This is a genomic window from Campylobacter taeniopygiae, from assembly GCF_005406225.1.
Lineage (GTDB): Bacteria > Campylobacterota > Campylobacteria > Campylobacterales > Campylobacteraceae > Campylobacter_D > Campylobacter_D taeniopygiae.
In genome coordinates, this window is sequence record NZ_NXLY01000003.1 from 1 (window position 1) to 115,343 (window position 115,343).

Here is a 115,343-nt window from a genome sequence, read left to right on the forward strand (position 1 = left end):
TAGATAAAGCTTTGGAAAATTTTAACAAATAAAAAAATTTAAAAATTATTTTAAGGAAAAACAAATGAAAACTTTAGAAGAAATGCAAGCTATGGATGAAGAAACGGTAACGGAGATAGGTTGGGAATTTTTTAGACTTGTTAAAAATAATAAACTTAAAGAGGTGAAAGAGTTTTTAAAAGATTATCCCGTGCCTGAAGTATTTTTAGAGAAATGTTGTAAGATATATTGGTATGATCATCCTATACCTTTTTTTAGCCCTAGTTCTACTTTAGCTTGGGCAGGGATCGCTTATGATAAGAGTCAAAGTTTTGAAATGATGGAGTATTTTGAGAGTTTAGGACTTAAAGCTGATGATGAGTGTTTAGGAGATAATGCCCTTACTAGTTATATTGGAGTGGGTGGAAAAAATAAAAAAATGATTGATTATTTTTTTAAAAAAGGATGTAAATTTGAAGTTTATGATCATAGAGGTGCCACCCCTTTGCATTCTTGGATATTGCTTGGTGATCCTGAGTCTGTAAATTCTTTAGAAGTGGCTTTACAATTTGGTGCTGATGTAAATATGAGAAGGATTAAAACAGAACATGAACATAGTTATATCGATGCTGGGGAAACTCTTTTACATATAGCTGCAACATCTGATAAAAAACCTATTGGAACTTGTTTGGAAATTTTGATCAAATATGGAGCTGATGTCAATGCTGCTAATTGCACTATCAATAAAACTAAAGATGATAAAATTAATTATTTTGAACCTGATACTCCATTAGATCAAGCTATTTCTTTTGGGATAAATAAAAATAAAACAATCTTAAAAAAAGCAGGTGCTAAGACTTGGGAACAATTGGTTAAAGAATACAATATTGATACAAGTTTAGAGAGACCAGAACAAATTAAAATGTATGAAGAAAGAAGAAAGATAAAAAAATAATAAAAAGGAGATATTATGGAATTTGATGTTGAAATTTTAGACAATCTTGAGAATTTTAAAGAATTCTTAAAAACAAAACCTAGCAAAGAAGTTTTACAGGCTATTAATTCTCATTTAGAGGGTTTTTTAAGTGATGCGTATGATCATATCGATCCAGAAGAATACGAAGTAGCTTTTGAAGAAGAAACAGGAATATCTTATCATGATGCTACTGAGGAAGAATTTGATGAGTGGTTTATTGCAAATGTACTTTGCTTTGAAGATTTAAGTGAGATTTGCAAAATTCTTCGATCGCTTTTAGAGGCTAAAGATTTAGATAAAGCTTTGGAAAATTTTAACAAATAAAAAAATTTAAAAATTATTTTAAGGAAAAACAAATGAAAACTTTAGAAGAAATGCAAGCTATGGATGAGACAATAAAAAAGCAAAAAACCTATCAAAAACCTAATATTTTTTAAAATCAAAATATAATTTGATCGATAAGAATATCCGTGAATACGATAAAATTTCATATAAGACAAGTAGTGAAGGTGCTAATCTATACGAGTATGATTATTGATTTAACATCAGCAACTGAACAAAATCTTAATCTATCAATAAAAGATTTTTCTAAAATTGAAAGAATTTACATTGATAATTCAGTATTGTTAAACAAACAATATTTTGGTTTAGAAAAAGCTTGTAAAGGATGGAAATTTAACGAGGAGTCTTTAAAAGAGTTTTTTAAAATCAGTCAAAAATATGAAGACTGGCAAACTTCTTACCGCATTTTTGATCAAATTCCTTGTGTTATTAGAGGAAGATTTTCTTTAGATAATATTGATTATTTTTTTGAAATTAATGCAGGCGGAAGCTTTGAAATTTGGAATAATAATTATAAATTTTATTTTGGTTGCGACAATAAGCAAAATAAAAAATGTGATATTTTTTTATTAGATTAGCATTTTACTATATTTTTATGCAAGGCTATACAATGACAAATATTATTTTAATATGGTTATTTTGTATTTTTATACCAATATTACTATTAAAACACAAATTTAGAGCCATTTTTATATCAGGTGCTTTTCTGATATTTTTTACTATCAATGATATATATTACATGATAATCAATGACAATATGCTAGGGTTATTACAAACTGTGCTTAATATAAACAAAACAATATTTATTATTTATGAAAGTTGTTTGATTTTATTTTTTGTGGCTTTATTGTTTGTAGCATACAAAAAGCCGAAATTTCATACAATAATTTTTATTTATTTAACTTTATGTAATGCCTTATATCCTTTTAATATTTTAGAGAATTTGTTATTTGGTAAGAGTATGGGACTTGTAAATTTTTGAAAAAAATATAAAGGATAAGATCTTATAATGAAGATTACTAGGAAGCTAATATGATTAAAAAATACATTATAATTTTTATAATTTTACTAGGATTTGGATGTATCAGTGCAAGTCCTATATCAAAACAAACAACAAATCAATCAAACATATACAATGATTGGTTTAAACGACATGGAAAATGGAATTTTAAAAAAGCTTATAAAGCTAACGAAGCTCAAGGCAATAAAGGATATTCTTTTCAAACTAATTGGGCTATTCTTGATATGATTGCCAAAGATGATGTTGTGGGATTAAAATATATGTATGAAAAATTAAAACCCGATCCAGAACACGATATGACATTTTTTAATGGTATAGCCGTTCCTTCTGTAAGTTATGAACAACAAGCCATTGATAAAAGGAGTATAAAAGCATTAAAATTTTTACTTAAGAATAAAGTGATTGATATAAAAGCAACCATAGAAGATGAAAAAACACAAAAAGAACTTTCTTTATTTCAATATACAACTCAAAAAATTGAAGAAGCTAAAAATAAAAAGGATTTTAAAGCGGTATCAAGCTATGAAAAGATATTAGAAATTTTACAAAATTATAAAGAAAAATAAAGGTTTTGCTACTATAATTTAAACTTATGTTTTTTTAAATAAAAGATAAAAATGCTAAAATGAAGCAAAAAACCAAATTTCACAAATTCTTGATGAAAGTCATTGCTTTTATTACCACAACCAAATAAGGAAGCAGAACAATGAAATATATTTTTTTATTCTTAATGTTTTTAAACATCACTTATGCTAAAGAATTTCCTACTTTTGTAAAGGATTGGCAAGGTATTTATGTAGCCGATAAACAAGCCTTCCAAATAAGTGATAATTGTTATAATGATGAGATGATGAGTGGAATTTATTGTGAAATTGGATATTCTAAAAATGGTAGCACCTTTGATGATTGGAATACAAATTTTTACACAGAAAAGCCAAATGATATGAATTATTCAGTTATTAGAATAATCAATTTAAAATCTCCTACAAAAGCTATTATAAAAATATTTTCTATGGAGTATAATAACGATTTTTGCGATATTGAAGTTGAAAAACAAAATAATAGCATAATCCTTAAGTCAGGTAAATGCAAAATTGGAGATTTTATCTTGCATAAAGAAATTTTTACAAGATATAAAAAATAATAGACATTGATAAACTTAAAAAAATATCAAGAAATGAAAAATTTGCAAATAAAAATTTTAAAATTTACTTTATAAAAATGGATTAAAAAATCAATAACTTAAATTTATTAACTTTATCTTTTAAGAATTTATGTAAATATTGATTATAAAATATTTACATAAAATCAAGCTATTTTAAATTTTATTATTGCTCTTCTTTAATTTTTCTCTTTGCTAATCCCATTTGCTCATAAGCATCGATCTCTTTTTTATACGAGGCAGAAATTTTCTTAAGCTCTTTATTTAAAAAGCTTACAGTTTGAGGGCTTGCATTCATATTTGAAGCCAAAGATGCAACAAATTCTAATTTTTTCTTAGTAGCATCATCTAATTCTTTAGAAGTTTTAGATCCTAATTTATGCGTAGCAACATATAACTTAGCTAATTCTTGTAAATCAGAATCGCTTAAATTTGGATCAGCCGCCGCTGCAATCATATTATCTAAATTAGTATCAAACACTCTTTTAGCCTTTTTTTTAACAGCGGGTGTATCTTTATCTTTTTTAGGTATTTTTTTACCACTACTCGTAATCAAATAAGCAATTAAACTTAAAAATAAAAAGAGTGCTAAAGCAACGCAAAAAATTACCATAAAAATATAATTCATTAAAGCCTACCTACAAAATGACGTTTTCTTCTTGAAAAATATGCTAAAACAAGCATTGCAATAAAAATCCAATAAACATAATCAGGAATTTGAACTGCTTCTCCAGCTGCATAAGAATGCATACCGGTTAAAAAATGATTCACACCAAAATAAGTCATAGCAACTACCCAATAAGCAAACATGCTCCACAAAGCAAATACAAATTGGTTGCAATATTTAGGAATCATTCTAAGATGCAAAATTGCAGCATAGACTAAAATAGTTATCAATGCCCAAGTTTCTTTAGAATCCCAGCTCCAATATCTCCCCCAGCTTTCATTTGCCCAAATTGCCCCTAAGAAATTTCCAGCTGTAAGCAAACAAAGTCCCAAAATCATAGCCATTTCATTGATCCTAGTAGCCTCTGTGATATTTCTTAAGATATTAGAATTATATTTTCCATCTTTTTTAAGAAAACACATCAATAATAAAACAAAAATACCCAACAAGGCACACAAACCTAAAAATCCATAACTAGCAGTTATAACGGACACATGTATACTTAACCAATAAGAATTAAGAACAGGTCTAAGATTTGTAATTTGAGGATTTATTTCATTTAAATAAGCCACCATTAACACTATACCCGATAAAATAGAAGTAAGAGATAAAGCTATAGGGCTTTTTTTAGAGAAAAATATCCCAGATAATGATAAAGCCCATGCAATATAAATCATACTTTCATAAGCATCACTCCAAGGTGCATGCTCGGATAAATATGCACGGAGAATCAATCCTATAGTATGGATAACAAAAGCTAATATATTTAGAGTATATACAATTTTAAATATCTTTGTTATTTTTAAATTTGGAGTAATCATTTTAGCAAAAACAATTACCAAAAGTAAAATTCCTGCAATCAAATAAACGGGGATTAATTTTGAAAAAATTTTAATCTTATTTGAAAAAATTTCAGTCTTGATTTTATTTTCACTTGGCATAACTCTATATCCGACTTTACTTTGATACTCTTTAATTAATCCCAAAGCTTTATCTGCCTTAGTCCAATTATTATCACTAAAAGCTTGATCAACTGCCCCAAAATAATTTCGCACCAAAGCTAAAACAATCTCTCCTTCTTCTCCTTTTAAAGTTGTAATAGCAGAATAAGGCGCCAACCAAAGATTATTTTGATCATTTTGTACTGGAATAAATTTAAAAAGCTCTCCACTAAAAACTAAATTAACAATATTAGCTCTTTCATCTAGCTTTATAATCTCTTTATCGAAAGTATTTCTTGTATTTGGATTTTTCCTATTTGCATTTTCTACATATTTTTGAAGTTTATAATGATTGTTTTCATCAAAAAAATCTCTATAGGAAATATATTTTTTATCAGAAACTTTTAAAATTTTAGCAATATCTTTACGAACAGCACTATCATCAGGCATTAAAATAAAAGGTTCATTTTGCCATTTATCCACACCTATAAGCATAGAAAGCATTACTGCGTTAGCATCTTGCCCTTTGTAAGTATCACTGTGATGAATTTTTTCTAAAATTTCTCTTGATAAAGTATCAAAAGGCATCATTCTACCATCTAAAGATTTTTGTAAAACTAAAGAAGCGAGAGCTTTAGCGTGTTCTGGATTTACTATAGGCAAATCATTATCCTTAGCAAAAGCTTTATTTGCTCCACAAAAAATAAAAAATACCAATAAAAAAGCTCCGATATTCTTTAAAGAGTCTTGATTGATTAGTCTCACTAAAGTTCTAAATCTTGAATTTGGATTAAAGAAATTTAAAAACATTCCTAAGATTAGTAAAAAATAACCTATATAAGTTGGAGTTTTTCCTGGATCTTTATTGACTGAAAGAACTGTCCCTTTTTCATCTTGATCGTAAGAATTTTGATAAAATCTATAACCATTATAATCTAAAACATTATTCATAAATATCCTATAATCAAAATTTTTACTTCCATCCTTAACTGTAATCTCACTTGCATAAGAAGCCGCAGACATAGAACCTGGATAGCGATCTAAAACGAATTTATTTAAATAAATTTCAAAAGGTAATTTATTGTAAGAAAGTCCCCAAGAAATAAAAAATTTCTGCCCTTCTAATTCAACCACTTCAGGCTTACCATACTCAAAAATATAAAAATCTTTACTTTTATTTTTATAAGTTAATTCAAGTTTTAAAGCATTTTCACCTTTTAGATTTAAGGCTTGATATTCTTTACTCATTGCAAAATCTTTAAATCTTAAAAGCCATGAAGTTTTCCAATTTTGCGGCTCTCCAAAACTTGAAACTAGCATCGTTCTAGCTAATTCCATCCAAGAAGATTTAAACCACAACCAAAAACTTTCATCTTGTGGTCTATTAGCACCTTGAATTTCACGATCTCCATGTAAAGAAGCAAATTTTATAACAAAATTTAGATCTTTAATATTGTAAAGTCTAAGATCTTTAGCATTTTGATTCTCTGTAGTTTTTAAGATAAAATTTTTACCCTCTTTCATATTAAACACGTTTAGATCTTCACTTGAAGTCAAATTTAAATTTTGATCAATTTTTACATAAGGTTTTGCAACATCATCATTCATAAAGGAAAAATTGATTCCATCAATATTTTTAACTTCTCCTTTTTTAAACTCCATTGTTATTCCTTGCATATTTTTTTGAGAAAATGTTATAGCAAGTAAAGGATCTGAAGTATTATTTTCCTTATAAACATAATCAGCATCTAAAATCAAATCTTTATATTTTAAAACAGCCTTATCATTGCCCATATTTAAAGCAAGTTTAAAATGGTTAGCAAAAGGTAAATTTCCGATATAACGATCATTTACAACACTATATTGCTCCCCATCTTTGATGGCAGAAAAGCGAACTGAAGTTTTTAAACTCTCTATCAATGAATTTTGCGTATGTTCTCTGATGGATAAAGTTCCCTCAAATCCGTAATATCTCGTAATTCCAGCTCCTACAAGAATAAAAAGAAAAGATAAGTGAAAAATCATCAAAGGCAGTTTTTTTAAATTAAACATTTTATAGCGAAACATACCACATAACAAATTTATACCTAGTAACAATTGAATATATTCAAACCAAAAAGCATCATAAATCATAGCCCAAGCTGTAGGAGTTCCATAAGAACTTTCTATAAAAGTTGCCAAGGCACAAAATAACGCAAAAATTAAAAATAAAATTATAGAAATTCTTAAATCCCCTACACTCTTAATTATTCTTTTCATTTTTTTTAATGTCCTTTTTTACAATCCTAAATATTTTTTTCTAATATCATCATTTCCGATTAAATTTTTAGCTTTATCTTGCATCGCAATTTTGCCATTTTCTAAAACATAGGCATAATCACTTATTTTTAAAGCAGAATAAGCATTTTGTTCAACTAAAAGTATAGTTATACCTTCATTTTTTAAACGAACTATAATATCAAAAACTTCACCAACAATTTTAGGCGCCAAACCCAAAGAAGGTTCATCAAGCATTAAAAGCTTTGGCTCACTCATCAAAGCTCTTGAAATAGCCAACATTTGAGCTTCTCCACCACTTAAACTTCCCGCCATACAATTTTTCTTACTTGCAAGTCGTGGAAATAATTTATACATTTGTTCTCTTAAGTGCTCATAGTTTTCACTATTATTATAAGCTCCGATCTTTAAATTTTCCTCCACGCTAAGATTAATAAAAACACGTCTTCCTTCTGGAACTAAAGCTATACCTTTTTGTACTAAAGTATGAGTTAAATGCCTTTTAGTATCATAGCCTAAAAAATTAACCTCTCCGGTGCGTTTAACTGAATTTAAAAGAGCGTTTAAAGTAGAAGTTTTACCTGCCCCATTAGAACCTATAAGTGAAACTATATTACCTGTATCAACCTTAAAATCTATACCCTTAACAGCTTCAATCAAGCCATAATATACATGCAAATCTTTAACTACTAGCATCAAAATCCCCTAAATAAGCAGCGATCACTTCTTTATGTTCAACCGCATCACTTAATTTTCCTTCAAAGATAGTCTTACCATAATCAAGCACTAAAACCTTATCGCAAAGCTGATTAACAAATTTCATATCATGCTCTATCAATAAAATACTGATTTTATATTTTTCTCTTAATTTTAAAATGAGTTCAGCCAACTCATCGCTTTCGCTTGAATTCATACCAGCAGCTGGTTCATCTAGCAATAAAAGTTTTGGGTTTGTTGCCATTGCACGAGCGATTTCAACCTTTCTTTGTTGCCCATAACTTAAACTTGTAGCTTTTTCATTTGCCAAATCAGCTATTCCCAATTCCTCTAAAATGTTATAAGCCTTGAGGTTAAATTCTTTTTCAACCTTGCCAAAACGCCCCAAATGAAAAAATGCTTCTAAAATACTATATCTCATTTGCTTATTAAAACCTATCATTACATTTTCAAGAACATTCATACTTGAAAAAAGTCTTATATTTTGAAAAGTTCTTGCTATACCTAAATGCACAATTTCATAAGGTTTAAGATGGCTTATTTTTTGATCTTGAAAAAATACTTCCCCGCTAGTTGGTTTATAATTTCCTGTGATAATATTAAATAAAGTTGTCTTTCCAGCTCCATTAGGGCCAATTAAACCAAAAATTTCTCCTTTTTGGATACAAAAAGAAGTCTCATTGATCGCTTGCACTTCTCCAAAAGATTTAGTGATATTTTTTAATTCTAGTATCATTTAAATCCTTTCTTTTTGGAGTTTTTGCTTAAAAAGAAATTCAGCTCTTTATCTCCAAAAATTCCTCTTCTTGCAAAAAGCATAACTAAGATTAATACCAAAGAGAAAGCAACCATACGAAGACCCGGCATAGACTCGATATTGATATTTAAAATATCAATTTTAATCTGCAATTCATCTAAAAATCTCAACCATTCCATACCACCTATAACCAATATAGATCCAACTATGGCTCCAGTTGTCGAACCAAGCCCACCTAAAACAATGATAATTAAAAGCACAAAAGTAAATTCAAAACCAAATTGTTCAGGAGAAACTGATCCAAGAAGGCATACCAAAAGCCCCCCGCCTACTCCTTCTAAAAAAGCAGAAGTTGAAAATGCAAGAGTTTTAATCCAAAAAGTATTGATACCCATAGCACTCGCGGCATCTTCATCATCACGTATAGCTTTCATAGCTCTACCAAATTTAGAATACACTAAATTCAAAATCAAAACAACCGCAATAATTGCAATACCACCCGTCCAATATAAATTAGAAAATAAAGGAACGCCATTTAATCCCATGGAACCATTTGTCAAACTTGGAAAATTGATAGCTAATTTTTGTATGATAATACCAAAACCTAAAGTTACAATTGCTAGATAATCACCCCTAACACGAAAAACCGCAAAAGAAAGGATTAAAGATAAAACACAAGCACTAAATCCAGCAATTATAAGAGCTAAAATAAATGAATTTGTGTGAAAAGCTAAGATAATAGGGCTAGGATCTTCTAAGCTAAATAAATCATTTTTTTGATCAACGCTTAAAAGTACTAAAGCGGCCGCATAAGCACCAATAGCAATAAAACCATTAGGCTCTAATGAAAATTGCCCAGTCACGCCATTGATAAGATTATAACTCACAGCTAAAGTGATATAAATAGCAATTTGATTTAAAATCCCCATTCCATAGCTATCAAAAAAATGCGGTGCTATCACAATAAAAGCAATAGCTAAAATAATATAAATTAAAGCAGAAATTTTCATCTTTATCATCTAAAACCTACTTTTTTCAAAATTAATACCCAAGATTCCCGTTGGTCTAAAAAGCAAAATAAATACTAAAAAGATAAAAGCAAAAGCGTCTTTAAAGCCTGAAAGATCTGGAAAGAAAGCAACAACCATCACTTCAGTAAGTCCTATAATTAACCCACCTAAAACAGCTCCAACCACAGAACCAATTCCACCTAAAACAGCCGCTGCAAACGCTTTAAGCCCTACTAAAGTTCCCATAGTAGGATAAACTGAATAATAATTACTCGACCAAAAAATTCCAGCTAAAGCTGCCAAAGCAGAACCTAAAGCAAAAACAATAGCTATAATACGGTTTGCATTAATTCCCATTAAATTTACCGTTTGTATATCAAAAGCTAAAGCACGAATAGCAATACCATATTTGCTTTTATAAAGCAAGATAAGAACAATAAACATTACAAGTAAAGTTACCAAAGGAACCAATAAAGAACCTAAAGTCATACTGACTTTACCCAAGGTAACCATTTTTTCAAAAATTGGAGGAACTGGAAATTGCTGCTCTGTTGAAGTGAAAATCATATTAAATAAATTTTGCAAAAAGAAGCTAATCCCAATAGCTGTAATTAAAAGTGAAATTCTAGGAGCTTTTCTTAAAGGCTTGTAAGCAATTTTATCAATAATCACTCCCACAAGAGAAGAAAAAATCATAGAAGCTATTAAAGCGACTATAAAAATTGCTAAGACATAATGATTATCTAATAAAGTAGTATTGATAAATGGAGAAAGACAATTAATAAGCAAAAGCGCTATATAAGCTCCAACCATCATTATATCACCATGGGCAAAATTAATAAGCCTTAAAACACCATAAACCATAGTATAACCTACGGCAATAAGAGCATACATACTCCCTAAACTTAAACCATTAACAATTTGCTGAAAAAATAAAATCGAGTCCATTTTAGTCCTAAGGATTTATTATATCTTTATATATTGGTTTTTGATTTTTAATTTCTTTTACAATAATAGAACGAATAGCATTACCATTTTTATCTATACTAATAATCCCAGAAACGCCTTCGTAGTTTTTAGTTTGATGAATTTTATCATTGATACATTCGCTTGTTAGGTTATTTTTACAAGCATTCATAGCATTAAGCATTACAAAGTATGCATCAGCACCCATTGCTGAAAAAGCAGGAACTTCTTTATCTTTTTTCTCTTTTTCATAAGCTAAGATGAAATCTTTACCCAATTTTGTCACAGGATTATAAGAATCAAAACTATCCGTAAAAATATAATTATCAGATGCTTCTTTAGCTAATTTTATAAAAGTTGCATCCGCAACGCCATCAGCCGATCCCATAGGAGCATTTAAGCCTATGATTTTTGATTGTCTCGCAAACAAAGCTGCTTCGCTATAATAAAGTGGCAAATAAATAAAATCTGGATTTAAAATTTTAATTTGAGTGATTATAGCTCTAAAATCTTTATCTCCTGAATTTACCCTTAACACCTTTAAGATTTTTCCACCCCTTGCCTTAAATTCTTTTTCAAAAGCTTTTGCTAAGCCTAAAGAATAATCCGTACTTTGATCCACTACTACAACTGCTTTTTTAAAGCCAAATTTTTCATTAACATATTTTGCCAAGGAAGATCCTTGAAAACTATCCATAAAGCATACCCTGCTAGAATATTTTTTGTTTTCTAAAAGTTTATCTCCAGTTGCTGCAGGTGCAATGAGTGGAATTTTATTATCTTCAGCTACTCTCATAACTTGTAAGGTATTTGCAGTGATCATTTCACCAATAATACCCAATACTTTATCTTGAGTAACTAGACGAGTTGCCGCACTTGAAGATTCTATTTTATCGCCTTTAGTATCTAAAACTATTAAATTGATCTTATCGCCATTTTGTAAAGATCCTTGCATTTTATTTGCAATCTCAATACCATCTAAGGCACTTTGCCCATAAGCTGCCGTAGCTCCGCTTAGAGGTAAAACAACTCCTAGATTAATATCCTTAGCTTCTAAATTTAAAATTAAAAATGCAATTAAAATTATTTTTTTACTCATGGATGCTCCTAAGGTTTTATCAAGGCTTTATAAACCTGCTTACCATTTTGAATTTCTTTTATAACAACAGGGCGAACGGCATTTCCATTGGCGTCAATGCTTATAAAACCCCCAACGCCTTCATAATTTTTAGTTTGATGAATTTTATCATTGATACACTCACTTGTTAGATTATCTTTACAAGCATTCATAGCATTAAGCATTACATAATAAGCATCGGCACCCATTGCCGAAAAAGCAGGAAGATCTTTATCTCCTTTTTCTTTTTCATATTCAGCAATAAATTTTTTACCGCGATTTGTTGAAGGATTACTAGAATCAAAACTATCAGTAAAAATCACACCATTAACAGCACTTGAACCTAATTCTATAAAGGTTTTATTATTTACCCCATCTCCTGCGGTTAATAATTTATCAAAACCTAATTGCTTAGCTTGTCTAGCTATCAAAGCTGCTTCTGGATGATAAATTGGCATATAAACAAAATCGGGATTTAAACTCTTTAGTTGCGATACTATCGCTCTAAAATCTTTATCTCCGGAGCTAATTATCAATTTTTTTAAAACTTTTCCACCATTAGCTTTTAAAGATTTTTCAAAAGCTTTTGCTAAACCTAAAGAATAAACATTGCTTTGATCAATAATAATAACAGCATTTTTTAAATTTAAATCTTTAGTGATATAAGTAGCAAATTTATCACCTTGAAAACCATCGCTAAAACAAACGCGAGAAGCATATTTTTTACCGTCCAAAAGCTTATCTCCTGAAGCTACTGGAGCTATAAGAGGGATTTTTTTATCTTCAATAATAGAAATTGCTTGAATCGTGTTTGGTGTAGTGGTTTCTCCAATGATACCTAAAACTTTATCTTGTGTGATTAAACGATTGATGCCGCTTGTTGTTTCTAGCTTATCACCCTTAGTATCAATTATAATTAATTTGACTATATCGCCATTATCAAGCTTTGGATTTAATTTATTAGCAAGCTCAACCCCACTAAAAACATCTTGTCCATAAGCAGCTACCGATCCTGTTAGTGGCAAGACAACACCTATATTAATTGTTTTTGCATATAAACTGCAATTCATAAAAATAAAAATATTTAACAAAAAAACTATTTTTTTCATTGTTAATCCTTTTTAAATTATTTTAAAAAAATATTATGTTCTGTTTTTTTAGGAGGCTCCTCCTCTATCAAATCTTTAACTTGTAAATCAAGAGCAAAATTATCTCCTTTAACATAAGCGATAATATTATCCATATCATCATGGCTTAAATTTTTAGCATATAAGGCCATTTGAGAAGTCATAGTAGAAGTATTATCCAAAGTATAACCTATTAAAGCCGTTTTAATATCTTCTGCGGACATATCCTTTAATGCCTTAAAGCGAGAGGTACTTTTTTCTCCATTATCCCCATGACAAACGTTGCATTTATTTTTAAAATAAATCTTTTTAGCTTCGGCTAAATTGTATTGTTTATTAGCATCAAAAGTATATCCAAAAATAGATTTTAGACTAACGCCAAAAAGAGCTACGATAAAAATAGAACTTATAAAAAACAAACGAAAAATCATCATATTTCCTTAATTTATTTTACTTATATTGATATCATTTCTGTTAAAATTATAGCCATGGATATTTTTACTCTTTGAATTTCCACACGTATAACGTATAGTTCCAGATACCTCAATATCTTTAAAAATTTCATCCAAAGGTGTCGCATTGCAAACATTTAAACAAAGCATCATTGAAATAAAAAATAATATTATTTTCATATACACTTTCTATTAAAAATTAAAGAGTTGATTATATCAAAAAAAGATAATCAATCTTAATGATTTCCTTTATGTAAAAAATAAAGACCCAAGCAAAGTGCCAAGATAGAACCTGCTAAAAAAGTCATATCCACAGGTGTTGAAAATTTCATTTGCAAAACTCTTTGAAAAAAATTTACAATCAAAACCATAATAATAACTTTTGCTAGCTTATCTTTAAGCTGATCTAAACTATGCACTTCTAAAACTTTACTTTGTTTCATTTGTTTAAATTCTTCAATTTCACTGATAAAAAGCTCATAAACACCAAAAGAAAAAATAAACAAAACCAAAGCCATCAAATAAAGATCCACAGCTCCTATGATCAAAGCAACAACATCTTCATGCAAATCAATACTTGCATTTAAACCAAAAAAATAATTATAAGTGTATAAAATCACTTTAAAAACATCATAACTTGCAATCACAAAAAGCACAAAAGCACCTATAAGCCCAAATATCACAGGCAAAATTGTAACTATGCGACTTTTAACCAATAAAGATTCAAAAATTTTTTCTAACATTATTTTTCCTGATTATTTTTCAATTCCAACCATTTTTGAGCAATTCTAACGGCATTAGTCGCCGCTCCTACACGAATTTGATCCGCAACGCACCACAAATGAAGTATTTTTTTATCGTATTGATCTGAACGAATTCTTCCTACATAGGTTTCATTAGTATCGCTTGTGGTTAAAGGCATAGGATATTTTTTATTTTTTGGATCATCTAAAACAACAACATTTGGAGCCTTTTTTAAAATTTGACGCGCTTTAGCAGCATCAACCTCTTGATTAAAATGCATAGTAATAGACTCACTATGACTTCTTAAGACCGGAACCCTAACGCAAGTCGCTGAAATTTGAAGCTTTTTATGTAAAATCTTTTGCGTTTCATTGATCATTTTTAACTCTTCTTTAGTGTATCCGCTATCTGTAAATTCATCAATGTGCGGAATTAAATTTAAAGCCAAAGTGTGTGGAAAAGTTTGAGCTTTAAATTCGTCTAATTTAAAAGCAAAAAAGCTTTGCATTCCTTCAACTAATTCTTGCATACCTTCTTTACCCGCACCACTAGAAGCTTGATAAGTGCTTACATCCACTCGCTTAAGATCGAAAACATCATCAAGTGGTTTTAAAACATGTGCCATTTGTATCGTTGAGCAATTTGGATTTGCAATAATTCCTGTTTTTTTCCAATCCTTAATATCTTCAAAATTACATTCTGGAACAACCAAAGGAACATCTTTATCCATTCTAAAATGACTAGTATTATCAATAACTACAGCACCGCACTCAACGGCAAATTTAGCGTATTGTTTGCTTATGTTTCCGCCTGCACTAAAAAAAGCGATATCGACTGGATTTTCCTTAAAAGTGTCTTCTTTTAATTCTTTTACTTTATAAACTTTTCCTTTAAATTCTATCTCATCGCCTGCACTTTTAGCACTTGCTAAAGGCAAGATGCTTTCAACTGGAAATTCAAGCTCTTCTAAAACGTTTAAAAGCTCCTCCCCAACAGCACCAGTTGCGCCAACTATAGCTATTTTTTGTTTTTTTACCATTTTATTCCTTTATTTGATATTGCTTGATTTTTTTCTCTAAAATTTCAAGGCTCATTCCAAGTTCATTTGCCGCTTTTTGTTTATCAAAACCAAGTTCTTTTAAAATTTGCTCTAATAATTCTTTTTCCAAATTTTTCACATCTTTTTTAAAAGTCCTAGCTTCCAAAAATAAATCTTGAGGTAAAATTTCATTTCCTTCGCTTAAAATACAAGCACGTTGCACTATAGAAATAAGTTCTCTAATATTACCTGGATAATTGTATTCTAGTAAAGTTTTTTCAGCTTCTTTACTTAAACATTTGTTTTCAAAATTATACTCTTGACAAGTTTGCTCAAGAACTTTATTAGCAATTTCTAAGATTTCTTCCTTACGCTCTCTTAAAGGCGGAATATTTATAGGAATGGTATTTAAACGATAATAAAGATCTGATCTAAACTCTCCATTTTTTATTTTTTCATCTAAATTAGCGTTAGTCGCACTTATAATTCTTACATCGATTTTAATATTTTTAGTGCTTCCGAGCCTTACAATCTCTTTTTCCTGTAAAGCCCTTAAAAGTTTTGCTTGTATCTCATAAGGCATTTCGCCAATTTCATCTAAAAATAAAGTTCCTCCATTGGCCATTTCAAAAAGACCTATTTTAGTAGCATTAGCATCTGTAAAGGCTCCTTTTTCAAATCCAAATAATTCGCTTTCTATTAGATTTGCAGGAATTGCAGCCATATTAATAGCTATAAAGGGCTTATCAAAACGTTGTGAATTTTCATGAATAAAACGAGAAAAAACCTCTTTACCCACTCCACTTTCACCAAAAAACATAACCGAAGCATCTGTTTTTGCTGCCTTTTTGCTTAAATTTAAAGTTTGTTCTAGTTTTTCGGATGTAGAGAAAAAACCTGTATTTTTATGGGTATTTTGTCCTTTAGGTTTTTTATCAGAAGTTTTTTGACGTATAATCTTTGCACGTTTAATAGCTTCAACTAAAGTTTCTATATCAAAAGGTTTGGTCAAAAAATCTTTAACTCCAAGTCGCATAGCTTCAATGGCACGATTTAAAGTTGCATTTCCTGTCATAATAATAAAGTCATATTTGTTTTCACAAGCTTTAACAAATTCAAGACCATCCATACCAGGCATATTTATATCTGTAATAATCAAATCTGTGCTAGAATCGATTTTTTTAAGTGCTTCCGTGGCTGATTTATAGGATTTGATTTTAAATTCCTCGTATTCACCCAAAGCTATTTCGAGAGATTTTCTCATATTGATATCATCTTCTACGATCACTAAATTCATTACCAACCTTTAGAATTTTTACAATAATAACAAAATAAGGCTTAAAGTCACTTTTTTTTAAGATAATATATCATGGCACTTTTTAAACCAAAATCCACGCTAAAACGTAAAGGTAAAATTCTAATATAAATTTCATTTTGAGCCTTCATAAGATCTGTTTTTGTGATATCTTTTATAGAAACTTTTGCACCAGTAAAACAATCGATTAATTCTTCTTTGTGAGAATTTAAAAAATTAAGCTTGATATTTTTTGCCATATGATCATCAATCATGCCCAATTCAGTTTTAGGAAATTTTTTTAAATCATCATTATCATAAGGGATTTCGCAGGCAAATTCGCTGATAGCATTTTCACTTTGAGTCATAGCCAAAGAGATATTTTGACTCTGATGAAAAAGAATTAAATTTTTACTTGAAAGTTCTGCCCAAAATATAAATTCATCTTGAGCAAAAACTTTCAAGCTTAAAAAAATCAATAAGCAAACAATTCTTTCCACTTGTCCGCATCAATCTTAAGTTCTACATTTACTCTATAAAGACCTTGATTAAAATTTTCATCAATAATACTTGCATTTTTGATCAATCCATTTACTTGAGCAGTAATAGTTGAGCTTCTAAGCATAGCATCTTTAACAGTATCTTTACCATTTACTTTCACACCATAAAGTTTGCTTGCAAGTTGTCTGTAAGCATCTGTAATAGCTGCTCTTTTTGCGAGTGCAAGTGCTTGAGCTGTAGAAACAGTATTCATCGGAGCAATACCTTCTCCAACAGCAGTAAAACTAAGCTCGCTATCTGTTGTATCAGGAGCTAACATTTTTTCTTGCTTGATGATATCGCGTACATCATCTTTATCAACTTTTTGCACAATAATTTCTGGAGCTTGAGAATTTGCAGGAGCGCTACTTACATTCTTACCCGCTACCCCATTAGCACTTGGCACACAGCCAACAAAAATTCCTGCTACAACTAGCATCATAAAAATTTTTTTCATATTTACACCTTCAAAATTTTTTGTCATTAATATCTATAAGCAAAAAGCGTTCCAACTTTTTACAAAACTATTCTAAATTTAAATCTGGATTTTCATCGCTAATTTCCTCATCAACTTCTTCTTTAGGACATTTAGCAATGCTAACAACTTCATCATTTTCTACATTTACAACGATAACTCCACTTGTATTGCGTCCGGCTTTTCGAATACTATGCATATCAACTCGGATCATCTTTCCACTACTTGTAAGAGCCATCAAATCCATGTCTTCATCTACAATCACCACACTAATAAGTTCTTTAGTCTTATCAGTGAGTTTCATACAAATAACACCCTTGCCTCCTCTACTTTGAAGTCTATACTCTCCAGCATTTGTGCGTTTTCCTATACCTTTAGCACTAACACTTAGAATTTCTTGCTCATCATTTTCTATGACAACAGCGCCCACTAATTCATCATTTTTTTCTTTAAATTTAATAGCCGTTACCCCGCGACTTACGCGGCCAATTTCACGCACTTTTGCAAGAGGAAATTTGATACACATACCTTTTTTTGTAACTGCAAAAAGCATTTTTCCTTTTGTTTCCTCTTCTAGCAACTCTTCATTTTCCACTTCATTTTCTGTATCAATATTATCCACCATTGGAGCTAAAGAAATTTCTCCTTCATCTCTTTGGACAATGATTGCTGTAACTAGTTCATCGTTTTCATCTAGATTAATCGCTTTTACACCAACGCTACGTATATTTTGATATTCACTTAAATTAGTACGCTTAACAATACCATTTTTTGTAAAGAAGCATAAAGATTTACTTTGATCAAAATCAGTTGTTGGAATAATTGCCATAATTTTTTCTTCAGCTTGCAAATTGATCAAATTAACAACAGCTTTTCCTTTAGCAGTTCTTGATCCTTCTGGAATTTTATAAACTTTCAACCAATAAAGCTGACCTCGATCGGTTACAAACATCAAGGTATCGTGAGTATTTGCTGTAAAGAAGCTTTCTATAAAATCATCATCGTAAGTCGTAACAGCAAGCTTACCCTTGCCACCACGTTTTTGTTTTTCATATTGTTTACTTGGAACACGCTTGATATAACCACGATGAGTGATAGTCACCACCATATTTTCGTTTGGAATCAAATCTTCCACATCTATATCATCATAATCATCTTCTATTTGAGTGATACGTGGTACATCAAATTTAGCTTTAATTTCTTTCAATTCATCGCGGATTAAATCTTCAAGTAATTTTTCACTTTTTAAAATCTCATCCAATCTTGCGATTTCTTTCATAAGCTCTGCAAGTTCATTTTCTATTTTTTCTCTTTCAAGTCCTGTTAAGCGACCTAGTTTCATATCTAAAATAGCATTAGCTTGAATTTCACTAAGGCCAAATTTTGCCATTAAAGAATCTCTTGCGCTAGCATTATCAGGGCTATTTTTAATCAAAGCTATCACATCATCAATATTATCAAGTGCAATAGTAAGACCTTCTAAAATATGCGCTCTTGCTCTTGCTTTTTGAAGTTCAAAAATAGTTCTTCTAATAATAACTGTTTTTCTATGAGTTAAAAAGAGATTTAAAAGCTCACTTAAAGAAAAAATCTTTGGTTCTTTATTATGAATGGCAAGCATAATCACACCAAAGGTGCTTTCCATTGTTGTAGATTTGAAAAGATTGTTCAAAACAATTTCACTCATTGCTTCGCGTTTAAGCTCTATAACAACACGAATTCCTTCTCTATCACTTTCATCTCTGACTTCAGAAATTCCTTCGATCTGTTTTTCTTTTACAAGATCAGCGATTTGCTCTATGAGTCTTGCTTTATTAGTTTGATAAGGAAGTTCATCTATAACAATAATATCTTTATTTGACTTTTTCTCTATATGAGTTTTTGCTCTAATCTTTACGCGACCGCGTCCAGTGCGATAAGCTTCAATAATACCTTTTTTGCCATATATAATACCGCCGGTTGGAAAATCAGGGCCTTTGATAAACTGCATCAATTCTTCTAAAGTGGCATTTTTATTATCAAGTAAATATAAAAGACCATCAACTAATTCATTTAAACTATGTGGAGGAATATTGGTTGCCATACCCACCGCAATACCGCTAGATCCATTAAGCAATAAATTTGGCACCCTAGCAGGTAAAACATCAGGCTCATTCATGGAATCATCATAATTTGGAATAAAATCCACCGTATCTTTGTCAATATCACGTAAAAGTTCTTCAGCTAAAATCGTCATTCTAGCTTCAGTATAACGCATTGCAGCAGCACCGTCTCCATCTATAGATCCAAAGTTTCCTTGCCCATCTATAGTTGGATAACGCATAGAAAAATCTTGCGCCATTCTTACTAAGGCATCATAAACAGCGATATCGCCATGTGGATGGTATTTACCGATCACATCCCCGACAATACGCGCGGATTTCTTATAAGCACTGCGACTCCCAACACCAAGATCATTCATAGCATAAAGAATTCTTCTATGCACAGGCTTTAAACCATCCCTTGCGTCCGGAAGAGCACGCCCGATAATAACACTCATAGAATAATCTAAATAACTACTTTTAATGGAATTTTCTATATCGACAATCTCAATATCAGAATCTTTGTTAAAAATATTTTCCATAAAAATCCTTCCACAATATTGAAATTTTTATTTTACCATATTAAACTTTTGCATCAGCTAAAACAAGGGCAAAAAGAACAGAAATTTTGTTTTTTTCTAAAAATTTTTTAGCTTCCAATAAACTAGAACCCGAAGTTACAATATCATCAACTAAAATCACAGGATGAGAAATTCTTTTTAAAAGTTTAAAATTTCTTTTATTTTTTTGCCTATATGTCAAACTCTTTCCGGAATATTTTAAAGAATTTTGAAAATGTAAAGCTCCAAATACAGGCTTAATGAACTTAGTTTTTAAGTATTTAGCTAAAATGGCTGAATGAGAATAGAGTAAATTTTCCACCCTATCATCTAAGGCTATAACATTGATTTTTTCATCAGGAGAAAAGAAATTTTTAAATTTAGCAAAACTAAGCTTTGCTAAAAAATGAAAAACAAAATAACCATAAAAATGATGTTTGGAGTGTAATAAATGTTTTATCTCGTGATATTTATAAAAAGAATACACTTTAAAATTATCCTCAAGAACTCTTATCCCTAAAGAAAATTCAGATAATTCTTGAGAACAAACATCGCAAAAACAAAGCAGAGTAAAACCTCCGCAATTTAAACATTTCAAAGCTCTGAAATAATGCTTGCTGCTTTATTAGCCATTTGTTTTATAAGTAAATGTGTATAAAATGGAACGTCTTTTAAATTTTCAAAACCTTGTACATCTTGTTTTGTGCGTAAGGTAAATTTTCTATTTTTATTAACATCGCTTAAATTTAAAACTCCAACAAGTTTTGAATGCAACCCTGTTCCATCTTGTCTTGCACTGTATTTTGAAAAAGCAAGATCAATTTTAGTCACATAAGGAGAATCCGCGCTATTATCGTCAAGCACTACAATGCCTCTAGCTTGAAGTTCTTGTTTTAAATAAACATAAAAAATAGCATTAAAATCTAAATCTACATACAATTTTTGATTTTTCGCAAAAAATACCTTTTGCTCCTCTTTTAAATCATAAAAACGATGCAAATATACTTTTTTCAAAGCCACCGCAGTATCTAGAGTGCGTTTGTTAGCACAACATTGAATTCCAATATCACTGATATATAAAAGACCTTTTATTTTAGCTTCATAACCACTCGGGCTTTCACAAGGACTGCACGCTGAATCTTTAGAAATTTGATTAACTTGATCAAAAGTATTCTTGCTAGCACAAGAATTCAAAAACAGAGCAGCAAGCACAAAAAGCAAACACTTTTTAATCATTTTTTCTCCTTAAATTTATTATAAAAAATTATTTTTCAAGCATTGTATTAAAATTATCAACAAATTTCAAGTGCAATTTAAAAATAAGTTCAATTTAAAAAATTAATCAATTTTTAAAACACTTAAAAAGGCTTCTTGAGGTAAATGAACTTTACCGATAGCCTTCATTCTTTTTTTACCCTCTTTTTGCTTTTCCAAAAGCTTTCTTTTTCTAGTAATATCCCCGCCATAACATTTTGCGGTTACGTTTTTTCCCATAGATTTAACCGTTTCTCTTGCAATGATTTTATTTCCTATACTTGCTTGAATAGCAACTTCAAAAAGCTGTCTAGGAACGATTTCTTTCATCGCACTTACAAGCTCTCTTCCTTTACTAAGCGCTTTTTCATTTGGCACGATAATGCTTAAAGCATCGACATTTTCTCCCGCTACTTTAATATCAAGCTTAACCAAATCTCCAACACGAAATTCAATCGGCTCATAATCAAAACTTGCATATCCTTTAGTTAAAGATTTCAATTTATCATAAAAGTCCATCACAATTTCATTTAAAGGCACATCGTATTCCAATAAAACACGTTCAGGTGTGATATAGTCCATCTTCACCTGCATCCCTCTTTTGCGATTTAAAAGAGTGATTAAATTTCCTAAAAACTCACTCGGAGTGATAATTGTAGCTTTAACATAAGGCTCTTTAATATGATCGATTTTATTAACTGGTGGGAGTTCGCTAGGGTTTTGAATTTTCAAAAGCTCTCCATTGGTTTGATAAATTTCATAAGTTACCGTTGGAGCTGTAGCAATGAGATCAAGATTGAATTCTCTTTCTAATCTTTCTTTAATAACCTCCATGTGCAAAAGACCTAAAAAACCAACCCTAAAGCCAAAACCTAAAGCCAAAGAAGTTTCTGGCTCGTAGGTAATGGAACTATCATTAAGTTTTAATTTATCTAAAGCATCTCTTAAATCCTCAAATTTATCCGTTTCTATAGGGTAAAGTCCTGCAAATACAAAAGCCTTTGCTTTTTCAAAACCCCCTATAGCTTCTTTAGCTTTATTTTTAGTTAAAGTGATGGTATCTCCAACTTGCACATCGCCAACAGTTTTAAGTCCCAAAACGACAACTCCAACCTCGCCTGATTTTAAACTTTGCGTTTTGATTGGATTTAAAGGATGGGGATAAAAAAGATCTTGGACAATATGCTTTTTATTTGTACTCATTACCAAAACTTCATCATTTTTAGAAATTTGTCCTTCATAAATTCTCACTAAAGCCAAAGCACCCAAATAATTATCAAACCAAGAATCATAAATTAAAGCTTTAGTAGGAGCTTCATTGTCTATTTTTGGTGCTGGAATTTTAGTGATAATCGTTTCTATAAGCTCTTTTATTCCCGAACCTGTTTTAGCACTCACACAAATTGCATCTTTGCAATCTATACCTATAATATGCTCAATTTCATGTTTAACTTTTTCTACATCCGCATTTGGAAGATCGATTTTATTGATAACTGGGATAATCTCAAGATTATTTTCAAGAGCGATATAAACGTTGGCTATGGTTTGTGCTTCAACGCCTTGAGAAGCATCGACTACAAGCAAAGCTCCTTCGCAACTTGCCAAAGATCTGCTTACTTCATATGAAAAATCGACATGACCTGGAGTGTCGATCAAATTTAAAATATATTTTTGATTATTAAAGGTGTATTCTAAACGAACAGATTGGGCTTTTATTGTAATGCCTCGTTCTTTTTCTATATCCATAGTATCCATAACTTGAGCACTCATTTGCCTATCGCTAATAGCTCCACATTCTGAAATGATTCTATCTGCTAGAGTGCTTTTTCCATGATCAATATGCGCTATGATTGAAAAATTTCTAATATTTTCCATTGTCTTCCTAAAAAATATACTTTTTAAAATTTTAGCAAAAATATTTTTCAGAAATGATTAAATTTAATCTTAACATAGATGTGTATTTTTATTTTTTACCAAATTTTAAGTATAATCATCTTTAAAATATTAAAAGGTTATCAATGCTTGTCAATAAAACTTATGAAATTTCTTCTTGTGATGATGTAGAGCTTAATATTAAAAGAACTTCAAAACTAGAATATCGTATGACTTATGATGATGAAAAAGAAATGAAAGCTATAGTTTTTATTGCGTATGGATATGGAGCTAATGCTAATATTTCTTTTTTAGACTTTGATAGAGAATATATCGCTAAAAAATTTGATGTCGTTGTGGTGAATGTTTTTTATCATTGTTTTTGTCAAAGAAGATCGAATGAAGAAAAGTATAGTGCTACAACAATGTTTGTAGAAGATGATTTGCAAAATTTAAAAAAGGCTTTAGAAAATATTGGCATAAATACATATGATTTAAATATTTACAATGCAGATAATTATTATCAAATCCTAAATCAAACAATATCAAATTTAAAATCAAATAACCAAATTCCACAAGATTACAAAGCTTGCTTTACTTCAACTTTTATCCCTCCTAATGATGAATATCAAAACTATGGCATTATGGCTGCTATTGATCATATCAATGCCTTAAAAGATATTGTTAAAAATTATCCACAATTTGCAAATTTACCAAAGATCTACGGGGGGGGGTCATACGGAGCAAACTTATCTTTGCTTATAGCCAAAATTGCTCCTTGGTATGTAGATGGTGTGATTGATAATTCAGGAGGAGCTTTGCCTGGACTTGAATATTTATTTGGAAAAGAATTATTAAAATTTGAGTATACTTTTAATGATCCAAATACAATTGTAGGATGTAGCACTAGAACCCATTGGACAAGAAAAGATCCTAATTCTCCTTATTATTTTAAAGATGAAAATTATATGATAAGAGCGATTTTAAATTCTTCTCATCTTATTCTTGGGGCTAATGCTAATCCAAATATAATTTATGTTTCTTATCACAGCACTAAAGATATTAATACTCCTGCCAAAGATAAAATAGAACTTTATAAATGTTTAAAACAACTTAATCTTGATGCAACTTTACATTTAATCCAAGATGAAAAGGATATCGATGGTAAATATATTAAAAGTTTGAAACATGGTATGAGGTTAAATAATAGAACTTTATTTGAAAAAGAACTCCCTTTAATGCTTGAAAAATTAAAAGATAAAAAATTCCCTATGAAAGAAAATTCTATTTCTTATCCTTGCAAAAATAAGGTTTTTAAATTTAAAGATGAAGGGGATAAATTTAAGCTAGAAATTATTTAAAAGATAAAAAATTTTTATCCCAAATTTAACTTTATATTAGATTTTTTAACTTGTTTAAAATAAATTCAAACAAGTTAATCTTTCATGGCAAGTTCTAACATTTGCTTAATGCTCTCAAAGCTTTCAAAATACATAGGTCGCATAAAATCAGAATCTAAAGTTTTATTATAATGTTTTTCAATTTCATTGATTAAATTCATTACATCTAAACTATCGATGATATTATCACTAACCAAATTTTGCATATTCTCATCAACATCAGCTCTACCTATATTGATAAAAAACTGCTTAATCTCTTCCATTTTCCCTCCTTAAAGTTCTTTATAATAACCCCTATCAATCTTACCATTTTGATTGAGTTTAAAACCATCGATTCTTTTAAAATGTTTGGGTATCATATAAAGAGGTAATTTATCTTTTAAAAACATTCTAAAATCAATTTCTTCTTTACTCTCATAAAAACAAATGATCTCTTCTTTAAAAATACAAGCAGAGTTTCTTACTTTATCATGAGAATTAATAATACTTTCTATTTCTCCTAGTTCTATTCTATGACCCATGTATTTGATCTGATTGTCAGCTCTTCCATAACACAATAATTCTTCAAATTCATTATAAGCAACAATGTCTCCTGTTTTATAGACTAAGTCTAAATAATTATCATGTAAAGGATTTTGTAGAAAAGCTTTTTTAGTTTTTTCTTTATCATTGTAATATCCTAAAGATAAAGAAGTTCCTCTTATATATAATTCTCCTTTTTTGCCTATTTCTTTAGGACTTATATAATTCATATTCTCATCAAAGACTAAAAGTTCTGTATTTTTACAAGCTTTACCTATAGGTAAGAGTTCATCATCTTTGAAAGGGCGGTTGATGATGTAGTAGGTGCATGTTCCAGCAATCTCGGTTGGGCCGTAAAGATTGATAAATTTAGCCTCCTTAAGATGATTTTTCCAAATATTTAAAGTTTTGGTAGGCATAATCTCACCCACCCAAGCTACAGTTTTTAAAGAATCAAGTCTATATTTATCTAAAGCATTTCCTTTACAAAGATGGGTTAAAACTGAAGGTATCCAAGAAATAGTAGTGATTTTTTCTTTTTCCATATAAGAAAAAATTTCATTTGGAAAAGCAAAGACATGATTAGGGATGATGTGTAAAGTTGCACCCACTTTTACACTTGAAAAAATATCTCTCACAGAAGCACTAAAATAAAACGGAGTTTGATTAAGTAAAGAATTTTTAGAATCAATCTCCAAAATTTCATAAATTTTTAACGTATAATCAATCACACTCTTGTGAGCTATACTTACTCCTTTAGGAATTCCAGTGCTCCCACTGGTAAAAAGTACATAAAGTAAATTAGTATCGATATGGTTTTCTTTAGCCTTAGTGATTAGATTTTCATCGATATTAAAATTTTTAAAATTTTCTGTATAAAGAGTAGGTAAATTTAAATCTAATTTTAATTCTTTAGAAGTGATTAGAAGTTTTGGTTTTAAAACTTCTATAACTTTTTCTATTCTTTCTTTAGGACTTTTTTCATCTAAGAGTGTATAAAAGTTTCCACTTAAGGCTACACCAAAAAAAGAAATCAAACAATCAATGCCTTTAGGTAAGATAATAAGAATGGCTTTTTGCAAAGGTAAGGTATTATTATCTAAAGTTCTTAAAATTTCACTAGCAACTTTTTTAGAATAAAGATCAAATTCTTTATAAGTGATTTCTTTTTTACCTTCTTTGGCAAAAGGTTCAACAAAGGCTATTTTTTCACTAAAGTTTTCAACGCTTTTTTCTAGGAAGTTATAGATGTGGGTGAGCATGGAAGAAAGCCTTTATGATGAAATTAAAATTTGATTATACTTAATATAAGCTTAATAAAAATTTTAATATCTTTTTATCATAAAAAATAAATAAATACTTCCTAGTAAAGTCGCTACAATACCCAAAGGAATTTCATAAGGAAATAAAATGATTTTAGATATAAAATAAGCTAAAAACATTAAGCAAATTCCAAGCAAAGCTGCCACAAAAAGTTGATTATAAAGCTTTTTAATACCCAATAATTTCATAATATGAGGAGCCAATAAACCCACAAAGCCAAAAGGACCTATACATAAAGCACTTAAAGCACAAGCAAGGGCACTTAAAACAAGAAAGATAATTCTAATTTTTACCACATTAAGCCCTACGCTTAAAGCACAATTTTCCCCTAAAGAAAAAATTTTTAAACTAGGATATAGCATATATAAAGCCAACAAAAAAATACCCGTATAAATTAATAAAAATAAACTTAAATTTTCATCTATATTAATAAGTCCTGCTTGAGTATAAGCTAAAAAAGTATAAGCTTTAAAATCTCCACTAGCTAGGAAAATTTTGCCCAAAGCATCTGCAAAAAACATTATAGCTATGCCTACAAGGATGATTTTTTGCATATTGATATTAAATTTAAAGCTTAAAAAAAATAAAAAGCATAAAACCGATAAAGCCCCTATAATAGCAAAAATTTGAACATACTCTAAAGAAAAACACAAAGCAAACAAGACGCCCAAACTTGCTCCAGAATTAATCCCTAGCATCTCAGGTGATGCCATAGGATTAAAACTCAATCTTTGCAAGATAAACCCAACCAAAGCTAACAAAACACCGCATAAAAGCAAAATAACAAGTTTATTTAATCTTAATGCTAAAATTTCATTCAATATATTTTTAAAACTCAAAGTTGAAAAATCAAAATATAAATTAAGAAAAAATAGCATCAAAACAAGTAAGATTAAACCTAAAATGATATATTTTTCCTTAAAATAAGAAAAAATATAAATATCATCATCGCTAAAATTTTCTTTTAGCATTTTAAAAACAGCAAAAATAAGTAGCGGAGATCCAAGCAATGCCAAAACTCCCCCTGTAGGCAAATCAACCCCTTTTGTAATTTGTAAAATTTGTAAAAATAAATCCACCCCAAACAATAAAAAAAAGCCTAAAAAACCACAAAGCAAAAACTCTTTTCTTGTGTTTTTTATCTTAAAAAATTCCACAAAAATACTCGCAAACAAACCTAAAAAGCTAATCACTCCTACAAAAGAAACCACCAAAGTGATAAAATAAGCACTCAAACACAAGGCAAAAAATTTAACATAAAAGATATTTTGCCCAACACTGCTTGCAAGCTCATCTCCTAAATTTAAAATTTTTAAATAAGGGATAAAAAAATACAAGCTAATTAACGCTATGCTAGAATAACAAAAAAGCTCTATAACATCTTTAAAACCATTTTGAGTAAAATAACCACTATTAAAAAGTAAAAAAGACTTGCTTTCCTCTGGATAAAAAAGAATCATCAAAGAACTTAAAGCGCCAAAAACCATCCCACTTATGAGACCTAAAAGGATGATACTTGTAGAATTTAAATGCTTTTTAAGCATAAAAATAAAAATTAAAAATAAAATTAAAAAAGCCCCTAAAAAGCCCATCAACACTTTTGAAATATTTAAAAAATCAGGAAAAAATAAAGTAGCGATTAAGATAGCAAAACTAGCACTTGGAGCCACACCTAAAGTTGTATCACTGGCTAAAGGATTTTGCATCACGATACGCAAAATCAAAGAAGAAAAAGCAAGTAAAAAACCGCACAATAAACACATAAAAAAACGGCTTAAATTATAATTTATAAAAACAAAAGAAAGTAAATTTTCTTGATCATATTTTTTTAAAAAATCAAATTCAAAAAAAAGAAAAATACAAAATAAAGCAATCAATACAAATATACATGAAAAAATAATTTTTTTCACTCAATCACCTTCAAAAGATCTTTAGCAAAACGTCTCATACTCATCAATGATCCCGCACTCCAAATAGGCTCTAATTCATTATAATCCTTAAAAATATTCATTTTTTGATAAAAAGGATTTTGCTTTAATTCTTCATCAAGCACAAAAGGAGTTGGCTTAATCACTATAAATTTTGTCTTTTTTGGAAGTTTTAAAAGATCTAAAAAACTTATGATATCAACGCCCCAAGCATTGTTTGTATTTTTATCATAAGCATTTTTTAAACCAAGTTGATCCAAGACCGCACCAAAAAGACTGTGTTTATTATAAATTCTTAAATGTTTTTTATCTATAAATTGAACTATAGCAATGGGTTTGGTATAACGTAATTTCTTTTTAGAAGTTTCAAAAAAGATTCTTGTATCGTCGATAAGATTTAAGGCTTCTTGCTTTTTATTTAAGAGAATTCCTATCTGTAAAACACCTTCGTTGATGCTAGAATACACATCTTTTTTATTTTGATAAAAATCAATAATTTTTATTTTATTTTTTAAAAGATAATTATCAATGCTAAATAAAGATGAAGTTATGATCAAATCAGGCTTTAAATTGATGATATATTCTATATTAGGCTGAACTCTAAGACCAACATCCTTTACATCTTTAGGCAAAGCAGGTTCTTTAACCCAAGTATTGTATATCCTTTTATCTCCAACCGCTAAAGGTTGATAATTTAACATCATCATTGTTTCAGCCATAGTCCAATCTAAAGCGATAATTTTTAATTCTTTAGCTTGTATAAATTCAAATAAAATTAAAAATAAAACAGCAATTTTTTTCATATCAAAAAAGCGCAATAGGAGATTTTCTCTTAGGATGCTCTATAATGTTAGCATCAATATTAAATATATCTTTTAATTTTTCTTCTTGCATAAACTCTTGCTTACTTGCATTAAAAATAACCCTTCCTTTTTTTAAAGCAATGATTTCATCACAATACAATGCCGCTAAGTTAATATCATGCAAAATCAGCACTATACCTACTTTAAATTCTTTATTTAATCTAGATATTAATTCCATCAATTCAAATTGATACACGATATCCAAAGCAGCCAAAGGTTCATCTAAAAATAAAAATTCGCTTTTTTGAGCCAAAAGCATGGCTAAAAAAGCCCTTGTCTTTTCTCCACCAGAAAGGGTATAAATTTCTCTATTTGACAAACTTAAAGTATTTGTCAATCTCATCACTTCTTCGATCAATCCTTCATCTTGATTTTTAAAAAACAATTTTTCATAAGAATAACGCCCCATTTTCACAAGTTCTTTTACGCTTAAATATCCTAAATTAGGCAAATGTTGCGGCAAATAAGCTATTTTTTGAGCTAATTTTTTTGAAGGAAGTTTCGCTATATCTTCATCATCAAAGCAAACTTTTCCAGAAGATGGTTTTAATTGTCTGGCTAAAATTTTCAATAAAGTAGATTTTCCTGAACCATTATGCCCCATAAGAGCATAAATTTTATCGTTTTCAAAACATAAATTTGTAGGATAAATAATATATTGATTTTGATTTTTAAAATTTACATTGCAACTTTTTATGAGTGCCATTACCCATCATATCCTCTTTGAAAAACTTAAGCTCGGATTATAACATAAAGAAAAATAAAAAATAAATAAAAAATAATTTTTCTTTAAATTTTAAAATTATATAATTCACATTTTGAAAGTCAATTTCATTATTATAATTAAAATTCAATTTGTTTTTACAAAAAAAGGAGATCTTGTTTTTATGAATAAAATATTCAATTCTTTTTTACTTATTTCAATAAGTGCAAGTTTAGCTTTAGCTAAAGAATCCTCTTATGAACTCGGCGCTGTTAGCGTTGTGGGATCTGTTGAAAAAGGAAGCCAAAGCGTGGATTATCTTAGTCCAAAAAGTGTTTCTGTGATCAGCTCTAAACAAATTCAAGAAGAAGGTGCAGAACAACTTGATGAAATCACTCGCTATGAAAGTGGTTTTGTTTCTCAAATTTATGGTGCGGATTTAGATACGACAGATTGGCTTAAATTAAGAGGGTTTGATGCAAGTTTGGTTTTAGACGGAACAGCAATTTACAAGGGTGGATATTTTGGATGGTCTCCTGATTTGTATGGTTTAGAAAAAATAGAAGTTGTTAAAGGGGCTGATTCTCTAAGCTATGGCTCTTCTCAAAGCGGCGGCGTGATCAATCTAGTCAGTAAAAGACCTCAAAAAACTCCTATAGCAGAAATTGGAGCTAAGATAGGAAATTTATCTCAAAATGGCTTATTTTTTGATGTTGGAGATAAGGCTTTTAATACAAACAGTAATTTTAGAATCGTAGGAAATTATTTTAGACAAAATGGACAGCTTGATGGAACTTGGCAAGAACATTACTATTTTGCACCAAGTTTAGCCATAGATATAAATGATGATACTTTTTTAACACTTCTTACAAGTTTTCAATACGATCAAGGAGTCCCTACAACCGGCTTTTTTCCTGTTTATGGAACCATCATTGATACACCGCAAGGAACAATTAAACCAAGTACAAATTTAGGATCGCCTTTGAGTGATTATCTAAAAAGAAAGCAATATTCCTTAGGATATGAATTCGTACATTATTTCAATGATGAATTAACTTTTATGCAAAATTATCGCTATAATATGGAAGATAAAAGTCAATTTGCTGTAAGTTTTTCAGCTTTAGATCCTGACAATCCTACTACAGCCACAAGAAGTTCTATCATCTTAGATGGTATAGCAAGAAGCCATACCTTAGATAATAGACTGATTTTAAAAAATAGCTACAAAGAACTTGAAAATACTCTTACAAGCGGAATAGATTATCAATATATCTACGTCAATGGAAAATATGGTTATGGAAGTGCAGACAAAGTCAATATCTTTGATCCTGATCATACTCCACAAATTAAAAGCAAAGTGCCTACGTATTTAGTAAAACAATCACAATTAGGCTTATATGTCCAAGATAGAGCTAAACTTTATGATAAATGGATTTTGGATCTTGGTATGCGTTTTGATAAAGCTAAAAGCAATGCAAAAAGCTTTGGAAGCAAAAGCGATTATAATGTCAATCACACAACCTTTCAAACAGGCTTAATGTATGTATTTGAAGATGTAGGATTGATGCCTTTTGTAAGTTATTCAGGAGCCTTTAGACCTATAGCTGGAAGCGATGGGGATGGTAAGGATTATAAGCCTTATGAAAGCAGACAATACGAAGCTGGTTTTAAATATCTTCCTTATTTTATCGATGGAGAACTTAATCTTTCTTATTTTGACATCCAAGAAAAAAATGCTCTAGTCAATGCCGATCCAAGTGCACCTATACCTGTATCCATACAAGCTGGAAAGCAAAATGCTAAAGGTTTAGAACTAAGCTCAAATGTGGCTTTAAGTGAAAGTATAGATTATACTTTAGCTTATACACATTATTTTCAAACTCACACCTCTTTAGATGCATTAAAAACCATAAGAACGCCAATGATGCCAAAAAATATTTTTGCCACTAAAATTTCTCATACCTTTAAAATCAATCATAAGCAAAATTTTAAAAGCAGTTTTGGAGTGCGCTATATAGGAAGTAGCACCGATGAAGCTGGAAATCCTAACATTAAAGTGTCTTCATACACACTTTATGATCTTGCCTTTAGATATAATTATGACAAATGGAATGTTCAATTAAATATCGATAATATCTTTAATAAAAAATATGTTAGTGGATGTTATTATTCTTGCTATTATGGCGAAGGCATCAAAGGAATTTTATCCGTTTCTTATAAATACTAATCACACTAAATTCTCTTAAGCTTAAGTATGTTATACTCTAGCTTATGAGATTTTTAAATATTATTTTATTTCTACCTTTAGTATTGTTTGGCTCTAATTTAAAAGAACTTATTAATTTAAGTCAAAAAAACGAGCAATATTTTATTAAACAAATTCAAAGCGAACAAGCTAAACTTGCAAGCAGTGAAGCTTTTAGAAATTATTTGCCAAGTCTTAGTTTAAATTCAGCCTACGTGGCTAACAACAAAGATCGTTTTATCATTGATCCTCAAGAAAGTTTATTTGCCAAATTTTCTCTTAATTTTCTACTTTTTGATGGCGGAGCTAGAGAAGCTAACTTAAGGGCTTTAAAAGAACAAGAAAAAATCAGTCTGCTTAATAAAGAGCAAACTAGAAATTATTTAGCCCTAAATGCAACTACTCTTTATTTTAACTCTTTAAGTTTAAGAAAAATCATAGCCGCAGATGAACAAAAAGTGGAGTTTTTAAAATCAACCTTGCAAAGATTAAAAAAATTTTATTCAACAGGACTTAGTTCTAAAGATGAATTAGAAAGCATAGAGGCTAAATTTCATTTAAGTGTTTTAATGTTACATCAAAATGAATTAAAACTTGAAAATATCCAAAAAGAAATTAGAATTTTAACAGGAGAAAATCTCATCCCTGAAGGCCAAGCGACATTAGAAAAACCTTTTTATGATAAAGTGTTAAATAATTATGACGTGCTTATTGCAAGAGAAAATGTTAATTTAGCTAAAGAAAATGTTAATTTAGCTAAATCTCAATACTATCCTAAATTTTTTATTCAGGATAATTTCGGATTTTACAAAAACAATTACAATCCAAAAGTCCCCTATCCTTTTATTGATATAACCAATGAAATTTTGAAAAAATATTCACAAAATAATCAAATTATTTTAGGTTTAGAATGGAAAATTTTTGATTTTAATTCTAGAGCTAAAAAGGTTGAAAAAGAACGCTTAAATGTGCAAATTGCAAATGCAAATGCGAGATTAAACGAAAGAAAAAACCGCGAAGAATTACTATATTTACTTAAAAATATAAAAGTTTTAAAAGAACAAATTATGGCTTTAAAATCAGCATTTAAAGCTGCTAATATAGCTTTTGAAAGTATAGATAAAAAATACAGCGCAGGACTTGTTTCTTACGTGGAATACTTACAAGCTTTAGAGGCTAAATTCAAAGCTCAAAGCGACTTAGAATTAGCACAAAATGAATTTGAAATCACAAAAGCAAATTATTATTTTAATGCTGGAATACAAATCATTTCAAAGGTGAAACAATGAAAATATTTTTATTTTTAATATTTTCTTTCAATATGATTTTTGCGGAAGAAATTTATGCTAGTTTCAATGTAGAAGCCTCAAAACAAAGCAAATTAGCCATAGAAAGCATAGGAATAGTTTCTCAAATTCCAATCACAATCGGACAAAGGGTTAAAAAGGGGGATCTTTTGCTTGCTCTTGATCAAACTAGCGAAAAAATAGCCCTTGAAAATGCTAAAAATTCATATAACCTAGCCTTAGCTCAATACGAAAATACAAAAAGCAAGATGAAAAAAATCAATTCCGTTCAAGATGTTATCGATAAACAAAGCTATGAAGATATGAAAACACAATTTAATATTGCTAGCTTAAATTTAACCAAAGCTAAAATCAATATAGATTACTATAAAAACATACTCGAAAAAAAAGAACTAAGAGCCCCTTATGATGCAATCATTGCAAACAAATTTATACAAATTGGAGAAGGGGTTGGTGGAGTAGCTCAACCTTTGGTAGAAATTTTTTCTTACCCGCAAAGCAAACTTGTTTTAAGCTTTGATGAAAAATATAAAGACAAAGTAAAGGTTGGAGATGAATTTATCTATAAAATAGATCAAAGCGATAATCAAATCAAAGGAAAAATCAGCTTAATTTATCCAAGTATAGAAGTTAGAACAAGAAAAATTTATGCCGAAGTTGAAGCTTCCGGATTAACCCCAGGTCTTTTTGGGGAAGGCAAAATCATTACAAAAGATTAAAATATGTTTAAATTAGCGATAAATAGACCTATTACTGTATTGATGTTTTTTTTAGCACTCATTATTTTTGGGCTTATTTCTGCATTTAACATGAGTGTCAATTTATTTCCTAATGTCTCCATACCTCTTATTAAAATCACAAGCAAAGCAAATGGGGATTTAAATTTTATAGAATCAAAAATCACCAAAGAAATTGAAAATGCCTTGAGTGAAATTGATGGGGTTAAAACCATCACTTCGGTTGCGTATGACAATTTTAGCGTTTCTGTTGTTGAGTTTAAACTTGGAAAAAATCTTGAAGTAGCTGCCAACGATGTAAGAGATAAAATAGGCACCCTAAGCCTTCCAACCAAACCTGAAGTTGAAAAAATAAGCTCTGATTCTGGCTCGGCTATATCACTTTTTCTTTACTCACCCGATAAACTTTCACTGATGCAAAACATCAATGACAAAATTAAACCTTTTTTGCAAAGGGTTGATGGTGTAGGAAAAATTGATGCTAAGGGTTTTTTAAAGCCTCAAATTCGTATCAATTTAAAGCCTGAACAATTACAAAAATATAATCTTAATGCTTATGATGTAGCCAATATCATCAAAAGTCAAAATTTTAAACAAGCTTTAGGAGAATTAAACAATCAAGATGATAATTATATTATCAAAGGTTATTTTGAGGCTAATGATTTAAATGAGTTAAAAAATTTACGCATCAAAACAGGTGTATTTTTAAGCGATATTGCAGACATAAAAAGCCTTTATGAGGATGAAAAACAAAGTGCGATTTATCAAGGTAAAGAAGGTGTGCTTTTAGAGCTTGGTAAAGTAAGCAACTATAACACACTCCAAATGATAAAAAATGTCAAAAAATCTCTAAGCACTTTAGAAAAGCAAATTCCTAGCGATATAAAACTTGACATTGTTTATGATAAAAGTTTAAATATCTACAAACACCTTTCACAGGTTATTTTCGATATGGTTTTGGGTATTTTTTTAACGCTGATTATTGTATTTTTATTTTTGAGAAATTTAAGCGCTACCCTTATTGCTTGTGTTGCCATACCAACTTCGATTATTTCAACTTTTTTTATCATTGATATTTTAGGTTATGATTTAAATCGCCTCACTTTTATCGCTCTAACCCTAAGTATAGGAATTTTTATAGATGATGCCATTGTTGTTATTGAAAATATCGCTAAAAAATTAAAAGAACATTCGCCCTTACAAGCTGCCTTTTTAGGAGTTAATGAAATAGGTTTTAGTGTATTAAGCATCAGTGTTGTTTTACTTTGTGTTTTTATCCCTATTTCTTATATGAAATCCATTCCGGGGCTATTTTTTAATGCCCTAGGAATTAGCGTTGCAAGTGGTATTGTGATCAGCTTTTTAGTTTCTATATTTTTAATTCCAAGTTTAAGTGCTAGATTTTTAAATCCGAAAGAAAGCCGATTTTATCAAAGAAGTGAAGCTTTTTTTCAAAAAATAGAAGAAAAATATGAAAATATACTTTATAAAATTTTAAAAAATAAAACTAAATTTATCTTAGCAAGTCTCGTTTTTGTAATCTTATCCTTTGGTTTAGCTAGTCGCATTGGGCTTGATTTTTTACCTATGGAAGATGATAGCGAAATTCAAGTTTTACTTGAAAGTAAGCAGGATTTAAGTTTTGAAGCTATGAGAAAAAAAAGTCTTAATCTACTAGAAAAAATTCAAACAGATGAAAACGTAAAATACGCCTTTTTGATTTTAGGTTATGATGATGCCAAAGACGCTACAAAAGCTAAAATTTATATCAAACTCAAAAATTTAGGCGAGAGAAAGTTAAGGCAAAGTGCGATAGTTAATTTATATCGTCAAAAATTCCAAGAAGATGGCATCAAAATTAAAGTTTTAGAACTTCCAAAAATAGAAGGTGCAGGAATTGATGATCCAGTTCAATTTTTAGTTTTAGGCGATGATTTAGACTCCATAAAACAAGCCGCTAATCGTGCTAAAGAAATTTTAGGAAGCAATTCCCATATTGTAGATATAAGTGATAATGCTAATGCCACAAAAGATGCTGTTGCTTTACACATCAACAAAGAAAAAGCAAAACTTTTAGATGTTAATCCAGAATATATTGCTGCAGTACTAAGTTATTCTTTTTCGCAACTTAGCGTCGGAAGTATGGATAGAGGAAATTCAAAAGATGATCTTATTTTAAGCTTTTCACCTGATTTTAAGAAAAATATAGAGGCATTAAAGCGTATTAATATAAGAAATAATCAAGGTATTAATTTAAATCTTTCAAGCGTGGTTGATTTTTCTTATACTAAAGATTTAAAAACCATCAATCGCTACAATAAAAGCCGATCTATTAAGGTTACGGCCGGAGTTAATGATATTTCACTAGGAGCCGTTCAAAAACTCTTACTTAATAATATGGATTATATTTTAGGTAAAAATTCAAATCTAAGCTATGCCTTTTCTGGCTTTATAAATCTTTTAGGAGAAACTGTTCAAGGCTTTGCTATGGCTATAGCATTAGCTTTTGTACTAATCTATCTTGTCTTGGCTGCACTTTATGAAAGTCTTATTTTGCCACTCATTATAATGATTACCATGCCTTTAGCTTTTGGAGGGGCTTCTATAGGACTTTTTATCACGGGGCACAATTTCTCACTTTTTGTTTTAATCGCCATCATCTTACTTTTTGGCATGGTAGGAAAAAATGCGATTTTACTTGTGGATGTGGCCAATAAAAAGTGCCATGAGGGAGTAGAACCTGATGAGGCTTTATTGATCGCTGGAAAATCTCGTTTAAGAGCTATTTTAATGACAACTTTTGCAATGATTTTTGCCATGCTTCCACTTGCCACCTCAAGAGGAGCAGGATATGAGTCCAATTCCCCTATGGCTATAGCGATTATTTTCGGTCTTGTTAGCTCAACTCTTTTAACCTTGCTAGTTGTACCAGCACTTTTTAAATTTTGTTACACTCTTGATAGTAAATTAAGAAAGATATATGAAAGAAAAAAAATAGATTAAAAGACTTGATTTAAGTCTTTTAAGCATTGTTTTTATATAGGGCTTTAAGATTATTGTAAGCAATTTGTATCTTTTCAAATTGCTCTCTTGCATAAGCTTTCTCTTGGGCATTTTTTCCTTGATAAAAATCAGGATGATAAAGCTTTACCATCATTAAATATTTTTGTCTGATTTCACTAAGATCATTTTGTGGTGTGCATTCTAAGGTTGTAAAATAATTATTAAAAAGCTTTGCTAGGGCATTAAATTTCCATTTTGCATTTTCTTTTTTAAAGATATTTTGACGAAAATCTTTATATTCTTGACGATCGACTTCAAAATTAACGCGATATTTTAAATGCTCACTCTCATCAGCAAAAGTCTCAAAAAGTTCCAAGGTATTTTCATCTTTATATTTAAGCATTAAAACATTTGTAATTTCATCATATTCTATTTGATGATCTTTAAAATAATTTTTCATATAAGTTACAAACAATTTTTCATTAGAGCTTAATTGCATTAGAATTTGATTTCCTGCAAAACTTGTTTTTATAAAAAGCATAGGTTTTAGCATATTACTTTGCTCAAAATTAAGCCTAAAAGTTTTAAAATGTGCATCTTTTAAATTCTCTATGCTTTCATTAGAACTCTTGCGATACTTTTGATCTAAAACTTTTAAAAAATATCGACGCTGTGGAATTTCATTTTCTTCAAAAAAAGAAAAAATCTTATTTTTTCGCCCTATAACTTTTGTGAAATTTTTGGTAATTAAGTCTTTAAAATACTGAAAAACGCTAATATCATCAGTATTAACATTGATCGTTTCTAAAGTTTGCACGATTTGCATCTTCTCTCTCCCATAAAACCTCATTTTCAAAAAGAGAACTTGTCCCTTTTAAAATTTCATTAGGTGTATAATCGGCTTTATACGATAAAGATTGACACTTTTTTACAAAATATCCCAAATAAATATATTTTAAATTTTTACTTTTAGCAAATTTAATCTCATTTAAAAGAGAAAATTTACCCAAGGAAAGATGTGAAAAATCAGGATCGTAAAAACAATAAATACTTGAAATTCCATCTTCAACCTCATCAATAAGATCCACACAAACTAGCTTATTATCAACATAAAAAGCAAGCTCATAACCAAAATCCATAAATCCATCTATATAAAGATTATAATATTGTCTGAAATTTAAATCATACCTTTTCCAGTTCTTCTTATCTTCCATAAAACGATGATATTTATCGTATAAAAATAAATGCTCATTGCTTAAAGCTGGTCTTCTAAGTATCATTTTGGTATTGATATTTTTTTTAAAAACTCTTCTTTCACTACGCGAAAATTTATACTCATCCGCTAAAATTCTAAGGCTAAGACATTCTTCACAATCTTTACAAATTGGACGAGAAAAATATCTTCCAAAGCGTCTCCAGCCTCGTTGGATTAATTTTGTATTGATTTCCTTAGGGCAATTTTGTATATATTTATATTCTATTCTTGAACGTTTTGTTTCTAAATATGGACATTGATCTTCAAGAGTACAAAATCCAATTTCAAACATTAAATTTTCTTAATATCTGAATTTTTAATAAATTCAGAAAATTCATCTTGCAATTTTTCTTCCTTTAGAAAAATTTCTTGCATCTCTTTGTCTAAAATTTTTTCCTGTTTATTTTGCTTTTTTTCTTTTTTTATATCTTTGGTATGAGTTTGCATTTCTTTTTTTATATTTTTTAAACTATCTAAAAAATCCATTTATTTTCCTTTTTTGATTTTTTCAAGTGCTGCTGCGATCACAGCCACCACCTCTTCTTTATTTTCTTGATGGCAATCTTGCGTTTTTTCTAATAATTCTTGTAAATGAGTTTCTATAAAAGAAGTATCAAAATAACCTCTTCTGAATTCTCTTGTTTTTGTAATCGCAATTAAAAAAGGTATGGTTGTTCTAATATCTAGGGTAAATTCTTTTAAAGCTCTTTCAAGTTTATTAACCGCTAAATCATAACTTGTTGCCCTAACAATTAATTTAGCAAGCATAGAATCATAATAAGGTGGCACGGTATAATCTTTGTAAATATGGCTATCCACTCTTACAGAAGGACCAAGCGCTGGATAATATTCATTGATTCTACCCACACTTGGAGTAAAATTTTTCCACACATTTTCAGCTGTAATTCTAGCTTCTATAGCAAATCCTCTAGGTTTAACATCGCTTTGCTCTATATCTAAAATTTCCCCTGCAGCAATACGAATTTGACGCACGATAAGATCAACCCCTGTAATTTCTTCTGTGATAGGATGTTCAACTTGAATTCTTGTATTCATTTCCATAAAATAAAAACGGTTATAATCATCAAGCAAAAACTCTATCGTTCCTGCATTGGTATAACCCACCGCTTTAGCGGCCGCAACAGCAGTTACACCCATAGTTTTTCTAAGATTATCAGAGATACTAGGACAAGGAGCAATTTCGATCACTTTTTGATGTCTTCTTTGTATAGAGCAATCTCTCTCGCAAAGATGTATTATATTGCCATAATTATCTCCTAAAATTTGAAATTCTATATGACGAGGATTTATGACAAATTTTTCCATAAATACTTCATCGTTTTTAAAATAAGTCAGCGCTTCTCTTTTGCAAGAATCAAAAGCATTCTCAAGATCTTCTTCTTTATAAATAACGCGAATTCCGCGTCCCCCTCCGCCACCTGAAGCTTTTAAAATCACAGGATAACCGATTTTTTCCGCTATAGTTTTAATCTCATTTATACTATAAGAATTTAATTTTTCAGTACCTGGAACAATAGGAATCCCATTTTGTGCCATCAATTTACGTGCGATATTTTTATTGCCCATTTTATAAATCACTTCAGATTTTGGACCTATAAAAATAATATTTGATTCTTCACAAGCCTTAGCAAATTCATAATTTTCACTTAAAAAACCATAACCTGGGTGGATAGCATCAGCGCCACAAGCCTTAGCAACTTCTATAATCCTAGCAATATCCAAATAACCCTTTATTGCATCGCTACCTATTTGATAAGCTTCATCGGCAATTTTTGTATGCAAACACTCGCGATCAGGTTCGGTATAAATTGCAACACTTTTGATATGCAAATCCCTACAAGCACGGATAACTCTAACGGCTATTTCAGCACGATTTGCTATAAGAATTTTATGAATTTGCATCATAGTTTGCCTTTGAAATAATAATACTAAAAGCAATTCTATCAAAATATCCTTATAAAAACTTAGCAAAAAAATTAATTATTTTGGTTATAATAAAACTTTATAAATTTTATTTCCAAAACAAAGAAAAGTAAAAATCAAAATGGTTACTGATAAGAAATTATTTTATTTAAGTTGTATACTCATCACTATAGGAATAGTTTTTTCATATTCACTGACAGTTTTTACTGTACTTTTTTTTAATTATAATGAATTTCACTTTTTTACTCGCCAACTTTTTTTTGGAGTGAGTGGAATTTTAATCATGTTTTTTATTTCAAGACTTGATCCGGATAAAAAAAATTCTGAAAGAATTATACTTGCTATTCTTATTGTTTCCTTTATCTTTATCACAATTTTACCTTTTTTACCTTCAGCTTTAGCAACGGCTAGTGGGGGCGCTAAAAGATGGATTCGCTTAGGACCACTTTCTATATCTCCAGTTGAATTTTTTAAAATAGGACTCATTTATTTTTTAGCTTGGAGTTATACAAGACGTATTGATGATAGTAAGAAAGCAATTAAGCATGAGGTTTTAATTCTCTTACCCTATTGTATCGTTGCAACTATAGTTATAGGATATATTTATATCACGCAAAATGATTTAGGGCAAAGCGTTATCTCTTTCTTTTTAATTTTAGCTTTAGCTTTTTTTGCAGGAGCTAGTAAAAGGCTTTTTGCCTTTGGAACTTTAATCATTATGATGGTGGGCATAATGGTTATTTTTAGCAACCAAAGGCGTATCCAAAGAATCGCATCTTGGTGGGGAAATATACAAGATGCCTTTTTGCCAATGCTTCCTGATTGGATGGCCAATGCTTTAAGGGTGAGTACTAATGCAGAGCCATATCAAATTTCACACTCTTTAAATGCTATAGCCCATGGAGGGATATTTGGGGAAGGCTTAGGGCTTGGAACTTTTAAATTAGGTTTTTTAAGTGAAGTTCATACAGACTTTATCCTCTCTGGTATCACAGAAGAAATCGGACTTTTTGGACTCGGAATTATTTGCTTTATTTATCTTTGGATGATTTTAAGAATTTTTAGAATAGCAGGACGTTGCGATAAAAAAGAGCATTTTATCTTTTGCTCTGGTATTGCTTTACTTTTGCTTTTTTCATTTTTTATGAATGCCTTTGGTATTATCTCCCTTACTCCGCTTAAGGGTGTTGCAGTTCCGCTTTTAAGTTATGGTGGAAGTTCCATGTGGGCAATTTGTATAGGCATAGGGTATGTATTGATGATTTCTAAAAAGGTTAAATTATGATCGTTTTAACTGGAGGTGGCACAGGTGGACATCTAGCCATAGTAAAATGTTTATTAGAAAGTGCGCAAAGAAAAAATATAGCTTGTATTTATATAGGCAGTCAAAATGGACAAGATAAAGCGTGGTTTGAAAAAGAAACACGTTTTAAGGATAAATTTTTTCTAAGCTCTCAAGGCGTTGTTAATCAAAGCAAATTCAATAAAATCAATTCCTTTTTACACATTTTAAAACTTTCTAAAGAATGCAGACAAATTTTTAAAGACTATAAAGTAAAAGCTGTTATTAGTGTAGGAGGATACAGCGCAGCACCTGCATCTTTTGGTGCTTTATTTTCTGGAATTCCTTTATTTATACATGAACAAAATTCAAAAAGTGGCTCTTTAAATAAGCTTTTAAAACCTTTTTCTAAAAAGTTTTTTAGCGCTTTTGAAGAAGATTTTACGCCTTATCCTGTGGCAGATAAATTTTTTGATCACGCAAGAATTCGCAAAGAATTAAAAAATATTATTTTTCTAGGAGGCTCTCAAGGGGCTAGTTTTATCAATGAATTAGCCATACAATTAGCACCTAGTTTAAATGAAAAAAATATTAATATTATCCACCAATGTGGAAAAAATGATTTGGAAAAATACAAACAAATTTATCAAAACTTAAATATTAAAGCTGATGTATTTGACTTTAGTCCAAATTTAGAAGAAAAAATGCATATAGCCGATCTGGCTATATCAAGAGCGGGCGCAAGCACACTTTTTGAACTTTGCGCTAATGCTTTGCCTGCTATTTTCATCCCTTATCCTTATGCGGCAAAAAATCATCAATACTTTAACGCTAAATTTTTACAAGATCAAAATTTATGTAAAATTTTTACACAAAATAATGCTAACGTAGATGAAATTTTAAAAACTATTTTAGATACAAATTTAGAAAGTATCTCTAAAAATTTGCAAGATATTATCCAAAAAAATGGATCGGATATTTTACTTGAAAAAATACTTAAGCTTATTTGATAACTTCGCTTTTATAGGATAGATATCCAACAATATTTACTATAATTCCAATTGCAAAAAGCATCACAATGGCGCCTGAAAAATTTCCAAATTGATCATGTAAAAACCCTATAATCCACTGCCCTTGCGCAGCGATTAAATACCCAAAGCCTTGAGCGAAGGCTGAAAGTCTCGCTGCAATTTGTGCATTGTGACTTTTTTGAGCGATAAAAAGCAAAACTATGCCAAAAACACCACCCCAAGGAAAACCCATAATAAAAGCGCCCAAAATAATCATAAATTCATTATTACAAATGAGTAAAATTCCAAAAGATATAGCATACATAGCACATAAAATCGCAATATAGCTTGTGTGATATTCTTTTTTAATCTTGCCTAAAAGTAAGGGTCCAAAAAGAGAAACTGGCATAGCAACTAATTGACCAAATAAAAGCATATTGGTTGCAAAATCTTTAGCAAAGCCTTTTTCAGTAACTATTTGAACATACCAAAAAAATAAAGAATAAGCTAAAAAGCTTTGAAATCCCATAAAAAGAGTGATTTTCCATGTTGTAGGGTGTTTAAAAATATTCACCTGTTTAGAAGAAGGTTTTTTAGCTCTAAAAAGCCTTCCATTTTTTGCTTGAGGAAAATAAATCACCAAGGCTATAAAAGCAAAAATAGCCCAAAATACCATAGCTAAAGATAAATTAAAAGCATGAAGTAAAGGCGTAGCTAAAGCAATGCCTACTATAGAAGAGACACTTAAAATAAAGCTATATAAACCCATAACACTTGACATTTGTTTAGGAAATTTTTCTTTGATAAAACTTGGCAAAACTACATTAGCAATCGCTATCCCACAGCCTATAGCAAGCATACCTATAAACAAACCATAAAGCCCTAGATAAGAACGTAAAAGCTCACCAATAAAGATTAAAAAAATTCCTACAATAACCGCACGAATAGCGGAAAAATAACCCACGATAAAGGAAATACTTCCAAAAGCTATCAAAGGCAAACTGGTTAAAATTCCTAAAAAAGTGGAATTTAGATTAAATTCTTCTTTGATAACATCAACCATAGGCCCTATCGTTGTAATAGGGGCTCTAAGATTAAAGGCTATAATGATAACGATAAAAATATTAAGCCAAAAAATTTTTTTAAAAGAAGTCATAATTTCCTTTACTCAAGTTCAACCTTAAGTATTTTACCTTCTGCCATCTTAGGAATCCATAAATTATTTTTATCTAAAAATATATCCGCTGGTCCTTTTATCAAAGGAAGATCAAGTTTTTTAACACTTTTATTTTTTAAATTTAAAGCATAAATTACACCTTTTAGATCTTTTCCCCAAGAACTTACATATAAAATATTATTTTTTAAAACTATACCATCATAAGGTTCTTTTTCGCTTTTGATCACTTGAATTTTCTTATTTTTAAGATCATAGCTTAAAACCATTCCTCCGCTAACTCCGCTAGGATCATATCCGGCGATATAAAGAAGGTTTTGGTGTAAAAACAAACCATTTGGGCCGCCAAATTCTTTAAGATCTAATTTTAACAATTCATCATATTTTTTTGTTTTCAAATCAATCTTATGGACAATACCCGTTCCTGTATCGCTGATTAAAAGCGTTGTATCATTAAGCTTTTCTATATCGTTAAGAAAAATCGCTCCTTTTATAGGCAAAGTAAAAACCTCTTTTTTGGTGGATAGATCAAAACCTTTTAGCGTATCAATATCCACAACATATAAAATATTGTCAATTTCTTTCATACCTTTTGGAGCATTTAAACCACTCAAAAATTTATATTCTAAAACTTTTCCATTTTTATCAAGTTTAGAAATAAAACCATCATTATCCTTTGCTAAAGGCTCAAGCTTTTTTCCTACATTGGAAACATATACGGCATTTTTATCTACAAAAACACTTTCAGGACTTAAAAATCCTTCAATTTCTTGATATTTTAACTCACCAGCTAAAGCACAAGTTGCTAACAAAGCTAGACTTAAAATATATTTTTTCATTTTATCTCCTTGTTAAAAAATTAAAAAAAATTATATATTTTAAAAAAAATAAAATGTATTAGTTTTTTGATTAAAAATATAAGTTTTTTGATTTTTGATATTGCTTAGGAGTCATTTTATAGCTTTTTTTAAATCTTTCTATAAACCAAGATATAGAAGAAAAGGAACATTCTGTCGCTATTTCATTGATATTTTTTTTAGAAAATTCAAGCAAAAATTTAGCCTTTTGCAAACGTTTTTCATCCAACCATCTTTTTGGACTCATCTTAAAGCATTTTTTAAATTCTCTAGAAAAACTCGCTAAATCAAGCTTAGCAAAATCGGCCATTTCTTGAACACTTAAAAATTCTTTCTCGCAATACTCAAAAAGCTGAGATAAATCCAGACGAAATTCTTTTAAAATTTCAGCTAAAAAAGTGATAAAATTTGAATTTTTATTTAAAAGCAAATGCAAAAAAATCTCTTCAAATTTTAAATTAATAATTGGATCTAAAATTTGCGTATTTTCATCAAAATATGGATTAAAACTTTCTAAAATTCCTTGCAAAATTTTATCATTTCGTATCCAAAAAATTTCATCATTTAAGCAAGAAGGATTAAAATTGAGCAAATGCTTGTATTTATAAATTAGTTCTATTAAAAAAGCATTATCAAAGAAAAATAAATGCGCTTCATAAATTCCATCTTTTAAACCTATATTGCTAAGGGTGTAATTTCCTGATTTTAAAAACAAAACCTCATAAGAATTAATTCTATAATCTTTTTTAGATGTGTGTAAAATTTTATAGCCTTTTTTGACAAAGGTTAAAAGGTGTTTTTGTAAATTTATGTAATTAGAATGAAAAGAATCTTTTTGGATATATCTTGCAAAGGTGCAAAATTGAAAATTCTTATAATTAATATTTTTTAATTTTCTAAGATCTTGAGGTAAAACTATATGTCTACTCGCATTTTTGTCTGCATTCATTTAAATAAACTTTTAATTTTTTTTCATTCATCAAAGCTTCTCTCATGCAAACTCCAGCTATATCTAAATTTTTAAGTTTTTCAATATTTTCTAGATTAATTCCACCTATGGCATAAAGTGGAATTTTGCTAAAAGTAAGTAAGGAATTTAAAAACTCAATTCCTCTAGGCTTTAAATCCTTCTTGCAAGAACTTTCAAAAATATGTCCAGCAAAAGCATAATTAACCTTATAATTCATAGCCTCTAAAAGCTCTTCTTTGCTATGGATGGAAGTTCCAAGCAAATGAAAATACCGAGCCAATCTAGGCTCTTGTCTTAATAAACTAAGCGGTGCATGAAAATATCTATGATTTAATTTCAAACATTGTCTGTCAAAAAAATGCAAAATACAAGTAAGCTTTTGCTTAGAGCAAATTTGCAAAACTTCTTTAGCTAAGTCATAATATTCAAACTCGCTTAAATCTTTTTCTCTAAGCATAAAAGCATCTACGCCTGATTTGGCAATTTTTTCAACCTGTTTTAAAAAACCACCCTCAACAATTTTTCGATCGCTTATAGCGATAATCTTTTTATCCCACATAGATACTATCACTCATTACAGCTTGCAAATTTGCATTTTTAAGCATGGTTAAAATTTCTTCTACGCTTCTTTCATCTGAAATTTCAAACTGATCATCGCCTTTTTTTTCACCGCTATGCTCGCCAATCCCTACGCTAACTCCCGCACTCATTTTAGTCGCCCCAAGCTTAATCACCTCATCCCTAAAACCTATTCTTTCACGGCTTGATATCGTAATTCCCGCAAAAGGTAAAAAAAGTCTATACGCGCAAAGCACTTGCAAAAGACGCTTTTCGCTCACATCTTTAGGATGAATTTTAGCATTGTTGATGATAGGTCTTAAACGTGGTACAGAAAGAGAAATTTCAGCATGTGGATATTTTTGCTGTAAAAAATACGCGTGTAAAGCCGTAGCCAAAGCATCTTTTCTAAAATCATCTATGCCCAAAAGTGCAGCAAAAGCAACCCCTCTCATACCCGCTTTTAAAGCTCTTTCTTGAGCGTTAAAACGATAAGGAAAAATGCGTTTTTCGCCACCAAGATGAATTTTAGAATATTTTAAAGGATTATAAGTTTCTTGAAAAATAGTCACATAATCACAGCCATTTTCATGCAAAATTTTATACTCATCTTCATTCATAGGATAAATTTCAACCCCTATAACTTTAAAATACTCTTTTGCGATAGCACAAGCTTTTGCGATGTATTCTACATTTGCAAATTCTCTTCCTTCTCCTGTTAATAATAAAATTTCTTGCAAACTTGTTTTTGCAATCGCTTTCATCTCTTTGTGAATTTCATCTTCATTAAGCTTTGCTCTTGCGATTTTATTGCCCTTTTGAAAACCACAATACACGCACTTAGAATTACAATAATTTGACAAATAAAGCGGAGTAAAAAGCGATATAGAATTTCCAAAATATTTTATTTTTGTCTTTGATGATTTAAAAGCTAATTCTTCGATAAATTCTTCAGCCGCACTTGAAAGCAAAGCTTTTAAATTTTCTATACTTAAATGGGCAGAATTTAAAGCTTCTTCAACATCTTTAGCGCTAAATTTAGCCTCATCATAATCTTTTATTTCAAACAAAACTTTATCTAAAATATCACTTTTTATTTCTTGCATGTGGGGCAAATATTGCATAAAATCTTGCATGATTAATCCCTTAAAAATCCTGTTAAAGGAGAACTTGCCTTAGCCTCACTCACACTTGCTAAACCGGCTAAATAACCCTCTCTTCCCGCTTTTATCGCCAAAGAAAAAGCTTTAGCCATTAAAGCGATATTTTTTGCTTCAGCTATGGCCGTATTTGCCATAACAGCACTCACTCCCATTTGCATTGCCTCACAAGCTTGAGATGGACTGCCGATTCCCGCATCTACGATGATAGGAAGATCGATTTCATTGAGTAAAATTTGTATGAATTCTTTAGCACACAAGCCTTTATTACTTCCTATAGGTGCTGCCAAAGGCATGATAGCCGCCGCTCCAGCATCTCTCATCGCTCTAGCCGCATAAAGATCAGCATACATATAAGGCAAAGGCGTAAAACCATCTTTTTCTAAAAGCTCACAAGCTTTGATCGTTTCGTAATTATCCGGCAATAAATATTTACTATCGCTAATCACCTCGATCTTTATAAGCTCTCCACATCCTAACTCCCTTGAAAGTCTTGCTATACGTAAAGCTTCTTGAGCATTTCTTGCCCCTGAAGTGTTAGGCAAAAGAGTGATATTTTTTGGAATATAATCTAAGATATTTTCAACCTCTCCCGTATAAGCACGGCGTAAAGCTAGAGTGATGATCTGTGCTCCTGCTTCTTCGATGGCTGATTTGATCAACTCAAGTGAAAATTTACCCGATCCTAAAATAAAACGTGAGTTAAATTCATATTTTCCAATTTTTAATTTATCATCCATTTTTACTCCTTGTTAGCTAAAAGTTCTAAAACTAAATTAGCTTGATGTCCTGCACAAATATTAACCCGTGGTGCCATCAGTCCATTTCCAACTTGTGCTGCATTCACCAAATCCCCACAAACATAGAAATTTTTTGCAATTTTTCTCGTTTGTATGCTATTGCTATCGCCATAACCCGCAAGTCCTGAAGCACAGATTAAAGTTATATCAGGATAAAATTTATGAAAATTTTGTGCGATCATAGCTTTTGCTAAAGGCGTATCAAAGGCTTCACAAACGATATTTACACCCTTAAATAAATGGGCTAAATTTTGCTCATCTATCTTTAAAGTTTGAATTTCAATTTGCGTGTAAGGATTGATTTCTTTGATTTGTTCTTTTAAAGCCTCGGTTTTAAATTTACCCAAATCACACACACGATAAGCTTGGCGGTTAAGATTGCTAGGCTCTACCACATCAAAATCGATGAGTTTTAAAGCCCCTATTCCACTTCTTGCTAACATGATGGCTATGTGAGAGCCAAGGCCACCTAAGCCACACACCGCAACACTTGAATTTTTTAATTTATCGTGAAGTTTTGGGGTGTGTCTTGCTCTCATCATCGCATCAAGTGCATCTTTTGGAGGCAAAGTGTTTTTTTGTATGCAAAAAAGCTCATCGTTTTCATTTAAATTTAGATCTTCTTTTGTCGCAAAGCCATTGACTATCCAAACATCATTTTCACTTACACTTACACTTTGAAAAAATTCCAAAGTGCTTTTAAAAGAGGTTTCAAGCTCTTTACCATTGAATTTTATTTTCATCAACCACCTCCTACAAAACTTACAATTTCAGCCTTATCATTTTCTTTTAAAATCAAATTTTCAAAACGATCCTTTGGGATAATTTCTCCGTTTAATTCTAAAGCGATGAGTTCGATTTTATAACCCTTTTCTTTTAAAAAATCCATCAATCTTAATTCTTTTAAATCAAGCTTTTCACCATTGATAATCATTTAATTCCTTAAATTCTCTATTTCCTGCTCTACTTTTATTTTAGCATTATCTAATAATTCTTTAGATTTTTTCCTTAAAGAAAAACTTTCTTCGATATATTTTGAAATTTTTTCTTGAATTTTAAAATCAAGGACGGCAATTAAAATATTTTTTATATCATCCACTCTCCAATGCGATATAATGGAACCACCACAATCTCTTTCAGCTTGTAATTTTACAAAAACAGAATTTAAAAATAATGTTAGGTATTCTGGTAAAATTTTCTTTTTATCCTTTATATGCAAATGTAAAATGGCACCACTGGTAATAATTTCCTTATCTTCTTTTACACAATATGCAATGCCGACGCTTCCATCTTTACTAAACAAAATAGTATCTTTCTTAGGATATAAAGATTTTAAATATTGCAAACAAAAATCTTTTTCATCTAAAAAAATATCACTTTCACTTAATCCATTTTCGCTTAAATTTGAAACTCTAACAAATGGAATTCCTACATCTTTGTAAAATTCACTTCCAGGTTCTATGGATTTTTTTATTGACACAAATTCATTTAAAATACCATAATTTATTGACTTTATTATCTCATTATTTTCTTCATATTTTTCTTGATAATATTCACTATCCAAACGTCCTGTTTTTAAAAAAGATTCTTTCAATGAACGAATAGAAATATTTAAGTTTTTTTGATTTTTTGTTTCAATGCTTTTTAGAGGATCGAGCGGATCAAGGCCTAATTCCAAATACAAAGTTTCTTCAGCCTTTTTATATAAAGCCTTACTTTCCTCCAAAGCCTTGTAAGAATCTTTCACCATCTTTTCAATTTCTTGCTGAAAAGACATAGGGAGGATGGGAATAATTAACTTCTCGTAAAATGCGGTTGGCACTCTTTGCCTTCCGCTAGTACCTATCATATTATCAGCAGCTGTCTTTCTTATAGAATCTCTATCAAGATAACAAAAAACAAATGCGGTTAAAAACCTAGAATCTTGAATTCTAAAAACATTAAATTCTGTACTGCCAAAACCTATACCATTTGTTAATCCTGTAGCAATTGCACATTTTCCATGCTCCATGCAAGGCGTTATTTTAGCAATAAGAATATCATTTTCCATAAAATAAGTATATCCATTTTTAAATTCCACAATTTGCCCCGATTCTCTATAGTTTATAAAGCCGTTGCCTAAATTTTGCATTGATAAAAAAGTAACTATTGTATCTTGCGAAAGATTGCTTATTTCATTTTTTGAAGGATTTATAGTTGCAATATTTGATAATTTTTCATACAATATGTTCTTATTAAAATATAAATTTGACTTTTTAAATGGCTCGGAATCTATTCTAAAGCTTTCATTGTCTTTTTTTACTTCACTAAGTTTTAATACACTAAGCTCTAAATGCGGATATTTTTCCTGTAAATTTTGATTTAAACTCATCCAACATCCTTGTAATTATATCTTAAGTCGATAGATTCTTTAATATCGCCAATCTCAATAGCATCTTCTAAATTGTATTCTAAACGCAAAAGCAAAATTTCTAAATCTTTACGAAATTTTATCTTTGTAGGTTTATTGTGAAAGATCTCATTTCTTGCTTTTCTGATTTGACTAAGTTTAGTTAATAAATGATCCTTTGTGCCATAACTTGGCAAATCTTGTCCTTTATATCTTTTTTCATTTTTAAAAATGGGCGCAAATTCACCCCAATGAAAACTGATAATATCTTCTAAATCCACAAGATAAAAGCAATCAAAAACTTCCCAAGAATTTTGTGCCTCTTTACCGCCTAAGTGTTTTTTTCTCTTGTTGAAAAGTTTTAAAATATTATTGAGTCCATTTGAATTTGAGTTTATGGCTTTAAACCAAGAATCATTGTTGCTTGTATTATATAAATTTGCAATTTTAACACACAATGTGCTACGCAATGCATTTTCAAAACAATGCAAAAGTAAAAAATTAGCTTGATGAGTTTTTCTTTTTTTGGTGTATAATTTCATAATCAAATCAAATAAATTATCTTGTTTGCATTTGGGTAAAATTTTTTCTGCCTCCTTGCAAGCACCCCATAAATAATCAAAATGCAATACACCAATTGCTTTTTTCATGCGAGCTTCAAAATCCTCATTTAATAAATTTGGGAATTTGGAAAACAAAATTTTAATTTTTTCATATTCAAAACTTTGCAAAGAAAAACCCATTTTCACTCCTAATTACAAATTTATTTTTTATCTGCTATAATAACATCAGTTTAGAGGGCTAACCCGTCGACGGCTACGGGGTACTCTTAAATGAGAGGCTACTCTAAATTCTTTTTTATCTCCAAAAACTCAAATTTTCACTCTTTGCAAATTCGATAAAGGCTTCAGCTATCCCGTCTTTTTGTAAATCTTTATATTTTTCTAAATTGTCTTTATATTTTTGCATTCTTTTATCAAATTCTTCTTCGCTTTCATTCTTTTGCTTTATCGGTTCATCGCCTTCTAAATGCGGATGAAATAAATCATGTTTTACAACCAAATGATCATGAGAATCCAAAAGTGGATAATAGATTTTCTCTCCTGAGTTATCTTTGCTAGGTTCATTCATCGTTGCAAAGAAAATATTATAATCTTCAACCTTTGGACATAGTTCCTCATCCCACTTCTGCAAAATTAAAACACTTGTTTTTGTTCCAGTATGAGGCTTGAAAACATTACCATGAAGTCCAATAACGGCTAAAATTCTAGCTTTTTGCGCTATAAATTCTCTTATAAATTTATCGCTTGAATTATTAAAACGTCCTTGTGGAAGCACTATGGCCATTCTACCACCTGGCTTTAACATATCTAAATTTCTTTCGATAAATAAAATATCTCTTCCCATTTTAGTTTGGATTTTGCCATTTTCTTTTTTGCATAACTCATATCTAGCAAGAATCGTACTTTCTTTTATATCGCCAGCAAAAGGAGGATTTGCCATTAAAATATCAAAATCAAAATCCCTATTTTGATTTTTTGTAGCTCTTAAATTTTTCAAACGCTTAAAGCCCTCAAAATACACATCTTGCCAATCCTCATCTTCTTTTACCCATTCATCCCATCTTTCAAAATCGATAGAATTAAGATATAAAACATTGGTATGTCCATCACCTGCGATAAGATTGAGCATTTTAGATACACGGACGCTTTTTTCATCAAAATCTATACCAAATACTTTTTCTTTTACATAATCTTGACATTCTGGTATTTTTTCTTCAGCTGTAAATAAATGGCTAGCCTCTATACCTCTTTCCTTGTAAATTGAACGCCACACATAAAAACAAGTATGTATAGGAAAGCCACAGCTTCCACTTGCTGTATCTATCATACTTTCATCTTTTTTAGGATTTAACATTTTTACGCACATATCAATTACATAACGCGGGGTAAAATACTGCCCTTTTTCTCCTTTGGAGGATTTATTAACGAGATATTCAAAAGCATCATCAATGACTTCTAGATTAGAATTAAATAATTTTACATTTTGCAATAATGATATACATATAACCAAATGCGATGGAGAAAGTTTGATTTTTTCATCAGTGTTAAATATTCCCTGCCACTTTTTTTTCGCTTTGTCAAAAAGAATTTCAATTTTTTGTTTAAGCTCAAAATCTGATTCTCCATAATTTCTAAATTCTAAATTCTTTGTTTTATCTCTAGCCCCTTCAAGCTCATCATAAAGCTTTATAAAGATTAGCTTAAAACATTCTTCAAATACATCCACTCCTGCATTTGCAAAAACTTCTTCTTCCAGCTCTAAAACTAAACTTTTTAAGCTTCTTGTTTGCTGTTTTAAAATATCTTTTTCGATTAAATCTTTAAAAGTAAAATCTACTCTTAAAATTTCAGGTAAAGTTTGATTTGATTTGGGAATATTTGGAATCGATTCAAAATAATTTGGATCTTTTCTGTGATAATAACTAATTTCCTTGCCATTACACCATACAGCCATGGTTGCACCCGTAGCATTACAATAACTTTTAAGCTGTTCTTTACCATCTTTTAGTTTTGGTTTTTTTACTTCTACGATGATATAAGGGGTTGTAATTTGAATTTTATCCATTACCACAATATCAGCTCTTTTAACCTCTCTACCAAAATGCACGCCAAATTCAACCTTAATTCTATCTTTAGGATAATCGTATTCATTTAAAAGTTTGTCAATATAAAGCTGACGTACTATTTCTTCCGGAGTTAGCTTGATATCTTTATTTCTAATAAGACATTGGACATAATAATTTTTTCCATTTTTTGCTTCTTTGGTAAAAATTGATTTTTCTAATTTCTCAATAGCTTCTTTAGAAAATAAATCTAATTTATAACCAGTATCTTTTAAAATTTCTTCAATCATTGCTAGCCTCTAAAAATTTTCTATAAAATCTTTATAAATTTCACAAAGTTTTTCAAAATCTTCCACGCTTACTCTTTCATCAATAGCGTGAATTCTATCGTTGCATACCCCAAATTCACATACACTTATACCAAATTCCGCTAAAAATCTTGCATCGCTTGTGCCGCCTTTAGTATTGAAACTCGGAACGCGTTGCGTGATCTTTTGGATGCTTTCGTTTAATTTTTGCACCACTTTATTATCATGATGAGTTAAAAAAGGCTTTGAACTTTGTTTGATTTCTAATTCATAATTTAAACCATGACAAATTTTATCGATATAATTTTTCACATCATCTAAAGTTGTATCTGGAGAATTTCTAACATTAAACATCAATTTTAGATCATTTGGAGTTACATTGCACACCTCAAGTCCTCCCCTAATATCAGTAATGACTATCTTAGAAGGAGTAAAATCAGCACTACCAGGATCAAGATCAAAACCCGCTAAAAATTTCAAAGCATGAGAAAAATCATGGATAGGATTGATACATTTTTCAGGATACGCAGCATGTCCTTGTTTTCCACGTATGAGAATTTTACCATTGATAGAACCTCTGCGTCCTATTTTGATGCTATCTCCTAGATATTTTTCACAAGTTGGCTCACCCACTATAGCAAAATCAGGCAAGATATTTTCTTCTTGCATGAATTTAAGAAGCTCTAAAGTTCCGTATTTTGCTTCCCCTTCTTCATCACTTGTTAGCATTAAAGAAAGTCTAGAGCCTTTAAAATTCGCATTTTTAACCGCATGGATGAAAGCAGCCACGCCACTTTTCATATCTTGTGCACCTCTTGCATAAATAAAGCCTTCTTTTTCTATAGGTTTAAAGGGATCGCTTTGCCAACCCTCACCCGCAGACACAACATCTACATGGCCGCAAAACGCTAAATGATCGCCTTCATCTTGAAATTTTTTTGTCAATAATAAATTTTTTACACCCTCTTTTTCCACAAAAAAAGCTTCAAAATCGCTAAGTTCTAAGGCGATAAAATTTAAAATTCCATCATCTTTTGGTGTGATGGATTTAAATTTCAAAAGCTCGATTAAAAGTTCTTTGGCATTCATTTTTTATCCTATAAAAGTTTTATACAACAAACTAAGGGCAAAATATTCTATAATCAAAGCTGAAACTATATTTACAATCTTAATAACCTTTGCACCAAAGAAATGTTTATATTTAGCCACAAAGAAAGACAAGGCAAAAACCCAAGCTATGATAGAAATGATAAGCCCAACAGTCATAATATAAGGATGTCCATCTCCGATAATCACCCCAGCTGTACTTAACCAAAATCCTATAACAAAAGGATTTGTTCCATTTAAAAAACATCCTTTGATATAACTTTTTAAAAGACTTTCTTTAAAATCTTGATTTTGCAGATCTAAAGCTTCGCTTTTTTTTCTAACCATCAAAAAGGCCATATAGCTTAAAAAACAAAAGCCAAAAATAGCCAAGATATATTTAAAAATATCATTGTTTAAAAAGCTCAAAAGCCCAAATTGCAATAAAAAAAGATAAAGCATATCGACACTAAAAGCCCCAAAGCCTACTGCTAATGAATTTTTAAAAGATCTTAAAGCATAGGTTAAGATCAAAATATTAACCGGCCCAAAAGGAACACTAACGCCAAATCCTAAAATCAATCCATTCAACAAAGAATCAAACATTAACTCTCCATAAATTCTTCAATATCTAGTGCAATTTTATCAATCGCACTTACAACATCTTCAATATAAATTTTATCAAAATATTTTTCTAAATTATCATCTTTATCATAAATATTTAAAATACTTTTTTCACACATGCTAGCGTATTGCCCTACTGGCAAAACTGCTCCGCTTGTGCCTATGCTGATAAAAAGCGAAGTTTGCTCAAGCAAAGAATAAAGAGTGGCATACATAGGCGCCGCCTCTTCAAACATGACTATATTGTGTCTTAAATTTTCACTTTTGCATTTAGGGCAAAATTTACCGGCCATTTTTTCATAACCGATACTAAAAATTTCACCGCATTTTAGGCAACGAAGTTCAGGTAAAAAGCCGTGCAAATGGATCACATCTTTACACGCTGCACGCTCAAGCAAATCATCGACATTTTGCGTGATAACAAAAAGATTTTTACCCCATTTTTGCTTAAGTTCTGCTATTTTTTTATGGGCGTGATTTGGCTCTACGTTTTTAAGCTGCTCTCTTCTTTCATCGTAAAAATCAAGCACTTTTTTAGGATTTTTCCTAAAAGCTGTTGCAGAGCAAACCTCCATCACATCGTATTCTTCCCAAAGTCCGTTATTATCTCTAAAAGTTTTAAGTCCGCTTGGAGCAGATAACCCTGCTCCGCTTAATATCATTATATTTTTCATCACTAAACCTTGAATTTTTCAAAGTCTAGCACAAAATACTTTAAGAAAATAAATATTTTTGCAAGATTTTTTCTAATTTTTATAATCTCACAACCTTAGCGCCAAAGCCGCCTTGATTGATCGGAGCATCGCTAAAACTTTTTACGCTTTTATGCGTTTTTAAAAACTCTCTTACCGCAAAAGCGAGTTTTCCAGTGCCTATACCATGATAAACGATCACTTCGTCAAAACCCGCTATCAAAGCATCTGAAATGAATTTATCAAGCCTTGAAATCGCTTCATCACTTCTAAGCCCGTGCAAATCCAAACTCACGCCCAAATTGCTAGGCTTTGTGATATTTATACTTGTTTTTGGACTAGGTTTAGGGATAGCACCGCTTTTTTTAAGCAGTTTTAAAGGCACACGAAGTTTTATCCCTTCACTTTCCACTAAAGCATCATTTTTAGAAATTCCTACGATTTTTCCTTTAATCTTTTCATATTTTACAAAATCCCCGACTCTCAATTCTTCATTTTGCTCCATACTCGGCAAAACGATATTTTTCTTAAGCTCATTAGCTTTGTTTAAACTTCTTTGTTTTTCTTTAGTGTCTTTTAAGCGTATAGTTTTTTTAGCTTCTTCTATGGCTTGATAAAATTTAAGCTCTAAGTCCCTTAGTTTTTGACGAAATTCGCTTTCATTTTTTTCTTTTTGATCTTTTAAAGAAAGTAAAATTTCATCAATCTTTTGTTCTTTTTTATCCACTTCATTTAATTTTAGCTTTAAATCGAGCTCAAGATTGATATTTTTACTCACCATTTCTTCTAAATTTTGCTTATCTTCCCCATAAAGCTCTTTGGCTTTTTTAACCAAATTTGGCGGAATTTGATAACGCAAAGCCGTTTCAAAAGCATAAGATTTTCCTATGGTGCCTTTTAAAAACTCGTATTTTGGTCTTGAAAATTCCTCATCATATAAAGCCGCTATCAATTCAACTTGTTCATTTTCAGCTAAAAGCATAGCAAGGCGTTTGTGGTGTGTGGTGATGATGATTTTTAATTTATTAGAAATCAAATGAGAGATTAAAGTACTATATAAGCAAGCCGCTTCTTCAAAATCTGTCCCAAGTTCTATTTCATCTATGCCTAAAAGTAAATTTTTCTTTGTAAAAAGTTTGGAAAAATGGAGCATTCTTCCTGCAAAGGTGGAAATGTCATTTTTCACATTTTGCGGATCTTCGATAATAGCATCAAATTCCTTAAAAGTTCCTATTTTGCTTTCATTTGCATTTATATGCATTGGCAAAAGATGTTTAGCTAAAAAACAAGCGCTTAAAATGCTTTTTAAAAGCATCGATTTTCCACCAGCATTTACCCCAGTAATGATCAAAACTTGCTTTTTAAATTCAAGTGAAACGCTTTTAGGATTTTTTAAAGCCGGATGTGCAAAATCTTTTAAAACAATCTCGTCTGAATTTTTACACAAGAGAAATTCATAATCTTTCTTTTTAGCCATCAAAACTCTAGCGCTATAATGATCAAATAAATCAAAAGCGTTATTGATAAATTTTAAGAATAATAAATTTTTAGCTAAAAAAATGGAAAAATTTTTAGCATATTCATAATAAATTTCTTCTTTTTGATTTTGCAATTTCTCTAAATCATTTTGCAATTTTTCAACGCCTTCAGGAACGATATAAAAGCCTCCTCCGGTGCTTCTTCCTATAATCTTTGCTTTTATAGCGTGATTAAAACCGCCTCTAACGAGTAAAGATTCTAGATTATTAACAAGATGAATTTGAGTATCCATAAGATAAGGGGTTAAGGATTTGCTATAACAGTATTTTTTAAATTCGGCCTGTATGGCTTCATTTTTCATTTTAAAAGCTGTATTTAAATTGATCAATCTTTCATCTAGGTTTTCTTTTAGCTCGCCCTTATCGTCAAATTTTTCACTAAGTTCTAAAATCCCGCTTGGAAATTCGATTTTTTCAAGCCAAGTTTTCAAATGTGTTTCAAATTTTAAACCCTTTAAATACTTAAAATAACGAAAAATCTTAACAAATTCATAAATTTCCGCTAAATGTAAAACACCTTGTTTGCTTAAATGCATTAAAGCAAAATCTAATTTTTTTAAAGAAAGCGGGGGCTTAAAATCTATCTTTGAAAGCTCACAAATTCTTTCAAAATGCAAATGAGAATCCCCTTGCAAAAATATATCTTTTTCTCTTGCAAATAAAGCCTTAAAATCATCCAAATAAGCTTTTAAATCAAGTCTTAAAGCAATATCTTCCATCTATAACTCACATCTTTTTATATCAATAATCAAATTATCTTTTTTTGAAATAAAACTTTGCGTACCGCTTTCATAATTGAAAAATTGATTTGAGACATTTCCTTCTTTACAAACAATATTTTCACCATGGTTGAATTTTTCAATCAAAAGTATTGTTTTAGAATCTTGTTTTAAATTTTTATACTCAAACCATACTGCAAAAGCTATTAAAAATATAAAGAAAAAAAGATAAATTAATTTAAGCTTTAAACTTGATTTTTTATTAAGAGCAAAAACAAAAATAGCAAAAAACAAGAAAATAAAAAAATACAGAAAAAATCTAATCATTAGCTTGCCTTAATTTATTGCTAATATCTCCTGCTCCAAATCCTATAATGAGTCCTTTATCAAAAACTCTTCCTTTATCACTGACTAAAAATTTACCCTCTCTTTTGATATCTTCTACAAATAAAGCCTTAGGAAAGTATTTTTTTAAATCGATTTCAACTTTTTCTTCCCCTGCAGCATAAACGGGTAAAATCACAAGTTCATCAACCCCATCAAAAGCATGGACAAAATCTTGCAAATTTGTTAATAAACGCGTATAACGATGAGGCTCAAAAATAGCTGTGATCTTAGTATAACCGCCAAGTTTAGCATACTCTTTAGCTGCTTTTAAAGTCGCTTTGATCTCTGTAGGATGATGACCATAATCATCGATTAAAGCTAAGCTTTCATCTGCATGTAAAATGTCAAATCTTTTTTTAATTCCTTGATAATTTTTAAGTCTAGCTTTAATAGTCTCTACATCTAAAAAATTTAAAGCCGCTAAAATAGCCAAAGAAGCATCGATAGCTAGATGATAACCCATTCCTAAAATATCAAAATTCCCAAGATCTTTAAGTTCAAAACTCATTTTAGGCTTAAAATTTTCTATTTTCATGGTGCAATTTTTAATATCTTTGCTAGGATAAAGACGCAAAGCCTCTGCCTTAAAATCCTTCAAAAAATCATCTTCTGCATTGATAACGCGAATTTTTGCCATATCAAGAAATTGCGTATAAGCTTGATGCAATTTTGAAACTTGATTTTCATAATGATCTAAATGTTCCGCTTCAGCGTTAGTAACAATGGCTAAATAAGGATTAGAATTTAAAAAAGAGCTATCGCTTTCATCTGCTTCAAAAATAAGATTTTCGCTTTCTTTATAGATCATATTAGAGCCAAATTCTTTTAAAATAGCGCCTATAATCACCGAAGCATCATCAAATAAAGAAGCTAAAATACTCGATGTAGTGCTCTTTCCGTGTGCACCAGCAACGGCAAACACACGCTTATCTTGTAAAATAAGCGGTAAAGCCTCTTTTCTTGAAAGGCATTTCATACCTAAAGATTTAGCATGTTTGAATTCAGGATTTTCTTCCTTTATAGCCGCTGAATATACAACTAAGTCTTTATTTAAAACATTATCTTGATGATGGGGAATAAAGATCTTAACGCTCTCTTTTTCGAGCTCCTTAGTAATCTTACTTTCTTTAAGATCACTCCCGCTAATAACGCAGCCTTTTTCCTTTAAAAATCTTGCTAGTGCAGAAATTCCTATACCGCCTATACCAATAAAATGAATTTTTTGCATATTTTAAGCCTTTATTTTAAAAAGCCTAAATTTTAACACTTTTTTACTAAAAAGAAAATATAAGCCTTACTTTGCCACACCTAAACGTTGAGCCAACTGATAGAAATTTAATTCTTTATAAAATTGAGTAAAATTCTTATGATACGCGTCAAGATCAAAAGCTTTATTGTTATCTTTTAAAGTATTATTATTTTCAAAAAAATATCCTTTATTTCCTATATAAACTCCATCATTATCCGCCCATACAACATCATTAAAAGCAAATTCTAATTTTTTATTTGTAGGCTTTGCAAGCATATTTCTTCCACCAACGCTTAAATAATGAGCATTGCTAAGACTTAAAGCATAAAGAGTAGGAAAAATATCCTTATGAGAACCCAAACGATTTTTATCATAGTAAAGATTATTTTGCAAAATCTTAGGTATATAAAGATAAAAAGGCACACTATAAGCAAAGGCTTTTTGAGAATTTAAATCAATCCCCATTTCACGAACTCTATGATCTCCAGTAGCTGCGATTATAACACTATCTTTAAATGAACTTTGCTTAACCTTATCTAAAAATTTACCAAATTCATTATTTGCATACGTATAAGCTTTAATGATATTTTCTTGCTTATTTTTATCATAAGGAAGCAAGTTAAGCAAAGCTTGTGGGATATTTTCTAGCTTAGGCAAACCTTCTTGTGCGATTTTATAAGGGGGATGATTTGAAATTGTTAAACCGATGATCAAGGTATTATGAGGATTTTTTTGCAATAACTCATAAACTTTTTTATATAAATATTTATCAGCTATCCCATAACCATTTTCACTCGTTTTAGCTTGTTTGTATTCTTTCATCAAAACATTTTCATCAATAATTTCATCAACACCTAAAACACTTAAATAATTTTTAACATTTTGCCATGAACCATTTCCTGCGCTTACAAAAATAACTTTATATCCTGCTTTTTTATAAACAGCAATAGGAGTTAAATCTAAATAAGTTTTTTGAAATTTACTTGTAGAGATATTTTGATACGGACTTATAAAAAACAAATTAGCAAAACTTGGTATCGTGCCATTATAAGCACTTAAAAATCTTTTTAATACAAAATCTTTTTCAAAATGTGGCTTTAAAGCACCTAAAAAATTATGCTCTTCATTTGAAAAATCTGCCAAATTAAGTCCAAAACTTTCCATTAAATTGACAAAAACACTAGGATGAATTTTTTCAGCTTGTATATTTTTAGGACTTGTATATAAATCATCAAAAAGTTTATTTTTAAGATTTTGGGCTTTTGAAGAACTAATTGCTTTAAAACTTTCTTCTTGACGGTATTGTTTAAAAGCCCAAGAAAAAGCCATGATAGGATTTAGCATAGTATCATTTAAAACGCTAAATTCACTAAAAGAATAATTTTGAACATTGATAGCTACATGTTTAAAAGGACCTCTTAAAGCCACAATATAACTTCCAATTAATATTAAATTTAACAATATCAATATAGGAAATTTTAGATTAATGGCTCTTAATTTTAATCTTAGAATCTTTGAATTAATAAAAATACACAAAAATCCAAAAATAAACATAAATACAAAAATTTTTAAAATAGGATAATCATTATAGATAATGTCTAAAATAGTTTTTGTATTATCATCTTTTAAGCTAAACATAAAAATATCAAATTTGCTTTTATAAATTTCATAATAATAATATTTTGCATAAGAAAAACCCAAAGAAAGAAAAGCAATGCAAACTATGTAAAAACTAGAAACTATAAAATAAATTTTAGATATTCTTTCTTTAAAAATACTACTAAATTTTATTTGAGAAAAAAACAAAGATATAAAAGCACATAATAAAAAAGGTAAAAAAGCAGCACTTAGAAATCTTATATCGTGAAAAATGCCTAAAAGATACATTTGGACAAATTCACTTTTATCGCTAACTAAATTACTAGGAATAAAACCAATTTGCATCAAAATTCTATTCACTGTAAAAACAATTATAAACAAAAAAGTAAAAATAATAATTTGTAATAAAATTTTTCTCATATAAAATCTCAAATATAAAAATTATATTATAAGCACATAAAAATAAATATTTTTAAATTATGCACTTATTATCTTTCAAAACCTTTTGCCATTTTTTCAAAACACCAAAGTTTTTTTGCTTCGTCTGATTTTGTAGGCTCGATGATTAGCATTTCTTCTTCGTTACCAAGTCTTTCTTGAATTTCACCAAAAGCATCAATAAACATAGTATCGCCGTAAAAATTCCAATCCTCTTTAAGCTTACCTATGCGATTAACTCTTAAAATACTGGTTGAATTTAAAAAAGCTCTCATTTTTAAAAGTTCTTCCCATCTTTTTTTGCTTTCAAAGGTTGAAGCTGTAGGGATAATAACCAAATCGATCTTTTTTTGCATGATCATTTTCCAAAAGCCATCAAAATGAACTTCAAAACCAAAAAGTAAAGCGCATTTTAATCCCGCGTAAGAAAAAGTAAAGAGTTTATATTTGTCGCATTTATTATTAAAAAAACCTTTTTCGTTCCAATGATTATAAGGCATCAAAATTTGCTGTTCATAACTTTTTACGCCATTAGGAGAAACCTTTAAACAAAGTTTTTTACAACCCTTGCTCTCAACGCTGATAAAAGGCGCTATGATTTCTAATTCATATTTTTTTGAAAGGCGTATTAAGCTTTCTTTTTTAGCCTCGCTTTGCTCTTTTATCATGGATTTTGGCATAGAAAGCAATTCAGTAAAAAAACTATTGATGACATATTCACCCAAAACAACAAGATCGGCTCCACTATCTTTTGAAGCTTTTAAATAATAATCCAATCTTGATTCACTTAAAGCTAAAGTAGGAAATTGCAAGGCTGAAATTTTACTCATCGATACTCTCCACTTCTAATTTTGCTTTTTCTAATTCTTCTCTAGCTTTTTTAATGCTTTCTAGACCCATTTTATATATTTTCACACTTTCATTTAAAGTTAATTCATCATTATTTAATTTATCTAAGGCTTCATTGGCTTTTTTTATCTTTTCCTCAAAACTCATTGATTAACCTTATAATTTGGCGCCTCATGAGTTATAGTTACATCATGAACATGACTTTCTTTAAGACCTGCACTTGTAATTTCCACAAATTCAGCCCTAGTTTGAAAATCTTGTATATCTTTAGCGCCCACATAACCCATAGAAGAACGAAGTCCTCCTAAAAGTTGATGTACCACGCTTTTAATGCTACCCACATAAGGCACACGTCCTTCTATACCTTCAGGAACTAATTTATCTTGAGCTGTTCCTTCTTGAAAATAGCGATCAGAGCTGCCCTTTTGCATCGCTCCAAGCGATCCCATTCCGCGATAAGATTTGTATTGTCTTCCTTGATAAGTAAAAAGCTCTCCTGGGCTTTCATCTGTTCCCGCTAAAAGAGATCCTATCATAACAGAACTCGCACCCGCTGCTAAAGCCTTAGCTATATCACCTGAATATTTAATCCCACCATCAGCAATCACCGGAACTCCGTATTTTTTAGCTTCGATAGCACACTCATCTATGGCTGAAATTTGAGGAACGCCCACACCAGAAACTATACGAGTGGTACAAATACTTCCTGGCCCTATTCCCACTTTTACAGCATCCGCACCCGCTTCACAAAGAGCTTTTGCAGCCGCTGCGGTAGCGATATTTCCCGCGATCAAATCTAAATTTGGATACTTTTGTTTTACAGCTTTTATCGTATCGATAATACCCTTAGAATGTCCATGCGCAGAATCAAGCACAACAACATCAACCCCAGCTTCCACTAAAGCATCGACTCGATCGATTTGTCCTACGCCTATAGCAGCACCAACGCGAAGTCTTCCAAAGCTATCTTTATTTGCATTTGGATATTCTTTACGTTTCTTAAGATCTTTAATTGTGATCAATCCCTCCAAATGACCTTCACTATCTATAATCGGTAATTTTTCTACTTTATTTTTGCTAAAAATTTTTTCAGCATCATCTAAAGTGCATCCTTTTGGAGCAGTGATTAAAGGGGCTTTTGTCATCACATTTTCAACTAAATTAGAATAATCATTTTCAAATCTTAAATCACGATTAGTCAAAATTCCGATCAATTTTCTAGACTCATCAACCACTGGAACGCCTGATATTCTATATTCTGCCATAATTTCTAAGGCTTGAGCTATGCTTGATTTTGGGCCAATAAAAATAGGATCTATGATCACCCCGCTTTCACTTTTTTTCACTCTTTTAACTTCTCTTGCTTGAGAAGCGATATCCATATTTTTATGGATAACCCCAAGCCCACCAAGTCTTGCCATCATAATAGCTGCTCTATGTTCAGTTACTGTATCCATCGCAGCAGAAATCAAAGGCATATTTAAGGAAATGTTTTTTGTAAGTTGAGTATGAATTTGAACTTGTTTTGGGAGTATTTCAGAATAACAAGGGCGTAAAAGCACATCTTCAAAGGTTAAAGCACGTTTGACTATATTCATTATTTTCCTTCCTTTATAATATTTTCAAGACTTAAAGCACCATCAAGCAAGGTTTGCTCTTCAAAGGCTTTACAAACAAGCTGGGCAGAAATATTAAGCCCATCTTTATCTTTACCCACTGGCACGCTAATACCTCCAAGACCGGCTAAATTTAAAGAGATAGTATAAACATCCTCTAAATAAACTTCAATAGGACTTTTTTTAGCGTTAAAATCAAAAGCTGTTGTTGGAGCTACAGGCATAAAAATCAAATCACAATCTTTTAAAATTTCTTCATATTTAGCTTTTATAAAGGCTCTAGCCTTTTGTGCTTTGATATAATACGCATCATAATATCCACTGCTAAGCACAAAAGTTCCGAGTAAAATTCTTCTTTTTACCTCCTCTCCAAAACCTTCACTGCGGGTATTAATATACATATCTTTAAGATTTTCTATATTTTCGGAACGCCTTCCATAACGCACACCATCATAACGACTTAAATTCGCACTCGCCTCAGCCGTTGCGATAATATAATACGCCGCTATATCATATTTACAATCAAGCATATGTTTATAAACAATTTCATGTCCGTGTGATTTTAACATATCTATAGTTTTTAAAAGAGCTTTTTTAACCTCTTCACTTGCACCATTGATATAATTTTCAATCACCGCAATTCTTAGTTTTTTATTTGCGTTTAATTGTGGTGCTGTTTTAACAAACTCAATATTTGCACTTGTGCTATCCATTTTATCGTATCCTGCAATAGCATCATATAAAATCGCAGCGTCTTCAACATTTTGCGTTAAAACACCTATCTGATCAAGACTTGAAGAATAAGATGCCAAACCATAACGACTAACCCTGCCATAACTTGGTTTAAATCCAACGCAACCACAAAAAGCAGCAGGCTGACGCACAGAGCCACCCGTATCACTACCTAAACTTGCCAAAGCTAAGCCGCCAGCTACAGCTGCGGCACTACCTCCGCTTGATCCCCCTGGAACTTTATTTGGATTTAACGGATTTAGAGTTTTTCCATAATAAGAAGTCGCTGTTGAACTACCCATCGCAAATTCGTCCATATTAGTTCGTCCATAAGGAGCAAAACCATTTTTTTTCAAATTCACAATAGCACTCGCATCATAAGGTGCCACGTAACCTTGTAAAATTTTACTTGCACAAGTTAATTCCCAACCCTTAACGCTAATATTATCTTTAATAGCAACAGGAATTCCTTCGCAACTTTGACTTAAATCTTTGCCTAAAAATTGTTCTATATAAGCCCCCAGATGGCTTTCTTTTTTAGCTCTTTCATTTAATTCTTTTTTTAAATTTTGAATTTCTTCTTGAGATAATTTCAAGGCCTCTTTTAAAGTTATCATTTTCCTTCCTTGTATTTTTTTGCATATTTTTTAATCAAAACAATCGATATACCACAGAAAAAAGCAATCACAAAAATAGTTGCAATCACTACACAATTTGAAATAGGATACTCAAACATTTTTCAAAACCTCATTGCAACGCACACAAGGTTCGTTTTCTTTCTGGCTTTCTAGTTTCCAACATCTAGGGCATTTATGTGATATAGCTTTGGCGATCTTAAACTTTTCATCTTCAATTTCAAATTCGCACAAAATTTCACCAAAGCCATCTTTAGCATCACTCACCATAAACCAATCATTTAATTCATCTTTTGGTATAAAATCAAAACGCTTAGAATCTATGATAAGATTAAGTTCTAAAGTTGATTTTATCAATTTATCTTTTTTAAGTGCATCAATTTTTTCAAAAAATTTCTCACGCACATTGAGTAAAAATTTATCATCTATGTCAAAATCATATTCAAATTTTTCTTTCAAACTAAGATCAAAAACATCAGCAATATTGTCTTTAATCAAATCATTAGCATGTTCTAAAGCCTCATCAACACTATAAGTTAAAGTTGGAGCAAGTAAATTTAAAAGTTCTTTAGTGATTAAAGCCATTGCCACTTGAGCTGATTTTCTACGATCGCCATTTTTAGCATCACAGTACAATCTATCCTTGCTAATATCAAGATAAATTCCACTTAAATCCGCACTTAAAAAATTTAAAAGCATATTAAAGCCTTTAGCAAATTCATAAGCTAGGAAATTTTCTTTAACATTTTTAAACACATGGGTTGCACGCGTGAGTATCCATTTATCTATAAAGCTAAATTCATTAATTTGTAAATTTTGCAAATCATTAATGTTCGCAAGTAAAAACCTTATGGTATTTCTTATTTTTCGGTATTGCTCGCTTACTTGCTTTAAGATATTATCAGAAATTTTTAAATCACTTGAATAATCACTTAAGAGTATCCAAAGTCTTAAAATTTCAACCCCGTAAGTTTTGGCTACATATTCAGGTGCTATCACATTACCTTTAGATTTGGACATTTTTTGCCCTTTTTCATCTGTAGTAAATCCATGGGTTAAAATGCTTTCATAAGGAGCGATTTGTTTAATAGCACTTCCAATAAGCAAAGAGCTTTGAAACCAACCTCTATGCTGATCGCTTCCTTCTAAATACATATTAGCTCTTTTTTCTCCAGCGTCATAAATTCCACTATTTAAAACCGCATTCCAAGTGCTTCCACTATCAAACCAAACATCTAAAATATCATAAACTTTTTCTAAATTTTCTGGATTATATTTTGAATTTTTAGGAATTAAATCTTTAATTTCAAATTCCCACCACGCATCGGCTCCATGTTTTTCAAAAATATTAGCCACAAAATCAAAAAGTTCAGTATCAAAAATCACTTCTTTAGTGGTTTTATCCCTAAAAAACGCTATAGGCGTCCCCCAATCTCTTTGACGTGAGATGCACCAATCAGGACGATTTTCAACCATAGATCCGATTCTTTTTATACCGCTTTGTGGATAGAATTTTGTTTTTAGAATTTGTTCTTTTGCGCATTCTCTTAAAGTTTTACCCTCTAAAAGTGCTTCATCCATTAAAATAAACCATTGTTTAGTTGCTCTATAAATGACAGGTTTGTGAGTTCTCCAGCAAAACGGATAAGAGTGTATAAATTTGGAAGAATGCAATAAAGAATCACCCAAAAGTTCTAAAATTCTTTCATTAGCCTTAAAAATATGAAGTCCTATAAATTCATTTAGTAAATTTTCTGGCAAAAGTTTTTTAGTCCTTAAAGTTTCATCATAACACCCTCCATCATCCACAGGCATTAAAACTTCAATACCATATTTTAAACAAGCATAATAATCATCTTCACCATGACCTGGAGCAGTATGCACAAGCCCACTTCCACCATCCATCAATACATGCTCACCCATAATCAAAGTGGATTTTCTAAAATTTAAAGGATTAATCGCTTCTAATCTTTCAAATTCTTTTGCGCTAAGCTCTTTTTGCACCTCTCCTTTTGTTAAACCTTTTTCTACCATACTTTTAAGCAAAGCACTTGCAAAAATAAAGCCCTCTTTAGTGATCACATAATTTTCATTAGGATTTAAAGCAATGGCTTGATTAGCCACTAAAGTCCAAGGTGTAGTTGTCCAAATAACCGCACTAGCTTTTGAAACTCCTATTTTTTTACAAGCATTTTCATCCAAATCAAAAGCTACAAAGATAGAATAATCCTCTTTATCTTCATATTCTACCTCAGCTTCAGCCAAAGCTGATTTTGCAGCCCAGCTCCAAAAAACAGGTTTGGAACGCTCACAAAGCAATCCTTTTTTAGCAATTTCGCATAAAGTCCTATAAATAGCGGCTTCAAATTCAAATTTCATCGTAAGATAAGGCTTATCCCAATCCGCTATAATGCCAAGTTTTTTAAACTCTTCTCTTTGAATATTAACAAATTCATCAGCATGTTTTCTACAAAATTCTCGGATCTCTTTTTTGCTTAGACTTTTCTTCTTTTCACCAAGTTTAATTTCAACCTGCTGTTCTATAGGTAAGCCGTGACAATCCCAACCTGGGGTAAAACGAATTTTTTCTCCATTAAAATAATGCAATTTGATAATCGTTTCTTTTAAAATTTTATTTAAAGCATGACCGATATGAATATGACCATTTGCATAAGGAGGACCATCGTGTAGAGTAAAGGTATCACAAGTATCTTTACGCTTTTGTTTCATTTTCTCATAAGCATAATTTTGATTAAACCATTTTTCAAATCTTTTAGGTTCAAATTCGGCCAAATTAGCACGCATTGAAAAAGTAGTATTTGGCAAAAGTAAGGTATCTTTATAGTCCATCATTTTCCACCTAAATTTTTTATAATCTCAAATTTTACTAAAATTAGTTTAAAATTTAGCTATAATTACACAAAAAAGGGAAATTTTATGAAACATTTACTTTTTCTTATTGGCGATGAATTGGCAATGAATGATGATTATAAGGATTATATTTATCGCTCTTATGAAAAAAAATTTAAAGAAATTTGCGAAATTCGTTTTCAAAATAAAACCGATAAAGAATTACCTTTTTTACTAGAAAAACTTCTAACAGAATATGATTTTATAACCCTTTTTACCACATCTAATCATTATGCAACCATAGCTAAAATTCTTGCAACACTCAATGAAGATGCTTTGGTTTTAAAAGAGGATAATTTAGTTCCTGATAAAGCTTATTTTTCTAAAGATAGTTTTGTATGTGATTTTATCCATTCAAAAATCAATGTTATAAAAACTACGATAGGTAAGAAACTTCCAGAACTTCTTGGAAATATACAACCTAATTTTACTTATTTTTGCCTTTTTGGGATTGATGATGAAAGTGCAGTTGTACTTCTTGATGCCTTAACAAAATCTTATGAAGTTAAAATCAAAACAAGTAAAATACTAGATAATCTCACACTTATTAAAGCCACTTGTCCTAATTTTGGAAAATTAGATGGATTTTTAACCAGCATTAAAAATCTTTTTGGACAAAAAGTATTTTTAGGAAAAAATCCTTTGGATTTTATTATTTCAAAACTTTTAGAAAAAAACTTAAAAATTTCCTTTGCTGAAAGCTGCACAGGCGGGCTTTGCGCTAGTATGCTTACTAAATTTAACGGGGTGAGTCAAATTTTTGAAGGATCGATTGTGAGCTATTCTAATCGTTTAAAACATGAATGGCTAGGCATTGCAGAAGAAAATTTGCAAAATAGAAGAGAATATAGCGAACGTTGTGTGTATTTTATGTTAAAAGGAATTTTTAAAACAGCAAAACCTGATTTTGCCTTAGCTATCAGTGGGGTAACCGGAGAAAACGATGAAGGCGCTATAAAATCAGGTACTGTTTATATAGGGGCAATGTTTAAAGATGGAACATTTGTGCAAGAAATTCTTCATTTAGACGGAGATAGAGAATTGATGCAAAAACAAGCTGCGATGGCAACTTTTTGTTTATTATTAAAACTCAAGCCAGAAATTTTTGAATTTTAATTTTATAAATGATTAAACTTTTATAACTTATAATTAATTTAGCTTAAATTACATTAAGGAATTAACCATGAATTTTAAAGATCTTATTTTAAAACGGCACGCTTGTAAATTATTTAGCGATAAAAAAATCAATAAAAATGACTTAAATTTTATCCTAGAAAGTGGAATTTTAACTCCGAGTTCTTATGGTCTTGAACCTTGGAAATTCATTGTTTTTGAAAAGCAAGAAGATAATTTAAATCTTTCTAAATTATGTTTTAATCAGCAAAATGTCGCTAGTGCGAGCCACAACATCGTTATTTTAGCCAGAAAAGATTTGCAAAGTAAAGATGCTTTTATCCAAAAGCAAGTGCGTCGATTTGCTGATTCTGATGAAGAAAAATTTCAAAAAATTTTACAAATTTACACTCAAAAAACCGACACCATGGACGATAAACAACTCTATCATTATGCCCAACTTCAATGCTATCTTGCAATGATGCAAATGTCTTTAGCTGCCATAAGCTTAGGAATTGATTCTTGTATGATAGGTGGTTTTGACAAAGAAAAAATAGATCGATTTTTAAAATTAGAATATCCTTTTGAAACAGCGGTTGTATTAGCCCTTGGATATAGAGCACAAGAACCAAAACACACAACCAAACGCTTAAATTTTAATGAAGTTGTTGAATTTTATAAGGAAAAATAATGAAAGAATTGGATATTTTTAAACAACGATATTCTTGTAGAAATTTTAAAAATGAAAAATTAAATCCACAAGATCTAAAAAATATATTAGAAGTCGCTAGATTAAGTCCTAGTTCTTTAGGCTTAGAACCTTGGAGGTTTTTGGTTGCACAAGATGAAAAGAAGAAAGAAGAATTATCTCAAATTTGCAATCATCAAAATCATGTTAAAAATTGTTCTGCTTTGATCATCATTTTATCAAGACTTGATTTTTTAGATTATTTTGAAGAAAAACTAAGAAAAAGAGATATGGAAGAAAAAGAAATTCAAAAACGTCTAGATACTTATATGCCTTTTTTAAAATCTCTAAATCATGAGCAAAAAATTGCTTACGCTAGAGAGCAAGCTCATATTGCCTTAGCGAGCATACTTTATAGCGCCAATGCTTTAAACATAGCTAGTTGTCCAATAGGGGGCTTTGATAAAACCAAACTTGATTCCTACCTAGATCTTGACACTCAAAAAGAAATAGCGACACTGGTTGTAGCTCTAGGTTACTCTAATGATAAAAATTTGCCACAAAAAAATCGCTTTGATTTTGATGAAGTGGTTCAATTTTTATAACCAAATAAAAAAATAGAATTAAAATTCTATTTTTACCATTACTTTGCTAAAATTCTATATAATTTTTTAAAATTTATAGAATTTAAGGTCTTGTATGAATTTACCCAACATTTTAGCATTTTTAAGGATTATGCTAGCTCCTTTATTTTTTTTCCTACTCACTCATTCTTTTGAAAAAATAGATCAAAGCTGGATTAATTATTTTGCGGCTTTAACATTTTCTTTAGCCGCAATCAGTGATTTTTTTGATGGTTATATTGCAAGAACTTGGAATCAAACAACAAAACTAGGAGGTATTTTAGATCCTTTAGCTGATAAAATGCTTATCTTGGCAGCTTTTTTAGGATTATTGATGATAGGAAGAGCAAATGAATGGATTATTTATCTCATACTCGTTCGCGAATTTTTTATCACAGGATTTCGCGTAGTTATGGTCAGTGAAAATTTAAATGTCAATGCCTCATTTGCAGGAAAACTAAAAACAACCTTTCAAATGATAGCCATAGGTTTTTTAACAATGCAATGGACAGGGGGACAAATTTTACTTTATATCGCCTTTGTTTTAACTCTTTATTCTGGTTTTGAATACGTTTTAAGCTATATGAAACAAAACAAAGGAAAATTACAATGAAATCTTTATTTTTTTTAATTTTAATACTCATACTTGGATTTAAATTTTATTCTATTGAATTTTTAGCAACAATTTTAGTAATTTCTTTTTTAATCTTTTTTCATGAGTTAGGGCATTTTTTAGCCGCAAAATCTCTAGGTGTTAAAGTAGAAATTTTTAGTATCGGTTTTGGAAAAAGTCTTTTAGAGTTTAATTTTAAAAATACTATTTATCGCTTAAGTGCTTTACCTTTTGGAGGCTATGTCAAACTTAAGGGGCAAGATGATATGCGTCCAGGTTTTGAAAATTTAGATCCTGATAGCTACAGTGTTTTATCTGCGTTTAAGAAAATTTATATTTTATTTGCTGGACCTTTTTTTAATCTCCTTTTGGCTTTTATACTTTATATTCTCATCGGAAATTTAGGGATACAAAAATTATCAACACAAATAGGAGCCATTGCGCCAAATTCTGCTGCACAAATAGCTGGAATTAAACCCGATGATACAATTTTATCCATCAATGGAGTTAAAATTCAAAGTTTTGATGAAATTTCAAAACACCTAAGTCTAAAGCCTTTAAATATTGTAATTGATAGAAATGGAGAAAAAATCAATTTTAATCTCACTCCAAAAATAGGACAAGGGTATAATGATTTTGGTCAATTAGTTCCAAAAGCACAACTTGGGGTAAGTCCAAAAGGCACTGATGTATTAGTTTTTCACACGGGATTACAAAGTCTAAATTATGCTTTAGATGAAAGCATCAAAGCTTCAACACTTATTGTTAAGGGTATAGCAAAACTTATCGTTGGAGATGTGGAAGCTAAAAATTTAGGTGGCATTATCACAATGGCTAATATCACCTCAAAAGCAGCACAAACAAGTTTTACACTCCTGTTGTTTATTGCGGCTTTAATTTCAATCAATCTAGGAATTTTAAATCTTTTACCTATTCCTATGCTTGATGGAGGACATATACTGTTTAATATTTATGAAATTATTTTTAGACGCAAAGTACCACAAAAAGCTTTTGAATATCTAAGTTATGGAGGAATGGCTATACTTTTAAGCTTAATGCTTTTTGCTACTTTTAATGATATTTTAAGAGCTTTACAATGAGTCAAAATTTCACCTATCCTTTGCCCAATTTTTCAGATCCTAAAAAAAGTATTATTTTTTGGCGTTATTCTCGTTTTTGGGCTAGAAAACTCTTGTATTTTTCTCAAGTAAATTTTTTTATTAAAACACTTAATGAAGAAAAAAATAATCATTTGAAATATTTTTTTCAAGAAAGACCTTATGCCTGTTATAATGTCATTAGAAGATTTTGTGATAAAAGCTTTAGTGCCAATGATAGGGTTAAAACTTTACTTTATGATGTTGATAAAGGATTGAAAACATTTACTTTTCTTCCAGAAAAGAAAAGTATTTTTACGCTTAAAGATGAAGAAAATATTTTTGAAATTGATCTTGATCAAAATCATCATGTTTGCGAGGAAGGTTTTTGGGCGATTAAACTTAAATTTAACACTCAAGTCATCTTGCAAGCAAGTTTTTGCTTTACTTTGCAAAATAATATTTTAATCGCTTGCATACAAGGCTATAAGCATGAAAATTTAGATTCTTTGAAAATCAATAAAATTTGTACTAAAAAATTTTTTGGATTAAGACCTATAGATTTAATCATAGAATGCATTAAAATTTTAACTAAAGTTTTAAATTGCGATACCACACTCGGCGTTCATGAAAAAAATCAAATTCGATCCAAAAAAGGACAAAGCAAAGGTTATTATGTAAATTATCAAAAAATTTGGCTTGAAAATGGCGGAGAGCTTATAAAAATCAATAGACGCAATTATTATAAACTCTCTCATTTGAGAAAGAAGATTGAAGAAATTCCAAGTCAAAAACGCTCTATGTATAAAAAGCGTTTTGCAATACTTGATGAAATTGAGAAAAAAATCAATGAAATTTTTTCTAAATAATGCTTTTTAAATACTTAACACTTTTTTTACAACCTTCTTTTTGTAGTTTTAAAAGCTTTTCTAATTGCTCATTAGAAACCTCTTGAGGATAATAATATTGCATAGCTTTTAAGCCTTCAAATAAAGGTTTTTCGATTTTAAAAGCACCCTCGCCCAGCTCACTAACCCCACCGGTTCCTTTCTCTCTTTTAAAAGTTGCACAATAAGGATAACATTGCTCTATGTTAATACGATCTAAACCTTCACTTTTTAAAATTTCCACACAAGCTTTAATATCAATATTTCCTTCACCTAAGGGCACACCACAAACATAATCCACTCCATCTTCGTTAAAAACAATGTGATCCTTACAATGTGTGCTAAAAGTATATTTTGCCATATCCTTACAAGCTTTAATAGGATCTTCATAAGCCATCATTGAATTTCCAAAATCATATAAAAATCCTATTCTAGGATGATTAATTAAAGCCAATAATTCAAGCAAATCACCTGAAGTTTGATATTCATGATTTTCTATGGCAAGTTTTAAATCGTATGTTTCCAAAATGTCAATTAAGGCCTTAATTTCATCCGATGAGCTTAAAAATTCTTCTTTATTAAAAAGCGCTGTGATCTTAGAATCATCAAAGCTACCATCACTCGCATTTTTAACTTTTTTACTTTTATCGGTTAAAGGCACATAAGATCTGATAATTTTTGCATCTAAAAATTGTGCTACTTTAGCAATTTTTTCAAATTTATTTTTATCAAAACCCTTAGCATCAATTTCACAATACATATTATATTCATCAAGTTTTTCTTTAATCTTTTTAAGATGATACTCATCATCGCTTCCCAAACACCCCCATTCCTCATCCAAGCCAAAATCTTTAATAATATTTATAATCACTCCATCACAACCCAACTCTTTTGCAAAATCAATATAAGAAAATATATCCATTCTGCCATTTTGAAACCATAAATGCATACTTTCACTCTCTAAACCAATTTTCATTTTTAATCCTTAATTATTTTTTTCTTAGCTATCATTTTTAATAAAATAGTTGTCACCACAACGCCACAAATTGCAAAAAATCCCATCAAACCAAAAACAATTCTATATCCTAATAAACTTTTATCAAAATGATCAATAATAAAGCCATAAAGTGCAAAGCAAAAAAGCTGAGGGGAGTATCCAAAAATACAAGCAATACTCATAGCTGCCCCACTGATTTCTCTAGGAATTTCAATCTCATCCACAGGGGCAAAAAATGTCGCACGCATAGTAAATACAATCGCTCCAAAACCTAAGGTTAAACACATTCCAAAATAAATATTTAATTTTTCATGAGGCATAAAAATAAAAATCAAAATCGCAAAAGCTGCTAAAATTAGAGCAAATCTTAAATATTTAGTTGATGAGTGAAATTTTTCATCTGCCAAATATCCACCTATAGGACCGCCGACTAATTTTAAAGTGTATTGATTGATAATTCCATAAGCTCCAACTAAAGCTACTGGCATACCATAAATATCTTTTAAAAAAGGTATAAATGAAGTCAAACCGCAGTATATAGAATAAATAGTAAAAATAGTTAAAGAAACCACCCAAATTTCAGGAGTTTTTATAGCCTTTACAACTCCATTCCAAGCAGCTTGATTTTTGCTGATTTCATTACCTTGTTCATCGGTTGTATTGATCTTATCATCTTCAAGTAAAAAATAAGCCAAAACACCTGCGATAATTACACAAACACTATAAAAAAGTATAGCGGCTTTTAATCCACCTGCTCCAGATCCTAAAAGTAAAAAAATTCCTAAAGCGCTAAAAGCAACAATAGTATCTACAACCCCTCTTCCAGCTTCTAAAAAACCAAAAAGTCTTCCTTGTTGAGTAGAGTCTCCAAGTAAGCGAATTGCCTTTAAAAGAACAGGCCAATAAATCACTTCACCAAACAAAGCTAACAATCCCCAAGCGATTAAAATACCATAAAATGATGGGAAAGTAGAAATATAAATTCCCACCAAACCAACACACACTAAGGAAAATGGAATAAGAATTTTCTTAGAAAATCTATCTGCTATATAAATTGAAGCAAAATTTCCAACCGTTTGGACTATGCCATAAACTGAAAGCGCAAGACCAATTTGAGTATTACTAAGACTCATAAATTCTTGCATAGGAACATAAAAAGCATCCTTTAAGGAAGAGAGTTTAAAGACAGTCCCCCCCCCTATGACTAAAACAATGAAAGTAAACCAGCGAATAGGTTTTGTCTGCATAGCATTCTCCTAATCAATAGAATCATTAAAATTATCTTAGCATAAAAAACACCATTTGAATAAAATTAAAATATATTTTAATTAAATTTAAATAAATAATGTTACTTTTGGTAATAATTTCATCCTATCAAGTATAAATTAAGTATATTTTGATATAATTAAAAGTTTGCATAGTCAAAACTTTGCAAAATCCTTGCTCATTTATTGGGCTTAATATCCACAAGGAGAATTTATGAAACATTATGAGGTTTTATTTATTTTAAAACCAACTCTTACAGAGGAAGAGGTTAATACTAAGTTGGAATTCGTCAAAGAAGTCCTTACAAAAAATGGTGCAGAAATCGAAACTGTTGTTCCAATGGGCACTAGAAAACTCGCTTACAAAATTAAAAAATATGAGCGTGGAACTTATTTTGTTATTTATTTTAAAGCTCCTCCTAAATTAATTGCTGAGTTAGAAAGAGTTTTAAGAATCACAGAAGAAATTATTAGATTTTTAATCGTAAAATATGAAAATAAAAAAGAGATTGCGGCTTGGGAAAAACTAAGTCACGGTATCAAGCAATCTAAAAAAGAGATTAAACCTTTAGATACCCCTGAAATTCAATAAGGAATACAATGTTTAATAAAGTTGTTTTGGTTGGTAATCTTACGCGCAATATAGAAATGCGTTATGGGCAAAATGGTAATGCGATTGGTGCTTCAGCTATTGCTGTAACTAGACGTTTTACTGTAAATGGAGAAAAAAGAGAGGAAACTTGCTTTATTGATATCAGCTTTTATGGCAGAACAGCAGAAGTTGCAAATCAATATCTCACAAAAGGATCAAAAATTTTAATCGAAGGGCGTCTAAGATTTGAACAATGGAGCGATCAAAATGGTCAAAATCGTTCAAAACATAGCGTCCAAGTTGAAAATATGGAAATGCTAGGAGCAAACAATACACCTCAAAATAGTGGAAATTTTGGTAATTCATATACAAATTACGAAAATCAAAGCTATGATCCTTATGCAAGTCAAAGCAATTTTGAAAAAGCTCCACAAAAAACACCAAACTCTAACCAAAACCAAGAGAAAATTAAAGAAATTGATGTCGATGCTTATGATAGTGACGACACAGATTTACCATTTTAAAAAGGATTAATTATGGCAGAAAAAAGAAAATATTCTCGCAAATATTGCAAATATACAGAAGCAAAAGTTGAATTTATAGACTATAAGGATACAGCTATGTTAAAACATGCTCTATCAGAAAGATTTAAAATTATGCCTCGTCGTTTAACAGGCACAAGTAAAAAATATCAAGAAATGGTTGAAGTAGCGATAAAACGTGCTAGACACGTTGCACTAATTCCTTATATAGTTGATAGAAAAGAAGTGATTAGTAATCCTTTTGAAGGATTATAATAAAAAGCAAAGGTTTTTTACCTTTGCTTGATTATTTATTTTACCAAAGCATATTTTAAAACTTCATCGAAATTTTTCACGGCAATTATTTTCATATTATCCTTAACTTCGCTAGGAATATCTTTTAAGTCTCTTTCATAATTTTTCTTTGGAATTAAAGCGATTTTTATATCAGCCTTGTAAGCAGCAATGAGTTTTTCTTTTAAACCTCCTATAGGCAATACATTTCCCGCCAAATCAATCTCACCCGTCATTGCAACATCGGCACATACTTTTTTATCACTAAAAACAGAAGCAATTGCAGTACTTATAGTAATACCTGCACTTGGTCCATCTTTAGGGGTTGCACCATCTGGAACATGAATGTGCAAATCATAATGATCATAAACATTGCCTTTAGAATCTAAGATAAATTTTTTAGGAACTTTGATTTTACCTTGATCAATCAAAACTTTAATCACGCTAAAAGCAATTTTAGCTGATTCTTTCATCACGTCGCCTAAGCTACCAGTTAGAGTTAAATTTCCTTTGCCTTTTATCTTAATCGCCTCAACTTTTAATACATCACCACCCACACTTGTCCAAGCCAAACCATTAACCTGTCCTATACGGTTTTCTCCATCATTTTTTTCAATCTCAAAAACCTTTTTATCTAAAAATTCCTCTAGATTTTTAACATTAATATTTACTTTTTTTATCTTTTCTAAAAGTAATTTTTTTGCACTTTTTCGACAAATTTCAGCTACTTTTCTACGTAAATTTCTCACACCTGATTCTCTAGTGTATTCGCTAATAATAAGTTCTATAGTTTCATCATTTATACTTAATTCACTGGCTTTTAATCCATGTTTTTTAAGTTCATCTGGAATAAGATATTTTTTAGCAATATGAAATTTCTCATTAGGTGTATAAGAACTAAGCTCTATAAATTCCATCCTATCTCTTAAGGGTGCTGGGATATTGCTTATATCATTTGCGGTAGCTATAAAAATGATCTTACTTAAATCGATATTGAAATTTAAATAATAATCTCTAAATTTTGAATTTTGCTCTGGATCAAGGATTTCTAAAAGAACAGCACTCGGATCCCCTCTAAAACTTCGGTTTAATTTATCTATCTCATCTAAAACAACCACTGGATTAATTTGCTTTGCTTCTATAAGCCCTTGAGTAATACGTCCTGGCATAGCTCCTATATAAGTGCGACGATGCCCTCTTAATTCATTTACATCCTCAAGCCCTCCTAAAGCAATACGGATAAGTTCTCTTTTTAACGCTTTTGCAACCGAGTTAGCCAAAGAAGTTTTTCCCACACCAGGAGGACCATAAAGACAAAGTATAACTTTGGCTCCATCTTTATCGGAAACCGAACGTTTTTCTAAAAGCTCTTTAACAGCAAAATACTCCTCTATACGCTCTTTTGGCTTATTTAAGGCATAATGATCGTTATTTAAATGCTTAGATACTTCTTTAATATCAAGCTTTTTTTTGGATATTTTTTCAAAAGGAACATCTAAGGCCGTTTCAATGTAAGTTTGTATCATAGACGCTTCAGAATTATCCTGATGAATACGATCAAATTTATCAATTTGTTTTTTAATCTCTTTATAAGCATCTTCATGCATAAATTTTTTCTTATTTTCTAATCTTTTATAGTATTCTCTAACCTCATCTTCTTTTTGAGAATCACTCCCTAACTCTTTTTGAATTTGTCTGAGTTGCTCTTTTAAGAAATATTCTTTATTTACTTTATCAATACGAGAATGGACTTTATTTTTAATTTCTTTTTGAATTTTATTTGCTTCAATTTCTTGAGCTATTAAATCAATTAATTTTAAAAGTTTTTCTTCTAAATTGGTCAAAATAAAAAAACTATAAGCATCTTGTTTTTTAATACGTATAATATTTAAAACTAAATCGCAAATTCTAGAAGCATCCATTCCTTCATCAATCGTTCTAAGCAAGTCAGGAGAAAAATAATGACTGATATTAGCTAATGCCTTGATTTTTTCTTTCAAAACTCCAAGCAAGGCTTCTTTTTTAGTATTATCCAAAGGTTCTTCTTCGATTAAATTTATAGTTGCCTCTAAAGGTTTATTTGAAATTGGTTTTATAATTCTAGCTTTAGCATAACCTTGAAATAGTATCTTAACTCTTCCATCAGGCAAAGGTACTTTTCTCATAATAGTACCCACAACCCCACAATCATAAATTTCATCAAAAGTTCTTCCGTTTTCAAATTTAGAAGGAGCAACAAAAAGCATAGAATCTTTTTTAATTGCAAGATCTAAGGCTTTCATATTTTCAGAATCATTGATAAAAATAGGTGTAATCATAAAAGGATATAAAAATAATTCATCTTCTACCAAAACAGGCAAATCAGCTGGATATTTTTGTATGTCTTCTATTTGCATTATTTTCCTTTAAAATTAAAATTTTTCAAATATGCTTCTATACCAAGGAAGTTCTGGCTTTATAATACTTTGCTTATAAAATTCACTTTCTCTTAGTTTTTGTTCGTAAATTTCTGCACTTTGAGTGTGTCCGGTTCTATAGTATAAATCTTTAATTGTATCATTAAGATAAAAAATCGCTAAATTAAATTTAGTCAGCATAGTTTGCACCAAAGGATTATACTCTGTATCAGGATAATCTTGTAAAAAATCACTGATTTCTTTTTGACTCTCAAGCATTAGTGCTTGATTTCGATTTGGCACCCCAAAAGCATCAAATTTAGCCTTTATTTTTAAATAACGTATATAATCAGCATTGCGAGAACTGCCAAATTTTTTATTATATTCATCCAAATAAAACTCAGCCAATTGATACTCTTCTTCATCAATATGGGCTTGTGCTAAAATTATAAGCGTGGTTTCTAAAAGCGGATTAGAAACGTGTTCGCTGGCCATACCATTATAATGCTCATCAGCCTTTTCTAAATCTTTATCCTGTAAATCTTTAATTATTTGTTTATACCACTCTTTTGCAGTTAAATTATACAAACCCTCATTGGTCTTTACACTACATGAACTTAAAAAAATTCCTATTAAAATAAAAAGAAAAAAATTTTTTTTCATTAATTTACGCCTTTTAAAATATCTTATTAAAATCATTATTTTACGATTATTTTTTGTAAATTATAATAAATTTAGATAAATAAATTTAAAATTTGGAACTAATATTGCTTATTTTATGATAGAATAATGATTATAAATCTTGAGGAGAAAAAATGACCTTAGCTGTTAAATGTCCCATTTTAGGTTTTGAAGAAACTAAAAATATGGAATTTTCAACTATAGATGAAGTATTTGTAAGATTAAAAAGTCTAGATGGCAAAAATTTTTCATTTGTACTTATCAATCCTTATCTTATAAGACCTGATTATGAATTTGATATACCAACTTATTATCAAGAATTGCTTTCTTTAACACCTGATTCTAACATGAAAATTTATAATATAGTAGCCATTGCTAAAAGCATAGAGGAGTCCACTGTAAATTTTTTAGCCCCTGTGGTTATCAATCTTGATAATAATACTATGGTTCAAGTTATACTTGATACAGTTAATTATCCTGATTTTTTTCAAGCTGATCAAATTTCTAACTACATCAAAAAAAATGAAAATGAATAATTAAAATACTTAAAAATATAATTTTTAAATACAAAAATAGCATTTTTTATCCTCAGGGAAATGCTGTTTGTATTTAAAAATTTTTAAATACTAATGAATGAAAAACGCTTTCTCTCTTTTAGAAATAATTATTTCAATTATAATTTTAAGCATAATTTTTATAAGTCTTTCAAAACTATTTTTTTATTTTCACCAAAATGAAAAAAAATTAGATATTTTTCAAAAACTATACACACTCCAAAATGAACTTTATCTAAACCCCAAGCAAAAAGACATTACACTTCATACTCAAGAGTTAAAAGATTTAAAATTTAAAGAACATTATATTGAAAATGATTTGTTTAAATTTAAAAGACTTTACATAAAAGATCAAAATTACACTTTCTATTTTCTACCATGAAAAAAGCTTTTACTCTTTTTGAATTCATCATCGCACTTCTTTTAGCTGGAACAATACTTGCCATACTTTCTAAACCTTTATGGGAATTTTATCAACTCAATAATAAAAATTTAAAATCAAAAGAACTTGTCACCAATACGCATTTAACACTACTTAAAATAGAAAAATTACTCCAATCTTGTATTGATATGAGTCTGATAGATGAGTATTCTATCCATTGTTTTTTAAAAGATGATTTATTGATTCTTGAAGATAAAAAGACACGTTTGCTTAACTCCGCTTTAATTTTAAAAAATAATGCTACTTTATATTCTCCAAAAAGCGATTTACAAACCCAACTTCAAAATAGAAAAGCACTTTATAAGGATGAACAAAACATAGTTTATGGCTTACACAATCATCAAATTAAAAAAATTTTTATTCTATCAGAAAACAATCTTTCAAGTTCTTTTATTGGGGACTTTATACCTATAAGTGCTGAGTTAAATCTCATTTTTAAAGACAATCAAATTCATTATGAAATCAAGCCAAAATTTAACGATGAATTAAAACAAAAAGCCATCTTAGCCGAAAATATAAGTTTTTTCAAAATGCAAAATTCCAAATTAAAAATATGTATGAAAAACCAAAAGCAAGAATATTGTCTTGAAAAAAGATTATTTTTATGAAAAAAGCTTATATTTTAATCACTCTCATAGTTTTAATATCTTTTTTAGGATTTTGGCTGAGTTTAAACACTACACTTTTAAGCTACACGCCAAGATTTATAAGAGATACGTATTATTATTTACAAACACAAATACTCATTGATGAAAAACTCGCCAAATATTTATTATATAAAGCTAAATTAGAAAATAAAGAATGTTTAAATTCCATCACTTTAAACTATCCTAATCCAAATGATAAAATTCAAATCACTTATTATTACCCCATCGCTAAGTGTGAAGATTTTAAACTTATATCCATCAATCAAGACGCAAATTTAAGCAAAGATGGGATTATAATTGCTCATATTAGCATAGCCTTAAATTCTCAAAAAGGAGTTAATGATGAAATTTTAATCAATAAAACCTTCATTTTGCACACAAAAGAAAATTTCTGGCTTAAACCCAAAAAAACTAAATTATACTAGTCTAGACTCTAACTTTTTAGCCAAAGCAACACAAGCTTCAATACTTTGTTTTTCACACACAAAAAGATTTTTAAAATTCAAAAGCTTTTTTGCTGTACTATTTCCAATACTTATAGCGATATCATCTTCATGCAAACTATAATTTTTTAAAAAATTTTCCACACTTAAAGCAGAAGTGAAAATAAATATCGAAGGATGTATTAAAATTTCACCGCTTGATTTAAAAACATTTTCATAAACAATAACTTCATCCAAATCAACACCATTATTTCTTAAATCTAAATTTAAACTCGAAGCTATGATTTTTGCTCTTAAATAAAGACATTTTTTATTTTCCAACTCTTCTTTAAATTCTTGAAAAAAATCACTAGCATAAGATTTTTTAGCAATTTTAATATTTTTAAATCCTAATTTTTGGGCAAAACAAGCCGTATTCTCGCCTATGGTATAAACTTCCATATCCAAATTTAAAGGAATTTTGTTTTTTTGTAGAGCTATTAAAGCATTTTTTGAAGTACAAACTAAAGCATCATATCGATCTAAATTGAGTTTAATATCAAAAAAAACAATCTCATTTAAGATAAGATTTTTCACTCCCTCAAAAGGAGCTTTATTTAGAAGATAAATTGGCACAAAAAGTTTCCTTAAGTTTCTTTGCACTCAAATAAGGATCACTAACTTCCATGATGGCTCTAACAACAGCAATTCCAGTCAAAGCAATACCTTTTAATTCAGATATCACCTCTTCATCAATCCCGCCTATAGCCACTACAGGTATGGGGCTTTTTTTGCAAATTTGCTCTAAAGTTTCTAAACTTATAAGGGAGCTTTCTTTGGTTGGCGTTGCCCTAATTGCACCACAACCCAAATAATCAGCACCTTCTATAAAATCAAGTTGTTCTAAAGTTTTTAAACTTAAACCTATTATTTTTTTCTCTCCCAAAAGCTCCCTTGCGATCTTAACTTGCAAATCTTCTTGTCCTAAATGCACCCCATCGGCATTTAAAGCTAAGGCTATATCGATTCTATCATTAATTAAAAAAGGTATTTTATAAGTTTTACAAAGCTTTTGCACCTTTTTTCCTAGCTCATAAAACTCGCGAGAATTTAGTTCTTTTTCACGCAATTGAATTATACCAACTCCGCCTTTAATAGCATTTTCAAGTATATTTAAAAATACCTCATCGCTTCTTTTTCCTCTGCTTGCAACAAGATATAATTTTAAATCAAGATTATTTTTCACTTAAAAACCTATAAAAATGATTGGTTGGCCCACAACCTTTTCCTAAATTTAAAGAATAATAAATCGCATTTTTAACGTATTCTTTTGCACTACTGACTGCTTCTAACAAATCATAACCCTTAGCCAAATTACTTGCAATAGCTGAAGAAAGAGTACAACCCGTTCCATGTGTATTTTTAGTTTCTATACGCTCACCTTTTAAAATATGGATTTCTTTGCCATCAAAGAGTACATCGTTTGCATTATTTTCACTATGTCCACCTTTAAGTAAAACGGCTTTAGCACCCAAAGTACATAAATATTTTGCCGCCTCTATCATTTCTTCTTCATTTTTTATTTTAAAACCACAAAGAAATTCCGCTTCTGGTATGTTTGGGGTGAGTAAATCCGCAAAAGCAACAATCGTTTTTTTAAAAAAATCACAATTTTCTTCAGGCATTAAAGCGTAACCATTTTTAGCAAACATCACAGGATCAATAACCAAATTTTGCGGTTTGTAAAGCTCTAAATTTTTCGCAACACAGCTCATAAGCTCACAACTTCCTATCATTCCTATCTTAGTTGCCTTTGGCACTATATCTTCAAAAACAGCTAACATTTGCTCATCCACGCTTGAAGTTGGTATATCATGTACTGAAATAACCCTTGCTGTATTTTCAGCCACAACACTTAAAATTACACTCATGCCAAAAAGCTCGTGAGCGCTAAAAGTCTTTAAATCCGCTTGAATTCCAGCTCCACCACTACAATCGCTTCCCGCTATTGTCAAAACAGGAATCAAATCACTCCCTTTTGCTCTCATCATCCCTCCTTTAAAATTTGAATTAATTTTTCACCCTCAAGGCTTAATTTTTTACCCTTAAAAGCGAGTTTTCCAAAAGCAACAATCAAAGCATGAAAAATCTGATAAAGCTCATAAAGCTCATAAAGCTCATAAAGCTCATAAAGCTCATAAGATTTGTTTAAAATTTTACATAAATCTTCTTGTTCGTTTTCTATACCACTTTGAAAAAATTCCCTTAATTCTTCATAATCTTCAAATTCATATCCTAAAAATAAAGCAAGTCTATGAGTGTAACTATCGACAACCAAAATTTCTCTTTTGCAAAGATAGTTTAAAATACTATCCACACTTTCAAAACCTAAACCTTTAATCTTTAAAAGCCATTCTCTAGAAACATTTTCCTTAAAATTATCCAAATCATTATATTTTTTTAAAATCGCTTCAATTAAATCTTTTAAACGCTTTGCTTTGGTATTATAAAATCCACTTGGCTTTATAAGCAATGCAAGTTCATTATTTTCAATTTGACTAATTTGCTCTAAAGAAGTGATTTGAGAATTTCTAAGATTATTTAAAGCTTTTAAGACATTATTCCAATTTGTATTTTGCGTTAAAATAACAGAAATTAATAATTCAACATCACTTAAGCCTTGATTTTCAAGCCAATCAAATTCTTTAAAATCCAAATTTAAACTCAACAATTTTTTAAAGATTTCTGCTCCGTTCATACAATATCCTTTGAGATATTTTGATTTTCATCTATTTTTCTTAAATATGTTAAAATAGCATCGATAACATCATCATCATCTTTGCTTCTTGCTTTGATAAATTCTTTTTCATCATTAAAATTTACAAATTGAATATTTTGTTCAAAATTGCTGATTACTTTAAATTTGCCTAAGGCTAAAATTTTAATCATCATTAAAGATAAAAATTGCTTAGTATAAACATCAAGCTTACCAAAACGATCTTCGATTTCACCTTCGATTTCATAAATTTCATTGATTTCTTCACATTTACTTAAACGACGATAAATTTCAAGCCTAAGACGATCTTCAGAAATCAATTCTGAATTTAAAAAAGCATTGATATTTAATTTTAAATCAATTTTTTTCTCTTCAAAAATTTCTTTTTTTGTTAAAGCATTGAGTTCATCCTCTAGCATTTTCAAATAAAGACTAAGTCCTATTTGTTCCATATGCCCACTTTGATCAATTCCTAATAAATTTCCTCCACCTCTAATCTCAAGATCATGATAAGCCAAAACAGATCCTGCTCCTAAAAAAGAATTGCTTTCTAAAGAGATTAAACGTTTTAAAGCATCTTGAGTGATATTTTCTTTATTTTCAACTAAAAAATAACAATATCCTTGCTTATTACTCCTTCCAACTCTTCCACGCAATTGATGTAAATCAGCCATTCCAAAACGATCACTTTTTTCTACAATCATAGTATTGGCATTGGCCAAATCAATGCCATTTTCAACTATAGAAGTGCTTAAAAGCAAATCATATTCTTTATTTTCAAATTTAAGCATTTCTTCTTCTTGTACTTTTGCATCGATTTTAGAATGTAAGACTAAAATTTTTAAATTTTTAAAAAGTTCAAGCAAATGTTTTTTGCATTGTTCAATACTTGCTATGTGATTGTGAATATAAAAAATTTGCCCTCCACGTCTTAATTCTCTAGAAATAATTTCTTTTAAAAGCGCATCATCGCTTTCTTTAACAAAAGTTCTCACATCCAGTCTGTCTTCTGGCGGGGTTTGCAATACACTATAAGATTTTATAGAGCTTAAAGCCTGATTTAAACTTCTTGGAATAGGAGTAGCTGACATGGATAAAAGATGCGAATTTTGGGTTAATTCTTTTAATTTTTCTTTTTGTTTTACTCCAAATTTATGCTCCTCATCAATAATCACAAGAGCTAGATTTTTACACTGTAAATTTAAAAGCGCATGAGTACCAACAATAACACAAGGTTTTTCTTGATCTAAATATTCTAAAAGTGCTTTTTTCTCTTTAGAATTTGTAAAACGATCAAGCTTAAAAATAGGAATTTCAAAATTTTCAAAACGTTTTTTCAAAGTCTTAAAATGCTGATGTGATAAAAGCGTCGTTGGTGCAAAGAAAAAAACACTAAATCCACTTTTAACCACAGGATAAATGGCATTCATGGCAACTTCAGTTTTACCAAAACCCACATCTCCGCTTAAAAGCCTGTCCATAACTTTACCGCTTTGAAAATCTTGTAAAATTTCCTCACACACCTTAACTTGATCTTCGGTATAGGAAAATCCGGCTTTTGAGGTAAAATATGCCTGTTGGGCATAATCAACTTTGATTGGCTTTGGTTTAATCAAAGATCTTTTAGCCGCCATAGCAACAATCTCAGAAGCAATGGCTAAAAGCTTAACTTTTAATTTTTCTTTTAATTTAATAAAAGTGGTTTTTCCTAGACGATCTAAAAGTGGAATAGAACCACTTGTAGCTAAATATTTGTCTATAAGATATAAATTTTCAACTGGCAAAAGAAGTTTATCGCTATTTTGATATTCAATAGAAACAAATTCTTTTTTAGCTCCCGCTACGCTGATCATCTCAAGACCTAAAAATTTACCCACGCCATAATCTTCATGGACAATAAAATCGCCTTGTTTTAGCTCATCTATGATTAAATTTGCTTTGCGTTTGTATTTTTGTTTTTCTTTTTTATTGAGTGAGATAATCAATTCTTCATGAGTGATTAAATTTAAAATCAACTCACTTTTTGCAAAATGAATATTTGAAAATTCATCTAATTCTAAAGCTTTAAAAAGAGCCTCATTTTTTGCCAATACCGTAATCTTTTTATTTTGATGAAAATAAAAAAAATCTTTATTATAAAAACTTTTCAAATCTTTATATTTTTTTGCTTCAGGTATAATTCTAGCATTGATATTGCTTAAATCTTTTTGCCATTCTTGTTCATCAAATTTTTTAATACTAATAAAATCAAGCTCTAAATAATCATAAAAATCATCTATACACCAAAAGCCCAAAGAATTGATATCATTGATTAAAGTATTACTTTCAAAATGCTCTAAATTATTTTGAAAATTTTCATAATCTGAATTTGAAAAATGGTTTAAAAATGGACAAATTTCAAAACTCTCATATTCTTTGGCTATGGATTTTTGCGTCGCAAGATCAAATTTTCTAATGCTTTCTATCTCTTCATCAAATAATAAAATTCTAATTGGAGTCTCTTCATTGATGCAAAATATATCGATAACCTCACCTCTAATACTCACCTCACCTTTATCTTGCACCATATCAACAAATTCATAGCCTAATTTTACAAGTTCATCACGAAATTCATTGATTTTAAATGTATCTTTTTTAGATACAACATAATTTTTTAAATGATTTTTAGAGGGAAGTTTTTTTAAAACAGTAGATAATGGAGAGATTAAAATTTTATCATTGTTTTCTTTATGATAGGCATTTAAAACTTTACAAATTTCAAAAAGTTCTTTAGAAAATGCCCTTAGATCATCCCCAAATTCAGCTCTAAAATCTGGTAAAACAAAAGTTTTAAAACCTTGATAAAGAGAAACTTGAGTCAATAAAAAAGCTTCTTTATCATTTTCACAAAGCACAAGTTGCGGTGCTTTATTTTCTTGCAAGTATTCAAAAAAATTAGCTTGCATTTATTCTTCTGGTGTATTTTCTATTAATTTAACCGGTTCATCTTGCTTGATCTTACTCACCCCATTAAAGCGTCCGCCATTTTCTATAGCTAATTCTTTAATATTGATATCTCCATTAACCATTCCACCGGTTAAAATTTCTAAACTATTTGCCTCTAATTCGCCCTCAAAATAACCATTTACAACGATTTTATCAGCCTTTAACTCGCCTTTTAAATTACCATTCTTACCGATCACTACAATACTTTCAGAATGTATAACTCCACTAAGCTCTCCATCCACATGGAGCATTGAGGCAAAATAAAATTTACCTTCTATTCTAGCACCTGAAGAAATTACTGTTGTTTCTGAGTTTGAGGTAGATGCTGCGCTGTGACTGCCTTTACTAAAGATTGCCATGGAACTCTCCTTTCTTGATTAAAAAAATTATTCATATTTTTTCTTTGTAAATTTAAAAAATATAATGGTTCTAGAGTTTTATTGATAAATCTCACCTCATAATGCAAATGCGGCCCCGTTGAAAGACCAGTATTTCCACTATATCCTATCAATTGTCCTTTGGTAACAAATTGCCCTGCTTTAACAACATCTCTGCGTGTCATATGTGCAAAAACGGTTTTAAAACCAAAATTATGGAGTAAAATAACATTATAGCCATATCCATTATCGCTATATCCTGCAAATTCCACAACCCCATTTGCTGTAGCATGTACAGGAGTGCCAATTTCTGCTCTTAAATCAATACCTGGATGAAATTCTTTTCTTTTTAAAAGCGGATGTTCTCTCCAACCAAAATTTCCCGTGATACCCTTATTTTCTATAGGCCACCCATTAGGAATTTGCTTTAAAATCTCAACTTGTTGCTCATTGGTTAATTTGAGATTTTCCAATCTATCTGTAATTGTAAGATTATTTTCAGCTTCTAAACCCAAAGCTTCCTCAAAAGAAGCAATTTTATCTTCGATAGCTGCGTATTGCTTTGCTTTTTCTTCAATTTTTTTCTGCATTTGAATATTAGAATGTTCAAGCTCTTTACTTTTTGCCAAAAGTTCTTCTCTTTTTTTACTCACATCTGTAACTTTACTGTCAAGATATTTGATATAAAAACCACTAAAAATTAAAAATAAAAGCACAAAAGCAATAATATAAATAAAAATTTTCTTAATAATCTGATTCAGATAAAAATGTTTAGAACCATTAATATCTGTGATTGTAATTGTAAATTTATTTTTTATCACTCCATTCCTTTAAAAAATTTTCTACTAAAGCAAAAGAACCAAATACTAAAGTTTTTTTCTGTTTTTCTAAAAAATTGAATTCTTCGCATTTGATCCCTAAAATATTAGCTATATTATAAATTTCATTACTTATTAGCTTTCTTTCTATGCTAACATATTTGTATATTTTAATTGTATCAATAATAGGCTTTAATGTTTTTAAAATTTCAAAAACATCTTTATCTTGATAAGAATTATAAACCAAAATTATTTTTTCACCCATAAATTGATCACGCAAAGCAGCAGCTGCCATTACATTATGTCCAACATCTATATATAAATTTGGCTTTAATTGCTCAAGTCGCCCTTTAAGATTTAATCTTCCCAATTTAGCTAAAGCTGCTTTTATTTTTTCCTTAGAAAGCAATATCTCAAAAGCATTTAAAGCTAAGATTAAATTATGTTTTAAATATAAAGGTAAATTATATTTTTGAATATAATTTTGAATTAATGATAAATAATCGCCTTCAAAATTTGAAGCAAAGATAAGATCAATATTTTTTAGTTTAGCAATTTTTTTTGCCATTTGCAAAACAACTTCTTCTTGCTCTGATGAAATTAAAGTTTTTTTTGACATAACTTTAAGTTTAGTTCTTGCAATTTCTTCCAAAGAATCACCTAAAATTTGCATATGATCAAAACCTATTTTTGTAAAAATGCTCATTTTTTTTTCAAAAACTGAAGTTGCATCATATTCTCCACCTAAACCTGCTTCAAATATAACATAATCACATTCTCTAAAAAGCACAGCTGCAAGAAAAGTAGCGTATTCAAAATAACTTAGCTTATTTAATTCTTCTTTGAAAATTTTTTCCAATTGCTCATGGGCTTGTTCTAATTCCTCATCACTAACTATATCTTTATTTTTATAAAAACGTTCCTTAAAGTCAAATATATGAGGACTGGTATAATGTCCAACGCTATATCCTACGTTTTCTAAAAGTTGGGTTAAAAAACGTCCGGTGCTTCCTTTACCATTGGTTCCAATGATTTGAATTACTGGTTTTAATAAAAGTTGATTCTTGTATTTTTCATACATTCTAAACATTAAAAAACGATCAATTCTATCATAGCAAAGACTTTTCTTTGCTAAAAAATCATTCACCTTATTCTGTATCATTTTTTTGATTTAAATCAGCAATTTGGCTTATTAATTCTTCTAAGATATTAATATCTGGATTACTTTGCTTATCTAAATAAGCTGTATCAATCTTTGGCGTAATAACATCTTGCTTATAAATAAAACGAAAATTCTCAATAGTCTTTAAATTATCATTTACAAGCCTAGAAACTTCTTCTTTGCTTTTTCCTGGAGAAATAATCAAATAACTTTTTTCATCAATCATCCAAAGTTCATCAAATTCATTGCAACTATCTTTTAAAATTTTTTTAAAACGAACAAAAATTTCATTTAAACTCCCAACCCCATATTTTTCCATAATAAAACGATAGTTTTGTATAGAGAATAAAGCTAATGCATAATTTACTTTATATTTTTTAAAATTTTCATCCAATTTCTCAAGCTCTTTAACAACGGTCCAAGATTCTCTCTCTTCAAGACTTTGAGTGAATTCAATTTGGGTATTTAAAGAATTAATCTTTTCACTAAGCTGCTCAAGCTTTTTCTTTAAAAACTCAAAACTAATCTTAACCTCACCCTTTTCATCTGGATTTAAAGTGTTAACAAAATCCATATTTTGCTGATTAGTCTTATTTAATAAGCTAAAAAGCTCATAGATCTTTTTTAAATTCTCATTGAAAAAATTTAAATTTTTTTGCACATACATATTATCAACCATCACTCGGTGACTAACAATTTCTAAAAGTTCATTTTTAAAATTATTTTCATTGATTAAAAAAGCTTTTTTAGATAAATTTTGTGAAAACCCTTGAATTTTAAGATCATCCACCAAAGAAGGATTTAAACAAGACGTTAAAAGTTCGCAAAAATATTCTAAATTTCTTTCTCCAAGTTTATTTAAAAGTTTCTTAATTACTGTGTCAAAATCATCAAATTTACCAATACCGTACTTTCTTATCTCATTATCAAAATCATTTTCTTCATAACTTTTTTCCAATTCTTTCCATTTTTTGGAAAGCAAATAAATACTTTCGCTATCCATAGTTTTAGAAATTCTTATCGAAGTAATTTTTGCTAAATCTCTAATTTTTTTATCTTTGCTTACTTGTAAGGCCTTGCATAGAGTGGATAAAAAATCAAAAAATTCACTAAATTGCTTTCCACTTTGTCTATTAAGCACAGAAATTAAAAAAGTTATCAATTCCTCAATAGTACGAACAGGTTTTGAATCAAGCTCTTGTTGATAATTTGATAAAAGCAAAGCTTTATATTTTTCCAATTTTACTTTGTTTAAGGTTGTAAGTTTATCTTTTTGTGCAATTTCTTCAAATACTTCAGTATAATTTTCAGGAGTAGGACGTAACTTTCTTTCCTTTAAAGCAATTAAAGTTTTTTTTGCGATTTCATTAATGTTGGGCAGCACGCTTATGACCTTTAATAGCTATAGCTGAAATAAATTCATCAAAAGCTTCACTTGAAGCAGAACGGATAGCATCATAGCGTGCAGAATCACTTATGATACTATTAGGTGAAATATCAAAATTATAACTACCGCTTGTATTAAAATGCTCACTTGTGCCATCTTTAAAGATAACATAAAATTCCAAATTTAATCTAGCTTTATAGCTTACAACATAGCCATTCTTATCATAAATTAAAGGAATAAAATCAAGATTATCCATCTTAACATTGATAATATCATCAGCCTCATGCTTTAAGGCAAGTTTTCTTCCAAGTTTAGAAATAACCATTTCCTTAAGAGTATCAGCCACAAAAATACTATTTTTAGGATCTTGAAGGTTTAATTCTACATTAACATAAACCTTCTCATCAAAGATATTATCGGCTATTTTTGAAGTTGGAACATAGCCACAAGCTGAAAAAAACAACACTATAAAACTAATAAAAACTTTCTTCATTTAATCACCAAATTAACCAATTTTCCTTCAATATAAATTTCTTTGACTATATTTTTATCTTGAATCCATTTAAAAACGCTTTCTTTAGCTATTTTTAGAATTTCATCTTTACTAGCAGAACTTGAAATTTCTATCTCTGCACGTTTTTTTCCATTAACACTTACGGCTAAATTTAGTATATCTTTTACAAAAACTTCTTCTTTTAATTCTAAAATTTTAAAATTTTCACATCCAAAAAGGTGCTCACTTAATTCAAAGCAAACATGAGGAATAATAGGCTCTAAAATATTTAAGATGATATAAAAAGCTTCTTGTTCTAAAGCTTCATTCTTGCAATTTGAAAGTGCGTTTAAAGCCTCCATGCAAGATGCAATCAAAGTATTAAATGCAAAGGTTTGAGTATATACTTCTTCAGATTTTTTCAAAGCTTCATATACTTTTAATCTCGCATATTTTTCTTCTTTATTTAAATTTTCTTGCTTAAGCTCTAAAAGCTTTCCTTTTTTAACATTTTGCGCCTTATCATAAAGTCTGCAAATAAATCTATAGGCACCCTCAAGCGCATCATCATTCCACTCTAACTCTTTCGCAGGTGGTGCAGCAAATAAAATAAATAATCTTGCCGTATCGGCTCCATATTTTTTAATAATATCATCAGGATCTACAACATTGCCTTTAGACTTTGACATCTTAGCCCCATCCTTTAAAACCATACCTTGAGTTAAAAGTCTATCAAAAGGCTCACTATCATTTAAATATCCTAAATCTCTCAAAGCTTTTTGAAAAAATCTTGCATAAAGCAAATGTAAAATAGCATGTTCAATGCCGCCAATATATTGATCAACATTCATCCAATATTTCATACTTGACTCATCCAAGGCTTTTTCTTGCCAAGTTTTCTCATCACTTGCAAAACGTGCAAAATACCAAGAACTTTCAAAAAAAGTATCTAAAGTATCTGTTTCTTTGCAGGCTTTAAGACCACATTTTGGACAAGTACATTCTTTCCAAGTTGGGTGCTTTTCTAAAGGATTTCCTTCTCCGGTGATCTCTATATCTTCAGGTAAAACAACAGGAAGATTTTCTATTTTTTGTGGAACTATGCCACATTTTTCACATTTAATCATAGGAATAGGAGCACCCCAATACCTTTGACGCGAAACCCCCCAATCTCGAATTTTAAAATTAATGGTTCTTTTCCCTATATTTTCCTTCTCAAATAAAGCAATGATTTTATCTCTTGCTATATTACACTCAATTTCGCTAAATTCACCACTTTCTATGAGTTTTCCTGATTTTTGTGTATATGGAAGTTTGGAATCACACTCGATCACTTTTTTAATTTCAAGCTTATATTTGTTTGCAAATTCAAAATCCCTCTCATCGTGTGCAGGAACAGCCATAACTGCACCACTCCCATAATCAGATAAAACAAAATTAGCAACCCATACAGGAATTTTTTCTTTTGTTAAGGGGTGCAAAGCGTAAATATCTAAAAAATAGCCCTCTTTTTCAGCACTTTGTCTTTCTCTTGGAGTTTGATTTTGAATTTGCTTGATTTTTTCGATTAGCTTAGAATCTAAATGAGAATGATTCATAAGATTTTGGACAATTTTATGATCAACTGATAAAGCAATATAACTTACCCCATATATCGTATCAGCACGTGTAGTGAAAACATTAATATGATCTTCTTGGCTTTTTTCTTGGCTTTTTTCATCTAAAATAAGCTTAAATTCAAGACCTTCACTTTTACCTATCCAGTTTTCTTGCATTGTTAATACTTGATTTGGCCACTTATCCTTCAAATTTTTAAGCTCTTTTAAAAGCTCATCTGTATAAGCTGTGATTTTTACATAATATCCTGGCATCTTTTTTTGGACAACTTCATGCCCACAACGCCAACATTTTCCATCTTCAACTTGCTCATTTGCTAAAACCGTTTGATCTTGCTCACACCAATTAACATTAGCTTCTTTAGTATAAATCAAGCCTTTTTCATACATTTTAATAAAAAATTCTTGTTCAAATTTTGTATAAAGTGGATCAGAAGTAGCTAAAATTCTTTTTTTTGAAAAAGAAAAACCTAAAGAAAAAAGTTCATTTTTCATATAATCTATATTTTCATAAGTCCAAGATTTTGGATGCACCTTATGTTTAATCGCAGCATTTTCAGCGGGCATACCAAAACTATCAAAACCGATAGGATGCAAAACATTGTAACCTATTTTTCGGTAATATCTCGATATAGCATCCCCTATGCTATAATTTCTAACATGTCCCATGTGGATGCGCCCACTTGGATAAGGAAACATTGATAAAATATATTTTTTAGGCAAAGAAAAATCATTTTTTGGTTCAAAATAATCATTTTGATCCCAAATTTCTTGCCATTTTTTTTCTATACTCTTTGCTTCATAAGCCATCAATTATTCTCCTTAAACTATTCCTTTTTCATACATAGAACGATTACGTTCTTTTTCTTGTTTTCTTTTGAGTTTTTCAAGCTCTTTATTTCTAAAATCAAGCACATTAAATTTAAACCAAAGTAAAGTCGGACTTGCTACGAAAATAGAACTTAAGGTTCCTGCTACAATACCCACTATAAGCGCTAAAGAAAATCCTTGTATCATTTCTCCGCCAAAAAAATACAAAATAACTACTGTAGCTAAAGTAAGCCCTGATGTTAAAATAGTCCTTGATAAAGTTGCCGATACACTTTCATTAATAATAGGTGCAAGCTCTGTTCTTTTGCTTGTTTTAATCCCTTCTCTTATCCTATCAAAAATAATGATTGTATCATTTAAAGAATATCCAAGCACAGTTAAAACTGCAGCTAAAGTATCCAAATTAACATCGATCTTAAAAAGAGAAATCGCACCCAAAGTTATGATCACATCGTGAATTTCACTAATAATTGCAGCCATAGCAAAACGCCACTCAAAACGAACTGCTAAATAAATTAAAATAGCGATCAATGAAATAACAACAGCAGTAATCCCTTTATTTCTAAGCTCATCTCCAACTTTTGGGCCTACAACATCAGCTCTACGAACTTCGAATTTTCCAGTATCTTTTAAAATTTCACTGATATAAGCGCTAATATCATTTCCTAGACTATCATTACTTCCTAAAAAACGAATGGTTACTTCATCTTTATTGCCAAATTCTGTCACAGATAGACTTTGAAAACCACCTTTTTTTTCTAAAAGCTCACGAATTTGAGGTATAGGGGCAACTTCATTATCATATTTAAGCTGGATCAAAGTTCCTCCACTAAAATCAATACCGTATTGCAAACCTCTATCCCAAAGTAAATAAATTGATCCAAAAAATAGAAAAAAAGAAAGAGAAATTGCAGCAAATCGCATTCTCATAAAATCATAAATTTTCTTTTCGCTAAAAAACTGCATTATTTTCTCCTATATCCAAACCAAAATTTTGTATCATTGCTTTTTTCAATACGATGCATAAATAAATCAAACATTCCATGAGTTCCTAAAATAGCAGTGATCATAGAAACAACTATACCTATACCCAAAGTTACAGCAAAGCCTTTAACCGATCCTGTTCCATAAATATAAAGCACAACTGAAGTAACCAAAGAAGTAATATTAGAATCCACAATGGCACTCATAGCATTTTTATAGCCTTGCTCTATACTTGTTTTTATTTTTACTCCATCTCGCAAAAGCTCTCGGATACGTTCATTGATAATTACATTAGCATCCACAGCCATCCCTACAGTTAAAACAAGTCCTGCCATACCTGGTAGAGTTAAAGTAGCTCCAAACATTGCCATAATAGCAACAACAACTAAAATATTAACTATCATTGCAATATTAGCAAAAACTCCAGCTACGCGGTAATAAATTATCATAAAAACTATAATAAAAATAGACGCACCCGTTAAGGCCATCATACTCATTTTTATACTATCAGCACCTAAAGATGGTCCTATACTTCTTTGTTCTAAAAGTTTAACCGGTGCCAATAAAGCTCCACTTCTTAAAGCTACAGCTACATCACGGGCTTCTTCTTGGGTAAAAGCTCCACTAATTTGACCACTTCCTCCGCCTATTCTTTCATTAATAGATGGAGCAGAATAAACTTTATTATCCAGCACGATTGCTAAACGTTTGCCAACATGAGATCCTGTATAATCAGCAAATTTTTTTGCACCTTCAGAATTTAAAGTAAAATTAATCACCGGATAATTACTTTTATCACTAAAACCAACCCTAGCATCTGTCAGCATTGATCCATCTAAAATAGGAACACTTTTTAACGGATATTTTAAATTTGGATTTCTAGAATCTGGGACTAAAATAAGCCCATAACTCGCTGCCTCTGCATCGCTCATAGTTGCAGCTTCTCCCATTTTAGAATCATCCACTTCCATAAGTTGCAAATGTGCTGCTTTGGTAATACGTTCCTTTGCTCTTAATTCATCTTCTTTGGTTTTAATACCTGCAAGTTCAACCAAAATTTTATCTTCACCCTGTCTAGCAACTGTAGGTTCAGCAAGTCCAAATTGATCCAAACGATTTCTGATTGTCTCAACAGCTTGCAAAAGTGCAAAATTTTCGATATTTTTAACTTCTTCTTGGGTAAAAGAAATTTGATAATGCATATTTTCATTTTGGATTTTTAAACCCTTGATTTCCTTAAGTAATTCATCTACTTTAGATACATCTGCATTATCAAGTAAGGTAAATTCTAATTTATCTCCATGAGTGCTTAATCCATCATTTAAAATATTCTCTTTATTAAAAGAATAATTTAAAGAAGAGGCAATAGACTTGATTTTAGATTTTACTGCTTCTTCATTATCCACCCCCAAAAGCATATAAAGTCCGCCTTGTAAATCAAGACCTAGATTAATTTTGGCGCCTTTTTGAGATTGCAAAAAAGAAGGAAGTGAAAAAATCACTCCAAAGATAAAAACCGCTATAAAAACAATCAGTCTATAGGTTAGTTTAGAATTACGCATCAATTTTCTTTGCTACAAATTCTCGCGAAATTTTCGCAGTAACATTGTCTTCATTAAGCTTAACTTTGATAAAATCCTCTTCTGGTTTTACAACTTCACAAATAAGTCCACCAGTAGTAATGATTTTATCGCCTTTTTGCAAAGAATTAAGCATATCTTTATGAGTTTTTGCTTGTTTTTGCTGCGGTCTTATTACTAAAAAATAAAAAATAGCAAATAAAACAACAAGAGGTAACAATGAGGTTAAAATTGACTTTTCTTCCATATTTTTCCTTTATTCCAAAAAAATTAAATACTAATTCTACCATTTTTAAAATAATAAAAGTCTTTTTTGTTGCAATTTTACTTTCAAATCCAATTTATTTATCTTTTTTTGAAAACATTTTTACCCAAACTATAAGTCCATTTTTAGCGATTTGGGGCTTAATATTACTTTTAAAACATAAAAAAGCCAAAGAATACTTTTGGATAGGTTTTTTTACAGGAATACTTTGGTTTTGGTGGATAGGGCTTTCCTCAATTTATTTTAATCTTAGTTATTTAGTTCCCATTATCATCTTTTTTATAGGATTGTTTTATGGCTTACTTTTTAGAATTTGTCATTGGTTGAAATTTGATTTTTTAAGACTTTGTGGAATTTTTTGCCTTAGTTTTATCCATCCCTTTGGGTTTGATTGGCTAAATTGGGGAATATTTACCGTTTATGGTTTTTTTGATACAAGTTATAAGGGCATTATTTCTATTTTTCTAATCGCTTATTTTATTTATGAAGGTTATATTTCAAGATATTACAAAATAGCTATAGTTTTAATTTTGTTTTTCATGGGATTACAATACCATGAAAAACAAGCTCAAAAACTAGACATATCTTATAAATTAATCAATACAAATATATCTCAAGATCAAAAATTTTTAGTAGAAAATATAAAATCCAATACAGAATTTCTTTTAAAAGAAATCATTGAAGCAATTAAAGAAAACAAAAAATTGGTGATTTTACCTGAAACCGCTTTTCCTTTTGATTTGAAAAATACTCCTTATGAAAATTTACTCAAAAATTTATCTTATCAAATCACAATTATTACTGGAGCTTTTAATAGCGAAAACGATCATATTTACAACAGCACTTATATTTTTAAAGAAGGCAATGTTTATATACTTAATAAACATTATCTAGTTCCATTTGGAGAAGAAATTCCAATCTTTAAAAATCTCATTCAAAAATATTTTTTACCTAACACTCAAGAATTTTCTAAAGGTCCTATTCAAAGTAAATATAAACTCGATCATAAAATCATCACCAATGCAATTTGCTATGAAGCAACCAAAGAAAAAAATTATCAAAATTCTCAAATTATCATAGCCATAAGCAACAATGCTTGGTTTAATCATTCAAGTGAATATAAACTTCAACAATTATTGATGAAATTTTATGCAAGCAAATATGGAGTAAGCGTTTATCATGCAGTTAATGGCAAAGAAAATGCCCTAATAACCCCTAAAAAAATGTTAAGCAAAAGTTGGATGAAAGTATTTAAGAAATTTCATAAATCTTAATCATCCAACTCTTCACACATTTTTTTAAATTCTTGATAATACTTCCAAGAAGCTACTATGTCAGGACGATGTTGCTTGATATAGGACAAATGATTTAAATTCATAATTTGCATGAATTTTGTTCTTAAAAAATGATTATTTTTTAAGAACAATAAAATATCTTTTTCTGATAATTTTTTATTTTTTTATGAAAATTATAATTTTATTACATTAATTAAATTTAAAAATTTATTTAAAATCATATAGCTTATTTTTTGTAGTCAAATATTTTATCTTTAATACCGTTCTATTCAAATTTTTAGATAGAATATATTTTTATGCTATTAAATAAAACTAAATACTCAATCACCCATTTTTATTATATTAATTATCACCTAATCCAAGCTAAATGATTTTTGATTCTTTCTATGGCTGAATTGGGGTTTTGCATGGTGAGGATCCTTAGATTAGATATAATAAATTTATAAATAAAGATATTATATAAAAATTTGACTTAAAAAATAGGCAAATAAAAGCCCTTTTTTGTAGGACTTTTATTTTTTTAGTTTTTTAAATTGCCCCAATGCATCTAGTTTTTCCCAAGGATAATCCTTTTGACCAACTTGCCCTCTAGCTGCAACATCAGCATATAAAAAAGTTTCTTTACTTGGCTTATCTAAACCAAATTTATCGCGTATCCAATTAGGTGTTAAAGAGAAATTTTCCATTACAAAATCACTTAAAACCTCATCACTCACACTTGTATTAGTCCCCATGCAATCCACGCTTACAGAAGTTGGTCTTGCAACACCTATAGCATAGCTTAATTGAACAATGCACTTTTTAGCAAGTCCAGCCGCTACAATATTTTTAGCAAGCCATCTACCCGCATAAAGTCCGCTGCGATCAACCTTAGTGTAATCTTTACTTGATTGGGCACCTCCACCGATTGGAGAATATCCGCCAAAACTATCCACAATAAGCTTTCTTCCCGTTAAGCCACTATCATGCAATGAAGAGTGATTGACATATTTTCCAGTAGGATTGATTAAAATTCTTGTTTTTTCCGGATTAAAAAGTTCTTTTGGCAAATTCGTATCTAAAATAAGTTTCATCACCAAAGATCTTAAATCTTCAATTTTCATGCTTTCCACACAAGGAGCTGAAACAACTATAGTATGAATGCTTTGTGGCATACAATTTTCAAAATTCTCTTTTGTGTCGTAATCAATAGTCACTTGAGTTTTAATATCGACCCCAAGTTCGTGTGGATGAGCCTTTGCATAAGCATAAACCTTATCACAAAGCATTCTTGCGTAAGAAATGGCTGCAGGCATATATTCATCGGCTTCACAACTTGCAAAACCAAACATTATACCTTGATCTCCGGCTCCAGTTTCCCCATCTTCTTGATCAACGCCTTGATTGATATCAGGGCTTTGTTCATTTAAAAATACCATAACATCAATTTCATCAGGATGTAGGCATTGTTCTTTGCTAAAATGCCCTGCTCCATCATAACCAATATTTTTCAAAACATCTCTAACTAAATTATCGTAATCAGATTTACTGAGTTTGTGATTTGATTTTACCTCTCCTCCAATCACAATCTTATTTCCTGCGACAAAAACCTCACTCGCCACCCTTGAATTTTTGTCATTTTTCAAGAGTATATCCACTATTGTATCAGCGATTATATCAGCGCATTTATCAGGATGACCTGCGCTTACAACTTCAGAAGTGAATAGATACATAAAAAAATCCTTTAATTTTAAAATAAAGCATACTTATTATAACTAAAAATAAATTTACACTGTGTTAATTCAATAAAATTTATAAATATTAAGAAAAATTTCGATAAAATTAAGAATATTTTTTAGCTTAAAAATTTTAAAATTTTTGTTGATTTTTAGCGAGGCGAGCATGAGACATCTTATCACAACAAAAGATTTTAGCAATAGTGAGGTTATAGAGCTTTTTCAAGAAGCTAAAGAGTTTTTAGATGAAAAACCTAGAGACTTTCTTAAAGAAAAAAGCATTACGACTATTTTTTTTGAAAACTCTACTAGAACCCTTTCATCTTTTGAAAGTGCAGCTAGAAGATTAGGAGCAAGGGTTTTGCGCTTAGATGTTTCAAGATCGAGTTCAAGCAAAGGCGAAACACTTTATGATACTGCTGCAAATTTAGATGCAATGCATCCTCATGCTATTATTGTAAGGCATGCAAATTCTGGAGTACCTCGCATTTTATCTTCATGCGTTCATTGTCCTGTTGTTAATGGTGGAGATGGAAAACACGCTCATCCTACTCAAGCTTTGCTTGATTTATTTACCATTTATGAACATTTTCAAGGAGATATTGAAAATAAAAGAATTTTAATAGTTGGAGATATAAAAAATTCTCGCGTTGCCTCTTCAAATATTGAACTTTTAAGTCGCTTTGGTATAAAAATTACCCTAGTAGCTCCGCCACATTTTATGCCAAATACATCCTTGCCAAAATCTTATCTTTTAAACGAAGAATTAATCGAAAACGCAGACATTATCATGAGTTTAAGAACTCAAGTTGAAAGACATGAAAAGATAGTTTATGCATCTCTAAAAGATTATGCTAATGATTTTTGCATCAACCCTAAGCTTATAAAAGATAAAAAACTCATTTTGCTTCACCCAGGTCCTGTAAATAGAAATATTGATATCAGCGATGAAGTTATGAAAGATCAAAGAGCTTTGATTTTAAAGCAAGTAAAAAATGGTGTTGCAATTAGAATGGCTGTTTTAAAAAAACTAATTTTAGAAAACTAAGGAAAAATAATGACTCAATGGGATCTTAGTATACTTTTTCAAAATGAAAAAGAATTAGAAAATTACACATCTTGCTGCATTAATGAAACAGAATTATTTAAAAAAAACTATGAAAACAAGTTAGAATCACTCACAGCGCAACATTTTTTAAACGCTCTTAAAGAATATGAAAATTTAAATTTAAAACTTTCCAAAATAATGACCTATGCTTATTTATGTTTTGCAAAAGACACTTCTAGGGGTTCTTTTTATGCTAAATATGAGCAAGAATGTCAAAAAGCAGAAGAAAATTTATTATTTTTTGAGCTTGAATTTTGCACAATTAGCGAAAATAAAACTCAAGAATTTATAACATTTTGCCAAGATTATCATTTTTATCTTACAAATTTAATCAAAAATAAAAAATATAATTTAAGCCAAAAAGAAGAACGGGTGATGCTTTATATGTCCAATACCGGAGCAAGTGCTTTTGGTCGTCTTTTTGATGAGAGTATGAGTTCTTTAAAAATATCTTTTGAGGAGCAAGAATTAAGCGAAGAAGAAATTTTAAGCAAACTCTATGATCATGATAGAAAAATCAGAAAAAAAGCAGCAAAAAAATTTACAAAAGCTTTAAATAAAAACATAAATTTGCTTACTTTTATTTTCAATATGGTAAAAACCGAACTCAAAAATATTTGCACTTTGCGTGGCTATGAAGATGCAGAAACACCGAGACATTTAAAAAATCAAATTTCCAAACAAAGCGTTGATTCCCTTATAAAAATAACTCAAAAAAATTTCTCACTTGTAGAACGTTTTTATAAAAAGAAAAAACAAATCTTAGGGTATGATACTTTAAAAGATTACGATCGTTATGCTCCAATCGGAAAAGAAACCAATTTTAGCTTTGAAGAAAGTAAAAAAATTATCTTAGAAGCTTTTTATGATTTCTCACCTATTTTTGGAGATATAGCAAAAGAAGCCTTTGAAAAAGGATGGATTGATGTTTTTCCTCAAGATAAAAAGCAAGGAGGAGCTTTTTCTCACTCCGCTACACCAGATTCTCATCCTTTTATTTTGTTAAATTATACCAACAAAAGAAGAGATCTTTTTACACTTGCTCACGAGCTAGGACATACTATTCATCAAAAATTATCCTATAGCATATCTTTTTTAAATCAAGATACCCCACTAACAACAGCCGAAACGGCTTCAGTATTTGCAGAAATGCTAGTTTTTGATTATGTTAAAAATAAATTAAAAAAAGAAGAACTCATCGCTCTTTATGCTGCAAAAATCGAAGATATTTTTGCCACACTTTATAGGCAAATTAATTTTACTTGCTTTGAAAGACGTATTCATAATCACAAGCACGAATTAAGCAGTGAAGAAATTTCTAAAATTTGGATGGAAGAATCCCAAAAAATGTTTAAAGAAAGCGTGGATTTAACTAAAAATTATGCACTTTGGTGGAGTTATATCCCACATTTTATCCATACTCCATTTTATTGTTATGCTTATGCATATGCACAACTTTTAGTACTTGCATTTTATGGACTTTACAAAAGAAAAGAAAAGCAAAATTTTAAAGAGCTTTATATCAAAATGCTTTCTTTAGGAGGAAGTGTTAGCCCAAAAGAACTTGTATCAATGTTTGGTTTTGATATAGAAAATGAAAATTTTTGGGAAATTGGTATGGCTGAAATTAAACAAATGATCGATGAATTTATGGAGTTGTGATGCTAGAAACTATTTTAAAAAATGAAAATTTTATCAATTTAATGCAAGATAATTGTTTTCGAGTTATACAGAATTTAATCCAAAATAACATAGAATTTTCAATAGTTGCCAATACTCAATTTATAGATTTTAATCCTGTTTTACCACCTGAATTAGATGTTAAAAAAAATCCTTATGCGCTTTTTGTTTTAGGTGGTTATACTTTTAGCTCTATAGAATTAGAAAAAGAATACTTGCAATTTCACGCTGGATTTGGTCCTAATGATTTTGACAGCTATGTTAAAGTTGATCTTGGAGCCATCACTCAAATTCAAGTTGAAAATAGCGTTATCTTTGTTAATTTTAGCCTTTATAAGCGTAAAAATAAGCAGAATTTACAAAATTCTAAAAATATTTTTCTACAAAACCCAAATAATTTAGATCTTTTAAAAAAATGAACTTATTTGAAGGTTTAAATTCTAGCCAAATAGAGGCAGCTTCACATATTGATGGAGCTATGCTTATTTTAGCAGGTGCTGGTAGCGGCAAAACAAAAACCATTACAACTCGCCTAGCCTACCTCATAAAAGAAGTAGGAATTCCAGCCTCAAATACCCTCACTCTAACCTTTACCAACAAAGCAGCAAGCGTGATGAGAACAAGGGCTTTGGCTTTAATTAATAATCATGTTAATCCACTCCTATGCACTTTTCACAAATTTGGACTTATGTTTTTAAGAATACATATTGAAAAACTTAACCGAAAAAATGATTTTATTGTTATAGATAGCGATGATGCAAAAAAAATTTTAAAAGAAATGGTTGATAACTCCAAAGAAAATATTTCTACTATTTTACATTTTATCTCCACTTGTAAAAATATCGCTAAAAATCCTGATGAAATTTTAAAAGATTTAAAAACAATAGAAAATTCAGATAAAACTTATATAAAATATTATCAAAAATATCAAGATTATTTAGCAAAATACAATTTTGTTGATTTTGATGATTTATTACTTTTGCCCTATCAAATTTTGGAAAATGATTTAGAATTTGCCAAAGCTCAAAGCAATATTTATCAATACATCACCGTTGATGAATACCAAGATACCAATACTTTACAATATAAAATTCTAAAAAAACTTTGCAGTTCTCATGAAAATATTTGCGTTGTAGGGGATGATGATCAAAGTATTTATGGATGGAGGGGCGCTAAAATAGAAAATATTTTAAATTTTCAAAGCCAATTTGATAATGTCAAATTAGTAAAACTAGAACAAAATTATCGCTCCGTAGGATCAATTTTAAATGCTGCAAATATCTTAATTGAACACAATAAAAAAAGATTAGGCAAAACTTTAGTTTGTACTAAAGATCACGGAGAAGAAATAAAACTTCTTTATAGTGATGATGAAAAAAAGGAAAGCAATAGTATCTGTAAAAAAATCAAAGAATTGCTTAGCAACAATACCCCTGCAAATGAAATCGCTGTTTTGTTTCGAGTTAATGCACTCTCACGCGCTATCGAAGAAGCTTTCATGCGTGAAAAAATTGCTTATAAATTACTTAGCGGTATGCGTTTTTACGAAAGATTAGAAATTAAAGATTTAATCGCTTATTTACGCTTTCTTGCTAATACTAATGATGATTTTTCACTAAAACGCATTATCAATCGTCCAAAAAGAGGTATAGGAGAAAGCAGCGTTAAAAAATTTGAAGAATATGCCAAAAAAGAAAAAATTTCTCTTTTTGAAGCATTATGCAATCCCAATATTATCAGCTCAAAAAAAACAAATCGTGAAATACAAAAATTTATCCACATTGTCTATGAATTATTAGAATGTAATAATTTAAAACAACTCATTGATCAGTTTGAAGAAAAAATTAAATTGAAAGATTTTTATAAAGAGCAAATCGATGCAGAAGATAGAGTTGCTAATATTTGTGAATTTTATGCCAATCTTAATGATAAAATCAAACAAGATGAAGATCTTAAATTAAATGATTTTTTAAATGAAATTTCGCTTTTGAGTGATCAAGATAATTTGGATGGTAATTGTGTTTATATTATGAGTATCCATGCAAGCAAAGGCTTAGAATTTGATCATGTTTTTATCATAGGCCTTGAAGAAGGTTTTTTTCCGGTAGATAATTCAGATATAGAAGAAGAAAGACGTCTTGCTTATGTTGCTATAACAAGAGCAAAAAAACAACTTCATTTAAGCGTTTCAAACTCAAGATTTTATCGTGGATCAAGAACTAAACTTTTTCCTAGTAGGTTTTTAGAAGAAAGCAAACTTAACCAAAACAAATCTCCTTATTCTATTTCTCAAAAAAATACATCAAATTATCAAAAAGGAGATTTGGTAAAACATAAAATTTTTGGCATAGGAAGAATTACAGGTGTTATTAAAAACGGCAGGGAAGAAAGATTAAAAATCAATTTTGGCGGCATAGAACGCACCATTTTATCAAGTTTTGTAGAAGGTGCAGTGTGAATAGAATTTTTGCCGCATTTAAACCCGCAGAAATAAGCTCTAATCATTTTTTAAATCAACTCAAGAAAAAATACAATAATAAAAAAGCGGGATATTCTGGAACTTTAGATCCTTTTGCTAAAGGTGTTTTAATTGTCGCTTTTGGACAATACACCAAACTATTTCAATTTTTAAAAAAAACTCCAAAAATTTATCGAGCAACCTTATGGTTTGGTGTAAAATCTTTAAGTCTTGATAATAAAAACATACAAGAAATAAAGACTTTAAAACCTTTTAATTTATCAGCTCTTGAAAAAATCAGTGAAGAACTTTTAGGCTTGATTGATTACTTCCCGCCTCAATTTAGCGCTAAAAAAATTGAAGGAAAAAGAGCCTATGAATTTGCAAAAAAAGGAGAAAATGTTGCGTTAAAATCTTGCACAATGGAAATTTTTTCTTGCAAAATTTTACATTATAATCATCCCTTTTTAAGCATAGAAATCAGTGTTAGTGAAGGATCTTATATTAGATCTTATTGCGAAATTTTTGCTAAAAAATTAGGCATTAATGCCACTTTAAGTTCATTAGAGCGCATAAAAGAAGGAAAATTTGTCTATAATAACGAAAAAAAAATTAATGTGTTAGAATATCTTGATTTAAAACCTAATTTCATTTGTGATCTAAGCAAACTTGAAAACGGATCTAAGCTAAGTTTGGATGATCTTAAATATCAAGATAGCGGAAATTATTATATAGAAAGTGAAAAATATTTTAGCATTATTAATATTAATGAAAATAAGGTAAAATATCTTTTAAATAAGGTTGAAAAATGTTAATATTATCAAGAAAAGAAAATGAAAGTATTATTATCGGTGAAGGCATAGAGATTAAAGTGGTTCAAACCGGAAAAGGCTATGCAAAAATAGGTATCGATGCTCCAAAATCACTAATGATTTTAAGAAAAGAATTGATGACTCAAATTAAAGATGAAAACTTGCATTCTGTAGTTAAAAACGATATCAGCTTAGACGATCTAAGTAAAAAACTAATCAAATGAAAGCATACGCTAAAGCAAATATTTTCTTAAAACTTATTGGATTAGATACTAGAAGATACCATCTTTTAAGCTCTCGCTTTATATTACTTAAAGATCTTTATGATGAACTTTATTTAAGCGATGAGAAGACTCAAGAAGGTTTTGAAATCATTAGTGATTTTCACTGTGAAGACAATATTATCAAAAAAGCTTATCATTTATTATGCGACTATGGCTATAAAAATCAACTTGAAGAATTATTTAAAAATAAAAGCTTAAAACTTATAAAAAATATACCAACAGGTGCGGGACTTGGTGGCGGAAGTAGCGATTGTGCGAGTTTTTTAATCTTAACGAATGAAACTTTAAATTTAAAACTATCCACTCAAGAATTAATCAATCTAAGCACAAAACTAGGAAGTGATATTGCCTTTTTTCTAAGCGGATTTCACTCTGCAAATGTTAGCGGATGCGGAGAAATTATCAATGCTTTTGAAGATGAAATTCCGAGTCTCAATTGGACTTTTCCACAAATCTTTTGCGATACAAGCAAGGTTTATAAAGAATTTGATAAAAAAAGACATGATTTTAATCTCAATTTACAACAAGCTAAAATATATGAAAATTTAAGCACTAAAGAACTTCTTCAAGACTATAAAAACTTGGAACTTAATGATTTATTTACCCCTTGTGTATCTTTATATCCTAAAATGTTAGATTATTTAGAAAATCAATATTTTTTAAGTGGAAGCGGAAGTAGTGTTTTTAAGGTTGATAAGTGAAAATTATCGCTAGAAATAAAAAAGCTTTATTTAACTATAGCATTATAGAACGTTTTGAGGTTGGCATTGTTCTTAAAGGCAGTGAAGTGGTGGCTTTACGTGCCAGAAGGGCTAATCTAAAAGATTCTTTTGTTCGTATTATCAAAGGAGAACTTTTTCTTTTAAACGCTCATATTGCTTTATTAAATACGACTCATGCTTTTTACAAACATGAAGAAAGAGGCGCTAGAAAGCTATTGATGCACAGAAAACAAATCGATAAGCTTTTTGGTAAAGTTAGCATTGAAGGATATACGCTTGTTGCATTGGATCTTTATTTTAACAATAAAAATAAAGTCAAAGCAACCCTAGCTTTAGTTAAGGGTAAAAATTTACACGATAAGCGTGAAACCTTAAAAAAGAAACAAGCTGATTTAGATGCTAGAATGGCTTTAAAAAATATCAACAAAGGGATGATTAAATGAAAAAAATTTTAACTCTGGTTTGCGCAAGTGTTATTTTTTTTCTCAGTGCTTGCTCTCATGAAGAAGATGTGAAAAATGATTATATGTTTGAAGAATATAAAAAAGGCGATAAGATCGTTTTGAAAAATATCAATGGTGGTGCTACTAAAACCCTTATTCGAACCGATAAAGGATTTGTTGTTAAAGGGGAGGAAAATAAGGTTTTAATGATTGATTTTTTTGGTACTTTCTGCACTCCTTGTAAGGAAGAAGCTTTAAATCTTAGCAATCTTTGGAGAAATAATTCAGATAAACTTATTATCATCGGTTTAACACACTTTGAAGATGTTAGCGATGATGCTGTAAAAAAATTTGCTAATGACTATGGAGCTTATTATTTTTTAAGCAATAGCTCTCAAAATGATCGCATTATTGCCCAAATCTTAAAAGATATTAATTACCAAAGTATGGAGCAACTACCTTTTAAAGTTGTTATGAAAAATGGAAATTATCAAAATCTTAGCGATTATTGGAATAACAATACTCCTGTGAATTTTTATCTTGGAAAAATTCCAACCCAAATAATTCAAGATGATTTAAATAGAATTTATAAAGAAAAATAATGCCAAAAGTTAAAACTCTAGAACAAAGCAAACTCCAAGAACCTAAAATGTTTAAGGTTATATTATTAAATGACGATATAACCACAATGGACTTTGTTATAGAAATTTTAATGAGTATTTTTCATCATAATTTTGAAAATGCAAGCAAAATTATGCTAGAAGTTCATTTAAATGGTAGTGGAGTATGCGGAATTTATACGCAAGAAATAGCGCTTTCAAAACAAAAAAAAGTTTTTGAAGCTGCACAACTGGCAAATTTTCCTTTAAAAGTAAAAGTGGAAGAAGAATGAAATATCAAGAAAATTTACAAAAGTATCTCGAACATGCTAGACATTTAAGCTTTATTAATAAGCACGAATTTACAACTTGTGAGCATTTGATTTTTGCTCTAGTTAAATTAAGCGTGGATTTTAAAACCATTTTCAAAGAATGCACCGATAAAGACTTAGAAATTTTTGAAGAAGAGCTTAAAAACTATATAGCAAAAAATAATGAAATATTAAATCAAGAAGTTACACCTACTAATTCTATTATTTTGGATGAAATTTTAGCGGATAATTTTGCTGAAATGAAAATCATTGATTTTCTAGAAAAAATTTTACAGGATGAAAGAACAATATCAAATTATTTATTAAAAAAATACGATATCAATTTAGAAAAAATACAAGAACTCAAACAACACACTCAAGTAGAAATTTTAAATTCTTATACAAATAATCTAACTCTTTTAGCAAAGCAAGGAAAAATCGATCCTTTAATAGGTAGAAAATTTGAACTCGAAAGAATATTACAAATTTTATCTCGTCGCAAAAAAAACAATCCTATTTTAGTTGGCGAAGCCGGAGTTGGCAAAACAGCTATCATTGAAGGACTTGCTCTTGCTATTGTCGAAAAAAAAGTTCCTAAAAAATTACAAAATGCTCAAATTTTTAGCTTAGATATGGCCGGATTACTTTCTGGGACAAAATATCGCGGAGATTTTGAAAAACGTATTAAAGAAATTCTAAATGAACTCGATAAAATGCCTAACGCCATTTTATTCATTGATGAAATTCACACTATAGTTGGAACTGGAGCAACGGGAGAATCACACGCTGATTTTTCAAATCTTTTAAAACCATCGCTTAGCAATGGTAACTTAAAATGCATAGGGGCTACCACCTATATGGAGTATAAAAATACTTTTGATAAAAACAAGCCTTTGAGTCGTCGTTTTGCTAAAATCAATGTAGATGAACCAAGCCAAGAAGAAGCCTTTCAAATTTTACAAGGATTAAAAACAAAGTATGAAAAATTTCATCAAATCAAACTCGATGATGAAATTCTCAAACAAGCAGTCACTTGGGGTAAAAAATTTTTTAACGACAAGTATTTACCAGATAGTGCCATAGATCTTATTGATGAACTTGGAGCCTCTTTTGCCTTAAATCCAAAAAATAAAAAAAATATCACGCTTAAAGATTTGGAGCTTGTCTTAGCTAAAATGACTCGACATCATAAAATGTTTGAATTTGATCATAATAAAGCTTTGGCTAACTTAAAGACGAATTTAAAAACAAAAATTTTTGGACAAGATGAAGTTATTGATGGGTTGGTATCTACATTAAAACAAAGTTTTGCTGGATTTAAAAATTCTAATTCTCCAAGAGGAATTTTTTTATTTACAGGATCTAGCGGGGTTGGAAAAACAGAACTTTGTAAAACTTTGGCAGAATTTTTAGGACTCAATTTAGAACGTTTTGATATGAGCGAATACGCAGAAAAACACTCTCTTAGTAAGCTTATAGGCTCTCCTGCCGGCTATGTTGGCTATGAAGACGGTGGGCTTTTAAGTAATGCTATACGAAAAAATCCTTTCAGCTTGGTGCTTTTTGATGAAATAGAAAAAGCCCACCCTGATTTAAGCAATACCTTTTTACAAATATTTGATAATGCCGAACTTACAGACAATAGCGGACTTAAAATAGATTTTAAAAATACTATTATCATAATGACATCAAATCTAGGCTTAAAAGAGAGTAATGAATTGGGATTTTTAAGTAAAAATGAATCAAAAAGTGATCGTGCTATAAAAGATTTTTTTGCTCCTGAATTTATCAATAGAATTGATAAAATATTGCATTTTAATGATTTAAATGATGAGATATTATCAAAAATTGTACAAAAAGAATTGGATGAAATTTCTGCAAATTTAAAAAATATCAAAATTACTGCCGATGAAAAAACTAAAATTTATTTAGCTAAAAAAGCCTATAATAAAGAATTTGGAGTCAGATTACTTAAACGCATCATTTGCGAAGAAATTGGAGAAAAAATCAGTGATGAAATTCTTTTTGGCAAACTCAAACAAGGCGGAATAGTTAAAATCAAACTCAAAAAAAATGGACAGCTTGAATTTATATTCTAAATTATTAAAAGCTCCTGAAGATGCACCTGTATTTTTAAGTGCAAAATTAGAAGCAGATTTTATCTTAAAAGCTTATCGTTTTGGACTTTTTCCATGGACTAGCAATCCAGTTACTTGGTGGTGTCCTGATCCTAGATGTATATTAGAGCCTAAAGAAATTCATATACAAAAAAATATGAAAAAATTTTTAAATCTTTACGAAGTAAAGCTTGATTATGATTTTTTAAAACTCATCACTTCTTGTAAGAACGCACGTTCTCAAAGCTGGATCGATAATGATTTCATCCGAGCATACAATACTCTTTTTCAATTAGGATATGTTCATACTTTAGAACTCTATGACCATGATGAATTTGTAGGGGGAATTTATGGATTAATCATAGGAAAAGTTTTTTTTGGAGAAAGCATGGTTAGTCTAAGAAAAAATGTTTCAAAAATCGCAATGATAAAACTTTGCGATCTATTATCGCCTTATAATTTCATAATAGATTGTCAAATTTATAACAAACACTTAGAATTTATGGGTGCAAAAAACATCCCTAGAGAAGAATTTCTAAAGATTATTGAAGAAAAATGCTGTCAAGAAAGCGGCTTTGAAAATTTTAAAGATTTAAAAAAATAAAATTTATAAATGAAAAATATCCTTTAGTCCTATTACAATCATCTTAAACCCCATAGCCGCGATAAACACTTGAGCGATACGAGAGAAAATATGCAAAATAAGTTTTCCAACTATTTTTTCTATAGTTGCTGCAAAATGAAACAAAACAAACATAAAAACAAAAGCTATAACCATACCTCCAAGAGCTATATCAATCCCACAATCTCCAGAAATCACAACCACGCTTGCCAAAGCTCCTGGCCCAACAAGCATAGGAAAAGCCATAGGAATTAAACTTTGACGCAAAATTTCTTTATCATCCATTTCTTGATAAAAACTAAAATCTTTCATAATCATTTTTGTAGAAAAAAGTAAATTTTTAATCGCCATGATGATTAAAACCAATCCCCCAGAAACCCTTAATTCATCCAATGAAATTCGAAAAATATATTGCATAAGCAAAGGACCCAAAAATAAAAATACAAGCATAATAACAAGTGCTGTATAAAGTATATATCTAAACAACCTTTTTCTAAGGTTTAAAGGCAAACCATCACTCATAGATAAAAATTGAGTTAAATTCCCAAATGGATTTAAAATAGCAAGTAAGGTTATACTAGAAAAAAACATTAAATAAAATTCAGAACCTAAATTCGATAACACGATCAACCTTTTACAAATTCTAATGAAATTGAATTTACACAATGTCTAATATTTTTCTCAGTAAAACCCTCACCTTCAAAAACATGCCCAAGATGTGCATTGCAATTTGAACACACTATTTCTGTACGCACCCCATCTTTATCGAGGATTCTTTTTACAGCCCCTGAAATTTCATCATCAAAACTTGGCCAACCACATCCTGATTTAAATTTATCCTCTGATTTATAAAGCTTAGAACCGCATTGCTTACAAAGATAAATCCCTTTTTCATAAAAATCATTATACTTTCCACTAAAAGGGGCTTCAGTGCCCTTTAGTAAAATAATTCTTTTTTCTTCTTCGCTTAATGTTTTCATTATCATTTTCCAATCTAAAAAATTAAAATTATAACAAAATTTATTTTTTTTAAATATAATTAAAATAAAAATTTAGGATAAAAATGCATCAAGAATTCTTTTCTAATTTGGAAAAAATTTTATACGAACAAGATATTGAAGAAAAATTTAAACAATTTTCTGATTTTTATGATAATTTTAAAAGTCAAAAAATTGTCTTCAATCATGATCAAAATAGCATTTTTAAGGAAAATATATATTCTAATTTAAAACTTATTCATCCAACAAGAATCAGACGTCCAAAATTTGTAAATTCTACCCATTCTTTAGCTAAAATAATCCATTCTATAGCACATATTGAATTTAGTGCTATCAATCTAGCTTTAGATGCAAGTTATCGTTTTAAAAATTTGCCAGAACAATTTTATAAAGATTGGCTAGAAGTTGCTGAAGAAGAAATTAAACATTTTAATTTCTTAAATTCAGCATTAAAAGAACTAGGTTTTAAATATGGAGATTTTAGTGTACATGATAATTTAGAAGCTGCGCTAAAAGTAACTCAAAATTCTTTAAATTTTAGAATGGGTGTAGTTCATCGTGGCTTAGAAGCAAAAGGGCTTGATGCAAATCCTTTTGTGGTTGCAAAACTTGAAAGTTCAAATCATCCTATAAAAAATTTATTAAAAGAAATCTTAGCCATCATTTTAAATGACGAAATCAACCATGTAAAAAAAGGGGATTATTGGTGGAAATTCTCAAATAAAGAACAATATAGCTTTTTAGATATTTGTAATTTATTTCATCAATTTTCCCTTGCTGGAAAAAAACTTAATATAGATGCAAGATTAAAAGCTGGATTTAGCAATGAAGAATGTGAAAACATTGCTAAATTTTACACTTAACTTCTTTTAAATTTAGAATAAATAATCGTATAAAAAGCTCGTATAATTCCATAAAGAACATACAAACTCGCTAAAGTGATTAAACTTCTAAGAGGATAAAGATACAAAAATGAAAATATAATGATTAATATAATTAACACTTTTAAAACACTAGATCGATTAAAATCTAATTTTTTAAAACTTGGATAGCGTATATTACTTACCATCAATAAACCTAAAATTGCTTGTAAAATTAAAAAAGCAATACCATAGGTCTTTAAAAAATCATAATGATAATAACTATAAGTCCAAATCGAACTAACAACAGCTGCTGTAGGTATAGGAAGACCTATGAAAACAGAGGGCTCGTAAGTTCCGGTTGTTACATTAAATCTTGCCAGACGTATCGCACCAAAAACCACAAAAAAGGCCGCGATCAAAGAACCATATCTTCCATATTCAGAACCTATTACCATGTAAAAAAGTATAGCAGGAGCAACGCCAAAAGCAACCAAATCGGCCAAAGAATCAAATTCAATTCCAAATTTTGAAGTGGTTTTTGTTAATCTAGCTACCCTTCCATCGAGTCCGTCGCAGATTAAAGAAAAAATGATATAAATTAAAGCCTTGTAATAATTTCCTTGTATGGAGCTAATGATAGAAATAACACCCAAAAAAATAGAAGCAGCGGTAAAAAGGTTTGGTAAAATATAAACAAATTGCGGTTTATTGCTATTCATAACAATCTCCTTAAATCAAATAACCCAACAAAGATCCAGATTTTATTTCATCTCCAAGTCCTGCTTGTATCCGTATGTTTTTCGGAAGTACCAGTTTTATCTTTCCATCAATTAAAAAACCTAATCTATCTCCAACTTTTAAACCATGAGAAATATTATCAAGTCTTAGTTTTCTTCCTAAATTTCCAGCATAAATTTCCAAAATTATTTTAGATGAATTACTTACAGCATTGATAGAAATTTTTTCTTTTAAAAAATTTAAATTTTGAAATCCTTTATCTATAAAAAGTCCGTATTTATATTTAACTTCATCAATATTCATTTCAAAAGGAGCATAAAAAGAACCTGCATTGCAAAAAGAATTGGCGATACTTATTTCTATACATTCTCCAAAATCTTTTCTAAAAGTATTTTCTATTTGAATAATTTGCCCATCTATAGGAGATAAAATTGCTTTTTTATCATGACAAATTAAAATACGATTTGGATTTCTAAAAATAAATAAAAATATCAATAGTGCCAAAAAAAGCACAAAAGAAAAGCCATTTAAAATCCAAAAAAATATGATTAAAAATACAATCAAACCTATACTAAAATAGCCCTCTTTTGCGATATATTTCATTATTTTTCTTCTTTAGTATTTTCTTCAATGTCTTGCAAACGACTTGAAAGATTATTTTCAT

At 29.9% G+C, this 115,343-nt stretch carries 115 protein-coding genes and 1 pseudogene (1 of these 116 running past the window's edge); 39 read left to right on the forward strand and 77 right to left on the reverse strand.

The window, feature by feature from the left end:
• Window positions 1-64 precede the first annotated feature (64 nt).
• The 6 genes from CQA75_RS01780 to CQA75_RS01805 all read left to right on the forward strand — a co-directional run bounded on the left by CQA75_RS01780 (window position 65) and on the right by CQA75_RS01805 (window position 3,462).
• Complete coding sequence (locus CQA75_RS01780) at window positions 65-934, forward strand: ankyrin repeat domain-containing protein (protein ID WP_137623348.1); 870 nt, start codon at window positions 65-67, stop codon at window positions 932-934.
• A gap of 15 nt (window positions 935-949) precedes the next feature.
• Complete coding sequence (locus CQA75_RS01785; protein WP_171000068.1) at window positions 950-1,279, forward strand: hypothetical protein; 330 nt, start codon at window positions 950-952, stop codon at window positions 1,277-1,279.
• 146 nt (window positions 1,280-1,425) lie between these two features.
• On the forward strand, window positions 1,426-1,875 hold the full coding sequence (locus CQA75_RS01790; protein ID WP_137623349.1) for a hypothetical protein: 450 nt from the start codon (window positions 1,426-1,428) through the stop codon (window positions 1,873-1,875).
• A 32-nt stretch (window positions 1,876-1,907) separates the two neighbouring features.
• A complete protein-coding gene (locus CQA75_RS01795; RefSeq protein ID WP_137623350.1) occupies window positions 1,908-2,279 on the forward strand; it encodes a hypothetical protein in 372 nt (123 codons plus the stop codon).
• A gap of 50 nt (window positions 2,280-2,329) precedes the next feature.
• On the forward strand, window positions 2,330-2,884 hold the full coding sequence (locus tag CQA75_RS01800) for a hypothetical protein (protein WP_137623351.1): 555 nt from the start codon (window positions 2,330-2,332) through the stop codon (window positions 2,882-2,884).
• A gap of 140 nt (window positions 2,885-3,024) precedes the next feature.
• A complete protein-coding gene (locus CQA75_RS01805; RefSeq protein WP_137623352.1) occupies window positions 3,025-3,462 on the forward strand; it encodes a hypothetical protein in 438 nt (145 codons plus the stop codon).
• A 184-nt stretch (window positions 3,463-3,646) separates the two neighbouring features.
• Here the strand turns inward: CQA75_RS01805 and CQA75_RS01810 are convergent, their stop codons facing one another.
• The 19 genes from CQA75_RS01810 to lepA all read right to left on the reverse strand — a co-directional run bounded on the left by CQA75_RS01810 (window position 3,647) and on the right by lepA (window position 23,373).
• On the reverse strand, window positions 3,647-4,108 hold the full coding sequence (locus CQA75_RS01810) for a hypothetical protein (RefSeq protein ID WP_137623353.1): 462 nt from the start codon (window positions 4,106-4,108) through the stop codon (window positions 3,647-3,649).
• A complete protein-coding gene (gene ccsA, locus CQA75_RS01815) occupies window positions 4,108-7,347 on the reverse strand; it encodes a cytochrome c biogenesis protein (protein ID WP_137623354.1) in 3,240 nt (1,079 codons plus the stop codon). The genes CQA75_RS01810 and ccsA overlap by 1 nt, the downstream gene beginning before the upstream one ends.
• A gap of 18 nt (window positions 7,348-7,365) precedes the next feature.
• Window positions 7,366-8,061: an ABC transporter ATP-binding protein gene (locus CQA75_RS01820; RefSeq protein WP_137623355.1), complete on the reverse strand. Its 696-nt coding sequence runs from the start codon at window positions 8,059-8,061 to the stop codon at window positions 7,366-7,368.
• On the reverse strand, window positions 8,048-8,818 hold the full coding sequence (locus CQA75_RS01825) for an ABC transporter ATP-binding protein (protein WP_137623356.1): 771 nt from the start codon (window positions 8,816-8,818) through the stop codon (window positions 8,048-8,050). Before CQA75_RS01825 ends, CQA75_RS01820 begins: the two co-directional genes overlap by 14 nt.
• Window positions 8,815-9,858: a branched-chain amino acid ABC transporter permease gene (locus CQA75_RS01830; RefSeq protein WP_137623357.1), complete on the reverse strand. Its 1,044-nt coding sequence runs from the start codon at window positions 9,856-9,858 to the stop codon at window positions 8,815-8,817. Before CQA75_RS01830 ends, CQA75_RS01825 begins: the two co-directional genes overlap by 4 nt.
• Window positions 9,859-10,797, reverse strand: coding sequence for a branched-chain amino acid ABC transporter permease (locus tag CQA75_RS01835; RefSeq protein ID WP_137623358.1), 939 nt, complete (start codon window positions 10,795-10,797; stop codon window positions 9,859-9,861).
• A 7-nt stretch (window positions 10,798-10,804) separates the two neighbouring features.
• A complete protein-coding gene (locus tag CQA75_RS01840; RefSeq protein WP_137623359.1) occupies window positions 10,805-11,914 on the reverse strand; it encodes an ABC transporter substrate-binding protein in 1,110 nt (369 codons plus the stop codon).
• Between the two features lie 8 nt (window positions 11,915-11,922).
• The gene (locus CQA75_RS01845; protein ID WP_407920017.1) at window positions 11,923-13,002 is read right to left on the reverse strand and encodes an ABC transporter substrate-binding protein; all 1,080 of its coding nucleotides are present in this window, start codon (window positions 13,000-13,002) and stop codon (window positions 11,923-11,925) included.
• Window positions 13,003-13,058: 56 nt separating this feature from the next.
• A complete protein-coding gene (locus tag CQA75_RS01850) occupies window positions 13,059-13,490 on the reverse strand; it encodes a c-type cytochrome (protein WP_137623361.1) in 432 nt (143 codons plus the stop codon).
• A gap of 9 nt (window positions 13,491-13,499) precedes the next feature.
• Window positions 13,500-13,691, reverse strand: coding sequence for a pyruvate ferredoxin oxidoreductase (locus CQA75_RS09505; protein ID WP_137623362.1), 192 nt, complete (start codon window positions 13,689-13,691; stop codon window positions 13,500-13,502).
• Window positions 13,692-13,747: 56 nt separating this feature from the next.
• Window positions 13,748-14,254 carry a YqhA family protein gene (locus tag CQA75_RS01860; protein WP_137623363.1) on the reverse strand — a complete coding sequence of 169 codons (507 nt, stop codon included), beginning with the start codon at window positions 14,252-14,254 and terminating at the stop codon, window positions 13,748-13,750.
• Complete coding sequence (locus CQA75_RS01865) at window positions 14,254-15,294, reverse strand: aspartate-semialdehyde dehydrogenase (protein ID WP_137623364.1); 1,041 nt, start codon at window positions 15,292-15,294, stop codon at window positions 14,254-14,256. The genes CQA75_RS01860 and CQA75_RS01865 overlap by 1 nt, the downstream gene beginning before the upstream one ends.
• Before the next feature lies 1 nt (window position 15,295).
• A complete protein-coding gene (locus CQA75_RS01870; protein WP_137623365.1) occupies window positions 15,296-16,591 on the reverse strand; it encodes a sigma-54-dependent transcriptional regulator in 1,296 nt (431 codons plus the stop codon).
• A gap of 47 nt (window positions 16,592-16,638) precedes the next feature.
• Window positions 16,639-17,088, reverse strand: a complete 450-nt coding sequence (locus tag CQA75_RS01875) for a hypothetical protein (RefSeq protein WP_137623366.1) — start codon at window positions 17,086-17,088, stop codon at window positions 16,639-16,641.
• Window positions 17,064-17,585 carry a flagellar assembly lipoprotein FlgP gene (gene flgP, locus CQA75_RS01880; RefSeq protein ID WP_137623367.1) on the reverse strand — a complete coding sequence of 174 codons (522 nt, stop codon included), beginning with the start codon at window positions 17,583-17,585 and terminating at the stop codon, window positions 17,064-17,066. Before flgP ends, CQA75_RS01875 begins: the two co-directional genes overlap by 25 nt.
• A 67-nt stretch (window positions 17,586-17,652) precedes the next feature.
• The gene (gene gyrA / locus CQA75_RS01885; RefSeq protein WP_137623368.1) at window positions 17,653-20,226 is read right to left on the reverse strand and encodes a DNA gyrase subunit A; all 2,574 of its coding nucleotides are present in this window, start codon (window positions 20,224-20,226) and stop codon (window positions 17,653-17,655) included.
• Window positions 20,227-20,266: 40 nt separating this feature from the next.
• Complete coding sequence (locus CQA75_RS01890; RefSeq protein ID WP_137623369.1) at window positions 20,267-20,842, reverse strand: ComF family protein; 576 nt, start codon at window positions 20,840-20,842, stop codon at window positions 20,267-20,269.
• Window positions 20,839-21,480: an outer membrane lipoprotein MapA gene (gene mapA, locus CQA75_RS01895; protein WP_137623370.1), complete on the reverse strand. Its 642-nt coding sequence runs from the start codon at window positions 21,478-21,480 to the stop codon at window positions 20,839-20,841. The genes CQA75_RS01890 and mapA overlap by 4 nt, the downstream gene beginning before the upstream one ends.
• 102 nt (window positions 21,481-21,582) lie before the next feature.
• Window positions 21,583-23,373, reverse strand: a complete 1,791-nt coding sequence (lepA, locus tag CQA75_RS01900; RefSeq protein ID WP_137623371.1) for a translation elongation factor 4 — start codon at window positions 23,371-23,373, stop codon at window positions 21,583-21,585.
• A gap of 143 nt (window positions 23,374-23,516) precedes the next feature.
• Between lepA and CQA75_RS01905 the strand changes: the two genes are divergently transcribed.
• Window positions 23,517-24,731, forward strand: coding sequence for a DUF2920 family protein (locus tag CQA75_RS01905; protein WP_137623372.1), 1,215 nt, complete (start codon window positions 23,517-23,519; stop codon window positions 24,729-24,731).
• 74 nt (window positions 24,732-24,805) lie between these two features.
• On the opposite strand, the gene CQA75_RS01910 is transcribed toward CQA75_RS01905, so the two are convergent.
• The 5 genes from CQA75_RS01910 to CQA75_RS01930 all read right to left on the reverse strand — a co-directional run bounded on the left by CQA75_RS01910 (window position 24,806) and on the right by CQA75_RS01930 (window position 30,112).
• Window positions 24,806-25,033 (reverse strand): phosphopantetheine-binding protein, encoded by a 228-nt coding sequence (locus CQA75_RS01910; protein ID WP_137621509.1) that lies wholly within the window; start codon window positions 25,031-25,033, stop codon window positions 24,806-24,808.
• 9 nt (window positions 25,034-25,042) lie between these two features.
• A complete protein-coding gene (locus tag CQA75_RS01915; protein WP_137623373.1) occupies window positions 25,043-26,554 on the reverse strand; it encodes an AMP-binding protein in 1,512 nt (503 codons plus the stop codon).
• Window positions 26,555-26,617: 63 nt separating this feature from the next.
• Window positions 26,618-28,525, reverse strand: a complete 1,908-nt coding sequence (locus tag CQA75_RS01920) for an iron ABC transporter permease (RefSeq protein ID WP_137623374.1) — start codon at window positions 28,523-28,525, stop codon at window positions 26,618-26,620.
• Window positions 28,522-29,346: an ABC transporter substrate-binding protein gene (locus CQA75_RS01925; RefSeq protein ID WP_137623375.1), complete on the reverse strand. Its 825-nt coding sequence runs from the start codon at window positions 29,344-29,346 to the stop codon at window positions 28,522-28,524. The genes CQA75_RS01920 and CQA75_RS01925 overlap by 4 nt, the downstream gene beginning before the upstream one ends.
• Window position 29,347: 1 nt before the next feature.
• Window positions 29,348-30,112 carry an ABC transporter ATP-binding protein gene (locus tag CQA75_RS01930; protein WP_137623376.1) on the reverse strand — a complete coding sequence of 255 codons (765 nt, stop codon included), beginning with the start codon at window positions 30,110-30,112 and terminating at the stop codon, window positions 29,348-29,350.
• A 181-nt stretch (window positions 30,113-30,293) separates the two neighbouring features.
• On the opposite strand from CQA75_RS01930, the gene CQA75_RS01935 reads away from it, so the two are divergent.
• The 4 genes from CQA75_RS01935 to CQA75_RS01950 are packed head-to-tail and all read left to right on the forward strand — an operon-like array spanning window position 30,294 to window position 37,401.
• Window positions 30,294-32,336 (forward strand): TonB-dependent siderophore receptor, encoded by a 2,043-nt coding sequence (locus tag CQA75_RS01935; protein ID WP_137623377.1) that lies wholly within the window; start codon window positions 30,294-30,296, stop codon window positions 32,334-32,336.
• Between the two features lie 44 nt (window positions 32,337-32,380).
• On the forward strand, window positions 32,381-33,643 hold the full coding sequence (locus tag CQA75_RS01940; protein ID WP_137623378.1) for a TolC family protein: 1,263 nt from the start codon (window positions 32,381-32,383) through the stop codon (window positions 33,641-33,643).
• Window positions 33,640-34,380 (forward strand): efflux RND transporter periplasmic adaptor subunit, encoded by a 741-nt coding sequence (locus tag CQA75_RS01945; RefSeq protein WP_137623379.1) that lies wholly within the window; start codon window positions 33,640-33,642, stop codon window positions 34,378-34,380. Before CQA75_RS01940 ends, CQA75_RS01945 begins: the two co-directional genes overlap by 4 nt.
• A gap of 3 nt (window positions 34,381-34,383) precedes the next feature.
• On the forward strand, window positions 34,384-37,401 hold the full coding sequence (locus CQA75_RS01950) for an efflux RND transporter permease subunit (RefSeq protein WP_137623380.1): 3,018 nt from the start codon (window positions 34,384-34,386) through the stop codon (window positions 37,399-37,401).
• Window positions 37,402-37,420: 19 nt separating this feature from the next.
• On the opposite strand, the gene CQA75_RS01955 is transcribed toward CQA75_RS01950, so the two are convergent.
• From CQA75_RS01955 to CQA75_RS01970, 4 genes are read right to left on the reverse strand one after another with little or no spacing between them, the layout of a single operon-like run.
• Entirely contained in the window at window positions 37,421-38,227 is an 807-nt protein-coding gene (locus tag CQA75_RS01955) for an adenylosuccinate lyase (RefSeq protein ID WP_137623381.1), read from the reverse strand.
• Complete coding sequence (locus tag CQA75_RS01960) at window positions 38,190-38,948, reverse strand: arginyltransferase (RefSeq protein ID WP_137623382.1); 759 nt, start codon at window positions 38,946-38,948, stop codon at window positions 38,190-38,192. The genes CQA75_RS01955 and CQA75_RS01960 overlap by 38 nt, the downstream gene beginning before the upstream one ends.
• Window positions 38,948-39,142, reverse strand: coding sequence for a hypothetical protein (locus CQA75_RS01965; RefSeq protein ID WP_137623383.1), 195 nt, complete (start codon window positions 39,140-39,142; stop codon window positions 38,948-38,950). Before CQA75_RS01965 ends, CQA75_RS01960 begins: the two co-directional genes overlap by 1 nt.
• Window positions 39,143-40,582 carry an acetyl-CoA carboxylase subunit A gene (locus CQA75_RS01970; RefSeq protein WP_137623476.1) on the reverse strand — a complete coding sequence of 480 codons (1,440 nt, stop codon included), beginning with the start codon at window positions 40,580-40,582 and terminating at the stop codon, window positions 39,143-39,145. It abuts the gene before it with no gap.
• Between the two features lie 139 nt (window positions 40,583-40,721).
• Between CQA75_RS01970 and ftsW the strand changes: the two genes are divergently transcribed.
• Both ftsW and murG read left to right on the forward strand, forming a co-directional pair.
• Entirely contained in the window at window positions 40,722-41,885 is a 1,164-nt protein-coding gene (ftsW, locus tag CQA75_RS01975; RefSeq protein ID WP_137623384.1) for a putative lipid II flippase FtsW, read from the forward strand.
• Complete coding sequence (gene murG, locus CQA75_RS01980; RefSeq protein ID WP_137623385.1) at window positions 41,879-42,892, forward strand: undecaprenyldiphospho-muramoylpentapeptide beta-N-acetylglucosaminyltransferase; 1,014 nt, start codon at window positions 41,879-41,881, stop codon at window positions 42,890-42,892. Before ftsW ends, murG begins: the two co-directional genes overlap by 7 nt.
• Here murG and CQA75_RS01985 read toward each other — a convergent pair.
• From CQA75_RS01985 to ileS, 24 genes are all read right to left on the reverse strand, one after another.
• A complete protein-coding gene (locus tag CQA75_RS01985; protein WP_137623386.1) occupies window positions 42,885-44,048 on the reverse strand; it encodes an MFS transporter in 1,164 nt (387 codons plus the stop codon). The two genes, murG and CQA75_RS01985, sit on opposite strands and share 8 nt — an antisense overlap.
• An 8-nt stretch (window positions 44,049-44,056) precedes the next feature.
• A complete protein-coding gene (locus tag CQA75_RS01990; RefSeq protein ID WP_137623387.1) occupies window positions 44,057-44,905 on the reverse strand; it encodes an NHL repeat-containing protein in 849 nt (282 codons plus the stop codon).
• Between the two features lie 70 nt (window positions 44,906-44,975).
• Complete coding sequence (locus tag CQA75_RS01995) at window positions 44,976-45,872, reverse strand: helix-turn-helix domain-containing protein (protein WP_137623388.1); 897 nt, start codon at window positions 45,870-45,872, stop codon at window positions 44,976-44,978.
• Entirely contained in the window at window positions 45,847-46,452 is a 606-nt protein-coding gene (locus CQA75_RS02000) for a thiamine phosphate synthase (RefSeq protein ID WP_137623477.1), read from the reverse strand. Before CQA75_RS02000 ends, CQA75_RS01995 begins: the two co-directional genes overlap by 26 nt.
• Window positions 46,442-47,587: a 2-iminoacetate synthase ThiH gene (gene thiH, locus CQA75_RS02005; RefSeq protein WP_137623389.1), complete on the reverse strand. Its 1,146-nt coding sequence runs from the start codon at window positions 47,585-47,587 to the stop codon at window positions 46,442-46,444. Before thiH ends, CQA75_RS02000 begins: the two co-directional genes overlap by 11 nt.
• 2 nt (window positions 47,588-47,589) lie before the next feature.
• Window positions 47,590-48,351 (reverse strand): thiazole synthase, encoded by a 762-nt coding sequence (locus CQA75_RS02010; protein ID WP_137623390.1) that lies wholly within the window; start codon window positions 48,349-48,351, stop codon window positions 47,590-47,592.
• 2 nt (window positions 48,352-48,353) lie between these two features.
• Window positions 48,354-49,157 (reverse strand): thiamine biosynthesis protein ThiF, encoded by an 804-nt coding sequence (gene thiF / locus CQA75_RS02015; protein ID WP_137623391.1) that lies wholly within the window; start codon window positions 49,155-49,157, stop codon window positions 48,354-48,356.
• Window positions 49,154-49,345, reverse strand: a complete 192-nt coding sequence (thiS, locus tag CQA75_RS02020; RefSeq protein ID WP_137623392.1) for a sulfur carrier protein ThiS — start codon at window positions 49,343-49,345, stop codon at window positions 49,154-49,156. The genes thiF and thiS overlap by 4 nt, the downstream gene beginning before the upstream one ends.
• Window positions 49,346-50,782, reverse strand: coding sequence for a restriction endonuclease subunit S (locus tag CQA75_RS02025; RefSeq protein ID WP_137623393.1), 1,437 nt, complete (start codon window positions 50,780-50,782; stop codon window positions 49,346-49,348).
• On the reverse strand, window positions 50,779-51,543 hold the full coding sequence (locus tag CQA75_RS02030; RefSeq protein WP_137623394.1) for a CAAX protease: 765 nt from the start codon (window positions 51,541-51,543) through the stop codon (window positions 50,779-50,781). The genes CQA75_RS02025 and CQA75_RS02030 overlap by 4 nt, the downstream gene beginning before the upstream one ends.
• A 115-nt stretch (window positions 51,544-51,658) precedes the next feature.
• Window positions 51,659-53,716 (reverse strand): N-6 DNA methylase, encoded by a 2,058-nt coding sequence (locus tag CQA75_RS02035; protein ID WP_137623395.1) that lies wholly within the window; start codon window positions 53,714-53,716, stop codon window positions 51,659-51,661.
• A gap of 9 nt (window positions 53,717-53,725) precedes the next feature.
• Window positions 53,726-54,823, reverse strand: coding sequence for a succinyl-diaminopimelate desuccinylase (gene dapE, locus CQA75_RS02040; protein ID WP_137623396.1), 1,098 nt, complete (start codon window positions 54,821-54,823; stop codon window positions 53,726-53,728).
• A gap of 3 nt (window positions 54,824-54,826) precedes the next feature.
• Window positions 54,827-55,426, reverse strand: a complete 600-nt coding sequence (locus CQA75_RS02045; RefSeq protein WP_137623397.1) for a LysE family transporter — start codon at window positions 55,424-55,426, stop codon at window positions 54,827-54,829.
• Window positions 55,426-56,118: an SIR2 family NAD-dependent protein deacylase gene (locus CQA75_RS02050; protein WP_137623398.1), complete on the reverse strand. Its 693-nt coding sequence runs from the start codon at window positions 56,116-56,118 to the stop codon at window positions 55,426-55,428. The genes CQA75_RS02045 and CQA75_RS02050 overlap by 1 nt, the downstream gene beginning before the upstream one ends.
• Before the next feature lie 79 nt (window positions 56,119-56,197).
• Complete coding sequence (locus tag CQA75_RS02055) at window positions 56,198-58,393, reverse strand: endonuclease MutS2 (RefSeq protein WP_137623399.1); 2,196 nt, start codon at window positions 58,391-58,393, stop codon at window positions 56,198-56,200.
• Window positions 58,394-58,720 carry a hypothetical protein gene (locus CQA75_RS02060; RefSeq protein ID WP_246023730.1) on the reverse strand — a complete coding sequence of 109 codons (327 nt, stop codon included), beginning with the start codon at window positions 58,718-58,720 and terminating at the stop codon, window positions 58,394-58,396.
• Window positions 58,713-60,008 (reverse strand): UDP-N-acetylmuramate--L-alanine ligase, encoded by a 1,296-nt coding sequence (murC, locus tag CQA75_RS02065; RefSeq protein ID WP_137623400.1) that lies wholly within the window; start codon window positions 60,006-60,008, stop codon window positions 58,713-58,715. Before murC ends, CQA75_RS02060 begins: the two co-directional genes overlap by 8 nt.
• Before the next feature lie 66 nt (window positions 60,009-60,074).
• The gene (locus tag CQA75_RS02070) at window positions 60,075-62,048 is read right to left on the reverse strand and encodes an LTA synthase family protein (RefSeq protein WP_137623401.1); all 1,974 of its coding nucleotides are present in this window, start codon (window positions 62,046-62,048) and stop codon (window positions 60,075-60,077) included.
• A gap of 68 nt (window positions 62,049-62,116) precedes the next feature.
• Complete coding sequence (locus tag CQA75_RS02075) at window positions 62,117-62,896, reverse strand: carbon-nitrogen hydrolase family protein (RefSeq protein WP_137623402.1); 780 nt, start codon at window positions 62,894-62,896, stop codon at window positions 62,117-62,119.
• Window positions 62,889-63,062, reverse strand: a complete 174-nt coding sequence (gene xseB, locus CQA75_RS02080; protein ID WP_137623403.1) for an exodeoxyribonuclease VII small subunit — start codon at window positions 63,060-63,062, stop codon at window positions 62,889-62,891. The genes CQA75_RS02075 and xseB overlap by 8 nt, the downstream gene beginning before the upstream one ends.
• A complete protein-coding gene (guaB, locus tag CQA75_RS02085; protein ID WP_137623404.1) occupies window positions 63,059-64,513 on the reverse strand; it encodes an IMP dehydrogenase in 1,455 nt (484 codons plus the stop codon). The genes xseB and guaB overlap by 4 nt, the downstream gene beginning before the upstream one ends.
• A complete protein-coding gene (gene gatA, locus CQA75_RS02090) occupies window positions 64,513-65,880 on the reverse strand; it encodes an Asp-tRNA(Asn)/Glu-tRNA(Gln) amidotransferase subunit GatA (protein WP_137623405.1) in 1,368 nt (455 codons plus the stop codon). The genes guaB and gatA overlap by 1 nt, the downstream gene beginning before the upstream one ends.
• Window positions 65,877-65,999 (reverse strand): hypothetical protein, encoded by a 123-nt coding sequence (locus tag CQA75_RS09475; protein ID WP_281276516.1) that lies wholly within the window; start codon window positions 65,997-65,999, stop codon window positions 65,877-65,879. Before CQA75_RS09475 ends, gatA begins: the two co-directional genes overlap by 4 nt.
• A complete protein-coding gene (gene ileS, locus CQA75_RS02095) occupies window positions 65,992-68,748 on the reverse strand; it encodes an isoleucine--tRNA ligase (protein WP_137623406.1) in 2,757 nt (918 codons plus the stop codon). Before ileS ends, CQA75_RS09475 begins: the two co-directional genes overlap by 8 nt.
• A gap of 87 nt (window positions 68,749-68,835) precedes the next feature.
• On the opposite strand from ileS, the gene CQA75_RS02100 reads away from it, so the two are divergent.
• The 6 genes from CQA75_RS02100 (at window position 68,836) to CQA75_RS02125 (ending at window position 73,811) form a co-directional block, all read left to right on the forward strand.
• Window positions 68,836-69,924, forward strand: a complete 1,089-nt coding sequence (locus tag CQA75_RS02100) for a CinA family protein (RefSeq protein ID WP_137623407.1) — start codon at window positions 68,836-68,838, stop codon at window positions 69,922-69,924.
• 67 nt (window positions 69,925-69,991) lie between these two features.
• Window positions 69,992-70,612, forward strand: coding sequence for an NAD(P)H-dependent oxidoreductase (locus CQA75_RS02105; RefSeq protein WP_137623408.1), 621 nt, complete (start codon window positions 69,992-69,994; stop codon window positions 70,610-70,612).
• Window positions 70,609-71,214, forward strand: a complete 606-nt coding sequence (locus CQA75_RS02110; RefSeq protein WP_137623409.1) for an NAD(P)H-dependent oxidoreductase — start codon at window positions 70,609-70,611, stop codon at window positions 71,212-71,214. Before CQA75_RS02105 ends, CQA75_RS02110 begins: the two co-directional genes overlap by 4 nt.
• Window positions 71,215-71,308: 94 nt before the next feature.
• Window positions 71,309-71,845, forward strand: a complete 537-nt coding sequence (gene pgsA / locus CQA75_RS02115; RefSeq protein WP_137623410.1) for a CDP-diacylglycerol--glycerol-3-phosphate 3-phosphatidyltransferase — start codon at window positions 71,309-71,311, stop codon at window positions 71,843-71,845.
• Entirely contained in the window at window positions 71,842-72,945 is a 1,104-nt protein-coding gene (rseP, locus tag CQA75_RS02120; RefSeq protein WP_137623411.1) for an RIP metalloprotease RseP, read from the forward strand. The genes pgsA and rseP overlap by 4 nt, the downstream gene beginning before the upstream one ends.
• Entirely contained in the window at window positions 72,942-73,811 is an 870-nt protein-coding gene (locus tag CQA75_RS02125; protein ID WP_137623412.1) for a VirK family antimicrobial peptide resistance protein, read from the forward strand. Before rseP ends, CQA75_RS02125 begins: the two co-directional genes overlap by 4 nt.
• On the opposite strand, the gene CQA75_RS02130 is transcribed toward CQA75_RS02125, so the two are convergent.
• Window positions 73,804-74,805, reverse strand: coding sequence for a sugar phosphate isomerase/epimerase family protein (locus tag CQA75_RS02130; RefSeq protein WP_137623413.1), 1,002 nt, complete (start codon window positions 74,803-74,805; stop codon window positions 73,804-73,806). The genes CQA75_RS02125 and CQA75_RS02130 overlap by 8 nt on opposite strands.
• 2 nt (window positions 74,806-74,807) lie before the next feature.
• Complete coding sequence (locus tag CQA75_RS02135; protein ID WP_137623414.1) at window positions 74,808-76,073, reverse strand: MFS transporter; 1,266 nt, start codon at window positions 76,071-76,073, stop codon at window positions 74,808-74,810.
• Between the two features lie 232 nt (window positions 76,074-76,305).
• Here CQA75_RS02135 and rpsF point away from each other — a divergent pair, with 232 nt between their 5' ends.
• The 3 genes from rpsF to rpsR are packed head-to-tail and all read left to right on the forward strand — an operon-like array spanning window position 76,306 to window position 77,480.
• Window positions 76,306-76,683, forward strand: coding sequence for a 30S ribosomal protein S6 (rpsF, locus tag CQA75_RS02140; protein ID WP_137623415.1), 378 nt, complete (start codon window positions 76,306-76,308; stop codon window positions 76,681-76,683).
• Between the two features lie 8 nt (window positions 76,684-76,691).
• The gene (locus tag CQA75_RS02145) at window positions 76,692-77,207 is read left to right on the forward strand and encodes a single-stranded DNA-binding protein (protein ID WP_137623416.1); all 516 of its coding nucleotides are present in this window, start codon (window positions 76,692-76,694) and stop codon (window positions 77,205-77,207) included.
• 12 nt (window positions 77,208-77,219) lie between these two features.
• On the forward strand, window positions 77,220-77,480 hold the full coding sequence (rpsR, locus tag CQA75_RS02150) for a 30S ribosomal protein S18 (RefSeq protein ID WP_059117862.1): 261 nt from the start codon (window positions 77,220-77,222) through the stop codon (window positions 77,478-77,480).
• 35 nt (window positions 77,481-77,515) lie between these two features.
• On the opposite strand, the gene lon is transcribed toward rpsR, so the two are convergent.
• Together lon and CQA75_RS02160 are read right to left on the reverse strand one after the other, a co-directional pair.
• Window positions 77,516-79,894: an endopeptidase La gene (gene lon / locus CQA75_RS02155; protein WP_137623417.1), complete on the reverse strand. Its 2,379-nt coding sequence runs from the start codon at window positions 79,892-79,894 to the stop codon at window positions 77,516-77,518.
• 15 nt (window positions 79,895-79,909) lie between these two features.
• The gene (locus tag CQA75_RS02160; RefSeq protein ID WP_137623418.1) at window positions 79,910-80,557 is read right to left on the reverse strand and encodes an outer membrane protein assembly factor BamD; all 648 of its coding nucleotides are present in this window, start codon (window positions 80,555-80,557) and stop codon (window positions 79,910-79,912) included.
• Window positions 80,558-80,709: 152 nt separating this feature from the next.
• Between CQA75_RS02160 and fliW the strand changes: the two genes are divergently transcribed.
• The 3 genes from fliW (at window position 80,710) to CQA75_RS02180 (ending at window position 82,643) form a co-directional block, all read left to right on the forward strand.
• Window positions 80,710-81,111 (forward strand): flagellar assembly protein FliW, encoded by a 402-nt coding sequence (gene fliW / locus CQA75_RS02165; protein ID WP_137623419.1) that lies wholly within the window; start codon window positions 80,710-80,712, stop codon window positions 81,109-81,111.
• A 396-nt stretch (window positions 81,112-81,507) separates the two neighbouring features.
• Window positions 81,508-82,179 (forward strand): hypothetical protein, encoded by a 672-nt coding sequence (locus CQA75_RS02175; protein WP_137623421.1) that lies wholly within the window; start codon window positions 81,508-81,510, stop codon window positions 82,177-82,179.
• Window positions 82,176-82,643, forward strand: a complete 468-nt coding sequence (locus CQA75_RS02180; protein WP_137623422.1) for a hypothetical protein — start codon at window positions 82,176-82,178, stop codon at window positions 82,641-82,643. Before CQA75_RS02175 ends, CQA75_RS02180 begins: the two co-directional genes overlap by 4 nt.
• Here CQA75_RS02180 and CQA75_RS02185 read toward each other — a convergent pair.
• From CQA75_RS02185 to yajC, 14 genes are read right to left on the reverse strand one after another with little or no spacing between them, the layout of a single operon-like run.
• Window positions 82,635-83,276 carry a uroporphyrinogen-III synthase gene (locus CQA75_RS02185; protein ID WP_137623423.1) on the reverse strand — a complete coding sequence of 214 codons (642 nt, stop codon included), beginning with the start codon at window positions 83,274-83,276 and terminating at the stop codon, window positions 82,635-82,637. The two genes, CQA75_RS02180 and CQA75_RS02185, sit on opposite strands and share 9 nt — an antisense overlap.
• Window positions 83,254-83,886: a thiamine phosphate synthase gene (thiE, locus tag CQA75_RS02190; RefSeq protein WP_137623424.1), complete on the reverse strand. Its 633-nt coding sequence runs from the start codon at window positions 83,884-83,886 to the stop codon at window positions 83,254-83,256. The genes CQA75_RS02185 and thiE overlap by 23 nt, the downstream gene beginning before the upstream one ends.
• Entirely contained in the window at window positions 83,876-84,688 is an 813-nt protein-coding gene (gene thiD, locus CQA75_RS02195) for a bifunctional hydroxymethylpyrimidine kinase/phosphomethylpyrimidine kinase (RefSeq protein ID WP_137623425.1), read from the reverse strand. Before thiD ends, thiE begins: the two co-directional genes overlap by 11 nt.
• A complete protein-coding gene (locus CQA75_RS02200; RefSeq protein WP_137623426.1) occupies window positions 84,688-85,398 on the reverse strand; it encodes an endonuclease III domain-containing protein in 711 nt (236 codons plus the stop codon). The genes thiD and CQA75_RS02200 overlap by 1 nt, the downstream gene beginning before the upstream one ends.
• A complete protein-coding gene (locus CQA75_RS02205; protein ID WP_137623427.1) occupies window positions 85,395-88,361 on the reverse strand; it encodes a DEAD/DEAH box helicase in 2,967 nt (988 codons plus the stop codon). The genes CQA75_RS02200 and CQA75_RS02205 overlap by 4 nt, the downstream gene beginning before the upstream one ends.
• Complete coding sequence (locus CQA75_RS02210; RefSeq protein WP_137623428.1) at window positions 88,362-88,760, reverse strand: bactofilin family protein; 399 nt, start codon at window positions 88,758-88,760, stop codon at window positions 88,362-88,364.
• On the reverse strand, window positions 88,697-89,599 hold the full coding sequence (gene pgp4 / locus CQA75_RS02215; protein ID WP_137623429.1) for a peptidoglycan metallopeptidase Pgp4: 903 nt from the start codon (window positions 89,597-89,599) through the stop codon (window positions 88,697-88,699). Before pgp4 ends, CQA75_RS02210 begins: the two co-directional genes overlap by 64 nt.
• The gene (locus CQA75_RS02220) at window positions 89,586-90,758 is read right to left on the reverse strand and encodes a Mur ligase family protein (RefSeq protein ID WP_407920016.1); all 1,173 of its coding nucleotides are present in this window, start codon (window positions 90,756-90,758) and stop codon (window positions 89,586-89,588) included. Before CQA75_RS02220 ends, pgp4 begins: the two co-directional genes overlap by 14 nt.
• Entirely contained in the window at window positions 90,745-92,142 is a 1,398-nt protein-coding gene (locus CQA75_RS02225) for a hypothetical protein (protein ID WP_137623431.1), read from the reverse strand. Before CQA75_RS02225 ends, CQA75_RS02220 begins: the two co-directional genes overlap by 14 nt.
• A complete protein-coding gene (gene lptE / locus CQA75_RS02230; protein ID WP_137623432.1) occupies window positions 92,126-92,638 on the reverse strand; it encodes an LPS assembly lipoprotein LptE in 513 nt (170 codons plus the stop codon). Before lptE ends, CQA75_RS02225 begins: the two co-directional genes overlap by 17 nt.
• Window positions 92,635-95,064, reverse strand: coding sequence for a leucine--tRNA ligase (gene leuS / locus CQA75_RS02235; RefSeq protein ID WP_137623479.1), 2,430 nt, complete (start codon window positions 95,062-95,064; stop codon window positions 92,635-92,637). The genes lptE and leuS overlap by 4 nt, the downstream gene beginning before the upstream one ends.
• A 12-nt stretch (window positions 95,065-95,076) precedes the next feature.
• Window positions 95,077-96,051: a protein translocase subunit SecF gene (gene secF, locus CQA75_RS02240; protein ID WP_137623433.1), complete on the reverse strand. Its 975-nt coding sequence runs from the start codon at window positions 96,049-96,051 to the stop codon at window positions 95,077-95,079.
• Window positions 96,051-97,631, reverse strand: coding sequence for a protein translocase subunit SecD (gene secD, locus CQA75_RS02245; RefSeq protein ID WP_137623434.1), 1,581 nt, complete (start codon window positions 97,629-97,631; stop codon window positions 96,051-96,053). The genes secF and secD overlap by 1 nt, the downstream gene beginning before the upstream one ends.
• On the reverse strand, window positions 97,624-97,896 hold the full coding sequence (gene yajC, locus CQA75_RS02250; protein WP_137623435.1) for a preprotein translocase subunit YajC: 273 nt from the start codon (window positions 97,894-97,896) through the stop codon (window positions 97,624-97,626). Before yajC ends, secD begins: the two co-directional genes overlap by 8 nt.
• On the opposite strand from yajC, the gene CQA75_RS02255 reads away from it, so the two are divergent.
• Window positions 97,869-99,188 (forward strand): apolipoprotein N-acyltransferase, encoded by a 1,320-nt coding sequence (locus tag CQA75_RS02255; RefSeq protein WP_137623436.1) that lies wholly within the window; start codon window positions 97,869-97,871, stop codon window positions 99,186-99,188. The two genes, yajC and CQA75_RS02255, sit on opposite strands and share 28 nt — an antisense overlap.
• On the opposite strand, the pseudogene CQA75_RS02260 reads toward CQA75_RS02255, so the two are convergent.
• Together CQA75_RS02260 and metK are read right to left on the reverse strand one after the other, a co-directional pair.
• Window positions 99,185-99,361: pseudogene (locus tag CQA75_RS02260) on the reverse strand (DUF2972 domain-containing protein); the annotation flags it as partial. The gene CQA75_RS02255 and the pseudogene CQA75_RS02260 sit on opposite strands and share 4 nt — an antisense overlap.
• A gap of 360 nt (window positions 99,362-99,721) precedes the next feature.
• Window positions 99,722-100,921 (reverse strand): methionine adenosyltransferase, encoded by a 1,200-nt coding sequence (metK, locus tag CQA75_RS02265; protein WP_137623438.1) that lies wholly within the window; start codon window positions 100,919-100,921, stop codon window positions 99,722-99,724.
• 169 nt (window positions 100,922-101,090) lie between these two features.
• Here metK and CQA75_RS02270 point away from each other — a divergent pair, with 169 nt between their 5' ends.
• Genes CQA75_RS02270 through aat form a run of 12 tightly spaced genes read left to right on the forward strand, consistent with a single transcriptional unit; the run spans window position 101,091 to window position 112,062 of the window.
• Window positions 101,091-101,972, forward strand: a complete 882-nt coding sequence (locus CQA75_RS02270) for an aspartate carbamoyltransferase catalytic subunit (RefSeq protein WP_137623439.1) — start codon at window positions 101,091-101,093, stop codon at window positions 101,970-101,972.
• Between the two features lie 9 nt (window positions 101,973-101,981).
• Window positions 101,982-103,694, forward strand: coding sequence for a M3 family oligoendopeptidase (locus CQA75_RS02275; RefSeq protein WP_137623440.1), 1,713 nt, complete (start codon window positions 101,982-101,984; stop codon window positions 103,692-103,694).
• The gene (locus CQA75_RS02280; RefSeq protein ID WP_137623441.1) at window positions 103,694-104,131 is read left to right on the forward strand and encodes a hypothetical protein; all 438 of its coding nucleotides are present in this window, start codon (window positions 103,694-103,696) and stop codon (window positions 104,129-104,131) included. The genes CQA75_RS02275 and CQA75_RS02280 overlap by 1 nt, the downstream gene beginning before the upstream one ends.
• A complete protein-coding gene (locus CQA75_RS02285) occupies window positions 104,128-106,170 on the forward strand; it encodes an ATP-dependent helicase (RefSeq protein WP_137623442.1) in 2,043 nt (680 codons plus the stop codon). Before CQA75_RS02280 ends, CQA75_RS02285 begins: the two co-directional genes overlap by 4 nt.
• On the forward strand, window positions 106,167-106,985 hold the full coding sequence (gene truB, locus CQA75_RS02290; RefSeq protein ID WP_137623443.1) for a tRNA pseudouridine(55) synthase TruB: 819 nt from the start codon (window positions 106,167-106,169) through the stop codon (window positions 106,983-106,985). Before CQA75_RS02285 ends, truB begins: the two co-directional genes overlap by 4 nt.
• Complete coding sequence (gene csrA / locus CQA75_RS02295; protein ID WP_137623444.1) at window positions 106,979-107,206, forward strand: carbon storage regulator CsrA; 228 nt, start codon at window positions 106,979-106,981, stop codon at window positions 107,204-107,206. The genes truB and csrA overlap by 7 nt, the downstream gene beginning before the upstream one ends.
• Window positions 107,203-107,967, forward strand: a complete 765-nt coding sequence (locus CQA75_RS02300) for a 4-(cytidine 5'-diphospho)-2-C-methyl-D-erythritol kinase (protein WP_137623445.1) — start codon at window positions 107,203-107,205, stop codon at window positions 107,965-107,967. The genes csrA and CQA75_RS02300 overlap by 4 nt, the downstream gene beginning before the upstream one ends.
• On the forward strand, window positions 107,964-108,431 hold the full coding sequence (gene smpB, locus CQA75_RS02305) for an SsrA-binding protein SmpB (protein WP_137623446.1): 468 nt from the start codon (window positions 107,964-107,966) through the stop codon (window positions 108,429-108,431). Before CQA75_RS02300 ends, smpB begins: the two co-directional genes overlap by 4 nt.
• Window positions 108,428-109,033, forward strand: coding sequence for a thioredoxin domain-containing protein (locus tag CQA75_RS02310; protein WP_137623447.1), 606 nt, complete (start codon window positions 108,428-108,430; stop codon window positions 109,031-109,033). Before smpB ends, CQA75_RS02310 begins: the two co-directional genes overlap by 4 nt.
• Complete coding sequence (locus CQA75_RS02315; protein WP_137623448.1) at window positions 109,033-109,323, forward strand: ATP-dependent Clp protease adaptor ClpS; 291 nt, start codon at window positions 109,033-109,035, stop codon at window positions 109,321-109,323. Before CQA75_RS02310 ends, CQA75_RS02315 begins: the two co-directional genes overlap by 1 nt.
• Complete coding sequence (locus CQA75_RS02320; RefSeq protein ID WP_137623449.1) at window positions 109,320-111,440, forward strand: AAA family ATPase; 2,121 nt, start codon at window positions 109,320-109,322, stop codon at window positions 111,438-111,440. Before CQA75_RS02315 ends, CQA75_RS02320 begins: the two co-directional genes overlap by 4 nt.
• Complete coding sequence (gene aat, locus CQA75_RS02325) at window positions 111,415-112,062, forward strand: leucyl/phenylalanyl-tRNA--protein transferase (RefSeq protein ID WP_137623450.1); 648 nt, start codon at window positions 111,415-111,417, stop codon at window positions 112,060-112,062. The genes CQA75_RS02320 and aat overlap by 26 nt, the downstream gene beginning before the upstream one ends.
• A 3-nt stretch (window positions 112,063-112,065) precedes the next feature.
• On the opposite strand, the gene CQA75_RS02330 is transcribed toward aat, so the two are convergent.
• On the reverse strand, window positions 112,066-112,671 hold the full coding sequence (locus tag CQA75_RS02330; RefSeq protein WP_137623480.1) for a MarC family protein: 606 nt from the start codon (window positions 112,669-112,671) through the stop codon (window positions 112,066-112,068).
• A 35-nt stretch (window positions 112,672-112,706) separates the two neighbouring features.
• Entirely contained in the window at window positions 112,707-113,060 is a 354-nt protein-coding gene (locus CQA75_RS02335; RefSeq protein WP_137623481.1) for a methionine-R-sulfoxide reductase, read from the reverse strand.
• Between the two features lie 83 nt (window positions 113,061-113,143).
• Here CQA75_RS02335 and CQA75_RS02340 point away from each other — a divergent pair, with 83 nt between their 5' ends.
• Window positions 113,144-113,941, forward strand: coding sequence for a ferritin-like domain-containing protein (locus tag CQA75_RS02340; protein WP_137623451.1), 798 nt, complete (start codon window positions 113,144-113,146; stop codon window positions 113,939-113,941).
• Here CQA75_RS02340 and pssA read toward each other — a convergent pair.
• The 3 genes in view from pssA to ftsH are tightly spaced (at most 10 nt apart) and all read right to left on the reverse strand, a layout consistent with a single transcriptional unit that may run on beyond the window.
• Window positions 113,938-114,660 (reverse strand): CDP-diacylglycerol--serine O-phosphatidyltransferase, encoded by a 723-nt coding sequence (pssA, locus tag CQA75_RS02345; RefSeq protein ID WP_137623452.1) that lies wholly within the window; start codon window positions 114,658-114,660, stop codon window positions 113,938-113,940. The two genes, CQA75_RS02340 and pssA, sit on opposite strands and share 4 nt — an antisense overlap.
• 10 nt (window positions 114,661-114,670) lie before the next feature.
• Window positions 114,671-115,282 carry a phosphatidylserine decarboxylase gene (locus CQA75_RS02350; protein ID WP_246023731.1) on the reverse strand — a complete coding sequence of 204 codons (612 nt, stop codon included), beginning with the start codon at window positions 115,280-115,282 and terminating at the stop codon, window positions 114,671-114,673.
• A protein-coding gene (gene ftsH, locus CQA75_RS02355; protein ID WP_137623454.1) for an ATP-dependent zinc metalloprotease FtsH crosses the window boundary here: on the reverse strand, window positions 115,282-115,343 show its final stretch. 1,864 nt of this gene lie beyond the right edge of the window; 62 of the gene's 1,926 nt are visible here — the last part of the coding sequence; its start codon lies off the right edge, out of view; its stop codon occupies window positions 115,282-115,284. The genes CQA75_RS02350 and ftsH overlap by 1 nt, the downstream gene beginning before the upstream one ends.

Excerpts from the sequence above, each read along its gene's own strand:
- thiH (WP_137623389.1), bottom strand. The coding sequence starts at position 47,587 with ATGCAAGATTTTATGCAATATTTGCCCCACATGCAAGAAATAAAAAGT.
- secF (WP_137623433.1), bottom strand. The coding sequence starts at position 96,051 with ATGCAGTTTTTTAGCGAAAAGAAAATTTATGATTTTATGAGAATGCGA.
- CQA75_RS01795 (WP_137623350.1), top strand. The coding sequence starts at position 1,908 with ATGACAAATATTATTTTAATATGGTTATTTTGTATTTTTATACCAATA.
- CQA75_RS02205 (WP_137623427.1), bottom strand. The coding sequence starts at position 88,361 with ATGCAAGCTAATTTTTTTGAATACTTGCAAGAAAATAAAGCACCGCAA.
- rpsR (WP_059117862.1), top strand. The coding sequence starts at position 77,220 with ATGGCAGAAAAAAGAAAATATTCTCGCAAATATTGCAAATATACAGAA.
- mapA (WP_137623370.1), bottom strand. The coding sequence starts at position 21,480 with ATGATTAAAAAGTGTTTGCTTTTTGTGCTTGCTGCTCTGTTTTTGAAT.
- CQA75_RS02000 (WP_137623477.1), bottom strand. The coding sequence starts at position 46,452 with ATGTGGGATAAAAAGATTATCGCTATAAGCGATCGAAAAATTGTTGAG.
- CQA75_RS02310 (WP_137623447.1), top strand. The coding sequence starts at position 108,428 with ATGAAAAAAATTTTAACTCTGGTTTGCGCAAGTGTTATTTTTTTTCTC.
- CQA75_RS01930 (WP_137623376.1), bottom strand. The coding sequence starts at position 30,112 with ATGGCACTCATAAAAAGTTGCAATGTAAATTTTAAAAATCAAAATCAA.
- CQA75_RS02050 (WP_137623398.1), bottom strand. The coding sequence starts at position 56,118 with ATGAAAAATATAATGATATTAAGCGGAGCAGGGTTATCTGCTCCAAGC.
- ileS (WP_137623406.1), bottom strand. The coding sequence starts at position 68,748 with ATGGACTATAAAGATACCTTACTTTTGCCAAATACTACTTTTTCAATG.
- CQA75_RS02135 (WP_137623414.1), bottom strand. The coding sequence starts at position 76,073 with ATGCAGACAAAACCTATTCGCTGGTTTACTTTCATTGTTTTAGTCATA.
- guaB (WP_137623404.1), bottom strand. The coding sequence starts at position 64,513 with ATGAATATAGTCAAACGTGCTTTAACCTTTGAAGATGTGCTTTTACGC.
- metK (WP_137623438.1), bottom strand. The coding sequence starts at position 100,921 with ATGTATCTATTCACTTCTGAAGTTGTAAGCGCAGGTCATCCTGATAAA.
- gatA (WP_137623405.1), bottom strand. The coding sequence starts at position 65,880 with ATGATAACTTTAAAAGAGGCCTTGAAATTATCTCAAGAAGAAATTCAA.
- aat (WP_137623450.1), top strand. The coding sequence starts at position 111,415 with ATGGACAGCTTGAATTTATATTCTAAATTATTAAAAGCTCCTGAAGAT.
- CQA75_RS02010 (WP_137623390.1), bottom strand. The coding sequence starts at position 48,351 with ATGGATGATAAATTAAAAATTGGAAAATATGAATTTAACTCACGTTTT.
- CQA75_RS01950 (WP_137623380.1), top strand. The coding sequence starts at position 34,384 with ATGTTTAAATTAGCGATAAATAGACCTATTACTGTATTGATGTTTTTT.
- CQA75_RS01985 (WP_137623386.1), bottom strand. The coding sequence starts at position 44,048 with ATGACTTCTTTTAAAAAAATTTTTTGGCTTAATATTTTTATCGTTATC.
- CQA75_RS02200 (WP_137623426.1), bottom strand. The coding sequence starts at position 85,398 with ATGAACGGAGCAGAAATCTTTAAAAAATTGTTGAGTTTAAATTTGGAT.
- CQA75_RS02125 (WP_137623412.1), top strand. The coding sequence starts at position 72,942 with ATGAGTCAAAATTTCACCTATCCTTTGCCCAATTTTTCAGATCCTAAA.
- CQA75_RS02105 (WP_137623408.1), top strand. The coding sequence starts at position 69,992 with ATGAATTTTAAAGATCTTATTTTAAAACGGCACGCTTGTAAATTATTT.
- CQA75_RS02320 (WP_137623449.1), top strand. The coding sequence starts at position 109,320 with ATGAAATATCAAGAAAATTTACAAAAGTATCTCGAACATGCTAGACAT.
- CQA75_RS01960 (WP_137623382.1), bottom strand. The coding sequence starts at position 38,948 with ATGTTTGAAATTGGATTTTGTACTCTTGAAGATCAATGTCCATATTTA.
- CQA75_RS02275 (WP_137623440.1), top strand. The coding sequence starts at position 101,982 with ATGACTCAATGGGATCTTAGTATACTTTTTCAAAATGAAAAAGAATTA.
- CQA75_RS02055 (WP_137623399.1), bottom strand. The coding sequence starts at position 58,393 with ATGGAAGATATTGCTTTAAGACTTGATTTAAAAGCTTATTTGGATGAT.
- ftsW (WP_137623384.1), top strand. The coding sequence starts at position 40,722 with ATGGTTACTGATAAGAAATTATTTTATTTAAGTTGTATACTCATCACT.
- CQA75_RS02280 (WP_137623441.1), top strand. The coding sequence starts at position 103,694 with ATGCTAGAAACTATTTTAAAAAATGAAAATTTTATCAATTTAATGCAA.
- CQA75_RS02035 (WP_137623395.1), bottom strand. The coding sequence starts at position 53,716 with ATGATTGAAGAAATTTTAAAAGATACTGGTTATAAATTAGATTTATTT.
- CQA75_RS02100 (WP_137623407.1), top strand. The coding sequence starts at position 68,836 with ATGAAACATTTACTTTTTCTTATTGGCGATGAATTGGCAATGAATGAT.
- CQA75_RS01995 (WP_137623388.1), bottom strand. The coding sequence starts at position 45,872 with ATGAATGCAGACAAAAATGCGAGTAGACATATAGTTTTACCTCAAGAT.
- CQA75_RS01865 (WP_137623364.1), bottom strand. The coding sequence starts at position 15,294 with ATGGTAAAAAAACAAAAAATAGCTATAGTTGGCGCAACTGGTGCTGTT.
- CQA75_RS01945 (WP_137623379.1), top strand. The coding sequence starts at position 33,640 with ATGAAAATATTTTTATTTTTAATATTTTCTTTCAATATGATTTTTGCG.
- CQA75_RS01935 (WP_137623377.1), top strand. The coding sequence starts at position 30,294 with ATGAATAAAATATTCAATTCTTTTTTACTTATTTCAATAAGTGCAAGT.
- yajC (WP_137623435.1), bottom strand. The coding sequence starts at position 97,896 with ATGGAAGAAAAGTCAATTTTAACCTCATTGTTACCTCTTGTTGTTTTA.
- ccsA (WP_137623354.1), bottom strand. The coding sequence starts at position 7,347 with ATGAAAAGAATAATTAAGAGTGTAGGGGATTTAAGAATTTCTATAATT.
- CQA75_RS02300 (WP_137623445.1), top strand. The coding sequence starts at position 107,203 with ATGAAAGCATACGCTAAAGCAAATATTTTCTTAAAACTTATTGGATTA.
- lptE (WP_137623432.1), bottom strand. The coding sequence starts at position 92,638 with ATGAAGAAAGTTTTTATTAGTTTTATAGTGTTGTTTTTTTCAGCTTGT.
- CQA75_RS02075 (WP_137623402.1), bottom strand. The coding sequence starts at position 62,896 with ATGAGTAAAATTTCAGCCTTGCAATTTCCTACTTTAGCTTTAAGTGAA.
- CQA75_RS02270 (WP_137623439.1), top strand. The coding sequence starts at position 101,091 with ATGAGACATCTTATCACAACAAAAGATTTTAGCAATAGTGAGGTTATA.
- leuS (WP_137623479.1), bottom strand. The coding sequence starts at position 95,064 with ATGGCTTATGAAGCAAAGAGTATAGAAAAAAAATGGCAAGAAATTTGG.
- CQA75_RS02350 (WP_246023731.1), bottom strand. The coding sequence starts at position 115,282 with ATGAAATATATCGCAAAAGAGGGCTATTTTAGTATAGGTTTGATTGTA.
- CQA75_RS02160 (WP_137623418.1), bottom strand. The coding sequence starts at position 80,557 with ATGAAAAAAAATTTTTTTCTTTTTATTTTAATAGGAATTTTTTTAAGT.
- CQA75_RS01840 (WP_137623359.1), bottom strand. The coding sequence starts at position 11,914 with ATGAGTAAAAAAATAATTTTAATTGCATTTTTAATTTTAAATTTAGAA.
- CQA75_RS01850 (WP_137623361.1), bottom strand. The coding sequence starts at position 13,490 with ATGATTTTTCGTTTGTTTTTTATAAGTTCTATTTTTATCGTAGCTCTT.
- gyrA (WP_137623368.1), bottom strand. The coding sequence starts at position 20,226 with ATGGAAAATATTTTTAACAAAGATTCTGATATTGAGATTGTCGATATA.
- CQA75_RS01870 (WP_137623365.1), bottom strand. The coding sequence starts at position 16,591 with ATGAATTTAGTGATCGTAGAAGATGATATCAATATGAGAAAATCTCTC.
- CQA75_RS02070 (WP_137623401.1), bottom strand. The coding sequence starts at position 62,048 with ATGAGAAAAATTTTATTACAAATTATTATTTTTACTTTTTTGTTTATA.
- CQA75_RS02145 (WP_137623416.1), top strand. The coding sequence starts at position 76,692 with ATGTTTAATAAAGTTGTTTTGGTTGGTAATCTTACGCGCAATATAGAA.
- flgP (WP_137623367.1), bottom strand. The coding sequence starts at position 17,585 with ATGAAAAAAATTTTTATGATGCTAGTTGTAGCAGGAATTTTTGTTGGC.
- rpsF (WP_137623415.1), top strand. The coding sequence starts at position 76,306 with ATGAAACATTATGAGGTTTTATTTATTTTAAAACCAACTCTTACAGAG.
- CQA75_RS01965 (WP_137623383.1), bottom strand. The coding sequence starts at position 39,142 with ATGGATTTTTTAGATAGTTTAAAAAATATAAAAAAAGAAATGCAAACT.
- CQA75_RS02285 (WP_137623442.1), top strand. The coding sequence starts at position 104,128 with ATGAACTTATTTGAAGGTTTAAATTCTAGCCAAATAGAGGCAGCTTCA.
- CQA75_RS02060 (WP_246023730.1), bottom strand. The coding sequence starts at position 58,720 with ATGATTAGATTTTTTCTGTATTTTTTTATTTTCTTGTTTTTTGCTATT.
- fliW (WP_137623419.1), top strand. The coding sequence starts at position 80,710 with ATGACCTTAGCTGTTAAATGTCCCATTTTAGGTTTTGAAGAAACTAAA.
- lon (WP_137623417.1), bottom strand. The coding sequence starts at position 79,894 with ATGCAAATAGAAGACATACAAAAATATCCAGCTGATTTGCCTGTTTTG.
- CQA75_RS01915 (WP_137623373.1), bottom strand. The coding sequence starts at position 26,554 with ATGCTCACCCACATCTATAACTTCCTAGAAAAAAGCGTTGAAAACTTT.
- CQA75_RS01990 (WP_137623387.1), bottom strand. The coding sequence starts at position 44,905 with ATGAAAAAATATATTTTAAGTCTAGCTTTGTTAGCAACTTGTGCTTTA.
- CQA75_RS01860 (WP_137623363.1), bottom strand. The coding sequence starts at position 14,254 with ATGTTAGAAAAAATTTTTGAATCTTTATTGGTTAAAAGTCGCATAGTT.
- murC (WP_137623400.1), bottom strand. The coding sequence starts at position 60,008 with ATGCAAAAAATTCATTTTATTGGTATAGGCGGTATAGGAATTTCTGCA.
- CQA75_RS01800 (WP_137623351.1), top strand. The coding sequence starts at position 2,330 with ATGATTAAAAAATACATTATAATTTTTATAATTTTACTAGGATTTGGA.
- lepA (WP_137623371.1), bottom strand. The coding sequence starts at position 23,373 with ATGGAAAATATTAGAAATTTTTCAATCATAGCGCATATTGATCATGGA.
- CQA75_RS01955 (WP_137623381.1), bottom strand. The coding sequence starts at position 38,227 with ATGCAAATCGTGCAAACTTTAGAAACGATCAATGTTAATACTGATGAT.
- CQA75_RS02180 (WP_137623422.1), top strand. The coding sequence starts at position 82,176 with ATGAAAAAAGCTTATATTTTAATCACTCTCATAGTTTTAATATCTTTT.
- CQA75_RS09475 (WP_281276516.1), bottom strand. The coding sequence starts at position 65,999 with ATGTTTGAGTATCCTATTTCAAATTGTGTAGTGATTGCAACTATTTTT.
- CQA75_RS02030 (WP_137623394.1), bottom strand. The coding sequence starts at position 51,543 with ATGGGTTTTTCTTTGCAAAGTTTTGAATATGAAAAAATTAAAATTTTG.
- xseB (WP_137623403.1), bottom strand. The coding sequence starts at position 63,062 with ATGAGTTTTGAGGAAAAGATAAAAAAAGCCAATGAAGCCTTAGATAAA.
- CQA75_RS01835 (WP_137623358.1), bottom strand. The coding sequence starts at position 10,797 with ATGGACTCGATTTTATTTTTTCAGCAAATTGTTAATGGTTTAAGTTTA.
- CQA75_RS02025 (WP_137623393.1), bottom strand. The coding sequence starts at position 50,782 with ATGAGTTTAAATCAAAATTTACAGGAAAAATATCCGCATTTAGAGCTT.
- CQA75_RS01780 (WP_137623348.1), top strand. The coding sequence starts at position 65 with ATGAAAACTTTAGAAGAAATGCAAGCTATGGATGAAGAAACGGTAACG.
- CQA75_RS01820 (WP_137623355.1), bottom strand. The coding sequence starts at position 8,061 with ATGCTAGTAGTTAAAGATTTGCATGTATATTATGGCTTGATTGAAGCT.
- rseP (WP_137623411.1), top strand. The coding sequence starts at position 71,842 with ATGAAATCTTTATTTTTTTTAATTTTAATACTCATACTTGGATTTAAA.
- CQA75_RS02340 (WP_137623451.1), top strand. The coding sequence starts at position 113,144 with ATGCATCAAGAATTCTTTTCTAATTTGGAAAAAATTTTATACGAACAA.
- CQA75_RS01785 (WP_171000068.1), top strand. The coding sequence starts at position 950 with ATGGAATTTGATGTTGAAATTTTAGACAATCTTGAGAATTTTAAAGAA.
- pssA (WP_137623452.1), bottom strand. The coding sequence starts at position 114,660 with ATGAATAGCAATAAACCGCAATTTGTTTATATTTTACCAAACCTTTTT.
- CQA75_RS02175 (WP_137623421.1), top strand. The coding sequence starts at position 81,508 with ATGAAAAAAGCTTTTACTCTTTTTGAATTCATCATCGCACTTCTTTTA.
- CQA75_RS02130 (WP_137623413.1), bottom strand. The coding sequence starts at position 74,805 with ATGAAAATTGGTTTAGAGAGTGAAAGTATGCATTTATGGTTTCAAAAT.
- thiD (WP_137623425.1), bottom strand. The coding sequence starts at position 84,688 with ATGAGAGCAAAAGGGAGTGATTTGATTCCTGTTTTGACAATAGCGGGA.
- CQA75_RS01970 (WP_137623476.1), bottom strand. The coding sequence starts at position 40,582 with ATGATGCAAATTCATAAAATTCTTATAGCAAATCGTGCTGAAATAGCC.
- CQA75_RS02210 (WP_137623428.1), bottom strand. The coding sequence starts at position 88,760 with ATGGCAATCTTTAGTAAAGGCAGTCACAGCGCAGCATCTACCTCAAAC.
- CQA75_RS01810 (WP_137623353.1), bottom strand. The coding sequence starts at position 4,108 with ATGAATTATATTTTTATGGTAATTTTTTGCGTTGCTTTAGCACTCTTT.
- CQA75_RS01830 (WP_137623357.1), bottom strand. The coding sequence starts at position 9,858 with ATGATAAAGATGAAAATTTCTGCTTTAATTTATATTATTTTAGCTATT.
- CQA75_RS02220 (WP_407920016.1), bottom strand. The coding sequence starts at position 90,758 with ATGATACAGAATAAGGTGAATGATTTTTTAGCAAAGAAAAGTCTTTGC.
- CQA75_RS02045 (WP_137623397.1), bottom strand. The coding sequence starts at position 55,426 with ATGTTTGATTCTTTGTTGAATGGATTGATTTTAGGATTTGGCGTTAGT.
- pgsA (WP_137623410.1), top strand. The coding sequence starts at position 71,309 with ATGAATTTACCCAACATTTTAGCATTTTTAAGGATTATGCTAGCTCCT.
- CQA75_RS01845 (WP_407920017.1), bottom strand. The coding sequence starts at position 13,002 with ATGAATTGCAGTTTATATGCAAAAACAATTAATATAGGTGTTGTCTTG.
- CQA75_RS02255 (WP_137623436.1), top strand. The coding sequence starts at position 97,869 with ATGAGGTTAAAATTGACTTTTCTTCCATATTTTTCCTTTATTCCAAAA.
- CQA75_RS02330 (WP_137623480.1), bottom strand. The coding sequence starts at position 112,671 with ATGTTTTTTTCTAGTATAACCTTACTTGCTATTTTAAATCCATTTGGG.
- CQA75_RS01805 (WP_137623352.1), top strand. The coding sequence starts at position 3,025 with ATGAAATATATTTTTTTATTCTTAATGTTTTTAAACATCACTTATGCT.
- CQA75_RS01905 (WP_137623372.1), top strand. The coding sequence starts at position 23,517 with ATGCTTGTCAATAAAACTTATGAAATTTCTTCTTGTGATGATGTAGAG.
- CQA75_RS01940 (WP_137623378.1), top strand. The coding sequence starts at position 32,381 with ATGAGATTTTTAAATATTATTTTATTTCTACCTTTAGTATTGTTTGGC.
- thiS (WP_137623392.1), bottom strand. The coding sequence starts at position 49,345 with ATGATTATCAATGGTGAAAAGCTTGATTTAAAAGAATTAAGATTGATG.
- dapE (WP_137623396.1), bottom strand. The coding sequence starts at position 54,823 with ATGAATGCCAAAGAACTTTTAATCGAGCTTTTGAAATTTAAATCCATC.
- CQA75_RS01925 (WP_137623375.1), bottom strand. The coding sequence starts at position 29,346 with ATGAAAAAAATTGCTGTTTTATTTTTAATTTTATTTGAATTTATACAA.
- CQA75_RS09505 (WP_137623362.1), bottom strand. The coding sequence starts at position 13,691 with ATGAAAATAATATTATTTTTTATTTCAATGATGCTTTGTTTAAATGTT.
- CQA75_RS02315 (WP_137623448.1), top strand. The coding sequence starts at position 109,033 with ATGCCAAAAGTTAAAACTCTAGAACAAAGCAAACTCCAAGAACCTAAA.
- csrA (WP_137623444.1), top strand. The coding sequence starts at position 106,979 with ATGTTAATATTATCAAGAAAAGAAAATGAAAGTATTATTATCGGTGAA.
- CQA75_RS01910 (WP_137621509.1), bottom strand. The coding sequence starts at position 25,033 with ATGGAAGAGATTAAGCAGTTTTTTATCAATATAGGTAGAGCTGATGTT.
- secD (WP_137623434.1), bottom strand. The coding sequence starts at position 97,631 with ATGCGTAATTCTAAACTAACCTATAGACTGATTGTTTTTATAGCGGTT.
- CQA75_RS01825 (WP_137623356.1), bottom strand. The coding sequence starts at position 8,818 with ATGATACTAGAATTAAAAAATATCACTAAATCTTTTGGAGAAGTGCAA.
- CQA75_RS02335 (WP_137623481.1), bottom strand. The coding sequence starts at position 113,060 with ATGAAAACATTAAGCGAAGAAGAAAAAAGAATTATTTTACTAAAGGGC.